The organism is Burkholderia sp. NFPP32, assembly GCF_900119325.1.
Lineage (GTDB): Bacteria > Pseudomonadota > Gammaproteobacteria > Burkholderiales > Burkholderiaceae > Burkholderia > Burkholderia pyrrocinia_C.
In genome coordinates this window covers 1-112,941 of the sequence record NZ_FPJP01000019.1, presented here as the reverse complement: position 1 = coordinate 112,941, position 112,941 = coordinate 1, and the positions used below count along the sequence as shown (strand labels likewise).

The following is a 112,941-nucleotide window of genomic DNA, read 5'->3' as shown; positions in this document are numbered from 1 at the left end:
GCCAGGATCAAACTCTTCAGTTTAAACCTGTTACTGTTTTCGGTTCAGTTAAGAACCGGTCGCTCACTCAAAGCTGACAGGAATATGAATCACTTCATAAACCTGACTTACTTTAGTGTGAGACTCTTGATACTTTTGCTATCTGATCCGAAGATCAGCTCGCTTTCATCAAGCGCCCACACTTATCGGCTGTTAATTTTTAAAGAGCATTTCTGCGAGAAACTTCGTGCTTCTCAGCAGCGCTGCGTTTTCAGCAGCAGAGAAGCGAGATTATGAACCGTGTTTCGCAGCTCGTCAACAACTTTTTAACTGCTTCGTTGCGACTGCGGGGTTCATCTTCCTGCGCCAGCCGTGCGCCCAACCTGCTGCACACCGCCGACTTCGCTTCCCCTCTCCCGCGCCGCGTTTCCGTTAGCGCGAAAGAGGCGTGATTCTATGCACTCGCCCCCGTCTCCGCAAGCCCCTTTGTGAAATTATTTTGAAAAAGCCGCCGTGCGCTATCGCGCACGGTGGCTTGGGGCTCGACGGGTCTGGCGACCGCGCTGCAACCAGCGCCAACCAGTCGCCAGACACCTGCCGCGGCGCAGCCCACTCAGCGGTTCTTGAACTCGGGCTTCCGTTTCTCGACGAATGCCGCCATCCCTTCCTTCTGGTCCTCAGTCGCAAACAGCGAATGGAACAGCCGGCGCTCGAAGTGGACACCCTCTGCCAGCGTCGTCTCGTACGCGCGGTTCACCGACTCCTTGACCATCATGACCGCCGGCAGCGAGAACTCGGCAATCGTCGCCGCGGCCGCAATCGCCTCGTCGAGCAGCTTGTCGGCCGGCAGCACGCGCGACACGAGCCCGGCTCGCTCCGCTTCGGCGGCGTCCATGAAGCGCGCGGTCAGGCACATGTCCATCGCCTTCGCCTTCGATACCGCGCGCGGCAGACGCTGCGTGCCGCCCGCGCCCGGCATGATGCCCAGCTTGATCTCCGGCTGGCCGAACTTGGCCGTGTCCGCCGCGAAGACGATGTCGCACATCATCGCGAGCTCGCAACCGCCGCCCAGCGCAAAGCCCGACACCGCGGCAATGATCGGCTTGCGGATCTGACGGACCGTCTCCCAGTTGCGCGTGATGTAGTCACCCCGGTAAACATCCATATAGGAATAGGTCGCCATCATGCCGATGTCCGCGCCGGCTGCGAACGCCTTCTCGCTCCCCGTCACGACGATCGCGCCGATGCCGTCGTCCGCATCGAACGCCTTCAGCGCATCGCCCAACTCATCCATCAACGCATCGTTCAGCGCGTTCAGCGCCTTCGGACGGTTCAGCGTAACCAGCCCGACACGCCCCCGGGTCTCCGCCAGGATGTTCTCGTAAGCCATCTATTTCTCCTCGATCAATGAAATGAGAAACGCCTCGCACATGCGAATAGTTTGATGCTAACATTCTCCGACCAACCGGTCGGTTAATTAATCGATCCAACCCCTCTCATCGTCCATCAGGCCGCCGCCATGACCCATGCACTGTTCACGAAGCACGAAGACACGTTGAAGCACGCACTCGCCGCCATCGAGAGCCGCGGGTACTGGAGCCCGTTCGCCGAAATGCCGAGTCCCAAAGTGTACGGGGAAAGCGCGAACGCAGACGGCGAAGCAGCTTTCAAGTCGCACCTCGACAAGACGTTCGCGCTTGACCAGCCGGCGTCCGGCGAAACGGTCGGCGCGGAGCGATCGCCGTACGGCATCGCACTGGGCATCCGGTATCCGAAGTCGACGCCCGACGCACTGATCGCCGCCGCAGCCGTCGCGCAACGCACGTGGCGCGAAGCCGGCCCCAGCGCCTGGATCGGCGTCAGCCTCGAAATCCTCGCGCGCCTGAACCGCGCGAGCTTCGAGATCGCCTACAGCGTGATGCACACCACGGGGCAGGCATTCATGATGGCGTTCCAGGCCGGCGGCCCGCACGCGCAGGATCGTGCGCTCGAGGCTGTCGCCTATGCATGGGACGAACTGCGCCGCATCCCGGCCGATGCGCACTGGGAAAAGCCGCAAGGCAAGAACCCGCCGCTCGCAATGCACAAGCGCTACACGATCGTCCCGCGCGGCACGGGGCTCGTGCTCGGCTGCTGCACGTTCCCGACCTGGAACGGCTACCCGGGCCTGTTCGCCGATCTGGCAACCGGTAACACCGTAATCGTCAAACCACATCCGGGTGCGATCCTGCCGCTCGCGATCACGGTCCGGATCGCCCGCGACGTGCTGCGCGAAGCCGGGTTCGATCCGAACGTCGTCACGCTCCTTGCGACCGAGCCCAACGACGGCGCCCTCGTTCAGGACATCGCGCTGCGCCCCGAGATCAAGCTGATCGACTTCACGGGCAGCACGCAGAACGGCACGTGGCTCGAACGCCATGCCCACCAGGCACAGGTCTACACCGAGAAGGCCGGCGTCAACCAGATCGTGATCGACTCGACCGACGACCTGAAGGCCGCAGCCAAGAACATCGCGTTCTCGCTGGCGCTGTACTCCGGCCAGATGTGCACGGCGCCGCAGAACATCTACGTGCCGCGCGACGGCATCCGGACCGCGGACGGCCATGCGAGCTTCGACGAAGTCGCGCAAGCCATCGCGGTTGCCGTGCAAAAACTCACCGGAGACCCGGCACGCTCGGTCGAACTGATCGGCGCAATTCAGAACGACGGCGTGACCGCACGTATCGACGACGCCCGCCAGCTCGGCCGCGTACTCGCCGACAGCGTGGCTCTTCAGCACCCCGCGTTCCCCGATGCCCGCGTGCGCACACCGCTCGTGCTGCAACTCGACGTGACCGATCGCGAGAAATTCACGCAGGAGTGGTTCGGCCCGATCTCGTTCGTGATCGCGACCGACTCGACCGCGCAGTCGCTCGATCTCGCCGGTGAAATCGCGGCGGAACATGGCGCGCTGACCCTCTCCGTCTACAGCACCGACGACGCAATCGTCGACGCCGCCTACGACGCAGCGGTGCGCGGCGGTGTCGCGCTGTCGATCAATCTGACGGGCGGCGTGTTCGTCAACCAGTCGGCCGCGTTCTCCGATTTCCACGGCACGGGAGCCAACCCGGCTGCCAACGCGGCGCTGGCCGACCCGGCGTTCGTCGCCAACCGGTTCCGCGTGGTGCAAAGCCGCGTCCATGTTGCCCCGAAGGCCGTACCCGCGGAAGCTGGCCAAACGGCATAACCCGAATGGCGGACGTGCAAACGCCGCCACGTTCTCTACCATGAACGAATCCGCCACCCGGCGGGTTTGTTGCTCATCGATACGCCCATGACAGACGCCTACATCTGCGACGCGATTCGCACCCCCATCGGCCGCTACGGCGGTGCCCTGAAAGATGTCCGTGCCGATGATCTCGGCGCGGTGCCGCTCAAGGCGCTGATCGAGCGCAATCGCCACGTCGACTGGACGGCGATCGACGACGTGATCTACGGCTGCGCGAACCAGGCCGGCGAAGACAACCGCAACGCCGCGCGCATGTCGGCGCTGCTCGCGGGCCTGCCGACCGCCGTGCCGGGTACGACGCTGAACCGGCTGTGCGGCTCCGGGATGGACGCGGTCGGCACGGCCGCGCGCGCGATCAAGTCGGGCGAAGCGCGCCTGATGATCGCCGGCGGCGTCGAGAGCATGACGCGCGCGCCGTTCGTGATGGGCAAGGCCGCGAGCGCGTTCGCACGCCAGGCCGACATCTACGATACGACGATCGGCTGGCGCTTCGTCAATCCGCTGATGAAACAGCTTCACGGCGTCGATTCGATGCCGGAGACGGCCGAGAACGTCGCGGTCGATTACAACATCAGTCGTGCCGACCAGGACCTGTTCGCGCTGCGCAGCCAGCAAAAGGCCGCGCGTGCGCAGCAGGACGGCACGCTCGCCGAGGAAATCGTCGCCGTCACGATTGCGCAGAAGAAGGGCGATCCGGTGGTCGTGTCGCGCGACGAACATCCGCGCGAGACGTCGCTCGAAGCACTCGCGAAGCTGAAGGGCGTCGTGCGCCCGGACGGCTCTGTAACGGCCGGCAATGCATCGGGCGTCAACGACGGCGCGTGCGCGCTGCTGCTCGCCAATGCACAGCACAGGCAGCCGATCAGTATGGCCTGCGCCGCCGCGCGCGCGTCATCGGCATGGCGACGGCAGGCGTCGAGCCGCGCGTGATGGGCATCGGCCCCGCGCCGGCCACGCAGAAACTGCTGCGCCAGCTCGGCATGACCATCGACCAGTTCGACGTGATCGAGTTGAACGAGGCGTTTGCGTCGCAGGGTCTCGCGGTACTGCGCATGCTCGGCGTCGCCGACGACGATCCGCGCGTGAACCCGAACGGCGGCGCGATCGCACTCGGTCATCCGCTCGGCGCATCGGGGGCCCGGCTCGTGACCACTGCGCTCCATCAACTCGAGCGTACGGGCGGCCGCTTTGCACTCTGTACGATGTGCATCGGCGTCGGCCAGGGCATCGCACTCGCGGTCGAACGCGTGTAACCGATGCGCCGCGCGCCTATAACGAAGTCATGAAGGAGACACTGCATGTCCTATCAGGCGATTCAGCTGGATATCGATCAGGCCGCGCGCGTGGCCACGATCACCCTCAACCGCCCCGACAAGCTGAACAGCTTCACGCGGGCGATGCATCGCGAACTGCAGTCGGCTCTCGATGAAGTCGAAGCGGCCGGCGCGCGCGCGCTGATTCTGACGGGTGCGGGGCGCGGCTTCTGCGCGGGCCAGGACCTCGCCGACCTCGACTTCACGCCCGGCGCGTCCACCGACCTCGGCACGCTGATCGACGAGCATTTCAATCCGCTGATCCGCCGCCTGCAGCGTCTGCCGCTGCCGGTGATCGCCGCCGTCAACGGCACGGCGGCCGGCGCCGGCGCAAATCTCGCGCTCGCATGCGATCTCGTGTTCGCCGCCCGCTCGAGCAGTTTCATCCAGGCCTTCGTCAAGATCGGGCTCGTACCCGATTCAGGCGGCACGTGGTTCCTGCCGCAACGCGTCGGCATGGCACGTGCGCTGGGGCTCGCGCTGACCGGCGACAAGCTTGGCGCCGAACAGGCCGAACAGTGGGGCCTGATCTGGCGTGCGGTCGACGACGACGCACTCGCCGCATCAGCCCGCCAGCTCGCAACCCAGCTCGCGCAGCAGCCGACGCTCGCGATCGCATCGATCAAGCAATCGATGCGCGACAGCGTCACGAACACGCTCGACCAGCAGCTCGACCTGGAACGCGACATGCAGCGCAAGCTGGGCCAGTCGCACGACTACGCGGAAGGCGTGAAGGCATTCGTCGAAAAGCGTGCTCCACGCTTCGAGGGGCGTTGACATGACGGCCGCCACCGCCACGCTCGATCCCGATTCGCTCGCCCGCGCCACCGCGCAGGCGATGTTCGACGCCGATGCATGCAGCCGCGCGTTCGGCATGGAAATCGCTGAAGTACGCGCGGGCTACGCACGCCTGCAGATGCGCGTGCGGCCAGAGTTCCTGAACGGGCATCAAACCTGCCACGGCGGGATCATCTTCACGCTCGCCGATTCGACGTTCGCGTTCGCGTGCAACTCGTACAACCTGAATACGGTCGCTGCCGGCTGCTCGATCGAATTCCTGCGCCCCGTGCACGGCAACGACGTGCTGACGGCCGAGGCGATCGAACAGGCGCGCGCCGGCCGCCACGGCATCTACGACATCCGCGTCACGAACCAGACAGGCGAAACGGTCGCGATGTTTCGCGGCAAATCCGCCCAGATCAAGGGCACGGTCATACCGGAAGACCGCTGACGTCAACGGCTCGCACATAACAAACACTGGAGACATGCATGACTACCCCGCTACCGCTCGAGCCGATCGAGACCGCCTCACGCGACGAGCTGACCGCGCTGCAGCTCGAACGCCTCAAGTGGTCGCTCCGGCATGCGTATGACCACTCTCCCGTCTATCGTCGCAAATTCGACGACGCGGGCGTGCATCCCGACGACCTGAAAACGCTCGCCGACCTGTCGCGCTTCCCGTTCACGACGAAAGGCGACCTGCGTGACAGTTACCCGTTCGGGATGTTCGCCGTGCCGCAGGACCAGATCTCGCGCATCCACGCATCATCGGGCACGACCGGCAAGCCGACGGTCGTCGGCTATACGGCCGGCGACATCGACACGTGGGCGAATCTCGTCGCGCGCTCGATCCGCGCCGCCGGCGCACGCCGCGGCGACAAGGTACACGTCAGCTACGGGTACGGCTTGTTCACCGGCGGGCTCGGCGCGCACTACGGCGCCGAACGTGCGGGATTGACCGTGATCCCGTTCGGCGGCGGCCAGACCGAGAAGCAGGTACAACTGATCCAGGATTTCCGGCCCGACATCATCATGGTGACGCCGAGCTACATGTTGTCGATCGCCGACGAAATCGAGCGCCAGGGCCTCGATCCCGCGCAGAGCTCGCTGCGCATCGGCATCTTCGGCGCGGAGCCATGGACCAACGACATGCGCGTCGCGATCGAGCAGCGGATGGGCATCGACGCGGTCGACATCTACGGGCTGTCCGAAGTGATGGGCCCCGGCGTCGCGTCCGAATGCGTCGAGACCAAGGACGGCCCGACCATCTGGGAAGATCACTTCTATCCGGAAATCATCGATCCGGAAACCGGCGAAGTGCTGCCGGACGGCGAATTCGGCGAGCTCGTGTTCACGTCGCTGACGAAGGAGGCGCTGCCGATCATCCGCTACCGGACACGCGACCTCACGCGCCTGTTACCCGGCACCGCTCGCACGATGCGCCGGATGGAAAAGATCACCGGCCGCTCGGACGACATGATGATCGTGCGTGGCGTCAACGTGTTCCCGACGCAAATCGAGGAACAGTTGCTCAAGCAGCGCGCGCTCGCACCACACTATCAGATCGTACTGACGAAGGAAGGCCCGCTCGACGTGCTGACGCTCAACGTCGAGCCCTGTCCCGACACTGCTCCGGATACGGCGGCGATCCACGCGGCGAAACGAGCGCTCGCGCATGACATCAAGTCGCTGATCGGCGTGACGGCCGTGATCAACGTGCTGCCCGTAAACGGGATCGAGCGCTCGGTCGGCAAGGCGCGCCGCGTCGTCGACAAGCGCAAGGGCTGACGGCAGACGCTGCGCGTGCGTCGCGCGCAGAGGCAATCCCGTTGCGCAACAAAAGAAACAGCCCGATCGGCCAACGCCAATCGGGCTATTTATTGTGTTCCGCGACGTCGTTCAACGCGACAGGCGCATCACACGAACTGAAACCACACGGGTACACCGCTCTCGAACCGACGCACTCCACGCGCACCGTCGCGCCCACGAATACCCCGCCTCATGCGCGGGCGGCTCCCGAGAAGCCGATGCCGCCTCACGTCACGAATTCGGGAACAGCAGCCACATCCGGCCGACCTGCTTCATCCGGCCGGCCTGGTCGCCTGCGTCGTCGCCGAGTCCCCAGAAATAGTCGGCCCGCACGCCGCCCTTGATCGCGGAGCCCGTATCCTGCGCGAACACGAGCCGGTTCATCGGCGTATTCGTCAGCGGACGCGTGGTCTGCAGGAACACGGGCGTGCCGAGCGGGATCGACGACGGATCGACCGCGATCGAACGCTCCGCCGTCAGCGGCACGCCGAGCGCGCCGATCGGGCCGTCCGCGCCGCCGTGCGGCGCGTCCTCCTTGATCGGCATGTCGCGGAAGAACACGAACCGCGGATTCGTGTCGAGCAACGCGTCAACGCGGTTCGGATTCGCCTTCGCCCACGCCTTGATGCCCTGCATCGTCGCCTGTGCGGGCGTCAGCTCGCCGCGATCGAGCAACCACTTGCCGATCGAGCGGTACGGCTGGTTGTTGGTGCCGCCGAAGCCGACCCGCATCACCGAACCATCGTCGAGCAGCACGCGCCCCGAGCCCTGCACCTGCAGGAAGAACGCCTCGATCGGATCGTCGACCCACACGAGTTCGTTGCCGTTCAGGATGCCCGCACGCTCGAGCTGCGCGCGCGCAGGCAGCGCGGCGCCCGCGCGATAACCGGCCGGCCAGCGATAGAGCGCGTATTGATACGGGCCGCGGCGCACGCGCGAGCCATGCAGCAGCGGCTCGTAATAGCCGGTCACGAGCCCGTCGAGCGTCCCGTCGGTGTTCGCGAGCTGGAACGGCGTGAAATACGTTTCGAAGAAAGTGCGTGCGCTGCCGACATCGAGCTCGTCGAGCCGGTCGGCGGCCGCACAAGCGCGCTGCCAGGCAGGCTGACGCGCGAGCCGCGCGCAGTTCTGCCGCAGCGCGGCCGTCGCGCCGAGCAGCGAATCGTCCTGCCAGCCCGGCACCTGCTGCCACGCAACCGGCGTGAGCCGCTTCGCGGCAACCTGCCCCGGCACGATCGCCGCGCCGGTCGGCGGCTTGAGCGCAGACGTTCGCGTCGGCGCGCCGCCGCACGCGGCAAGCAGCGCCGCCGCCGCGGCCGCCGCAACCCAGCCGGCCAGCCGGGGCCCAAACCACATACAATGTCCGTTCTTGATGGAAACCGCCATGTCAGATTTTCTCGACCAATATCCGATGCTCATCTTCGCGCTCGAAGCCTTCGTAGCGCTTGCCCTGCTGATCTTCATCGTCGTGTGGACGTCGTCGGGCAGAAAGAAGCACGCCCGCAACAACGATCGCCAGCCGCGCTGACGCGCTCCGCGCGCTCAATGCAGCGTGCGCGGCATGTGCAGTGCAAACTCGTCGACCGGCGCCTCGAAACGCTCGCCGTCCTCCGCCACGCAGAAGTACGCGCCACGCATCGTACCGACCGGCGTCGCGATCACGGCCCAGCTCGTGTATTCGAACTGCTCGCCCGGCTGCAGCAGCGGCTGGTGCCCGACGACGCCGAGCCCCTTCACTTCCTGCACGTGGCTCTCGCTGTCCGTGATGATCCAGTGACGCGCGATCAGCTGCGCCGCGACCTGCCCCGTGTTGCGGATCGTCAGCGTGTACGCGAATGCGTATTGACGGCGATCGGGGTCGGATTGTTCCGGCAAGTAGCTGGTTTTCACCGAAACGGTGAACTGATACTGACTCATGGTGTTTCCACTGGAGGGTGACTGTCCGTGCCGGCATGGGCGACGGGGCCGCGGACGCGCCGCTTTGGTTCGGCATTCTGCTTGATGCGGAATCGGGCCGCAACCGCACGGCCTGCCGCCGCGAGCCGGCCGCCGGGCGGTAGAATGTCGGTTTTGCGCCGCAACGTCCCCGCTCCCCCTGCCATGACCCAATTCCGCATCGCTCCCAGCATCCTGTCGGCCGATTTCGCACGGCTCGGCGAAGAAGTCCGCAACGTGGTCGCCGCCGGCGCCGACTGGATCCACTTCGACGTGATGGACAACCATTATGTGCCGAACCTGACGATCGGCCCGCTCGTGTGCGAAGCGATCCGCCCGCACGTGCAGGTGCCGATCGACGTGCACCTGATGGTACGCCCGGTCGACCGGATCGTGCCCGATTTTGCGAAGGCCGGTGCGAACCTGATCAGCTTCCACCCGGAAGGCTCCGATCACATCGACCGCACGCTGTCGCTGATCCGCGACCACGGCTGCAAGGCCGGCCTCGTATTCAACCCGGCCACGCCGCTGAACTATCTCGACCACGTGATGGACCGCCTCGACTTCGTGCTGCTGATGTCGGTCAACCCCGGCTTCGGCGGCCAGTCGTTCATTCCGGAAACGCTGAACAAGCTGCGCGAAGCACGCGCACGTATCGACGCGTACACCGAGCGCACGGGCCGCGAGATCCTGCTCGAGGTCGACGGCGGCGTGAAGACCGACAACATCGCGGAAATCGCGGCGGCCGGCGCCGACACCTTCGTCGCGGGTTCGGCGATCTTCGGCAAGCCCGACTACCGCAAGGTGATCGACGAGATGCGCGCCGCGCTCGCCACCGTCGAGCGGAGCTGACGCCGTGGCCGAATCGTCGCTCGCCGGCCGTGCGCCGGCCGGGGCCGCAACGAACGCCGCCCCGATCCGCTTCGCCGCGCCGCGCATCGACGCGGCGCTGATCGATCTCGACGGCACGATGGTCGACACGGCCGACGATTTCACGGCCGGCCTGAACGGAATGCTTGCGCGGCTCGACGCGCCGGCCACATCGCGCGACGAAGTGATCGGCTACGTCGGCAAGGGCTCCGAACACCTGATCCGGAGCGTGCTGAAGCCGCGCTTCCCGGCCGACGAGGCGCACGCGCGCTTCGACGACGCCCTGGCGATCTACCAGACCGAATACGCGAAGATCAACGGCCGCCATACGCGCCTCTATCCGGACGTGACCTCCGGTCTCGACGCGCTGCGCGCGGCCGGCATCCGGCTCGCGTGCGTGACGAACAAGCCGCACCGCTTCGCGGTCGAGCTGCTCGAACAATACGGGCTGGCCGATTGCTTCGGCATCGTGCTCGGCGGCGACAGCGTCGCACGCAAGAAGCCCGACCCGCTGCCGATGCTGACGGCCTGCGACGCACTCGGCGTCACGCCGGACACGGCGGTCGCGATCGGCGACTCGGAAAACGATGCGCTGGCGGGCCGCGCAGCCGGGATGGCGACACTGACGGTGCCGTATGGCTATAACCACGGCAAAGCTATACAAACGATAAATTCGGATGGTATAGTCGATTCGTTGCTGGTCGCGGCCCGCGCGATCACCGCGCACAACGCCGGCCGGCCAACCATCTGATTATTTCTTCCATCCGCATGTTTCTGAATAAAAAACGGAGTCTGAGCAGCATCGACCGGGGAGCCTGGCCCTGGCGTCGCTGGTCGCGCTAACCTCTTCGATGAGGTACGCTGAAGCACGTCTTCAGCGCCGTTTTTTATCTCGCTGCGCATCCGCGCGCCGATCGTCGCACCACCTCGAGTTCCACCGCGTCCGAACGCTTGCGTTCAGGATCGGCCGCAGGCTCGCGACGTTCACGCCCGGAGTGCCGGCCGGCAACAGGCACTTCTCGATCGACCGCCCTTTCGCCGACGGCAACCCGCGCAGCGTCAAGTGATCCCTGGCGCACGCGCCGCTCGTCCCGAACAGGACCGGAACATGACCGAACTCGAATTCCAATCGCTCGCGAACGAAGGCTACAACCGTATCCCGCTGATCGCGGAAGCCCTCGCCGATCTCGAAACGCCGCTGTCCCTCTACCTGAAGCTGGCCCAGCCCGAACGGGCGGGCGCCAACTCGTTCCTGCTCGAATCGGTGGTCGGCGGCGAACGCTTCGGCCGCTACTCGTTCATCGGCCTGCCCGCCCGCACGCTCGTGCGCACCCGCAACGGCGTGTCGGAAGTCGTGCGCGACGGCCAGGTCGTCGAGACGCATGACGGCGACCCGTTCCAATTCATCGAATCGTTCCAGGCGCGCTTCAAGGTGGCGCAGCGTCCGGGCCTGCCGCGCTTCTGCGGCGGTCTCGCCGGCTACTTCGGCTACGACGCGGTGCGCTATATCGAGAAGAAGCTCGCGAACACCGCGCCGCGCGACGATCTCGGCCTGCCCGACATCCAGCTGCTGCTCACCGAAGAAGTCGCGGTGATCGACAACCTCGCCGGCAAGCTCTACCTGATCATCTATGCGGACCCGGGCCAGCCGGAAGCCTATGCGAAGGCGAAACAGCGCCTGCGCGAACTGAAGCAGCGCCTGCGCACGACCGTGCAGCCGCCCGTCACGTCGGCGAGCGTGCGCACCGAGACGTTCCGCGAGTTCAAGAAGGAAGACTATCTGGCCGCCGTGCGCCAGGCGAAGGAATACATCGCGGCCGGCGAACTGATGCAGATCCAGGTCGGCCAGCGGCTGACCAAGCCGTACCGCGACAATCCGCTGTCGCTGTATCGCGCGCTGCGTTCGCTGAATCCGTCACCGTACATGTACTACTACAACTTCGGCGATTTCCACGTGGTCGGCGCATCGCCGGAAATCCTCGTGCGCCAGGAAAAGCGCGGCGACGACCAGATCGTCACGATTCGCCCGCTCGCCGGCACGCGCCCGCGCGGCAACACGCCCGAGCGCGACGCGGAACTCGCGACCGAGCTGCTCAACGATCCGAAGGAGATCGCCGAGCACGTGATGCTGATCGACCTCGCGCGCAACGACGTCGGCCGCATCGCGGAAATCGGCTCGGTGCAGGTGACCGACAAGATGGTCATCGAAAAGTACTCGCACGTGCAGCACATCGTCAGCTCGGTCGAAGGCAAGCTGAAGCCCGGCATGACGAACTACGACGTGCTGCGCGCGACGTTCCCGGCCGGCACGCTGTCCGGTGCGCCGAAGGTGCGCGCGATGGAGCTGATCGACGAGCTCGAGCCGATCAAGCGCGGGCTGTACGGCGGTGCGGTGGGCTACCTGTCGTTCTCGGGCGAGATGGATCTCGCGATCGCGATCCGTACGGGTCTGATCCACAACGGCAACCTGTATGTGCAAGCGGCGGCCGGCGTCGTCGCGGATTCGGTGCCCGAATCCGAATGGCAAGAGACCGAAAACAAGGCGCGCGCGGTGCTGCGTGCGGCCGAACAGGTCCAGGACGGCCTCGATAGCGACTTCTGACCGGAGACTGACCATGCTGCTCATGATCGACAACTACGATTCGTTCACCTACAACCTGGTCCAGTACTTCGGCGAACTGGGCGAGGACGTGCACACGTACCGCAACGACGAAATCACGCTCGACGAGATCGCGCGCCTGAATCCCGACGCGATCTGCCTGTCGCCGGGCCCGAGCAACCCGCAGCACGCGGGCATCACGCTCGACGTGCTGCGCGAATTTTCGGGCAGGAAGCCGATCCTCGGCGTCTGCCTCGGCCACCAGGCGATCGGCGAAGCATTCGGCGGCCGCGTCGTGCGCGCGAAGACCATCATGCACGGCAAGGTGAGCCGGATCGAAACGGACTGCCGCGGCGTGTTCGCCGACCTGCCGAAGCATTTCGACGTCACGCGCTACCATTCGCTCGCGATCGAGCGCGAGTCGCTGCCCGACTGCCTCGAGGTGTCCGCGTGGACCGACGACGGAGAAATCATGGGCGTGCGCCACAAGACGCTGCCGGTCGAGGGCGTGCAGTTCCACCCGGAATCGATCCTGTCCGAGCACGGCCATGCGCTGCTCGAGAATTTCCTGAAGCAGGCCCGCGCCGCGGCCGCGCAAGCCGCCTGACGGGAGCCTCATGATGACGATTACCCCGCAGGAAGCGCTGCAGCGCACGATCGAACACCGCGAGATCTTCCACGACGAGATGCTGCACCTGATGCGGCTCATCATGCGCGGCGACATGTCGCCCGTGATGGCCGCCGCGATCATCACCGGGCTGCGCGTGAAGAAGGAGACGATCGGCGAGATCGCCGCCGCCGCGACCGTGATGCGCGAATTCGCGAACCACGTCGACGTGCAGGACAACTCGAACTTCGTCGACATCGTCGGCACCGGCGGCGACGGCTCGCACACGTTCAACATCTCGACCGCGTCGATGTTCGTCACGGCGGCGGCCGGCGCGAAAGTCGCGAAGCACGGCAACCGCGGTGTGTCGAGCAAGTCAGGCAGCGCCGACGTGCTCGAGGCGCTCGGCGTGAACATCGACCTGCAGTCGGAACAGGTCGCCGCGTCGATCGCCGAAACGGGCATGGGCTTCATGTTCGCGCCGAACCATCACCCGGCGATGAAGAACATCGCGGCCGTGCGCCGCGAGCTCGGCGTGCGCACGATCTTCAACATCCTCGGCCCGCTGACCAATCCGGCCGGCGCGCCGAACCAGTTGATGGGCGTGTTCCACCCCGACCTCGTCGGCATCCAGGTGCGCGTGATGCAGCGTCTCGGCGCGCAGCACGTACTCGTCGTATACGGCAAGGACGGGATGGACGAGGTGTCGCTCGGCGCCGCGACGCTCGTCGGCGAATTGCGCGACGGCAAGGTGCACGAATACGAGATCCATCCGGAAGACTTCGGCCTGCAGATGGTGTCGAACCGCACGCTGAAGGTGGAAAATGCCGAAGAATCGCGCACGATGCTGCTCGGCGCGCTGGACAACCAGCCGGGCGTCGCCCGCGAGATCGTCACGCTAAACTCGGGTACTGCACTCTATGCGGCGAACGTCGCCGAATCGATCGCGGACGGCATCCAGCTCGCCCGCGAAGCGATCGCGAGCGGCAAGGCGCGCGCGAAGGTCGACGAACTCGTGCGCTTCACGCAGCAGTTCAAGCGCTGACTCCCCTTACGACTCAAGCAGGAACCCACATGAGCGACATTCTCGACCGAATCATCGCCGTCAAGCGCGAAGAAGTCGCGGCGGCCATGCGCAGCACGCCGCTCGAGGCACTGAAGCTGGACGCATCCGCGCGCGACCTGCGCGACTTCGTCGGCGCGCTGCGTGCAAAGCACGCGGCCGGCAACGCCGCCGTGATCGCCGAAATCAAGAAGGCAAGCCCGTCGAAGGGCGTGCTGCGCGAGCATTTCGTGCCGGCCGACATCGCGCGCTCGTATGCGGCGCACGGCGCCGCATGCCTGTCGGTGCTGACCGACGAGCAGTTCTTCCAGGGCAGCGTCCGCTACCTCGAAGAGGCGCGCGCGGCCTGCACGCTGCCGGTGCTGCGCAAGGACTTCATCGTCGACGCGTACCAGATCCTCGAGGCCCGGGCGATGGGCGCCGACGCGATCCTGCTGATCGCCGCCGCACTCGACACGCCGCTGATGCAGGACCTCGAAGCATATGCGCACTCGCTCGGCCTCGCCGTGCTGGTCGAAGTGCACGACCGCAACGAGATGGAGCAGGCGCTGACGCTCAAGACGCCGCTGCTCGGCATCAACAACCGCAACCTGCGCACGTTCGAGACGTCGATCCAGACCACGCTCGACATGCTCGACATGATTCCGCCGGACCGGATTGTCGTGACCGAATCGGGCATCCTGTCGCGCACCGACGTCGACACGATGCGCGCGGCGAACGTGAACACGTTCCTCGTCGGCGAAGCGTTCATGCGCGCCGATCAGCCAGGCGAGGAGCTCGCACGGATGTTCTTCTGATGGCGATCGAAAAGGAAATCAAGCTCGCGCTGCCGGCCGGCCAGGCCGGTGCCGCGCGGCGCTTCTTCGAGACGCTGACCGGCGAACCCGGCCGCGACATCACGCTCGCGAACGTCTATTACGACACGCCCGATCTCGCGCTGGCCCGCTCGAAGAGCGCGGTGCGCGTGCGCCGCGCGCCGCAAGGCTGGCTGCAGACGTTCAAGACGGTCGGCAACGCGGAAGGCGGCCTGCATCGCCGCCACGAATGGGAACTGCCAGTGGCCGGCGACGCGCTCGAGATCGATGCGCTCGTCGCGGCCTGCGACGTGCCGGAAGCCGCCGCTGCGCTGCGTGACGCGGCGAGCGCGCTGCGCGCACTGTTCCGCACGGATTTTTCGCGTACGCTGTGGCGCATCGCAATCGGCGGCGCAACCGTCGAAGCCGCGGTGGACCTCGGCGAGATCGTCGTCCAGGCGGAACACGAAACGCGCCGCGAACCGATCAGCGAAATCGAACTCGAACTGATCGACGGCCCGGAAGCGGCGCTCGCGACGCTCGCCGCCGAACTGCAGCAGGCGCTGCCGGGCCTCGCTCCCGAAAACATCAGCAAGGCGCAGCGCGGCTACCGGCTGCGCGCGCAATAAACACGCATCACGCATGGCAACCCGCAAGACTTCCCGCGCGCCGCAACAGGCGTCGCTGTTCGACGATCCCGTGCCGGAAACGGCACCGGCCGCTATTCCGTCCCCGACTTCCGCGTCGCCCTCCTCCGAGCGCAAGCCCGCAAAGAAAGCCGCCGCTTCGGCCCCGGCCTCCGCAGCGCCGCAGCCCGTTGCCGCCGACGTCCCGCATCTCGCCGCGCAATTCGACGCGCTGCCGGCCGCCTGGCGCGACGTGCTGAAACCCTTTACCGACAGCGACGCGTACGCGCCGCTTTGCCGCTTCGTCGACGACGAGCGCGCGGCCGGCAAGGCGGTCTACCCGACCGACGTGTTCCGCGCACTACGCCTCACAAGCCCGGACGACGTGAAGGTCGTGATCCTCGGCCAGGACCCGTACCACGGCGACGATCGCGGCACGCCGCAGGCGCACGGCCTCGCGTTCTCGGTGCCGCCGGCCGTCCGCACGCCGCCGTCGCTGCGCAACATCTTCAAGGAAATCGCCGCGAACTTCGGTCACGACACGCCGCGCCACGGCTGCCTCGACACGTGGGCGCGCCAGGGCGTGCTGCTGCTCAACACCGTGCTGACAGTCGAGCGCGGCGCGGCCGCGAGCCACGCGAAGCGCGGCTGGGAGCAATGCACGGACACGCTGATCCGCGAACTCGCAGGCCGCCACCGCGGGCTCGTCTTCATGCTGTGGGGCGCACACGCGCAGGCGAAGCGCGCGCTGTTCGACGCGAGCGCGCATTGCGTGCTCGAGGCGCCGCATCCGTCGCCGCTGTCCGCGCACCGCGGCTTCCTCGGCTGCCGCCATTTCATGCTCGCGAACGACTATCTGGTCGAAGCTGGCCGCGAACCGATCGACTGGCGCCTGCCGGAAGTGGCCGAAACACTCGCGTAACGGCCGCGCCGGCTTTGTCGCCGGCCGGAATGCAAAAACGCCGCGCCCCTTCGGGGACGCGGCGTTTTTTTCGGACGATGCTGCGGGCGCGTCGCACCCGCATCGACCTTACGCGGCGGCGATCGCTTCGCGTGCGCTGGCGAGCGCGGCGCTCTGCGCATCCGGGCCGAGGTTCAGGCCTTCCGCGAAGATGAAGCTCACGTCGGTCATGCCGACGAAGCCGAGGAACGTGCGCAGGTACGGCGTCTGGCTGTCGTTCGGCGTACCGGCGTACTTGCCGCCGCGAGCCGTCACCACGTGAACCTTCTTGCCCTTGATCAGGCCTTCCGGACCGTTCTCGGTGTAGCGGAACGTGACGCCTGCGCGTGCGATCCAGTCGAAGTACGTCTTCAGTTGCGACGAGATGCCGAAGTTGTACATCGGCGCGCCGATCACGATGATGTCGGCGGCTTGCAGCTCGGCGATCAGTGCATCGCTCTTCGCGACGATCGCATTCTGCTCCGCGCTGCGCTGGTCGGCCGGCGTGAAGAACGCGCCGAGCACCGATTCGTCGAGGTGCGGCAGCGCATCGGCCAGCAGGTCGCGAACCACGACCTTCGCGCCGGGGTTCGATTGTTGCAGCTTTGCCGTCAGTTCGTTGGCCAGCAGCGTGGATTGCGCGCCTTGCGAACGCGCCGCGGAATTGATTTGCAGAATGGTCGTCATGTCAGGCTCCGGTTGGGTTGCGCTTCGGTAGCGCGAGTGACGCCATTGTGCGTGGCCGCATTTGCCGGAAAAAGCGGGTTCAGGGCGACGGATTGTTGCAGCAGCAGAACAATCCTCGATCGCGCCCCGATTGCCGCTGCCGTGCACTCAGCCCTTCAGCCAAGCCTCCCGGGCCTTCGATGCCGCGGCCGGCTTCGCTGCCGCCGTCAACCGGTAGCGCGTGACCTCCGGGCCGTCGAGCTTCAGTTTCGCGGTACGCAGCTCGTCGCGGCGAAACGCGTGAACCTCGACCTTGTCGCCCGGCCGGTAGCGCGCGAGCAGCGCGTCGAGGTTCGTGCCCGTGACGCGCAGCCCGTCGACCGCGATCAGCGTATCGCCGGCCGACAGCCCCGCGCGATGCGCGGCGCCGCCTTCATAGACAGCCGCGAACGTGCAGTCCGCGCCGCCGCGCAAGCGCGCACCGATCGTCGGCTTCGCGGCCGCGCCGTTCGCGACATCCGGCGCGAGCGTGACGCCGAACGGCGCGAGCAGTTCGCCGAGCGGCAGGTCGCGCGTGCCGTGCACGGCGTCGGCGAACAGGCGACCGAGCGCGACGCCCGTCGCTTCTTCGATCAACGTCTCGACTTCATCTTCCGCGACGCCCGCCTGTTTGCCGCGATAAAAATCGCGACCGTAGCGTTGCCACAGCAGGCGCATCACGTCGTCGAGCGACTTCCGGTTGCGCGTCTGCGCGCGGATCGCGAGATCGAACGCGAGCGCAACGAGCGAACCCTTCGTGTAGTAGCTGACGATCGCGTTGGTCGCGTTCTCGTCCTGGCGGTAGTACTTGATCCACGCGTCGAACGAGCTTTCCGCGACGCTCTGCTTGAGCCGCCCGGTGCCGCGCAGCACGCCGCCGATCGTGCGGCCGAGCGCCGCGAAATACTCGTCCTGCGACATCAGTCCGCTGCGCACCAGCATCAGGTCGTCGTAATACGACGTGAAGCCTTCGAACAGCCACAGCAGCGATGTGTAGTTCTCGCGCGTCAGGTCGTACGGCACGAACGCCGCCGGCTTGATGCGCTTCACGTTCCACGTATGGAAGTACTCGTGGCTGCAAAGGCCGAGATAGGTGCGATAGCCTTCGGTCGTCTCGGGCCGCCCCTTCACCGGCAGGTCGGTGCGGTTGCAGATCAGTGCGGTCGATGCGCGATGCTCGAGGCCGCCGTAGCCGTCGCTGACCGCGAGCGTCATGAACACGTAGCGGTCCATCGGCGCCTTCTTCGATTTCGGCTCGAACAGCGCGATCTGCGCTTCGCACACACGCTTCAGGTCGGTGCGCAGCCGCTCCAGGTCGAGCTGCGTCACACGCCCCGCGACCACGATGTCGTGCGGCACGCCGTGCGCGTCGAACGTCGCGAGCGCGAATTCGCCGATCGTCACCGGATGGTCGGAAAGCTCGTCGTAGTTCGCTGCGCGATACGCACCGAAGCCGTAGCGCTTCGTGCCGCGCGCCTCGGGCAGCGCGGTGCCGACGCGCCACGCGCGGAATGCCGGGCCGGCCGGCTTCGCGATGTCGACTTCGCACGGCGCGTCCTCGCGGCCGGCGACGCTCAGGAACACGGCCGTCGCGTTGAAGAAGCCGCCCGATTCGTCGAGATACGCGGAGCGCACCGACAGGTCCCACGCATACACGTCGTAGCGCAGCGTCAGCGCACCGCTCACGGGCGCGGCCTGCCACGTGTGCTTGTCGGTCTTCGCGATCCGCACCTTGCGGCCTGCGTCGTTGAACGCGCCGAGCGTCACGATGTTGCGCGCGAACTCGCGCACGAGGTAGCTGCCCGGAATCCACACCGGCAGCGAGAAGCGCTGGCCTTCGGGGTCGGGGTCGGCGACCGTCACCGACACTTCGAACAGGTGCGCGGCAAGATCTTTCGGGACAATCGAATAGCGGATCGGCTGGGTCATCGTGGCAATCGGTCGAATACGGCGGCGAAAACGAAGAGAGGCGCCGGCAGATCATGCGGGCGCCCCTCGCTGGCCGGGCCATGCGGCCCGGCGTGTCGGTCGGTTACTTGCTCGAGGCGAGCGCCTGGTTGAGCTGGTCGGCCGATACCGCGCCCGGCAGGCGGCGGCCGTCCGGCAGGAAGATCGTCGGCGTGCCGGTGACGTTCATCCCGCGGCCAAGCGCGAGGTTCTTGTCGAGCGCGCTGGTATCGCAGGTACCGGCGCCGGACGGCGCACGGTGATCGAGCATCCAGCCCTGCCAGGTTTTCGCGCGGTCGGTCGCGCACCAGATCGCCTTCGACTTCGCGGTCGAATCCGGCGACAGCACCGGATACAGGAACGTGTAGACGGTGACGTTGTCGACCGACTGCAGCGTCGTCTCGAGCTTCTTGCAGTACGGGCAGTTCGGATCGGAGAACACTGCGATCTTGCGTGCACCGTTGCCCTTGACGACCTTGATCGCATTCGCGAACGGCAGGCTCGCGAAGTCGATCTTGTTGATTTCGGACAGGCGTGCGTCGGTCAGGTTCTTGTGCGTCTTGGTGTCGACGAGATCGCCGAGCAGCACGTAGTCGCCGGCCGCGTCGCTATAGATGATCTGCGAGCCGAGGTTCACTTCGTAAAGGCCCGCGACCGGCGATTTCGACACGCTCTTGATCGGCGCGTCGTTGCCGAGACGGGCCTGCAGCGTGGCTTTCAGCTTGTCGGTGGTCTGGTCGGCCTGCGCGGTGCAGCCCAGCGTCGCCATCGTGACGGCCAGCGCCAGCGACGCGATGCGGATCGTTTTTTTCATCGAAATCTTCCTTCAGCTCAATCGGTGTGCACGGCACAGTGTACGCCGTAACGGAACCGAGTCCGACCGGCGAAGCGGCCGAAGGTTCGATCAGCCGAGCGCGGCCGACACGAGCCAGCGCTTCACGAGCGGCTGCGCCCCGACGAACGCCATGCCCGCGTTGCGCACGGCCTTCGCGAGCGGGCCCGGCACCGCGAACAGCCGCTGCAGGCCGTCGGTCGCGACCATCAGCGCGCGGATGTCCTCGCGGCGCGAACGCTCATAGCGGCGCAGCAGCACCGTATCGCCCAGATTGCGGAAGCTTTCCTTGCCGGCGATCACGTCGGCGAGCGCCGCGACGTCGCGCAACCCAAGGTTCATCCCCTGCCCCGCGAGCGGGTGGATCAGGTGCGCGGCATCGCCGACGAGCGCGACGCGCGGCGCGATCAGCTTGTCGACCGTCTGCAGCGCCAGCGGGAAGCCGGCGGCCGGCGTCACGCATTCGAGCGTGCCGACCTGACCGTGCGACACGCGCTCGACCTCGGCCGCGAGCTGCGCCGGATCGAGGGCGAGCAGTTCGTCCGCATGCGCGGTGTGCGCGGACCATACGAGCGACACGTGGCCGTCCGGCAACGGCAGCAGCGCGACGATCTCGCCTTCGTGGAACCACTGGTAAGCCGTCTCGCGGTGCGGCAGCGACGCCTTGAAGTTCGCGACGACGCCCGTCTGCCGGTAGTCGCGCCGTTCGACTTTGGCCCCCATTTGGGACCGTACCCACGAATGCGCGCCGTCCGCGCCGACGACGAGGTCCGCTTCGAGCACCTGCCCCGACGACAGCGTGAGCACGGCCGCATCGTCGCGCACGTCGAAGCCCTGCGCACGCGCATCGAACCACGTGAGGTTCGGCTGGAACCGCAGCGCGGCATCGAGCGACGCCTCGACCAGCGACGATTCGGCGATCCACGCGAGTTGCGGCACGGAGGCCTGGTACGCGGAAAAATGCAGTTCGGCGTGCGCATCGCCGTACACACGCATGTCGTAAACAGGCGCGAGCCGGCCGTGGTCGAGCGCCTGCCAGACCCGCAGCCGCTCGAGCAAGGCCTGCGAACTGGACGACAGCGCGTAGACGCGCGTGTCGAACGCGAGATCGGCGGGGCGCGGCGTGGCCGGCTGGGCAAGCAAGGCAGTCTTGTAGCCGGACTGGGTCAGCACGAGCGCGGCCGTCTTGCCGACGAGCCCGCCGCCGACCACGGCGACGTCGAAGGAGTGGTGGGCAGTCATGGCGGGCATTATAGCCGCGGGGCCAAACCCTTACGCGGCCGGACTTTGCGGGAAATCAGCAGAATCGCAGGTGGACGCGGCGGCGCGGCGGCCCGCCGCATCGGCCGTTCGGCGCAAGCCCGGAATCCGGGGCGTCGGCACGGTACAATAGCGCCTTTGACCGCCGGCCCGCCGCACCCCAAGCGCCGGCCGCCCTTTATTCCCGCGCCGCCGTGCCCTGTCCGGCCGCGCCGCTTTACCCGTTCGAAGGATTCCATGAGCCTCAAATGCGGCATCGTCGGCTTGCCCAACGTCGGCAAGTCCACCCTGTTCAATGCGCTGACCAAGGCCGGCATCGCCGCCGAGAACTACCCGTTCTGCACGATCGAGCCGAACGTCGGCATCGTCGAAGTGCCCGATACGCGCCTGAAGGCACTCTCCGAGATCGTCAAGCCGGAGCGTGTCGTACCGGCCGTCGTCGAATTCGTCGACATCGCGGGCCTCGTCGCGGGCGCGAGCAAGGGTGAAGGCCTCGGCAACCAGTTCCTCGCCAACATCCGCGAAACCGATGCGATCACGCACGTCGTGCGCTGCTTCGAGGACGAGAACGTCATCCACGTCGCCGGCAAGGTCAGCCCGATCGACGACATCGAGGTAATCAACACCGAACTCGCGCTCGCCGACCTCGGCACCGTCGAGAAGGCGCTCACGCGCTATTCGAAGGCCGCGAAGTCGGGCAACGACAAGGAAGCGGCCAAGCTCGTCGCGGTGCTCGACAAGGTGCGCGCGCAGCTCGACCAGGGCAAGGCCGTGCGCGGTCTCGCACTGTCGGACGACGAAGAGGCACTGCTCAAGCCGTTCTGCCTGATCACCGCGAAGCCGGCGATGTATGTGGCCAACGTGAAGGACGACGGCTTCGAGAACAATCCGCACCTCGATGCGGTGCGCAAGTACGCGGAAAGCGAGAATGCGCCGGTGGTCGCCGTATGCGCGGCAATCGAGGCGGAAATCGCCGATCTCGACGACGCGGACAAGGAAGCATTCCTCGCCGACATGGGCATGGAAGAGCCGGGCCTCGACCGCGTGATCCGCGCGGGCTTCAAGCTGCTCGGCCTGCAGACCTACTTCACCGCGGGCGTGAAGGAAGTGCGCGCGTGGACGATCCATACCGGCGACACGGCGCCGCAGGCGGCCGGCGTGATCCATACCGACTTCGAGCGCGGCTTCATCCGCGCGCAGACGATCGCGTTCGACGATTTCATCACGTACAAGGGTGAACAGGGCGCGAAGGAAGCCGGCAAGATGCGCGCGGAAGGGAAGGAATATGTCGTGCACGATGGCGACGTGATGAACTTCCTGTTCAACGTCTGACGCGTCAAACGACGCTGTTTCGTGCAGTGTCAGAGTAGCCCGGAAAGGCCCGCGAACAGCGGGCCTTTCTTTATTCCGGAGCGACTCGTGAAGGCTTGCGGGAAGTGCCCGCGGAGAGCCTGTTCGTCATCTTCGTCGGCACCGCCGATTGCAGATGCAGATGCCCCACCCCATTGCCGAACGCCCTGCGTTGCCATCGGCAAGTGCATCCGTTTACCCCGACAAAACAAATGGCCCGACCGGCAAACGCCGATCGGGCCACTTTCATGACAGGCGGCTCACCGCCACGCCGTCACATCACCTCATCACGTCGCCGACACCCGCCGCCCCGCGCTCGCCTGCGCATCGCGGCCGCGCTTGTTTAGCCACGACGCAAACAGCACGATCAACGCCAGCACGGCCGTCGCACCGACTTCCATCCGGTGCTCCTCGCTCACGAACATCACGGTCAGCGTGCCGCAGATGAACAGGATCACGGCCCACGTGAGCCACGGGAACATCCACATCCGCAGCGTCAGGTCGGCGCCGCCCGCTTCGAGCGTCTTGCGCATCCGCAGCTGCGAGATCGCGATCACGAGATACACGAGCAGCGCGATCGCGCCCGACGTCGCGAGCAGGAAGCCGAACACCTGCTCCGGCATCAGGTAGTTCGCGATCACGGTCACGAAGCCGAATGCCGTCGACGCGAGCACGGCCGCACGCGGCGTGCCGGTCGAATCGGTGCGATGCAGGAACGCTGGCGCGTCCTTGCGCTTCGACAGCGAGAACAGCATCCGCGACGCCGTGTACAGCGCCGAATTCAGGCAGCTCGCGACCGATACGAGCACGATCACGTCGATGATCGCCTTCGCATTCGGGATGCCGATCAGCTCCATCGCGCGCTGATACGAGCCGTGCTTCGGCAGCAACGGGTCGTTCCACGGCACGATGGCCGCGACGACGAGAATCGAGCCGAGATAGAACAGCGTGATGCGCCAGATCACCGAGTTGGTCGCACGCACGATCTGGCGCTGCGGGTTGTCCGATTCGGCGGCCGCGATCGTCACGATCTCGGTGCCGAGGAACGAGAACATCGTCGTCAGCATCGCCGCCAGCACCGCACCGGCGCCGTTCGGCATGAAGCCCTGATGCGCAAACAGGTTCGACACGCCCGATACGGCCGGCGCCGGAATGATCCCGACGATCGCCGCGCCGCCGATGCACAGGAACACGACGATCGCGACGACCTTGATCAGCGCGAACCAGAATTCGAATTCGCCGTAGTTCTTGACGGAAAAGAGGTTGGTGACGGTGAGCAGCAGCGTGATGCCGAGCGCGAAGATCCAGGTCGCGATGCCCGGGAACCAGGCATTGAGGATAGTTGCCGCAGCCGTCGCCTCGATCGGGATCACGAGCACCCAGAACCACCAGTACAGCCAGCCGATCGAGAAGCCGGCCCAGTGGCCGATCGCGCGATCGGCATAGGTCGAGAACGACCCGCTGTCCGGATGCGCGACGGCCATCTCGCCGAGCATGCGCATCACCAGGACGACCAGCACGCCCGCGATCGCATACGCGAGTATCGACGCCGGACCAGCTTCCGCGATCGCGTGGCCGGAGCCGACGAACAAACCGGCGCCGATGACGCCGGCAATCGACATCATCGTCACGTGACGCTGCTTCAGGCCCGTGCCGAGGCCTGTGTTGCTTCCACTCATCTGTCTCTCTCCAAAAAACGGTTCCGGTACGACCGGGTGTCGCGTAAAGGCGGCGCGGGGAGTTGTCGTTCTTGAGCCGGGCCGGGCACGGCGCCTGCGTCGCATGCAGGCCCGAGGCCGGATCGGGGCCGTTCCGGCGGGACGCGCCGCGCAGTCTGCGAAGCTGCGTGGGCGATGCGGCGCACGAGGCGCCGGCGCATCGCGTGCGCCCGTTCCGTCGGCTTTCGTCAGCCGCCTTCGAAGCGAAGGAGTGTAAGCATCAAACGGTTCTTCACTAAGAACCAATTGAAGAATTTCGATGGGACCACTTGTTGCATCGATGCGAACCGATGCAACAAGTGGTCCCATCGGCGCCGGCTCGCGCGCCGTCAGGGCGCTTCCGTCAAAGGCAATCCGGCAGTGTGGCGCGCCGGACGCTCAGTTCCCGCCGCGCGCGGCTTCGTCCCGCCATTTGGCAGGCACGATGGCGTGCCATTCCCGCAGAAGCAGATTTTTCACGGCGTCGGGATGCGCGGCCGACAGGCGCACCAGCACGATCGGCCAGCCCGCGTAGTGATCGGTCACGTAATACACGTCGGGTTCCGATTCGATCAGCCACGCGCGTTCGTCGGGGCCGACGCCCTTCACGACGAGCGTGTCGCCGTCCTCGCGCAGCCGCGCGAGCAGCTTGCCCTTCACCTTGAGTGCGGGCGTGCCGTACGACGTGCCCTCCTCGACGCCGCGCCACGCCAGCGCGATCTGCCGGACTTCGTCGAATGTCACGATGCCTCCCCGACCGTTGGTCGACGGTTGACGGTCCGGCCACCCTATCGGAAATCGCGCGGCACGCCCAGCGGCGTGCGCTATCCGCCGGCCGCGCGCGCGGACACCGGCGCACGTCCGGTGGTCGCGACGATGGCGAACGCGATCGCATTGGCGACGGCGCTCGCGAGGATCGGCACGAGATAGCCGCCCCCCGCGTCGTAGATGAAGCCGGCGGCGGCTGGCCCGATCAGCGTGCCGAACGCGACGCTCGTGTACAGGATGCCGATGATCGCGCTCACGTTGCGTCCGCCGAAATAGTCCATCACGACCGCCGGCAACACGGCGACCCAACCGCCGTAGAACACGCCGAACACGAGTGCGAACGCGGCAAGCGTCGCAACGGTGCCGGCGCCCGCCCACGCAATGAGCGCGACGGCCATGCCCGCGAACATCGCGAGCAGCGATACGCGGCGGCCGAAGCGGTCGGCGATGCCGCCGAGGAAAAAGCGGCCGGCCGTGCTGCCGACGCCGATCGCGCCGAGCAGCAGCACGGCCGTCGATGGCGCGACGCCATGATCGAGCGCATACGGCACGAGGTGGACGAACGGGACGAATACGCCGAACGAGCATACGAGACAGGCGGCGTAGAGGCTCGCGAACGGCCGCGACGTGACGGCCTCGCGCACCGTCGCGCCAGCGTGCACGGTCGTGGCGGCTACGGAAGCACTGGTATTCCGGCCGCCGCCGCCGGCCGCATCGCCATCCGGCAACAACCCGCGGCCGCGCGGATCGTTCTCGATCAGCAGCGACATGCCTGCCCCCAGGACCACCGCGAGCGCTGCCAGCGTGAAATAAGCCCCGCGCCAGCCGACATGCGCGATCAGCGCGGACGCGAGCGGCGGCATCACGAGCGTGCCGACGCCGATCCCCGCGACCGCGAGCCCCGACGCGAAGCCGCGCCGGCGGACGAACCAGCGCTGCACCGCGCCGACGGCTGGCACATAGGCGCAGCCGACGCCGAGACCGACACCGAGCCCGTACGCGACATAGACCTGCAGCAGCGTGTGCGCGGCGCCGGCGGCGGCGAGCCCGGCCCCCGTCAGCAGCATGCCGGCGACGGCGAGCCGCCGCGAGCCGAAGCGATCCGCCAGCGGCCCGCTGACGATACCGAAGCCGAAATACAGGAAGCCGGCGAGCGAGAACACGAGCGAGATCTGCCCGCGCGATGCGGCGAAATCGCGCTGCAGCGACTCGACGAACGCGCTGAACGTATACGCGCTGCCGAACCCGACGAACGTGACGGCGAACGCGGCCGCGACCACGTACCAGCCGTAGAAGTGGCGCGATGCGCCCGGGCGGTTCATGACGATGCTCCTCTCAGGTCCCTCCGGACGCCGCGCGGCATCCGGATTGCCTCATGGATATAGTTGATCTATGTTGATCGCATCGGCCGCCGCAAGGCAGCCCTGAAGAATGCGACCCGATGCGACAACGGTACTCGCGCGTACGCATCGCCTCAAACGATATTTCGTCGGCCTTTCGCTTTAGAAAATCTGAATGAATCGTTCCCGCCTGCCGCCGCTCAACGCGCTGCGTGCATTCGAAGCGGCCGCCCGCCACCTGTCGGTGAAGTCGGCGGCCGAGGAGTTGTCGGTCACGCCCGGCGCGGTGAGCCAGATGATCCGCACGCTCGAGACGCATCTCGGCGTGCAGCTGTTCGAGCGCGTCAACCGCGGCATCCTGCTGACGGCCGCCGGCCGCGACTACCTGCCGCCGGTGCGCAATGCGTTCCGGCAGATCGCCGATGCGTCGCAGCGCGTGTCTGGCGCCGCCGACAGCGGCGTGCTGACGGTGAGCGTCACGCCGTTCTTCGCGTCCGCGTGGCTCGTGCCGCGCCTCGCGCAGTTCCGGCACGCGTGCCCGGACGTCGACCTGCAGATCGTCACGAGCCATGCACTCGCGGATTTCGCGCGCGACGGCGTCGACGTCGCGATCCGTCACGGCCTCGGGCGCTACATCGGGCTGTGCAGCGAGCGCCTGCTGACGGTGGAAATCGTCGCGCTCGCGTCGCCCGAACTCGTCGCGCGGCTCGGCATGCCGGCGACACCGGCCGATCTCGTCGGCTGGCCGCACCTGCACGATGCCGAGCGCAAGGGCTGGCACATCTGGTTCGGCGCGCAGCGTATCGACGATTTCGGCCCGCCCCGCGGCCCCGCGTTCGACGACTCCGGCCTGTTGCTGCAGGCGATCGTCGCCGGCCAGGGCGCCGGGCTGCTGCCGGCCGCGATGGTGCGCGGCGAGCTCGAAAGCGGCCGGCTTGTGCAGCTCGCCGACGTCGCGTGGCTCGACGATTTCGCGTACTACCTCGTCTATCCGCCGCATCACGCGGAACGGCCGAAGGTCGCCGCGTTCCGCCGGTGGATTCTCGACGCCGCGCAGGCCGACGGCGCGGCATCGATGTCCGGCACGGCTTGACGTTGCTCGACCGCGAGGCGCCAGCGCCGATCCATGGCCGATCAGCTAACATGCGGCGCGGGCCATCGGCCCGACATCGATAACAACAGACCGAGAGAGACCATGCCTGCCCTGCTCCGCCGCGCGACGCGCGTCGCGACGCTGTCGATCGCGCTCCTCGTTGCGTGCGCCGCCCTGCCTCCTTCCGCGCACGCGTACCGCGCACCGCCCGGCTACGGCAACGAAGCCGATCTCGATCGTCACGACACGTATCGCAACCGCGACGGCGAAACCGTGCATGCGCCCGCACATTCGAAATCGGGCCGCGTGCCCGACGGCGCAAGCGCGCGCTGCCGCGACGGCACGTACAGCTTCAGCCGCCACCGGCGCGGCACGTGTTCGGGGCACGGCGGCGTCGCCGCGTGGCTATGAACGCCGCGCGCCAGAATGCCTGCGTCGTGCCAGCGACACCCGGCGGCGAAGTACAATAGCCGCTCGCGCCGCCGCCATACGGCGACGCCGCCGCGCCTTGCGCGGCACGCTCCGTACCGAATCATCCGACGCCGCCATGCCAGCGCGCTGCGCGGCCGTCTCAACTTCTGACTTTTCACACCCAAATGGCCCAATACGTTTTCACGATGAACCGGGTCGGCAAGATCGTGCCGCCCAAGCGCCAGATCCTGAAGGACATCTCGCTGTCGTTCTTTCCCGGCGCGAAGATCGGCGTGCTCGGCCTGAACGGCTCGGGCAAGTCGACGCTGATCCGCATCATGGCGGGCGTCGACAAGGACATCGAAGGCGAAGCGACGCCGATGCCGAACCTGAACATCGGCTACCTGCCGCAGGAACCGCAGCTCGACCCGACGAAGACCGTGCGCGAAGCCGTCGAGGAAGGCCTCGGCGACCTGTTCCAGGCCAACAAGAAGCTCGAAGAAATCTACGCGGCGTATGCCGAGCCGGACGCCGACTTCGACGCGCTCGCGGCCGAACAGGCGAAGTACGAGGCGATCCTCGCGTCGAGCGACGGCGGCAGCCCCGAGCAGCAGCTTGAAGTGGCCGCCGACGCGCTGCGCCTGCCGGCGTGGGACGCGAAGATCGAGCACCTGTCGGGCGGCGAAAAGCGCCGCGTCGCGCTGTGCAAGCTGCTGCTCGAAAAGCCCGACATGCTGCTGCTCGACGAACCGACCAACCACCTCGACGCCGAATCGGTCGACTGGCTCGAACAGTTCCTGGTGCGCTTCCCGGGCACCGTCGTCGCCGTCACGCACGATCGCTACTTCCTCGACAACGCGGCCGAGTGGATTCTCGAACTCGACCGCGGCCACGGCATTCCGTGGAAGGGCAACTACAGCAGCTGGCTCGACCAGAAGGAAGAGCGCCTGAAGCAGGAAGAAGCGTCGGAATCGGCTCGCCAGAAGGCGATCAAGAAGGAACTGGAGTGGGTGCGCCAGAACCCGAAGGGCCGTCAGGCGAAGTCGAAGGCACGTATCGCACGCTTCGAGGAGCTGAACAGCCAGGAATACCAGAAGCGCAACGAGACGCAGGAAATCTTCATTCCGGTCGGCGACCGCCTCGGCAATGAAGTGATCGAGTTCAAGAACGTCAGCAAGGCGTTCGGCGACCGCCTGCTGATCGACAACCTGAACCTGAAGATCCCGGCCGGTGCGATCGTCGGCATCATCGGCCCGAACGGCGCCGGCAAGTCGACACTGTTCCGGATGCTGACGGGCAAGGAGCAGCCGGATTCGGGCGAGGTCGTGATGGGCCCGACGGTGAAGCTCGCATATGTCGACCAGAGCCGCGATGCGCTCGACGGCTCGAAGACGGTGTTCGAGGAAATCTCGGGCGGCGCCGACGTGCTGACGGTCGGCAAGTACGAGACGCCGTCGCGCGCGTACATCGGCCGCTTCAACTTCAAGGGCGGCGACCAGCAGAAGATCGTCGGCAACCTGTCCGGCGGCGAACGCGGCCGCCTGCACCTCGCGAAGACGCTGATCTCGGGCGGCAACGTGCTGCTGCTCGACGAACCGTCGAACGACCTCGACGTCGAAACGCTGCGCGCGCTGGAAGACGCGCTGCTCGAATTCGCGGGCTCGGTGATGGTGATCTCGCACGATCGCTGGTTCCTCGACCGGATCGCGACGCACATCCTCGCGTTCGAAGGCGATTCGCAGGTGACGTTCTTCGACGGCAACTACCAGGAGTACGAAGCCGACAAGCGCGCGCGCCTCGGCGAGGAAGCCGCGAAGCCGCACCGACTGCGCTACAAGCCGATCAGCCGCTGACCGGCGCGGCCCCGGGGGCCCGGCACTGCGGCAACGCGGGGCCGGATGCCGTAGGTGGCCGCTCCAGGAGGCAAAACGACAAAGCGGGCCCGTGGCCCGCTTTTTTTATCTGCCGGGCGCTCGCCCGCCGCCTACGCGAGCGCGCCCAGCTCGCGCAACCGCGCCTCGGTCTGCGCCGCGCTCGTGTGATGAATGCCGTGCCAGCCGAGCGCCGTCGCGGCCGCGGCGTTCTTCGCGTTGTCGTCGATGAACACGAGCTCATGCGGCGCGATGCCCGGCAGGTGCGGATCGATCCGCGCGTGCATCTCGCGGTAGATCGCCGGATCGGGTTTCACGAGCTTCACGCGGCCCGACACGACGATGTCCTTGAAGCGCCGCAGGACCGGGAAGTTGTCCCACGCATACGGAAACGTCTGCGCGGACCAGTTCGTCAGCCCGAACAGCGGCATCCCCTGCGCGTCGAGCCGGTCGACGAGCGCGGCGCCTTCGTCGAGCACGCCGCCGATCATCTCGTGCCAGCGTGCGTAGAACGCGCGGATCAGCGCGTCGTGCTCCGGAAACTTCGCGACGAGCTCGGCCGTACCTTCCTCGATCGTCTGCCCGCCGTCCTGGCGAATCACCCAGTCCATCGCGCAGACATGCGTGAGGAACCAGCGACGCTCGGCCTCGTCGGGAATCAGTTGCCGGTAAAGGTAGTCGGGGCTCCAGTCGATCAGCACGCCGCCGAAATCGAACACCACGGCCTTGATCGTCATGCGAACTCCGCGGCGAGCACGTCGGCGAGAGGACGCGGCGTGACCGCGTTGCCCGACAGCGAATTGTTTGCCCAGACGAAGTGATGATGCGCGACGATCTGCGCGGCCGACAGGTGCGCGCGCTCGTTCGTCGTGTGCAGGTCGGACACGACGGTCGTCCGGTAGCCGAGCAGTGCCGCACGGCGCGCGGCCGAATCGACGCAGAACTCGGTCGCATAGCCGCAGATCAGCACCGAACGGATGCCGTGGCGGTCGAGCTGCGCCGCGAGCGGCGTGTCGTGGAACGAGTCGCTCACCTGCTTGCGCACGCGCCAGTCGTCGCTCCCGACGACCAGCCCCGCATGCAGCTCCCAGCCCGGCGTGCCGGGCACGATGTCGTCGTCCGCGTCGCCGTCGTGCTGAACGAAGCACACGGGCGCATTCGCCGCGCGTGCCGCCGCCGTCAACCGGTTGATGCCCGACACCACGTCGTCGAGCCGGTACGCGGGCTGTGCCCGCTCCACCAGCCCGCGCTGCATGTCGACCACGATCACTGCGGTGTCCGCCATGTTTTGCCCTCGCTGTTGTGGTTCGGCCGTCGTCCGGCCGTTATCGCACGCCGCGTCAGATCGGCTGCGTGCGCGCGTCGAGCCATGCCTTCGCGTCGCCGCTCAGGTGCCGGCCGACGCGCTCGCGCACCGTCGCGTGATACGTGTTCAGCCACGCGCGCTCTTCGTCGTGCAGCATCTCGATCAGCACGCAGCGCGTGTCGATCGGGCACAGCGTCAGCGTCTCGAACGCGAGGAAATCGCCGAACTCGGTCTTCCCGGCCGCGCGGTTCACGACCAGGTTCTCGATCCGGATGCCCCACTGGCCGGGGCGGTACACGCCCGGCTCGATCGACGTGATCATCCCCTCTTCCATCGCCGTGTACGGCTCGGCCGGCGCGTAGTGCGAGATGACCTGCGGGCCCTCGTGCACGTTCAGGAAATAGCCGACGCCATGCCCCGTGCCGTGGCCGTAGTCGAGCCCGGCCGCCCACATCGGCGCGCGCGCGATCGCGTCGAGCATCGGCGAGCGGATGCCGCGCGGGAAGCGTGCGCGCGACAGCGCCATCATCGATTTCAGCACGATCGTGAAATCGCGCCGCTGCAGGTCGCCGACGGTGCCGACCGGCACGACGCGCGTGATGTCGGTCGTGCCCGTCACGTACTGGCCGCCCGAATCGATCAGCAGCAGGCCGTCGCCGGCGATCGTCGCGTGCGACTCGGGCGTGGCGTGATAGTGCGGCATCGCGCCGTTCGCGTTGAAGCCGGCGATCGTCGCGAAGCTCGGCGACACATAGCCGGGGCGCCGTGCGCGCGCGGCCGTGAGTTTCTCCTCGATCGTCAGTTCGGTGATCGTCTCGCGGTTCACTGCCTGCTCGAACCAGGCGAAGAATTCCGCGAGCGCGGCGCCGTCGTGCTCCATCGTCACGCGCACGTGCTCGATCTCGGCGGACGTCTTGCGCGACTTCGCGAACGTCGACGGATTCACGGCCTCGACGAGCTTCACGCCGGCCGGCACGGCCTCGAGCGTGCCGAACGTCACGCGGCGCGGGTCGACCAGCAGCGTCGCACCGTCGGGCAATGCCGCGAGCGATGCGCGCGCGGCATCGTATGCACGGACGTCGACGCCGTCCTGCGCGAGCGACGCGGCCAGCGCCGGCGACACCTTGCCGTCGGCGACGAACAGTGTCGCGCGATCGGCGCCGATCATTGCGTGCGCAACGAACACGGGATTGAAGTTGACGTCGGCGCCGCGCAGGTTGAACAGCCAGGCCAGATCGTCGAGCGTCGACACGAAATGCCACTGCGCGCCCTGCGCGTGCATCGCGCGGCGCACTTCCGCCAGCTTGCTCGCGCGCGTCGTGTCCGCCTGCGGCGCCGCGTGCTCGAACACCGCGTCATCGGGCAGCCCCGGCCGCTCGGGCCAGATCGCGTCGAGCAGGTCGAGATCGGTGCGCAGCGCAATGCCGCGCGCGCTCAGCGCGGCCGTCAGCCCGCGCGCGGCCGCGACGCCGAGCACGGCGCCGTCGACGCCGACCGTCGCGCCCGCCGCCACGTTCTGCGCGAGCCAGTCGACGTGCGGCGCGCTCTGCTGCCCGCCCGTCATCTTCATCAACTGCACGCCCGTGCCGGCCAGTTCGGCATCGGCCTGCACCCAGTAGCGGCTGTCGACCCACAGCCCCGCGAAATCCGCGGTCACGACCAGCGTGCCGACCGAGCCCGTGAAGCCGGACAGCCAGCGGCGGGCCTGCCAGCGCTCGGGCAGGTATTCGGACAGATGGGGATCGGCGGACGGCACGAGATAGGCGGCCAGGTCCTCGCGGGCCATGGCGCCGCGCAGCAGCGCGAGGCGGGCCGGCACCGACGAGACTTCGGGAAGACGGGCATTCATGATTTCACCTGAGAGCATTCAGCGACGGGCCGACAGCGCGACCGTCACGGCTACGGCAAGGAACGCGACGCCGGTGCAGACCGGCCATTCGAGCGTCTCGCCATCGTAAAACAGTCCCGAGAGATTGCCGGCCATGCGGGCGGCAGCCGCACCCACGATGCCGACGAGTACCGCGACCCACCACGCCGGCCGGCCCGTGCGCCGCATCGGGTGCAGCCATCGGCCGAACAGCCCGACGGCCGCTCCCAGGACAAGGATTCCAAACCAGTTCATTCGACGCCTTCTATAAATTCGGATTCGTCCCATAGGCGTGAACGTTGCCAGCGGCTAGCATCGATTCATCCATCGAACCCGAGACCAGCCGGGCGCCGCGAACGTTCGAGTGTAGGGGCCGACTCGACGTTATGGCAAGCGCGCACCGGCTGCCGTATTGAAGAAACTCTCATGCGAATCGCTCTGATCGATCCGGAGGCGCGTCATGCCGCGCTCCTGAACCGCCTGCTCTTTGCAGGCGGTCATGTGTGCCACGCGTTTTCGTCCAGCACGGCGTTCTTCGAATGGCTCGCCACCGACACCTGCGACATGCTGATCACCGGCAACTGGGCCGGCGACCAGCCTGCCGAGGAAGTCATACCGCGCGCGCAGACGATCCTGCCCGGGCTGCCGGCCATCGCCGTGATGCAGTTGCCGCGCGAAAGCGAAATCGTATCGTGCCTGCACGCGGGCGCCGACGATTGCCTCGTGCGCCCCGTGAGCGGGCCCGAACTGCTCGCGCGCGTCAACGCGCTGAGCCGGCGCGCCGGCGTGCGCCGGCCGCCGACCCGCTCGCGCGAAATGTATGGCGAATACGCATTCGACGCCACGCATTGCCTTGTGCGCTTCGGCAACGCAATCGTTTCCCTCACGCCCAAGGAGTTCCGCTTCGCGCAGTTGCTGTTCGCGAACCTGTCGCGGCCCGTGTCGCGCGCCCATATCCTCGAAACGGTGTGGGCCCGCCGCCGCGACATGAAGTCGCGCACGCTCGATACGCATGCGTCCCGGCTGCGCAGCAAGTTACAGCTGCTTCCGGAGCATGGCTACCGCCTGTTGCCGCTCTACGGCTATGGCTACCAGCTCGACCGCGTGCCGATCGAGCCCCCCAATTCCCGGCCGCGCCACGCCGATGCCCGGTATGCAGCGAGTGAGGAAATCGCTGAAACGCTATAATATGGGGCTAAACGATAGCCCTCGATATGCAACTCCTCACGATCGGAATCAATCACCACACTGCGCCTGTCGCCCTGCGCGAACGCGTGGCGTTTCCGCTCGAGCAGATCAAGCCGGCTCTCGTCACGTTCAAGAACGTGTTTCTCGGGCCCCAGGCGCCCAATACGCCCGAAGCGGCGATCCTCTCCACCTGCAACCGCACCGAACTGTATTGCGCGACCGACGATCGCGCAGCACGTGAAGGCGCGCTCCGCTGGCTGTCGGAGTATCACCGGATTCCGGTCGACGAGCTCGCCCCGCATGTTTATGCGCTGCCTCAGTCGGAAGCGGTCCGCCATGCATTCCGCGTCGCATCCGGCCTCGATTCGATGGTGCTTGGCGAAACGCAGATTCTGGGCCAGATGAAGGACGCCGTGCGCACCGCGACGGAAGCCGGCGCGCTCGGCACCTATCTGAACCAGCTGTTCCAGCGCACGTTCGCGGTGGCGAAGGAAGTACGCGGCACGACCGAGATCGGCACGCAATCGGTGTCGATGGCCGCCGCCGCGGTCCGCCTCGCACAGCGGATCTTCGAAAAGGTGTCGGATCAGCGCGTGCTGTTCATCGGCGCCGGCGAGATGATCGAGCTGTGCGCGACGCACTTCGCCGCGCAAGGCCCGCGCGAACTCGTCGTCGCGAACCGCACGGCCGAACGCGGCCAACGGCTCGCCGAACGCTTCAACGGCCGCGCGATGCCGCTCGCTGATCTGCCGGCCCGCATGCAGGAATTCGACATCATCGTGTCGTGCACGGCGTCGACGCTGCCGATCATCGGCCTCGGCGCGGTCGAGCGTGCGGTGAAGGCACGCCGCCACCGGCCGATCTTCATGGTCGACCTCGCGGTGCCCCGCGACATCGAGCCCGAAGTCGGCAAGCTGAAGGACGTGTTCCTCTACACCGTCGACGATCTCGGCGCGATCGTGCGCGAAGGCAACGCATCGCGCCAGGCGGCGGTCGCGCAGGCTGAAGCGATCATCGAGACGCGCGTGCAGAATTTCATGCAATGGCTCGACACGCGCAGCGTCGTGCCCGTGATTCGTCACATGCATACGCAGGCCGACGCGCTGCGCCGTGCCGAAGTCGACAAGGCGCAGAAGCTGCTCGCGCGCGGCGACGATCCGGCCGCCGTGCTCGAAGCGCTGTCGCAGGCGCTGACCAACAAGCTGATCCACGGCCCGACGAGCGCGCTCAACCGCGTGAACGGCGCCGATCGCGATTCGCTGATCGACCTGATGCGCGGCTTCTACCAGCACGCGCCGCGGTCGAACGACCAGTCCGGCCACTAGCGCCGGCCGGTCGCCCTGCCGCCGGCCGCGAGCCGGCCTATCCTTTCCGAATACCCTTGCCCGGGAGCGCCGCTCCACACCATGAAGACGAGCATGCAACGCAAGCTCGACCAGCTGTCCACACGGCTGGCCGAACTGAACGACCTGCTGAGCCGCGAAAACGTCACGGCCGATCTCGACCAGTACCGCAAGCTGACGCGCGAACATGCGGAACTCGGCCCGGTCGTCGAGCAGTACGCGCTGTGGCGCCAGTCGCGCAGCGACGAAACGGCCGCGCAGGAGCTGCTCGCCGATCCGTCGATGCGCGATTTCGCCGAGGACGAGATTCGCGGCGCGCGAGAAAGCATGGCCCGCCTCGAGGTCGAGTTGCAGAAAATGCTGCTGCCGAAGGATCCGAACGACGATCGCAACATCTTCCTCGAAATCCGCGCGGGCACGGGCGGCGACGAATCGGCGCTGTTCGCGGGCGACCTGCTGCGCATGTACCTGCGCTTCGCGGAACGCCATCGCTGGCAGGTCGAGATGATGTCGGAGAGCGCGTCGGATCTCGGCGGCTACAAGGAAGTGATCGTGCGGATCGCGGGCCAGGGCGCGTATTCGCGCCTGAAGTTCGAATCGGGCGGCCATCGCGTGCAGCGCGTGCCGGCGACCGAGACGCAGGGGCGCATCCATACGTCCGCGTGCACGGTCGCGGTGATGCCGGAAGCCGACGAGATCGGCGAGGTCGAGATCAATCCGGCCGACCTGCGGATCGATACGTTCCGTGCGTCCGGCGCGGGCGGCCAGCACATCAACAAGACCGATTCGGCGGTGCGCGTCACGCACATCCCGACCGGCATCGTCGTCGAGTGCCAGGACGACCGTTCGCAGCACAAGAACAAGGATCGCGCGCTGAAGGTGCTCGCCGCGCGCATCAAGGACAAGCAGTATCACGAGCAGCACGCGAAGGAAGCGGCGACGCGCAAGAGCCTGATCGGCTCCGGCGACCGCTCGGAGCGGATCCGCACGTACAACTTCCCGCAAGGCCGGATGACCGATCACCGGATCAACCTGACGCTGTACCGGCTCGAGGCGATCATGGACGGCGATCTCGACGAACTGATCGGCGTGCTCGTCAGCGAGCACCAGGCCGAGCTGCTCGCGTCGCTCGGCGACGCCGACTGAGGCCGCGATGCCCGACACCACCGCCGACGAACTGCTGCGCGCGTCGCCGCTCGACGCGGTCGATGCGCGCGTGCTGCTCGCGCACGCGCTCGGCTGGACCCGCACGCAACTGATCACGCGTGGCGACGCGCCGCTCGACGCTGCCGCGGTCGAACGCTATCGCATGCTCGAAGCGCGCCGCGCGGCCGGCGAACCGGTCGCGCAGCTCGTCGGGATGCGCGAATTCTTCGGCCGGCCGTTCGACGTGACGCCCGACGTGCTGATCCCGCGCCCCGAAACCGAACTGCTCGTCGAAGCCGCGCTCGACGCGATCGACGGGCTGCCGCATCCGGCCGTGCTCGATCTCGGCACCGGCAGCGGCGCGATCGCCGTATCGATCGCGGCCGAGCGTCCCGATGCACGCGTGTGGGCGCTCGACCGTTCGCCGGCCGCGCTCGCAGTCGCGCAACGCAACGCCGGCAAGCTGCTCGACGCGCGCCGCCCCGGCGGCCCGCTGCACTGGCTGCAGAGCGACTGGTACACGGCGCTCGATCCGGCGCTCGCATTCGACACGATCGTCAGCAACCCGCCGTACATCGCGCAGCACGATCCGCACCTCGCGCAGGGCGATCTGCGTTTCGAGCCGCGCGGCGCGCTTACCGACGACGACGACGGCCTCAGTGCGATCCGCACGATCGTCGCGGGCGCCGGCGCCTACCTGAAACCGGGCGGCACGCTGTGGATCGAGCACGGCTACGACCAGGCCGAAGCAGTCCGCGCGGTGCTGTCGTCGCACGGCTTCGTCGCGGTCGAATCGCTCGCCGATCTGGCTGCGATCGAACGCACGACCGGTGGCCGCCTGCCGGGCTGATGCCCGGCCCGCCCGGTTGAAATCCGCTATCATTTCGATCTAACGCCCCGCAAACGCAAGGTCAGTCATGGACACCCAACAACGTATCAAGCAAATCGTCGACGAAAACCAGGTCGTGCTCTTCATGAAGGGCAACGCGCAATTCCCGATGTGCGGCTTCTCGGGCCGCGCGGTGCAGGTGCTGAAGGCCTGCGGCGTCGACCAGTTCAAGACGGTCAACGTGCTCGAGGACGACGAAATCCGCCAGGGCATCAAGGAATTCTCGAACTGGCCGACCATCCCGCAGCTCTACGTGAAGGGCGAATTCATCGGCGGCTCGGACATCATGATGGAGATGTACCAGTCGGGCGAGCTGCAGCAACTGTTCGCCGCCGCGTAACACGCCCCACCCGCGCCCCTTTCGATGGCATCTCCCAGCGCGCCGCCACGCCGGCTGATCGTCGCGATCACCGGCGCCACCGGCGCGATCTACGGCGTGCGGCTGCTCGAGCTGTTGCGCGCAGCCGGCGGCGTCGAAACGCATCTGCTGATTTCGAACGCCGGCTGGCTCAACATCCAGCATGAACTGAAGCTGCCGAAGGCCGATGTCGAAAGTCGTGCGGATGTCGTGCATTCGGTGCGCGACGTCGGCGCGACGATCGCGTCAGGCTCGTTTGCGACCGACGGGATGGTGATCGCGCCATGCTCGATGAAGACGCTCGCGAGCGTCGCGCACGGGCTGTCCGACAACCTGATCACGCGCGCGGCCGACGTCACGCTGAAGGAGCGCCGCCGTCTCGTGCTGATGGTGCGCGAAACGCCGTTCAACCTCGCGCATCTGCGCAACATGACCGCCGTCACCGAAATGGGCGGCATCGTCTTTCCGCCGTTGCCCGCGTTCTACGCGATGCCGAAGACGATCGAGGAGCTCGTCGATCAGACCGTCACCCGCGTGCTCGACCTGTTCGCGCTCAGCGCACCGCTGACGACGCCGTGGGCCGGCATCCGGCACGCGCAGTAAGCCGATCGCCGCACCGCTTCCTCGTGCATCTTCGCCGATTCAATCGGCAATTCATTCGATTTCACGCGTACTGACGTCTACCCACACCAGAGCGCATTGCATCGCGACGATTATCAACAAACAGGCATCAATCAAATTCCCCGACGCGGATTTATCAATGCACGGTGCACGCCTATAGTCACAGGCAAACCCTTTTGCAGGCCACCGCCATGAACCGCTTGCCTTCGCTGTACCTGTCCCACGGCGCGCCGACGCTGCCGATCGACCCGACGCTGCCGTCCGGCGCGTTCACGCACCTCGGCGCCGAATTGCCGCGTCCGCGCGCGGTGCTGATGCTGTCCGCGCACTGGGGCACGCAACAGCCGGTCGCGAGCGTCGCCGCGCACCCGGAAACGATCCACGACTTCTACGGCTTTCCGCGTGCGCTGTACGAGATCCGCTATCCGGCGCCGGGCGCCCCCGACGTCGCCGAGCGCGCGGCCGCGCTGCTGAACGCGGCGGGCATCGCGACCGCGACGACCGAGCACGGGCTCGACCACGGCGCGTGGGTGCCGATGCTGCTGATGTTCCCGGAGGCCGACGTGCCGGTCGCGCAGTTGTCGATCCAGCCGCGCGCGGACGCGGCCCATCACTTCGCGCTCGGCCGCGCGCTGCGACCGCTGCGCGACGAAGGCGTGATGGTGATCGGTTCGGGCCAGATCACGCACAACCTGCGTGCCGCCGATTTCGGCGCGGCGCCGGAGGATGCGGACCCGCGCGTGGCGGAATTCACCGACTGGTTCGAGGCGAAGCTCGCCGCGCGCGACGTCGACGCGCTGCTCGACTACCGCCGGCAGGCACCGCATGCGGCGTTGATGCATCCGACCGACGAACATCTGCTGCCGGTGTTCACGGCGCTCGGCGCGGCGGACGACGACTACCAGCTCGGCATCCAGTCGCTCGGCACCTACCAGCGCGTGCTCGCGATGACGAACTACGTGTTCGCGAGCGCGGCCGCCTGAATTCCGCGAGACAACCGGCGACAACAAACAAAAAACCCGCCCGGGCATTGCCCGGGCGGGTTTTTTCGCTGCTTCCTGCCGCCGCCGGATCCGGCGGCAGGTCACGCGTCAGACACCGACCCCTTCGAGGATCTCGTCGTGCGACTCGCGCTCGTCGAGATACTGGGTCCGGTAGCCGGTACTCACGCCCCAGAAGTAGAACACGAGCGAAATCGCGGCAACGATCAGCATGTCCCAGCCGTACGGCAGATAGCCGTGACCGCCGAATTCCTTGCTGCCCGTCAGCGACAGCACGGCCATCGTCGGCAGGTACGCGACCAGCCACCATGCGGCCTTCAGGTCGGCGCCCCAGCCGGTCCAGCCCGACTTCGCCTGGAAGTAGAAATACACCGGCAGTGCGACGATCATCAGCAGGATGATTTCGCCCGTCAGCGGCCACTTCGCCCAGTACAGGATCAGCGACGCGCAGACGAACGCGAACGGTGCGATCAGCTTCATCAGCGGAATCGACAGCGGGCGCTCGATGTCGGTCGCCGCGCGGCGCAGCGCCATCAGGCTGATCGGGCCGGTCAGGTACGAGATCACCGTCGCGACCGAGATCACCGCCGCGAGCGAGCTCCAGCCCCGGAAGAAGAACAGGAAGATGAACGAGACCAGCAGGTTGAACCACATCGCCTGGCGCGGCACGCCGTAGAGCGGGTGCACGTTGCCGAACATCTTCGGCATCGTGTTGTTGCGCTCCATCGCGTAGATCATCCGGGTGGTCGTCGCCATGTAGGTCGTGCCGGTGCCGCTCGGGCTGATGAACGCGTCGACGTACAGCAGGATCGCGAGCCAGTTCAGGTTCAGCGCGATCGCGAGTTCCGCGAACGGCGACGAGAAGTTGAAGTGCGACCAGCCCTGCGCGACGTCGGCCGGATTCACCGAGCCGATGTAGGCCACCTGCAGCAGCACGTAGATCACGAGCGCGATCAGGATCGACGAGATCACCGCGAACGGCACGCTGCGCGACGGATTGCGCGCTTCGCCCGCGAGGTTCACGGGGCTCTGGAAGCCGTTGAACGCGAACACGATGCCGCTCGTCGCGACCGCGGTCAGCACCGCCGACCAGCCGTACGGCGCAAAGCTTGCATTGGATGCAGTGCCGAGGTTCTCCGAATGGAAGCTCGTCAGCATCAGGCCGAGGATCGTGAGGCCGGGGATCAGGAACTTGAAGATCGTGATTGCGGTGTTCGCACGCGCGAAGGCCTTCACGCCCCAGTAGTTCAGCATGAAGTAGATGACGACCAGCACGGCCGACAGCAGCAGCCCTGGTGTCGTCAACTCGCCGTTCACGAACAGGCTGTGCGCCCACGGATACGGCCACGTGCTCATGTATTGGATCGACGCTTCGGCCTCGATCGGGATCACGGAGACGATCGCGATCCAGTTGGCCCATGCGCTGATGAAGCCCACCAGCGAACCGTGCGAATAGCGCGCGTAGCGCACCATGCCGCCCGACTCGGGGAACATGGCGCCCAGTTCGGCGTAAGTCAGTGCAATCGCGAGAATCACGACCGCGCCGATGATCCATGCGCAGATCGCCGCCGGACCGGCAATCTTCGCGGCCTTCCAGGCGCCGAACAGCCAGCCCGAGCCGATAATCGAACCCAGCCCCGTCAGCATCAATGCAAACGGGCCGATGTTCCGTTGAATAGAACTCTTCACATCCTCTCCTGTGTCTCAAAAAGCATGGTCGGCCCGCAGTCCGGGATCGGCTCGGACAGCACCGCGCACGCATTCTTGGGGGGACGAGTCATCCGATCGGGGCAACCCGTCCGCGCGGCGCGTAGTTTAACGGTTGCACCTCGAACGTGGCGCCAAAATCGTTCGTCCCCTACAAAAAATTCGCATCGCTCGCAAGCTTTGTAAACCTGATCTACGCAATAACCCTGAGAGCATGGAAATACGGTTGACCACACGATCGATTAGCCGTATAAAGGACTTCGCAGGATTTCAAGCGGCGAGTGAATTGGTTCTTTCGTAGTTCGCCCATCAACGGTACTCCGGTTGGTCCTATTACCCCCTTCCTTGATTTTCCGCACCCCATGGGCTTCGGCCCCGTTTTATCTTTTTAGGAACAAGTAACATGGCAACCGGTACCGTCAAGTGGTTCAATGACGCAAAGGGCTTCGGCTTCATCACCCCGGAAGGCGGCGGCGACGATCTGTTCGCGCACTTCTCGGAAATCCGCACCGAAGGCTTCAAGACGCTGCAAGAAAACCAGAAGGTCGAATTCGAAGTGAAGACGGGCCCGAAGGGTCTGCAAGCTGCGAACATCAAGCCGCTGTAAGTTCTGCGCGAGATTTGATGTAAAAAAGCCCCGCTTCGGCGGGGCTTTTTGTTTTTCCGCGCCAATCCGGCACGGTGGAACGCGGCTGTCTACATTCAACCGAACAGCCGCTGCGCGTGAATGCCGAGCCCCGTCGCGACACTCGCGAGGCGGTCGCCGAATACCGGCTGCGCATCCGGGAATGCGCCCGCGAGCGCACCCGACAGGAACGCGAGCCCCGTCGAGCCGCCGGTGAAATACAGTGCGCCGACGTCGCGCGGCGCAACGCCCGCGAGCCGCACCGTCTCGCGCGCGGCGTCGACGATGCGCGCGGTGTCGTCGCGGCTCGCATCGACGAGACGATCGGCATCGAACGCGATCAGCAGGTCTTCTTCCACGTCGTTCAGGTCGATCATCGTCTCCCCGCCCGCCGCGACGCCGATCTTCGCCTCTTCCGCGCGCGCCATCAGCGCATGCCCGAGCCGCTGCTCGACCACGCTCGTGAGCCGGTCGTACTGCTGCTGATCCTGGTACAGGTGCTTCATCAGCTTCAGCTCGCCGAGCCGCTTCGGCGTGTAGACCGTATTGATCAGGTGCCAGGTCGCGAGATCGAAGTAGATCTTGTTCGGCAGTTCGCGCCCCTCCGGGTCGAGCGAACGGTAGCCGAACGCGGGCAGGATCGCCGCCAGCTCGACACGCCGGTCGTAGTCGGTGCCCGCCACGTGCACGCCGTGGTGAGCCAGCACGTCGTCCTTGCGCTCGAGCCGCGCCATCCGCTCGGGCCCGACGCGCACCAGCGAGAAGTCGGACGTGCCGCCGCCGATGTCGGCGACGAGCACGAGGCGTTCGGCCTGCTGGCGCGATTCGTAATCGAACGCGGCGGCAATCGGTTCGTACTGGAAGTGAACGTCCGCGAAGCCGACCGACCGCGCGGCCGCCTCGAGCTGATCCTGCGCGAGACGGTCGGCGCGCGGATCGTCGTCGACGAAGAACACGGGCCGGCCGAGCACCGCGCGGCCGATCGGCGCGCCCGCGCGCGCTTCGGCCTTGCGCTTCAGGTGCGTCAGGAAGCGCGCGATGATTTCGGTGTACGCGATCGCGCTGCCGTCGCCGAGATCGGTCGTCGTTTCCGCGAGCGGCGAGCCGAGGATGCTCTTCATCGAACGCATCAGCCGGCCGTCGAAACCGTCGATATAGGACGCCAGCGCCGCGCGGCCGTACTCGACCGTCTCCTCGTCGTTGTTGAAGAAGATCGCGGTGGGCAGCGTCAGGTGGTCGCCCTCGACGGGCGCGAGGCGCATGCCGTCGCCGTCGGGCAGCGCCACGGCGGAATTGGACGTGCCGAAATCGATCGCGCAGTAAGTCATGGGAAGTTGCCGCAGCAGGGCCGGCGCGAAAACGGAAAGGACGGGCTTTTTAACATGAAGCCCGCGGGATCACAACCGGGGCCCGCCACCGGTGCCGCGGAACGGGCTTCGGCGACGACGGCGCGCGGCCTGGCGCGCCGCGGATACGCGCGGACGAGGTGCGGCGATGCTGCCGCCCGCCCGGCAGGTCAGGCTGCCGCGTCGAAGCTCTTCTTCCACGCGCCCGCATACACGACCTCGCCGATCGCATGGCGCGTACGCGGCGCCTTCTCGCGATCGCGCAGCACGGGATCGAGCTTGTCGACGTTGCCATAGTGGCCGAGCGAGATGATCGACAGGATCGCGACGTCGGACGGAATCGCAAACGCGTCGCGGAACGCCTTCACGTCGAAACCGCTCATCTGGTGCGCGGCGAGGCCGAGCGCGTGCGCCTGCAGCACCAGCGACATCGCGGCGGCGCCCGCGTCGTACAGCGCGGTCGGCGCGGGTTCGCCCTTCGGCGTGAGCGTATGCGCGGTCACCGCGATCAGCACGGGCGCCGGCGCATTCCAGCCCTGATTGAACGGCACCAGCGTCGCGAATGCGCGCTTGAATGCGTCTTCGTCCTGCGTGCGCTCGAATACGATGAAGCGCCACGGCTGCGCGTTGTACGCGGACGGCGCCCAGCGCGCGGCTTCGAGCACCGCGTGCAGATCGCCGGCGCTGACGGACTCATCCGAATAGGCGCGCGGGCTCCAGCGGCCCGCGATCAGATCGTGAATCGAAACAGTGGTGGGAGCAGGTTTGACGGACATGCAGTTCCTCGCTGACATCGATGAAGGGGCGCGAACGCCTGGCGAACCGCAAGCATACCCGCTTGAGCGGTTGCGCGCCCGATCCTCCCGGGCTATGCAAATCACCGTACCTGCAATGGCCGGCCGCATGCGGTGCGGCCGGCCGGGCCACCGTGCTCAGGCTGCCTGCGCTGCCGCACGCGACGGGCCGCGGTTGATCCGCAGCACGATCAGCGCGCCGACGATGCAGAGCCCGCCCGAGATCATCGACGCGATCGTATAGGTGCCGAGGCTCGCACGCAGCAACCCCGCGCCGAGCGCCGCGAATGCCGCGCCGAGCTGGTGCCCGGCGACGATCCAGCCGAACACGACCGGCGCCGCGGCCTTGCCGAACACATCGGTGGCGAGCCGCACGGTCGGCGGCACGGTCGCGATCCAGTCGAGCCCGTAGAACATCGCGAACAGCGGCAGCCCGAAGAAATCGATGCCGAACGCATGCGGCAGGTAGATCAGCGACAGCCCGCGCAGCCCGTAGTACCAGAACAGCAGCACGCGGTTGTCGTAGCGGTCGGACAGCCAGCCCGACAGCGTCGTGCCGAACAGGTCGAACACGCCCATCGCGGCGAGCAGCGACGCGCCCTGCACTTCGGTCATCCCGTAGTCGCTGCACATCGCGATCAGGTGCGTGCCGACATAGCCGTTGGTGCTCGCGCCGCAGATGAAGAAGCTGAAGAACAGCAGCCAGAAGTCGCGCGAGCGGCTCGCCATCAGCAGCGTGCGGAACGCGACCGCGAGCGGGTTCTCCTTCGTCGCGTCGGGCGCGGCCGGCGCATCGGCCGGCTCGCCGTACGGGCGCAGTTGCACGTCGGCCGGCCGCTCGGGCAGCAGGAATGCAACGAGCGGAATCACAATCGCGGCCGCCACCGCGACGACGAGCACGACCGGCCGCCAGCCGTGGCGCTGCGCGATCGCCGCGAGCATCGGCAGGAACACGAGCTGCCCGGTGGCCGTGCTCGCGGTCAGGATGCCCATCACGAGGCCGCGCCGCGCATGGAACCAGCGCGTGACGAAGGTCGCGGACAGCGTCAACGCGACGACGCCGGTCGAGCAGCCGACCATCAGCCCCCAGATCACGACCATCTGCCAGCTCTGCGTCATCATCGACGACAGCGCGACGCCCGCGCTCATCGTCACCAGCGCGGTCAGGATCGTCGGCCGCAGCCCGAAACGCTGCATCGCCGCGGCGGCGAACGGGCCCGTCAGGCCATACAGCGCGATGTTCACCGAAATCGCCAGCGAAATCGCCGCGCGACTCCAGCCGAGTTCGCGCTCGAGCGGCACCATCAGCACGCTTGGCGTCGCGCGCGTGCCGGCCGCCGCCAGCAGGATCAGGAAAACTACCGCCGCCGCGAGCCATCCGTAGTGGAAGCGCCCGCTGATTCGTGTCACTGCCCAGTTCATGTTGTCGCTCTCCAGTTGGCGGCCCGGCGCCTGCGCGCCCGCCCCGCCTCACCACCAGGCCACCTCCGCCGCACGCTGTATCGGCTGACCCGGGCCGACACGTGGCATTTCTCCGTGGATCCGCCCGGCATTGTTACCGCTCGGTCACAAGTTTGTTGCGATCGTAGTTACCAGTCGGTAACATGTCAAGCAATTCCATCACGCAGTCGAGGGTCATCATGTCGGGCATCGAGGCCGTCAACAAGCCGCCGGCACGCCGCACGCGCCGGCCGATCGCCGCGGCCGCGGCGCACGAACACCTGCTGCGCGCCGCCGAGGAGCTGTTTTACAAGGAAGGGGTGCGCGCGGTCGGTGTCGAGGCGGTCGTGGAACTCGCGGGCGTCAACAAGATGAGCCTGTACCGCCAGTTCTCGTCGAAGGACGAGCTGATCCTCGCGTATCTGGAACGGATGGATGCGTGCTTCTTCGAGCGCTTCGATTCGAGCATCGCGAAGCATCCGGGCCAGCCGAAGGCGCAGTTGATCCAGTATTTCGTCGATCTCGCGGAGCGCGCGACGCAGAAGGACTATCGCGGCTGTCCGTTCGTCAACGTCGCCGCGGAATTCCCGGATGCGTCGCACCCGGCGCGCGAGCGCGTCGCGCAGAACAAGGAACAGTTGATGAAGCGGCTCGTCGCGCTGTGCGAAGACGCTGGCGCACGGCAGCCGCAGGCGCTCGCCGATGCGCTCGCGCTGGTGGTCGAAGGCATCTACGCGGCGAGCCAGACCTACCGGCACGGCGAAACGCCGATCGGCATCGCGCCGGCGCTCGTCACGCAGTTGATCGAAGCCGCGTGCGCATGACGGGCGGCGCACGCCCGAACCCGGCGTGCCCGCTACAATGCGGCCCTCTCCGCTCCACCGCCCGACTGGTTTCACGATGACCGACACCCGCCCCGAATCGCACGACGATATCCTCGCCGCCACGCGGCATTGGCTCGCGCGCGCGGTGATCGGGCTCAATCTGTGCCCGTTCGCGAAAAGCGTCTATGTGAAGGAACAGGTGCGCTATGCGATCAGCGAAGCGACGACGCTGGAAGACGCGCTCGCCGAGCTCGAAACCGAGCTGCGCGCGCTCGACGCGGCGGACCCGCAGCAGGTCGACACGACGCTCGTGATCTTCCCGCATGCGTTCGCCGATTTCGTCGACTACAACGACGTGCTGTTCTTCGCCGACCGGCTCGTGCAGCAGTTGCGGCTCGACGGCGTGCTGCAGATCGCGAGCTTCCATCCGCAATACCGGTTCGAAGGCAGCGAACCCGACGACATCGAGAACTACACGAACCGCGCGCCGTATCCGATCCTGCACCTGCTGCGCGAAGACAGCATCGCGCGCGCGGTCGACGCGTTCCCGGACGCGTCCGCGATCTACGAAAAGAATCAGGAAACGCTGCGCCGCCTCGGCCACGACGGCTGGCGCGAATGGATGCGCCGGCCGGGAGACGACGTCTGATGCGCCGCGCGCTCGCGCCGGCCGCTACGCGGTTCGGCCCGCGCGCGCGTCAGCCTTCGGCCGGCTCGACGGCCTCGCCCCCCGCTGCCGCGGCCTCCGGCACGAAGAAGCGCTCGTTCAGTTCGGCGAGCCCGAACATCCCGAGGATCTCGTTCAGCCGCTCGCCGGGCCGCCGGCGCGGCAGGTTCTTGTACTGCGCGATGATCAGCTCGTTCTTCATCGAATGCTCCCAGCCGACCAGCTCGGTCACGCTGACCTGGTAGCCGTGCGCCTCGAGCTGCAGGCAGCGCAGCACGTTGGTGATCTGGCTGCCGAATTCGCGCGTATGCAGCGGATGCCGCCACACCTCGGTCAGCGCGTTCGCGAGCGACTTGCCCTTGTTCCTGCGCAGCACGCCCGCGACTTCCGCCTGGCAGCACGGCACCAGCACGATGTGCTGCGCGCGCTTCGCGAGCGCGAAGCGGATCGCGTCGTCGGTCGCCGTATCGCACGCGTGCAGCGCGGTGACGACGTCGACCGTTTCGGGCAGCTGCGGCGACGTGATCGAATCGGCGACCGACAGGTTCAGGAACGACATGCCGCCGAACCCGAGCCGCGCGGCGAGCTCGGCCGAGCGCGTGACGAGCTCCTCGCGCGTCTCGATCCCGTACACGTGCGACGCGAACGCCGGCGTGCCGTGCCCCGGCTGCTGCTTGAAGAACAGGTCGTACAGGATGAAGCCGAGATAAGACTTGCCGGCGCCGTGATCGACGAGCGTCACGCTGCCCTTGTCGGCCTGCACGCCGGCAAGCAGCGGCTCGATGAACTGGAACAGGTGATAGACCTGCTTCAGCTTGCGGCGGCTGTCCTGGTTCAGCTTCCCGTCGCGGGTGAGGATGTGCAGTTCCTTCAGCAGCTCGACGGACTGCTCCGGGCGGATTTCGTGGGTCTTGTTCGACATCGTGATGCGGCGCCGGGCCACGGTCGGTCGACCACGGCCCGGCGGCGGGAATTCGTGAGGGAGAGTGACAGTTTACCGAAAATGCGCGGTCAGGCTCGGGCGCCGAGCCGCCACAGCGACGTGACCTCGGCGCGGCGTGCCGCATGCAGCGGATCGTCGGCGTCGGTCGACTTCGGGTGCGCGGGGCGGATGTCTTCGCGGCCGAGCACGACGAGGCCCGCCTCGTCGATCCATTGCAGCAGCGTGTCGCGCGGCCGCAGGCCGAGGTGCTCGGCGAAATCGGACAGGATCAGCCAGCCCTCGCCGCCCGGCTCGAGATGTGCGGCGAGCCCCGCGAGGAAACCACGCAGCATGCGGCTGTCGGGATCGTAGACCGCGTATTCGATCGGCGCGCTCGGCCGGGCCGGCACCCAAGGCGGGTTGCAGACCACGAGCGGCGCACGGCCGGCCGGAAACAGGTCGGCCTCGACGACGTCGACGCGATCCGCATGACCGAGCCGCGCGACGTTCTCGCGCGCACAGGCGAGCGCACGCGGATCCTGGTCGGTCGCGACGACGCGCTCGACGCCTCGCGACGCGAGCACGGCCGCGAGCACGCCGGTGCCCGTGCCGATGTCGAACGCGAGCGACGTCGCCGGCAGCGGCGCGCGCGCGACGAGCTCGACATATTCGCCGCGCACCGGCGAGAACACGCCGTAGTGCGGATGGATCGGCGCGCCGCCGAGCGCCGGGATCGGCACGCCCTTCTTGCGCCATTCATGCGCGCCGACGAGGCCGAGCAGTTCGCGCAGCGACACGACCGACGGCGCGCCGCCGGGGCCGTACGCCTCCTCGCATGCGGCACGCACGTCGGGCGCGCGGCGCAGCGGGATCGTGTAGTCGGCGTCGAGGGGGATCAGCAGCATCCCGAGCGTGCGGGCACGCTGCGACTGCGCGAGACGATGCAGGTTGAATGCGTCGACGCCGGCCGCGGCCTGCGCCTTCTTCGGCTTGCGCTCGACGCGGCGCGCCATCGCCTGCACGAGCTGGCGCGCATTCTGGAAGTCGCCCTGCCAGACGAGCGCGGTGCCCTCGCACGCAAGGCGGTAGGCCGCATCGGCAGTGACGCGGTCGTCGGCGGGCACCGCCCGCTTCGGCGGCTGCACGCCGGCTTCGGAGCGCCAGCGCACGGCATGATCGGCGCCGTCGGCGTCGGTCCAGTGGAAAACGGGGAAATCGGTCACGCGAACTCGGTTACGGTTGGCTTCAACGGGCGGCGGCATCGCGCCGCGCGGCTCACACCATACCGCGCTTTGCCCGCGCGGCAAAGCGCGGGCGGCGGCACGCACCGCCGCCCGGGACGCGCGCGTCAGGTCTCGTCGTCGAGCGCCGCGTCGGGCGCGTTCTGCTTCACCGACGCGATGCCGTTCTCGCGGCCCGCTTCGGCCTTGTACAGCTCGCTCGTGCCGATGACCTCGTGATTGCCGGCCTTCAGGTTGAACATGAACTGGCCGTTGCTCGCGGTCTTGCGCTCGTAGCGCGCGTCATCCGGCGCGTTCTTGCGCACCGACGCGACGCCGTTCTCGGCCGACGCCTTGGTCTTGTAGAGCTCGCTGCGCAGGATGATCTCGCCGTTGCCGGCCTTCAGGTGGAACAGGAACTGACCGTCGCTCGCTTTCTTGATGACGAATTTCGCTGCCATTGGGATCCCCTCGGGTGAAAGTTCGTCCGGCCCTCCGGACCCGGCCAGTTTAAGCGCGATCCCGCCGGGAAAACGCAAGGCCGATGCAATTCAATCGTCAGGAATCGTCAGGGCCGGCGCGCGCGCCGCTTCGTCCGGCATGACGCCGGCATCCGCGCGGCGCGCTGGTTATCCGCCCCATCCCGGCATCGCGGGCAGGCGCAGCGTGCCCGCGTCGTTGAAGTGCACGGTGCCGAGCACGCCGCCGGCGAGCCGGCCGCGCAGCGCATACGGAAGCTCGCCGTTCGCAGCCGCGCCGGGCAGGTTCCACGCCTGCCGCGCGGCGGCGAACGCCGACACGGAAACCGGCACGTCGAGCACGGCCTCGCCGAAACGCGGCACGGTGCCCGAGCGATCGCTGACGCCGCTCGCGAACGGCGTGCCGTTCAGGTCGAGCGCGACCGAGATGCCGTCGTACTCGATCGGCGCATCGTTCGGGTTCTGCACGCGCAGCTTCAGGCTGAAACGCATCTCGAGCCCCTGCCCGACGAGCGGATCGAGCCCGGCGACCGACACGCGCACCGGGTCGCGCGTCAGCCCCGCGCAACCGCCGAGCAGGAACACGGCGGCAAACAGCAGCAGCACGGCGCGCAGCGGCGCGATACGGAACAGGGCTCGTGGCATCGGAAGGTCTCCTCGCGGCAATCGGTGAACGGGTCGTCGATGCATTGTACCGAGCGTGCCGCGGCACGCCGGGTTTCGTAGTTTTCGCAGCCCCATCAGATCGTTAATAGATTAAAACTACGAAGCCACCAGCTAAACGGAAAGCGTATTAATGACTTCCAGCATTCAATGAAGCGGGAAAAATTCAATAGATGCATCTTCTAAATTTTTCGTTTCCTTTACCTAAAACCATCAAGTATATTTACGCATCCTTCGAGCTGGCCGACAAACCTTGAAACCGCATGACGGCGAATTTACGGAACGGCAACCCGCCTTCCTTCCGTCCTGCGGACTGGCCCGGCCAGCCCCGTAGGTCGTCGGTTCAAAGGGATTGCGCGCCCGTGCCGGGCGTGCAGCCCCGTGTCGTGCGCGCGAAATCAATTCAGTACAACACGCGCCCGTCCATTTTGAACCGGCAAGTTAACCGACATCCGGAAATCCAGAGGGGGCAGTAAACCATGATTACCTTCACGTAGTCGGCCGCCGTCTTTTTCGAATAATCCGTCATTGGCATTTTCATCGCTGTTGATTAACGGCGAGGGGATTGCTTTTGCCGGCGTTTTCGCAGCACTGAACGATTCTTTCAACAATCGAGGTTTCAGTCATGTCGATCAACATTCGCAAGATGCGTTATCTGCCGCTCGTCGCCGCACTCGCGCTCGCCGGGTGCGGCGGCGACGACGGCGGCGCGGGCTCGGCTTCCGCGCTCAGCTCCGCCGGCGCGCCGCACTCGGGCTCGTCGCCCGCCGTCACCGCGCCGCCGAGCGCATCCAACGTCGACAAGAGCGTGTCGCCTGTCGAGCTGCCGGACACCGTCGTACCCGTGAACTACCGGCTGTGGTTCCGCCCGAACGAAGCGCTGAACGCGTTCGACGGCCGCGCCGACGTCGAGATCAAGGTGCTGAAGCCGGTCAACAACATCGTGATCGCCGGCCACCGGATCAAGTTCACGAACGGCCGCATCACGCTGCAGCCGGGCAACATCCAGCTGATCGCGACGCCGCAGGACAAGGGCGACTTCTATCAGCTGCGTCCGCCGAGCGGGACCATCGCGCCGGGCAACTATTCGCTGCACATGGAGTGGTCGGGCATCATCAACTTCAAGTCGTATGACGATCCGGTCAACCACACCGGCGGCAGCTGCGGCGACGATCCGTATCCGGGCTGCTCGGCCGCGGAAGGCATCTTCCGCGTCGACCTGAAGAGCACCGACGGCACGACGAGCGGCGCGATCCTCACGCAGGGCGAAACCAACCTCGCGCGCCAGTGGTTCCCGGGCTGGGACGAGCCGGCATTCCGCCCGACCTATGAAGTGACGGCCGAAGTGCCGCAGAACTGGCGCGTCGTGTCGAACGCGGCCGAGAAGCCGTCGACCAGCGTCGGCGGCGGCTACAAGCTCGTGCAGTTCGAGAAGACCCCGCCGATGCCGTCGTACCTGCTGTTCTTCGGCGGCGGCCTGTTCGACACCTACGAGGACGACTTCACGAGCCCGCTGCCGGGCGGCAAGGGCGGCCTGCACCTGCGCGTGTTCACGCCGCCGGGCATGAAGGACTGGGCGAAGCCGGCGATGGACCGCACCAAGCAGGCGCTCGACTACTACTACCGTTACACCGGCATCGCGCTGCCGCTGACGAAATTCGACACGGTGGCCGCAAACGACGCGTTCAAGGAGCAGAAGGACCTGAACTTCGGCGGGATGGAGAACTGGGGGTCGATCCTCGAGTTCGCCGACGACATCCTGCCGCAGCCGGGCCAGCCGATGTCGCGCTACGGCAACGAGGTGCTGACGCACGAAGTCGCGCACCAGTGGTTCGGCGATCTCGTCACGACCGACTGGTGGGACAACGTGTGGCTCAACGAATCGTTCGCGACGTTCTTCGAGACGAAGACGACGATCCAGTTCTTCCCCGACGAGTTCAGCTGGCTCGACCAGGTGAAGAACAAGTACCGCGTGATCAATCGCGACATCGGCCCGAACGCGTTCCCGGTCGCACCCAACTTCAACGACTGGGCGTCGAACGACTTCGTGCTGAGCGCCAGCGCGTTCACGTACGACAAGGGCGGCCACGTGCTGAAGACGCTCGAGAACTATCTCGGCGAACAGACGCTGCGCAAGGGTCTGCAACAGTACCTGGTCGACTACTCGTTCGGCAACGGCACGCCGAAGCGCCTGTGGGATGCGCTGTCGAAGGAGAGCGGCCAGTCGGTCGGCCCGATCGGCGACAGCTACGTGCGCCAGACCGGCGTGCCGCTGATCTCGCTCGACACGCAGTGCGACATGACGAAGAACCAGACGGTCGTCACGCTGAAACAGCAGCCGTTCCCGAACAAGAACGCGTATCCGGGCCTGCAGTGGACGGTGCCGATCACGCTCGCGTACGGCCAGGGTCTCGCGAAACGCACGACGCTCGCGCTGAAGGACACGCAGACGCAAACGCGGATCGACGGTTGCACGGGCGTGGTCGCGGACCCGAGCGGGCTCGACTACTACGTCGTGAACTACAGCGACGCGGCCTGGAGCGGGTTGCTCACGCAGGTCAACGGCTCGCCCGATCCGGTGCTGCTGTCGAACCTGAAGAGCGAGGCCGCGCTGCTGGTCGCGAACAACCTCGCGCCGGCTTCGCGCTCGACGTCGATCGGTTCGGTCGCTTCGCCGGCCGCGATGAAGCTGCGCCAGACGCCGACCTTCGGCGGCATCGCACCGGCGACGAAGGAACGCCCGGCCCTGCAATACCAGGGCATCTTCAAGCCGCGCAAGGTAGTGACGCAGTAACGGTGCGCGTCCGGCCGGCGCCGCGCAGCCTGCGGCGCCGGCCGGCGTACCGCCTCCCGACCTTTGACGGGCCTCGCGAGCGGGGCCCTTTTTTCTTTCGGCGCGGCGCTATCGCCCGACGCCTCTTCTTGCGCTTACGCCCACGCGGCATCCCACGCCGGCTGCGCGAACCACGTTGCCAGGAACGCGACGAGCCGCGACGCACGCGCGCTGCCGCGAGCCTGCTGGCGCAATACGTGGATCGTCGCGTGCTCGGGCGCCGCCGCATACTGCGGCAGCACCGCGCGCAACCGTCCGTCGCGCAATGCATCCCCGGCGAGCCAGGTCGGCAGGTGCGCGAGACCGAGCCCGTCGATCGCCGCTTCGAGCAACGCCTCCGAATGATTGCTGCGAAACCTCGGCTGCGCCGGCGCGTGGCGGCGGTCGCCGAAGCGCCAGGCGCCCGGCGGCGGCGCGCCATGCCACGCGAGACAGTCGTGTCCGGCGAGCGCGTCGGGCGATTCAGGCTCGCCGCGCCGCGCGAGGTAGGCCGCGCTCGCGCACAGCACGCGCCGCTGCGGCGCCAGTACGGTCGCGACGAAGCGCGTGTCCTCGAGCGGACCGACGCGCACCGCGAGATCGACGTCGGAGCCGAGCCGCGCACCCTGCAGGTCGACCATGCTGTCGGTCAGCACCAGGTCGACCTGCAGCGCCGGATGACGCTGCATGAACGCGGCCAGCGCGGCCATCAGGTGCAGGCGGCCGAACGGCGCCGGACAGTCGACGCGCAGCAGCCCGCTCGGCTCGTCGTGCTGGCTGTGCAGGTCTTCCTGCAGGCCGCGCAGCTCGGCCAGCATCCGCTGCGCGCGCCCGTACAGCAACTGCCCGGCCTCGGTCGGCCGTAGTGCATGGGTGGTGCGATGCAGGAGGCGGATGCCGAGCTGCGCCTCGAGCCGGTCGATGCGCCGCGTGACCGACGACGCGGCAACGCCCAGCCGGCGCGCGGCCGCCGAGAAGCTTTGCTGGTCGACCACGTCGACGAACAGCGCCAGATGCGGGGAAAGGAAGTCGTCCATTCAGGGGCCTCGGGTTTTGCTATGCGTAAATCGCAAAACAATCATCCGCCTTTGCGTATTTCCACGTCAAATCGCCCCGACTAGACTGCATTCATCCTTTCCACCCGTTGCACGCGCCGGCCCGCCGGGCAGCGCGGCAACCATCCGCCACGGAGATCATCATGCGCAGCATCCGCTTCGACGCCCCCGCCGCCGACATCGAGTCGCTCGACGCGCGCGTCAGGGAAATCGACCAACCCGTGCCGGCCGACGGCCAGATGTTGATCGAGGTGCGCGCGGCCGGCGTCAACCCGAGCGACGTGAAGGCCGCGCTCGGCCGCATGCCGCACGCGGTGTGGCCGCGCACGCCGGGGCGCGACTGGGCCGGCATCGTGCGCAGCGGCCCTGCCGAGTGGATCGGTGCGCCCGTGTGGGGGTCGGGCGGCGATCTCGGCGTGGGGCGCGACGGCTCGCACGCGGAATGCCTCGTGCTCGACGCGGCACTGGTGCGCCGCAAGCCGGCCGTGCTGACGCTCGACGAAGCGGCCGGCGTCGGTGTGCCGTTCGTCACCGCGTACGAGGGTTTGCGCCGGGCCGGCATGCCGACGGCCGACGAGGTCGTGCTGGTGTTCGGTGCGAACGGCAAGGTCGGCCAGGCCGCGATCCAGCTCGCGAGCGCGCGCGGCGCGACCGTGATCGGCGTCGAGCGCGGCCCCGGCGGCTATCGCGGCCATGCATCGGGCGACGTGCACATGATCGACGCGTCGCGCTGGCCCGTCGCCGACGCCGTGCACGCGGCGACCGGCGGCCGCGGCGCGGACATCGTCTACAACACGGTCGGCAGCCCGTATTTCGAAGCCGCGAACGCATCGATGGCGATCGGTGCGCGGCAGATCTTCATCTCGACGATCGACCGCAGCGTGCCGTTCGACATCTTCGCGTTCTATCGCGGCCAGCATACGTACGTGGGTATCGATTCGCTGCAACTCGGCGGCGCCGCGGTCGCGCAGATCCTCGACACGCTCGCACCCGGCTTCGGCAACGGCACGCTGCGCCCGTTTCCGATCGGCGACGACTACGTGTACCCGCTCGAACGTGCGCACGACGCATATCGCGCGGTGCTGGCCGGTGCGCGCGAGCGCGTCATTCTCAAGCCCTGACGCCGGACCGCACGGGAGACCGCCATGATGGATTACTTGACTTCGCTCGCGGTGGGCCTCGGCGTCGGCGTGGTGTACGCGCTGCTGCACGTGCGCTCGCCGGCCCCGCCGCTCGTCGCGCTCGTCGGCCTGCTCGGGATGGTGATCGGCGAACGCGCGATCGCGCTGCTGCGCTGACGCGCTGAAACGGCGCCGGCGCTAGCGATCGTCGCGACGTCGGAACGCCCACCATGCGGCGAGCGCGGTGAAGCCCGCGACGAGCAGCACCATCAGCCAGAAGCCGTGCTTGTTCTCCGAGAACGGCACGCCGCCGACGTTCATCCCGAAGAAGCCGGCGACGATGTTGATCGGCAGCGCGATCACGGTCACGAGCGTCAGCGTGAACAGCGTCCGGTTGTTCTGCTCGTCGAGACGCGACCCGATCTCTTCCTGCAACAGCTTGATCCGCTCGTTGAGCCCGGCCAGATCGCCGAGCACCAGCGAGAACTCTTCGGTCGATTCGCGCAGCTCCTGCGTGTCTTCCACGTGCAGCCACGCGGGCGGCTTCGCGAGCAGCCGGAAGATCGACCCGGGCTCGGGCGCGAGCATGCGCTGCAGACGTGTCAGCGTCCGGCGCATCGCGCCGAGCTCGATGCGGCTCGACGTGAGCCGCTGCGACAAAAAGCGATCCTCGATGCGATCGACGTCGATGCTCGTGCGCCGCATGATCTGGATCAGCAGGTCGGCCTGGTCGCGCAGCAGGTGCACGAGCAGTTCCGCTGGCGACCGGAACTGCTCGCCGTCGCGCACGCATGCGCGCAGCGTGTCGACCGAGCGCAGCGGCTTGAGCCGCGCGGTGACCATGATGCGCTGCTCGACATGGACGAACAGCGTCGCGATCTCCGAAGGCGTCAGCTCGAGGTTGAACATCACGTCGTTGACGATCGCGCGCAACGCGCCGTCTTCCTGCTCGATGCGCGTCGAGCGCGAACCTTCGTGGAGGAATGCGAAGAAGCTGTCCGGCAGCCCGAGATGCGTGCGCATCCAGCGCTCGCTCGCGCCGTGCGCGAGATTGAAGTGCAGCCAGACGAAATCGTCCGACGCGACCGCGTCGCGCTCGCGGCACGTGCGCAGCCACGCGGCGGCCGCATCGGCGTCGAGCATTGCGCCGGATCCGCCCGGAACGAAGCGGAAGCCGCACACCATGCCGGACGTGTCGGCGCCGTAAGTCTGTACGATCAGGTCCATCGTGTCGAAAGTCGTGCGATGCGCGGCGCGCCGCACATCGCGGGTCGCGGGCCCGCGCCGGGAAAAGAAAGGAGACGTATGCCCGACGGGCGTGACGCACTCGTGACAGTGTCGCACCGCATGATACCGGCAGCTTCCGTGCCCCAAAAGCAACGCGCCGCCCAACGGGCGGCGCAGATACGGCATCGTGACGTGCAGGAGACGGATTACTGCCGCGTCTCCGACTGCGCGGCGTTCGGGCACGCCGGGTCCTTGCCCCAGTGGCCGTCGCAGACGCGCCAGCGGCACAACTGATCCTCGAAGAAGCCGCGCTCCGAACACTCCTTCACACGCGCCCCAAGCGAACCGGTCGCCGCCGCCGTCTTGGTCGGCACGGCCTGCGCCTTCTGCGCGGCGAGTTTCTTGTCGGCCGGCTTCGTGCGCGCGACGAGCGCCGCGAGCAGATCGGCATCCGGATCGTCCTTCCCGGCCGCCTTCGCACTCGCGGTACGCGTGGACGCCGCATCGCGGCGCTTCTTCGCCTGCACGAGCTCGGCTTCCTGTTCCTTGCGATGCTTGCGGGCTTCGGCCTTCGTCTCGGCCTTCGTGTTGGCCTTGCCCTGCGCGGCGACCTTCGTGCTCTTCGCGGCGTCGGCCTTCGCGGTTTTCGTCGTCGCAGCCGCGGCGGCCGTGGCGGCTGCGGCAGCGCCGGCCGTGGCTGCGCCCGATGCGTCGTCGGCGCCATCGGCAAGCGCGCGCGACAGGCGGCTGTTGTCCGCACCGGACGCGGACGATGCGGATGCAACGGTCCGGGAAGCCGAATCGTCGTTGACGATCGTGGCCGGCTGCGCGGCGGACGCGCCATTCTGCGCGACCTGCGCGGCGGCACCGCTGGCCGGTGCGGCCTTCGCAGATTCGGCCGCTGCAGGCGCGGCGGCAGCCGTGACAGCGACGGCCTGCTCGCCCGAATGCTGCTGCATGCGCCATGCGCCCCAGCCGCCGACGGCAACCACCAATGCGACGACGGCCGCGATCGGCGCCTTCAGCGAACGGCGCGCCGGTTCGGCGGGCGGCGTGACACGCCCTTCCAGATTCGCGAGAATGCGAGACTGCTGAGCTCCTCCGTTGCCTTCCGGTTTAGTATCGGACAGCAGGCTGGGTGGAGTTTTCGAATTTGAATTTTCCGGCGCACTCATTCAGCGTCTCATTGAATCCTGGTTTAATTCACCGCGATAATATAGCCCGGCCTCTCAAAGCAGCCTGATTCTAAGAGCAAGCATTGCAAAACACAATCAATTCCAATTTCCGGGGATTTCGTTGATTGCCGTCGCACTCGTCGCCTATTTCGCCCTTGCCGTCGCGGTTGCGGCACTGTTGCTTTTACCGGGTATCCGCGCGACGGTTTTCGAATCCGTCGCCCAGTTTCACGGCCGTCTTACGCGCCGTGCGAACGATCGCGCCGCGCGTACGCGGAGTCAGATTGTTAAATCGGCAAGCGCTACGCGCGGCGCATTAAACGATGTGCAAAATTTACTGGTTCGGCGGCGCTTGATGATTACGGTATCGGCAGGTATTCTTGCGACGCCGCCATTGGTCGCCATTGCGTTACGCGGCCGGCAATTGTTCCAGTACGACGACACGGCGCGCGTGCCCGACGAGAAGATCGCCGCGCTGCTGCAGGGCGAACAGCTCGTGCCGCCTCCGCCGCTGCCGCCGGAAGTCTTCGCCACCCGGGAAGTCGAACAGGTGCGCCCGGCGCTGAAGGATGCGAGCCGCGACTGGAACCTGCTGGACCCGGATTTCCGTACGCGTTTGCTGCTGGTCTACAAGATCATGCACGAACAATATGGTTATGAAATGGCGCTGCTGGAAGGTTACCGGAGCCCGGAACGGCAAAACCGGCTGGCGCAGATGGGCAGCAACGTGACCAATGCGGCCGCCTTCCAGAGTTATCACCAATTCGGGCTGGCGGCCGACAACGCATTCCTGCGCGACGGCAAGCTGGTCATTTCCGAGAAAGATCCGTGGGCGATGCGCGGCTACCAGTTGTACGGCCAGGTCGCCGAGCAGGTCGGCCTGACCTGGGGGGGCCGCTGGAAAATGATGGATCTCGGGCACGTGGAATACCATAAACCCGGTTTTAAACTGGGACGCGGCAGCTAGCCAGGGCTGCCGGACAAGAAATAATGAGGGCGGCATGGGGCTTTTTAATCATCCGGCAGGAAACGATTCGGGCGGCGCAATCGATCGGGCATTCCGGTGCGCGATTTTTTGCGGCCGCCGCATCCGTTTTAAATCTCACAGCGTCCTTTCATTAATGCGCGCGCCTTCTCCGATGCCGCGGGCGCATTGATGCCAGCCCCCTTCATCCCGTTTGACAGCATGGCGACACATCGCGGCGCCACCCTTGCCGCTCGGCGCGCCTGCGTCGCCTCACCGAATCGCACCGGAACCTGAACGTCCTATGCAACGCATCCTCAACGTGCTGACTCATCCGCGTACGCTCTCGATCGTCGGGATCGTCGCGCTAGCGGCCATCCTCTTCATCGTTGCCGACATGCTGCAGCTGCCGCTCCTGTGGGCGGCGATCGCCTTCGCGGCGATCCTCGCGCTGTGGCTCGTCGTCGCGCTGTGGCGCCGCTGGCGCGTGAAGCGCGCGAACCAGCAGCTCGGCCAGGTGCTGGAAGAGCAGGCGGAAACCGGCAAGATCGCCGCACCCGCCGCCGCCGCGCTCGCGCCCGACGCGAAGACGGCCGACCTCGACGTGCTGCGCATGCGCCTGTCGGACGCGGTGAAGACGATCAAGACGTCGAAGATCGGCCAGGTCTCGGGCGGCTCCGCGCTGTACGAACTGCCGTGGTACATCGTGATCGGCAACCCGGCCGCGGGCAAGAGCAGCGCCGTGCTCAATTCCGGCCTGCAGTTCCCGTTCGCGGACAAGAACAGCGCCGTGATCCACGGCATCGGCGGTACACGCAACTGCGACTGGTTCTTCACGACCGAAGGGATCCTGCTCGACACGGCAGGCCGCTATTCGGTGCACGAGGAAGACCGCAGCGAGTGGCTCGGCTTCCTCGGCCTGCTCAAGCGCTATCGCCCGAAGGCGCCGATCAACGGCATCATCGTCACCGCGAGCATCGCCGAACTCACCGGCAACCGCCCCGAATTCGCGATCAACCTCGCGAAAAACCTTCGCCAGCGCGTTCAGGAGCTGACGGAAAAGCTCGAGGTGTTCGCGCCGGTCTACGTGATGTTCACGAAGGCCGACCTGATCACCGGCTTCACCGAATTCTTCAGCAGCAGCGACAAGCACGAGTACGACCGCGTGTGGGGCGCCACGCTGCCCTACGAGCCCGACGACAAGCGCGACGTCGTCGCGCAGTTCGACACGCACTTCGAGGAACTCTACGAAGGGCTGAAGGAGATCAGCGTCGCGCAGCTGTCGCTGTCGCGCGGCAACCAGCTGTCGCCGGGCCAGTTGAGCTTCCCGCTCGAATTCTCGACGATCAAGCCGTCGCTGCGCGCGTTCCTCGCGACGCTGTTCGAGAACAACCCGTTCCAGTACAAGCCGATTTTCCGCGGCTTCTACTTCACCAGCGCGCTGCAGGAAGGCGAAACCAACAGCGCGGCCGCGCAGCGCATCGCGCACCGCTTCGGCCTCGACGCGACCGCGCTGCCGAAGCCGCACAGCGCGTTCTCGAAGAACGGCTTCTTCCTGCGCGACCTGTTCTCGAAGGTGATCTTCGCGGACCGCCAGACAGTGCGCCAGTTCGCCAGCCCGACCAAGACGCGGCTGCGCTACGCGACCTTCTTCGGCTTCGTCGCGGCGCTCGCACTCGCGCTCGGCGGCTGGACCTGGTCGACGATCGGCAACCAGCAGCTCGTCTCGAACGTGCAGGCCGACCTCGACAACGTCACGCGCCTGCAGCAGGGTCGCAACGACCTGCAGTCGCGCCTGCAGGCGATGGACATCCTCGAAGACCGGATCGAGCAGCTCGAGCAGTTCCGCCGCGACAAACCGCTGTCGGTGTCGCTCGGCCTGTACCAGGGAGACCGTCTCGAGCAGCACCTGCTGACCGAGTACTACAACGGCGTGCGCCAGATCCTGCTGGCCCCCGTGTCGCAGAACCTCGCGTCGTTCATGAAGGACGTGAACGCGCATCCCGAGCAGCTCGTGCCGATGACCCGCCCGCCCGAATCGGGCGCCGTGCAGGGCGGCACGATGCCGGTCTCGACGAACCCGGCAGGCGCCGCACCGCAGGCCGGTGCCGCACCGGCCGCGTCCGGCACCGCGCCGGCCGCCGCGCCGCAACAGCCGGCCGCGCCGCAGGGCGGCCTCTACAGCGACGCGTCGCCGACCAACGTGCAGGACGCGTACAACGCGCTCAAGACGTACCTGATGCTGTCCGACAAGCGCCACGTCGAGCAGGCGCACCTGACCGACCAGCTCGCCCGCTTCTGGCGCGGCTGGCTCGAGACGAATCGCGGCAACATGCCGCGTGACGAGATGATCAAGAGCGCGGAGCGCATGATCTCGTTCTACCTCGCCCGCGTGAACGACAACGACTGGCCGATGATCGACGCGAACCTCGCGCTCGTCGACCAGACCCGCGAGAACCTGCGCCGCGTGGTGCGCGGGATGCCGGCCCGCCAGCGCGTCTACGAGGAAATCAAGGCGCGCGCATCGACCCGCTTCGCGCCGATGACCATCGCGCGCATCGTCGGCGACGGCAACCAGGGGCTGGTGGCCGGCAGCTACGCGATTCCGGGCACGTTCACGCGCGAAGCGTGGTTCGACTACGTGCAGCCGGCGATCCGCGACGCGGCGACCAAGGAACTGCAGGCGAAGGACTGGGTGCTGAACACGTCGACGCAGGACGACCTGACGCTCGAGGGCAGCCCCGAGCAGATCCAGAAGACGCTGGTCGGCATGTACAAGACCGAGTACGCGCAGCACTGGCAGAAGTTCATGCAGGGCATCGCGGTGCAGGGCTTCAGCAGCTTCGGCCAGGCCGTCGACGGGATGAACCGCCTCGGCGACCCTCAGGATTCGCCGATCCGCAAGATCCTCGAGACCGCGTACGACCAGACGTCGTGGGACAACCCGTCGCTCGCGAACGTGACGATCAAGAAGGCGCAGACGGGCGTCGTGAACTGGGTCAAGCAACTGTTCTCGCGCTCGCAGGCCGGCCAGGTGGCGGCCGCCAACATCGACATCAATGGCAATCCGGCCGAGGTGCCGATGGGTCCGGTCGGCCAGGAGTTCATCGGCCTCGCGCGGATCGTCGCGACGCATGACGGCACGTCGATGCTCAAGGGCTACATGGATTCGCTGTCGAAGGTCCGGACCCGCTTCAACGTGATCAAGAACCAGGGCGACCCGGGCCCCGGCGCGCGCCAGCTGATGCAGCAGACGCTCGACGGCAACGGTTCGGAACTCGCCGAGTCGCTGAAGCTCGTCGACGAGCAGATGCTGACGGGCCTCACCGATTCGCAACGCAAGTCGCTGCGTCCGCTGCTCGTGCGGCCGCTGATGCAGGCGTTCGCGGTCGTGATCCAGCCGGCCAGCGCTGAAGTCAACAAGGTGTGGAACGCGCAGGTCTACCAGCCGTTCCAGAACTCGCTCGCGACGAAGTACCCGTTCGCGGCCAACGCGAAGGTCGAGGCCGGTGCCGGCGAGATCGCGCAGGTGTTCGGCCCGGACGGCTCGATCGCGAAGTTCGTCGGCACGACGCTCGGGCCGCTCGCGGTGCGCCGCGGCGACACGCTCGCCGCCCGCACGTGGGGCGACATGGGCATCGGGCTCACGCCGGACTTCACGAACGGCTTCGCGCGCTGGGTCGCACCGCTCGCGGGCGGGGCGGCAGGCGGCGCGGCCGCGGCGTCCGAGCCGCAGACGGTGTTCCAGATCCTGCCGCAGCCGAGCACGGGCACGACGGAATACACGATCGCGATCGACGGGCAGCAACTGCGCTACCGCAACACGCCGCCGCAGTGGACCAACTTCGTGTGGCCGAACCCGCAGGGCTCGCCGGGCGCGACGCTGTCCGCGACGACCTTCGACGGCCGCACGGTGCAGCTCGTCAACGAGCCGGGCCGCTACGGCCTCGAGAAGCTGATCAACTCGGCGCAGCGCAAGCGCCGTCCGGACGGCACCTTCGACCTGACGTGGGTACAGGGCAGCGTGAACGTGTCGGTGACGATGCGCATCATCAGCACGTCGCAACCGACGGGTGGCGGCGGCGACCAGCCGCAGCAGCAGAGCCTGCGCGGCCTGCAACTGCCGTCGTCGGTCGCCGACGCGAGCGCGGGCGCCGCGCAGAACGCGACCCAGTCCGGCACGGGCACGCCGGGCACAGCGCCGGCCATCGCGGCCGCCAACGCAACGAATGCACAGGGGGCGCAATGACGCAAACCGTACAGGCGCAAATCGCCTACTTCGGCAAGATTCCGTCGCGCGGCGACTTCGTGAAGAGCCCGCACAATCCGCAGTTGCTGCAGACGCTCGATCGCTGGATCGCGCAGGCGCTCGAACTGCTCGCGGAAGATCCGCGCTGGAAGCTCGTCTACGAGGATGCGAAGCCGATGCATTTCGCGTTCCTCGGCTCGCGCAGCAAGCTCGCGATCGCGGGCCACATGGTCGCGAGCCACGACGTGTCGATGCGCCGCTTCCCGTTCCTCGGTGCAACCGCGCTCGAGGTCGACCGGCCGCTCGCGTTCCTCGCGCGCAGCCCGCTCGCGTTCGCGCGGCTGTGGTCGCGCGTCGCCACGCAGATCCCGCCGCTGCTCGGCAAGGAAGAGCCGCCCGGCGCGCTGCAGGCGCTCGGCGACACGCAGGTGCCGATCGACGTCGGCGGCCCCGGCACGTCGCATGACGGCACCTTCAACGATTTCGTCGAACACCAGTCGCTGTACGGCCTGCAGCAGATGCTGCTCGAAAGCGGCCACCCCGTGCGGCTGCGCGGCGCGATGCTCGCGCTCGGCTCGCTGCTGCGGCCGGTGATGCAAAGCGGCTCGTCGCACATCGAGCGCGGCCTCACGCTGCCGCTGCCGGTCGATCCGTTCTACCGCAGCCTCGTCGCCGCGTTCTGGCTCGAACTGATCGCGCCGTTCGTCGCGCAGGCCGACTTCGAGCTCGCGATCTTCATCGGCTCGATCGCCGAACGCGAACGCCTGATCATCGGCTTCAACGGCGCGTCGGCGAAGACACTGCTGAGCGTTGTCGATCCGCAGACCTACGCCGCCCACAACATCGACATCGACGATCCCGAGTGGATCGACGCCCATGCGCAAAACGATCACCAGATCAGCAAGCTCGTCAGCTACCTCGACCAACCGCAACTCTCGCTGCGCGTCGCCATCGACGCGTTCCGCGAAGCGTTCATCGGAGGCTGACGGGATGCATCGCACGATTCACGCCCGGCGCCCGCGGCTCTCGCCCGCCCGCTCCACCCTCCTTGCTCTTTTCGCCGCCGGCCTCGTTGCCAGCGGCGCAGCCTTCGCGCAGAACACCGGCGCGACCGTCACGCCGGTCGGCAACGGCTCGGTCGCGACGACCGCGCTGCCGTCGTCGAACACGCCCCCCGGCGCCGCGCCTGCGACCGCGTCCGGCACGGTGGTGCACGGCACGGCCGGCACGATCACGCCGCCGCCCGCGAACGCGGCGCCCGGCCAGGTCGTCGTCGGCGGCAAGGTGCCCGACGAGGCGACCAAGGCCGCCGTGCTGCAGAAGCTGCGCGATACCTACGGCGCGACGAACGTCGTCGACCAGATCGAGGTCGGCGACGTCGCGACGCCGCCGAACTGGAGCGCGAACGTGCAGAAGCTGCTCGGCACGCAGCTCAAGCAGATCAGCAAGGGGCAGTTGAAGATCAACGGCACGCAGATCGAGATGAAGGGCGAGGTGCACAACGAGGCGCAGCGCCAGCAGCTCGCGAGCGACATGGCGAACACGCTGAACCCGACCTACACGATCAAGAACGGGCTGCGCGTGTCGGCGTCCGAGCAAGGCGTGCTCGACCAGACGCTCGCGAACCGGACGATCGAGTTCGAGACCGGCAGCGCGACGCTGACGCCGCAGGGCAGGCTGATCCTCGACCAGATGGCGGCCGCGCTCGCGAAGATGCAGAACCGCACGGTCGACATCATCGGCCACACCGACAACTCGGGGAACCGGACGTCGAACATCGCGCTGAGCCAGGCGCGCGCGGACGCGGTGAAGGGTTACCTGATCACGAAGAGCATCCCGCCGCAGCAGATGACGACGACGGGCGTCGGGCCGGATCAGCCGATCGCGCCGAACGATACGGCGGATGGAAGGGCGAGGAATCGGAGGATCGAGTTCCGGGTGGGGCAGTAAGCGCGCGCATTGCCACCGCGCGGGCCGGTGTTCGCCTTGCTTCGGCGAATGCGGTCGGCGCGGTGCGTCGACAGGCATGTCTCCACTCAGGCCTTCACACCCTTTCTGACGGAAGACGCGTCCTGGCGGGCTACCGCTCGTCCGCTCAGGACCTCTCGTGGATGTCCTCTAGTCGACGCGGTATGCCAGTCATCAGCAGGCTACCTTGACGATAACGGCGACGAAAAACTGCGAACATGCGTACAGCAGTACCGTCGAGAACAACAGCAAATCCGCCAACACCGGCCCCAGATTCGCTCTGAAAATCGCGCGGTATCTGTCGGGTATGGCGCTTCACTCCGTCGTTTCAGTTGGTTACTACGAGTCGATTTTCGTCATGCGCTTTCAGGATGTGCTGGCGCCACATAAATCGCAAATCGGTAGATCGTGACCTGACGCCGGCGCGTGTAAGGAGACAGCCGGCGGATGGTTGCTTCTAGCGCGTCGAATGGTATCAAGTCGAGGCCGCACCAACTGCGTAACGCGTATCAGAATCATCGAACACGCCGACGGCAAGTCGTGGCGTCTCCTTGCATGCACTGCCCAAGTCCCATCATTTCGCTGCGAGCAGACGCATATTCACGCACCAAGAATGACTTTTTTCCCAGTCTTTTTTTCAAGCTTCAACGGCAAATACACTCGAAAAAAAAGCGATTTTACGTAAAAATTCCCGATAATCGAAACGGACATTGGAAACGCGACGAGCGACAAAACAATGCATATCACTTGAGGGCCAACGTTATCGTTAAAAATGTGATTCGCACTCAACCCAAACGCCGCGGCAAAAGGCGCCAAATACCCGACCACCGACAACACCGACCCTTTCAATGGATTTCTTGACGTCAATTGGTCGATGTATCCGACACGTGAACTACGAAAAATAAAATTATTGCCATCGTCGCGATAAATCGTACTCAAAACCGCCTCCTTCTTTGCGGCGCGACGAAAATCCGAAAGAACCATGAAGGCATGTCGCCCAATAATGCCGAAGCAAATCACAACCACCGAAGCCTTCAAAACAACGGGCACCGGGATATACAACATGTAAAACAACCAAATCAATGCAATCATCAACCACGGAACCAGCGCCAACATAGAGACAACGCCTTCAACCCAGAGTCTGCGTGACCGCCGATTTATCACATAATGAAAAAGCAACACAGCCGACACAAAAACCTGGACAACCAGCATCAGCTTCCACAAAAAATCCGCCATCACACCCAATTGCGAGAATACATAATACATACCAGCCACTAGCAAACCAAACACCAATTCAATCGCAGCCAGTTTTCCATGCAAATCTATCGGCGAACCATCATCAATATCAGACTGAATTGCCATCAATTTTCAATCCAAAAAAAATCACATTAAAGTATGTCTTTACGGGACCATAATCCACTTTGACCCAGAATAATAATCACCATAATCCTTAGGTAATTTCTCTTCAAGTACTTTTCCCGCCTTCTGTATCATAGCCTCCATTTCATTCGCTATATATTTTGGATTGTGAAACAGAAGTTTTACGAACTTTTTCCCGCTAGCATCAAACAAATAATCAACAAGCAGCCCAACGCCCACAATCAAAACAAAGCCACCTATCGCCAAAGCACCGACCGTCACCCCTGTCGCCGCGGCCGCAGTCACCACCGCCGCGTTAACAAGACTTATTGCCGCGCCAACCACCGCCGCCTTGAAAGCATCCACCAGCAATATTGCGATTAAATCACGAAAATCCTGAGCCGGATCCGAAAACCAGACAAATGTGTCTATCCCGGCGCCGATAAAAAATGCAATCAGTGAGTTTCCGGCAAAGGATCCCTTGGCCGCGTTCCATGCCGCTGCCCCGGCAGATGACAGTGACCCTGCCCCTCCGGCTATCGTCGCCAGCTTGGTGCCAGCCTGCACCTCTCGTTGATAGCCGACCAATAGAAATCCCAGAGTCTTCCAGTCCTCCGGGACGGTGGAGAACGCGAGCACCGTCTCGCCACCACGCTTAATCAGATAAAACGATCTTTTAAAAAAATCCCTCGCCCAGGGTTCATTGCCATACCAAGCATCCTTGATGTACATGCCGATATTTCCAGCCTGCATAAGCAGCCAGTTTCTCGATATAACATCATGAGGATTGGGCTTAAACTCGTAAGGTTTGTCACCTTCTTTAAAAAACTTAAGCACCCAATTAGGCTCCTCCAGCCCAACATTCCGCCTCACACTAAACATGTGAACGGAGTAGTTTATTTCCCGGCCATCCCTGGAGAAATTTAATGCCTCATTAGAATAAATATTGGCAACTCCCGCTGTCGACCTTTTTGAGTGGAACGGGCTATCGCTCAGCTGGCTAGACGAATCACCTTTGGATTGTGCCTGACGAGCCCGATCCAGAGCCGACATTAGAGACGGCGACGGAGGAGTACTGCCTAGCACTCCAACTTCCGAAATCCGGATTAAATCCTTCGCCCACTCTTTGTCGTTGTGGAGTGTAATCAGAACCGGCGCCGGCTTATCCTTCGGATCGTCCGTACAACCCTTTGTACAGTCCATCTTGGCAATCGGATAGTGCCCAAGCACCTTTTCGCCCTGCTTGAGAATCAGACTACCCTCGAAAGTACGGCCGATCCAGATGTGGCACGGCTCCCCATCCTTGAAGGTTGTCTTGCCGACATTCACCTTCCGCTTCGTGTCATAAAAGCGCCCGTTGGGTTTATCGGGGTGTGTCGTGGTGACGGTATAGGTCGCGCCGGCGTGAAGCTTGATGTCGAATACAACGTCCCGATGCTTGCGCAACAGCACCGTCAGTTCCGTCTCGGCTCTGCAGTTGACCGGTTCTCCCGGCAGATCGATACAAACGTTATGTTGAACAAGAGGCCTACCCATTTCACTCTCCCGTCCGTTTGACCTGGCTGGCCACGAACTCGTCAAAATCGATGTTCTTCAACTCCGCCCGGCCTTCCGTATCGAGCGCAACGCTATGCTCGGTCCCGTCCTCGGTCGCGAACCTGATCGGCTCCCCGTGCGGCACGTTCCCGTCGGCGTCGACATAGCGAATCCGCATGTCCGCCTTGCGGCCTTCCGTCTTGAACGTCTTGTGCATGCTCGTCGGCCCGCTGAACGCGTGCTGCCCGCCCTTTACGTCGATCTTCCCCGGCGCGTGGATCTCGATATTGCCGTCCTTGATCCGGACGTACGCGCCGCCCGACGTCAGCAGGATTTCCTGCTTCGCGACACCTTCGATCGATGCAGTCGCCGACACCACCTTGACAGCCTTCTGCGCGGTCATCTCGACGTTGTCGTTCTGCGCCTGGATCTCGACCGGGCCTTTGCCGGCAAAAAGCTTCATGCCCGCGTTCTGCACAAACAGGCTGAGCTTCTCCTTGACGCTCGCCACCAGCGACTTGCCGCTTGCGAGATGCGTGCTTTGACCGCTGACAAGATTGACGTGCCGGTCCGCAGCCAGGTGCGTGCTCTGCTGCGACGCCATCCCGATCCCCGCGGGGCTCGCGAACAGCATCACCGGTTCCTTGAACGCATTCGCACTCCCCGTCCCGCCGCCGGCGGTCCTACCGCCCGACGACGCACCCGCCACACTGTTCTTCGTCGCGTCGGTGAATTGCTTCAGCGCATCGTGCCCGGTACCGAGGCTTTCGGCCTGATGCATTTCACTGACCTGCGACATCGACTCGAGCAGCCCGTCGGCATTGGCGAGCTGCTGCTGCGCTTCGCTCACATCGAGCGGCTGGCTGTTCGCCTGCTTAGGGTGCGTCGTGACATACAGCCCTTGTGCCGCACGCACCGCACCGTAAGCATCCGTGCGCAGATCGAAACCCGAACCGAGATACGCGCCGCGCGTGTTGCCGCTCTGTTCGATCAGATAGCCGAGATGCAGCAGCGAATTCGCGCTGCTGCTGAACAGGCGCGCACGGTTCTGCCCGGTCGCATCGTCGAGCACCATCTCGTTGTGACCCGATCCCGCATACTCCTTCGACCGGAACCCCGACAGGATCCCGTCGCTATGCCACTGCGGCTTGGCGGCACCGTTGTAGACGCGATGCATCACGATCGGCCGGTCGCAATCCCCGCCGATGTAGCCGATCATCACTTCCTCGCCGATCCGCGGAATATGAACGCCACCATAACCGCCGCCGGTATCCGACTGCACGACGCGCATCCAGCACGACGCGTTTTCGCGACCGGCGCTCTGCTGATCCCAGACGAACATGACCTTGATCCGGTTCAGTTCGTCCGTGTACACCTCCTCGCCTTTCGGCCCGACGACGACGGCCGTTTCGAGCTGCATCGCGGGTTTCCGGTGCTCGAACGGGCTGCGATACGGCACGGCCGCGCGCTGCGCTTCGACTTCGACGAGATAGAACCCGGCCGAACCGTCGTCATGCCCGACTTCGAATGCGCCCGCCTCACCGTGGCCGACTTTCACCCGTGCCAGCCGATCCTGCAGGCTGTGCGGAAAATTCGCTTCGTGGTCCGAGATCGGCAGGTTGTTCTCGATGTACCGCGACACCTTCAATGCCGCGAATTCCCTGTCTTGCGCCGCATCGCGGTCGTGCTCGGGGTGATCCGCCAGCGTGAAGCGCCGCCCGGCGTCGATCCCGCGCACGCCGCCCACGCCGAAGAAGCGCTTCGCGCGCGACTCCCATTCCTCCAGGCGGATCTTCGACAGATGTTCGCCCCGGTCCTGGCCCGCATACGTATACGCGCCGGTGTACTCGTAGATTTCCGTCTGGTTCGGCAGATCGCCCTGGCCGGCCTTCGTCGGCAACGTCGTGCCGTTCGGATTGGCCGCCGAGGACGGCGACTTGTAATCGAACGTGCGTGTGGTGTGCAGCGAACTCTGCAAGGTCCGCGACGCGGCCCATTGCGTGAAACCGGCGGTTTCGCTACCCGTTCCCGAGCGGTCGAACCTGACAAGATTCGGCGACAGTTCGTCGGCCGCGTGCAGGTCGTCGGTAATGACGAGCGTGTGCGCGCTGCCGTCCTCGCCATGCCGCCAGAAACCGAACAGCCCTTCGTCTTCCATCAGGCGATGCACGAAGTTCCAGTCGGTTTCGCTCTGTCGACAGTAGGACCGCGACGGCAGCGGCTTCGACAGCGCGAACTGATACCGCCCCTTGGCCTGCGGATGCGTATCGAACACGTCGCCAAGGATCGTGTCGACGCTCTGGTCCTGCCAGTACCGCATGTCGCTGCGGAACTTGAGGAAGTGCATCCATGACGAGAAAGTCAGCTGGTAGCTCGACAGGCTGCCGTCCGCGCCGAGCCTGCGCGCCGTATGGATATAGCCGTTGATCGGGAGGTACGACTGGTTCGCCTGCTGGATCCACAGCGTCATCGGCTTCGCGATCAGCGTCTTGAGCTCGATGTCGCTCGCGGTGGAAACGAGATCGAGCGTGACGCTGAAATCGCGCCCCAGTTCGGAATGGGTCACGGCCCGACGCGGCACGAGTGCATTGTTCGGCAACGACGGAATGTCCGTCTTCAACAGACGATCCTGCTGAATCAGGCCACCGCGAATCGCCTGTGCGAGTTCGGTCACGTTCATGCGTCATCCATCTTGTTGTTACCGCGATCCCGCGTGGGCCTGCGCTCTCAGGAAACAGCCTTTCTCTCACGGCACCTCGGACACCCCCGAGTAACCTTGGCCCGACACGGTCATTACGACTGCTCGTCCGGCCGCACGCCCAGCAGTTCGCGAATATGCGACAACGAGCCGTCGTCCTTCACGACGCTCTCGAGCCACTTGTGCAGCGGCATGTCTGCCCATTCGGCCGCCTTGTCGGCGAGATACGCGACCGGGCTGTGCGGCTCGGTCTGGCGGAAATAACGCGCCACCGCACGCAACTGGTCGACGGCCTGCGCACGGTTCTGGATGCCGGCGATCATCTGCGTCACCGGAGGACGCGGAGCGGTCTGCGACTGCACGTGGGTCTCCTCGGTCTGGATCGAATTGCCGAACACCGGCTCGATGCGCTCGGGCTGCGCCTGCTGCGCCGCTTGCGTGTGCGGCGCGCTGCCCGTATAGCCCTGCTCGCGCGCGAAGCGCTCGGCGAGCCGGTACACGGTCTCGAACGCGTCGCGCGCCTGCCGGAAGCTCGGCGCCGAATCGCCCGCGCGCTCGACGAGCCGCTCCTCGAACGCATCGAGCGCGAATTCGAACGCCTTCAGGTTCGCCAGCAGCGCCGTGTAGAACGCGATCGGCGTCACGCGCCGCGACGCATCGATCTGGTCGATCGACGGCTTGCCGCGCGCGATGTCGTCCGCGTGTTCGGGGTCGCGCTTGATGGACTGCGCGACGTGCTGTGCCACTTCCCAGTCGAGCGTGCTGAACGCGTTCGACGCGCCGTCCGTCAGCGGCACCGCGCGCAGCAGCTCGGCCGTGCGGCCGGCCAGCCACGCGACGTTGCCGAGCCGGTACTCGGTGTCGTCGCCTTCGGGCAGCGGGTGCACGCTGTCCCAGAACTCGCGGCACAGGCCCTCGAGCAGCGCATAGCCTTCGGTGAGGCCGGTGATGCCGTCCTCGAGCGCGAGCGCCTCGGTCAGCCATACGGCGAGCCGCAGGTCCTTCGTGCGCGCGCGCAGCAGCTCGCCCGCATGGTCGACGACGAAGCCCCAGTCGGCCTCCTTGATCTCGGTCACCCATTCGCCCTGGTCGAGCGTCGGATCGTCGTAGCGCCGCGCGTCCTGGATCGCGTCGAATTCGTTCGAAAACAGCAGGTCGTCGCCGCTGGGCGACGCGTCGCTGATCGGCGTCAGCAGCTCGGGGAGATTGATCGGCATGGTTCAGTGAATCCGTTGATGCATCAGATGTCGCGCGCGCGGGCTCATTCGACCGCTCATTCGACCGTATAGGCGAATTCGCCGGCCTCGTCCGCACGCACCGCGATGCGCGCGATGGCCTCGCCGTCGGCGATCCGGCCAAGCACGTGGCCCGCGATCTCCGGCAGCAGCGTGCCGTTCAGGATATGGTCGACATTGCGGGCGCCCGAATCGACCTCGGTGCAGCGCGCGAGCACCGCATCGACGAGCGACTCGTCCCATTCGAACGCGGCCTTGTGGTTCGCGTCGATCCGGCGGCGGATCCGCTCGAGCTTCAGCTCGATGATCTCGGCCAGCACGTCGTCGGAAATCGGATAGTACGGCACGACCTTCATCCGGCCGAGGAACGCGGGCTTGAAGGTCTTGTATAGCTGCGGGCGCAGCGTCTCGGCGAGCGCGTCCGGATCGGGCAGCTCCTCGGCCGGCTTGTTCAGGCACGCCGCCATCACCGCGGACGAACCGACGTTCGACGTCAGGATGATCAGCGTGTTGCGGAAGTCGATCTCGCGCCCTTCCGCGTCGTCCATCGTGCCCTTGTCGAACACCTGGAAGAACATCTCGAGCACGTCGGGGTGCGCCTTCTCGACCTCGTCGAGCAGCACGACGGAATACGGGTTGCGGCGCACGGCCTCGGTCAGCACGCCGCCTTCGCCGTAACCGACATAGCCGGGCGGCGAGCCCTTCAGGCCCGACACGCTGTGCGCTTCCTGGTATTCGCTCATGTTGATCGTGACCATCTTGCGCTCGCCGCCGTACAGGATGTCGGCCAGCGCGAGTGCCGTCTCGGTCTTGCCGACGCCCGACGGCCCGACGAACATGAACACGCCGCGCGGCTTGTTCGGATCCTCGAGGTTCGCGGTCGCGGTGCGCACGCGCTGCGCGATCGCGTCGAGCGCGTGGTCCTGGCCGATCACGCGCGCGGTCAGCAGCGGCTGCAGGTTCAGCACGGTGTCGATCTCGTCCTTCACCATCCGGCCGAGCGGAATGCCCGTCCACGCGGCGACGATCTCGGCGACGACGTGGCCGTCGACCTGCAGCGGCACCATCGGCTCGCCGCCCTGCAGCGCGTGCAGCGCCGCGACGCGTTCGGCAAGCTTGTCGCGCGTCGCCTGCACGTCGACCGGCTGGCCGTCCTCGGACGGGCCGCGCGCCTTGTCGAGCGTTTCGCGCAATTCGGTGATCTCGGCGACGATCGCGCGCTCGGCCTCGTAGCGCGCCTCGTCCTTCGCGAGTTGCTCCAGCGCCGTGTCGCGCGCGCTGCGCAGCTCGGCGAGACGCTCGTCGTGCGGCGCGCCGCCTGCTGCCTCGCGTTCCAGCGACGCGATTTCCGCGTCGATCCGCTCGATCCGCTTCTTCGTGTCGTCGATCGCGGCCGGCGTCGCGCTGTGTGCGAGCGCGACCTTCGCGCACGCGGTGTCGAGCACGCTGATCGCCTTGTCGGGAAGCTGGCGGCCGCTGATGTAGCGGTGCGACAGGCGCACGGCCTCGGTGATCGCATCGTCGAGAATCCGCACGTTGAAGTGCTTCTCCATCAGGCCCGACATGCCGCGCAGCATCGCGGCCGCGAGCGGCTCGCCCGGCTCCTCGACCTTCACGACCTGGAAGCGCCGCGCGAGCGCCGCGTCCTTCTCGAAGTACTTCTTGTATTCGCTCCACGTCGTCGCGGCGATCGTGCGCAGCTCGCCGCGCGCAAGCGCCGGCTTCAGCAGGTTCGCCGCGTCGTTCTGGCCGGCCTGGCCGCCCGCGCCGATGATCGTGTGCGCCTCGTCGATGAACAGGATGATCGGATGCGCGCTCTTCTTCACTTCGTCGATCACGCTCTTCAGCCGGTTCTCGAACTCGCCCTTCACGCTCGCGCCGGCCTGCAGCAGCCCCATGTCGAGCACGTGCAGCGCGACGCCGGAGAGCGGCGGCGGCACGTCGTCGGCCGCGATCCGCAGCGCGAGGCCCTCGACGACCGCCGTTTTGCCGACGCCGGCCTCGCCGGTCATGATCGGGTTGTTCTGGCGGCGGCGCATCAGGATGTCGATCGCCTGGCGGATCTCGGCTTCGCGGCCGATCACCGGATCGATCTTGCCGTCGCGCGCGCGTTGCGTGAGGTTGGTCGTGTACGTGTCGAGCGCGGGCGTCTTCGACGGGCCGGCCGCGGGCGCGGCACCGTCGGCGGCCGGCGCCACGCCGCCGTCGTCGGTATCGGCCTGGCGCGGCTCGGCTTCGCTCGACCCTGCCACGATCTCGTCGAACTTGTGCTTCAGGTCCGTCACGTTCACTTCCGCGAACTGCGACGACATCCGCTGCGCGAACTGCGCGAGATCCGGTGCGGTCAGCAGCGCGAGCAGCAGGTGTCCCGAACGGATGCGGCCGAGCTGCGAATCGAGCGATGCGATCAGCCACGCCTGTTCGAACAGCGCGATCAGGTGCACCGAAAACACCGGCGTACGCGTGTTGCCGGTCTTCAGGCGCGTCAGCTCGCGCTCGAGGTCCGCGCGCAGCGCATGCGGATCGACGCGGCTCGCGCGCAGCGCGAGCGGCAGGTCGCCGGCCGGCTCCTCGAGCAACGCGAGGAACAGGTGCTCCAGATCGACCTCGTAGTGGCCGCGCGCCAGGCACGCGCTCGCCGCACGCTCGGCCGCGTGCCGGCACAGCGGGTTCAGTTTCGTGATCAGGGTCTTCAGAGGCGTGCTCATGGCGTCGATCTCAGGTTCGATTGCGTGTTTGTTGTCGTTAGGAATCAGTGAATCACGTGCAGTTCGTAGCGGGCGTCCGAGCGGTCGTCGATCGCGTCGCGCGTGCAGAGGAATGCGTCCCAGCCGAGCCGCGAGCCCGCGCCGAGCACGCTTGCGCCGACCTCGGTGCGCTTGAGCACCAGCTTCACCTCGTATTCGAGCGTGACGCCGGCGAGCAGCGTCAGCATCCGTTCGAGCGCGACGGCCTGCGGGCCGCCGGGCAGGAACGCCTCGTAGTCGCGCTTGGACAGCGGGCCGACGACGATCCGCGCGCGCATGTCGCGCTGCCACACGCGTTCGCCGACGAGCGCCGTCGCGCCGAGCACCGCGTTGACTTCGCCGAGCACGCTCAACTGGTCGGGCGGCACGTCGTACCACTTGCCGACGAACTGGTCGATCTTCACCGGCACGCGGAAATAGTCGGACAGCGTGCGCTGCAGGTACGCGGCCGACATCGGCCGGTGCCGCGCGGCCAGCGCGTAGCCGGCAACGGCTTCGTCGAGCACGCCGCCGGCGCCGGCCGCGAGGCTGTCGCGCACCTCGTCGCTCGGCACGCCCGCGATCGCGAGCAGCAGCGGCAGGTAGCGCTCGTCGCGGTCGAGCTCGTAATGGAACGGCAGCCGGTATTTCTTCCACGCCGCATAGAACAGCGCGGTCGCGCGGTTCGAAAACACGTCGAAGAACGCGCGCGCCGCGTGGTCGCGCTTCAGGTGCTCGCGCGCGACGATCTGCTCGGTGTAGTGCAGCGGCAGCGCGCCCTGCCCGCCGAGCAGCCCGAAGAACGCGGGCGTCAGCTCGACGTGGCCGAGCTCGCCGGCCGCGAGCGCGGCGCCGCGCTGCTCGCCCGAATCGAGCAGCGTGCCGTCGTCGTCAAACGAGCGCGCGCCCTCGATCTCGCTCGGCGGAAAGCCGAGCGACAGCGTGTTGCGAAATTCGATGCGTTGCGCGACCACATCGCCCTGCCGCCATGCGCCGGGGGCATCCGACGCCTGCCGCGCGAACAGCCCTTCGAGCACGCGCACCGCCTGGAAGAATTCGAAGCGGTGCGGCTCGTCGAGCAGCGCGTCGACTACGCCAGGATCGATTCGCCGGTCCGGGGCTTGCATCGGATGATCTCCTCGCCGGTGCGCTTCGACACGACGACTAGTTGAACGAAACTGTTGAGGTGGACGTAAAGCCCGAAGAAGCTGTCGAGCACGCGCACGAACGACGCGAGGCTCGCGCCGACGAAGTGCTCCTCGTCGATCGTCAGGCGGATCTCGATGCCGCGCACGAAGGTCGCGAACGGCTTGCCGGGCAGCCACTGCACCGCGCCGCGCTGCTCGATGCCGGCGAGGCCGTCGATCTGGCGCATCGACACGGCGGTGCGCCGCAGGTCGTACAGCGTCAGCATTTCCTTCAGCGGCGCGAGGCCGTGCGCGACCAGCGACACGTGATTGAGCGCGAGGTGCGACACGAGCCGCCAGTGCGCGGCGCGGCCGCGCTCGAAGCGCACGCTCTGCGTCGGACGGCGCAGCATCGAGATGCCGCTGGTCTGCGCGCCGCCTTCCTGGAACAGGTCGCCGCCTTCGAGCCCGAACGCGAGCATTGCCGGCAGGTCGCGGTTCGTGCAGGTGAGGTCGAGGCTCAGCGTGTCGGTCTGCGGCGACGTCGGCTCGAAGTCGATGTCGACGATCGAGATCTCGGTTTCGTAGCCGGGGCTCTTCTGCGCGACCCAGTCGTTGCGGCGCGCGAACCAGTAGTGACCGATCCGCGCCGCTTCGCCGTGATGCAGCGAATAGAACGGCCGGAACTCGATCACCGATTCTTCATGCGCCTGCTGTCTGACGAGTTTCACCGAGTCGATCGAGTACACCTCGTACGCGAACGCGCGGCGCGCCTCGGCGATCACCGGGTAGGACACCGCGCGGTGCGTGATGCGGATCGGCTCGCCGTGCTGGCGGAACAGGTTGACGATCGGCGTGCAGAACAACCGGAAGTGGCTTGCCGTCAGCAGCTCGAGCAGCCGCGCGACGTGCGAATCGCTGCGCACGTCCTGCAGCACCAGATGCAGCGTCGCGCGCTGGCAGCGGCCCGACGCGCGCGCGATCGCCGCGAGGTCGAAATCGACGAAATCGAACTTGTCGGGGAACGCGAAGTATTCGGTGAGCAGGCGATACGCGGGATGCGATTTCGCCGGGTAATCGATCAGCGCGCCGTCCTCGTCGAAGCCGGCCTGCTCGATCGGCAGCTTGCGCAGCGCGGTCCAGCGGCCGTTGCGTTCGGGCTCGACATACGCGCCGAGCACGTTGACGAACAGGCAGTCGGTCAGCGCGGCGACGAACGACTGCTCGCCGTGCAGATGCGCGCGCAGCGTCGGCACCTTCAGCGCGCCGAGATCGAGCTGCGCGGCGAGCGACTCGAACGTGATCGAGATCACGCCCGTCGCGTTGGACGGCAGCACCGTCGCGCTCGGCGCGAGCGCGACCGGCGTGTAGCGCGCTTCCGAGATGCGGACCGGCGCGAGCGTCACGTCGTAGGCGGTGCGGAACCGGCACTGCACGCCGCGGATCGGGCGGCTCTTCAGCTCGGTGCCGCGGTCGATCACGACCGGTTCGGTCTGCTGGCCGGGCGAAGCCGGCGTGAACTGCGCGATCGAGCACGACGGGAACGGCCGCAGGTAGTGCGGATACAGCACTTCCAGCAGCGCTTCGGTGAATTCGGGGTAGTCGTCGTCGAGCTTCTTGTTGATGCGCGCGCCGAGCAGCGCGAACGACTCGATCATCCGCTCGACGTGCGGATCCTCGCAATGCTCGCCGGACAACGCGAGCCGCGCCGCGATCTTCGGATAGCGTTCGGCGAAATCTCGCGAATAGCGCCGCAAAAACGATAATTCGCGCTCGTAATACGGCAGCAATTCTTCCATCGACGACCCCGAACCTCAATATTTCCTGCCGGACCTGATCGACCACCGGGCGGTCCGGCCCGCTCGGCGGCTTGATTTACTGCATTCTCGCGGCGCGTGCGCGCGTGACCGAATACTGCAGCGTCGACGGCTGCAGCATCGCGTCGAAATTCACCGGCTCCTCGGCCGGGTGCACGACGAGCAGCGCCTGGATCGCGAAGTAGAGCGCGTTGGTCGCCTGCTCGTTCAGCTCGAACGTCACCTGTACCTGCTGCAGGCGCGGCTCATGGCGCGCGATGGCCTGCTGGATCGACTTGCAGATGAACGCGCGGTCGTAGTGACTCGCGAGGCTCAGCCCCGCGAAATCGTTCAGCCCGTAGGTCAGCACCGATTTCTGGCATTCCGGCAGCTCGGCCAGCTCGTTCTCGGTGTGCGCGATACGGGTGTTGAGGATCGCCTCGACGTCGCGGGCGACCGTGGTCTTGAGCTCGTCCAGCGACAATTGCCGCATCGCTGCCGAGGCCGGCAGGTGCGGTTCGTCGTCGAACAGCTTGTCGAGAAAACTGGGTTCGAATCGTTTCATCGGCCGGTATGAACTACGAAAACGGCAACGGGACGCCGTGCGCCCCGTTGCCGCAACCGACCTTAGACCGCGTAGGTCTTGTCGTTCTTCGTCAGACTCCAGGCGCCCTGCGTGTTACCGCCCTGGTTGCCGCCGATCTTCTGCTGGGTTTGCTTCCACTGCACGGCCGCGTACTTCAGCGAGAACGTCTCGAGCGGCAGACCTTCTTCGCGAACGCTCGGGGCGATGCTCGAGATGATCACGTACTTGAGCTTGACTTCCAGATACTGCACGCGCTTGCCTTCACCGTCTGCGCGCGAGAAATGGACCGTCACCTCGTCGAACGTGGTGCCGCCCGAGGCGTGCTGGTACAGCAGCGGGCTCGACGAATCGATTTCCTTCGTGAAAATCATGTCGCCGTGCTCGCAACGCGTCATCGTGTGACCGCCAGCGGTCGATGCGGTTGCCGAACGCGGCTGAACGATCGAGTGATCCCACGATTTCAGTTCGATCCAGCCCTGATGGTCTTTGTCCGCGGATTCGCCCTTCACCGCCGGACTACCAAACTGCAAGTGCATATGTAACATGGCCCTTCGACTCCCCAAAGAGGTGGTTTTAACGTCCTACCCAGGCGGCCCGCCCGGGCGATTTACTCGCTTATGAATTTGCCGGTTTGGGCAGATCAGCGACAAGTCGCAGAGAAATCGAGAGTTCGTCGAGCTGAAAGTGCGGGCGCAGGAATGCGACCGAACGATACGAGCCCGGCTTGCCCGGAATCTCCGACACTTGTATGGATGCCTCGCGCAGCGGGAATTGCGCTTTCTGTTCCTGCGAGGCATTGTCGTCGAGCAGGACGTACTGCGAAATCCACCGGTTGAGGAAAGTCTCCACGTTCTGCGCCGATGCGAAGCTGCCGATCTTGTCCCGCATCATCGCCTTCAGGTAGTGCGCGACGCGCGATACCGAGAAGATGTACTGAAGCTGGGCGGACAGGACGGCGTTCGCATTCGCGCTGTCGGTGCTGTATTTCTTCGGCTTCTGCACCGACTGCGCAGCGAAGAACGCGGCGTAATCTGAATTCTTGCAATGGACGAGCGGGATGAAGCCGAGGTCGCTCAGCTCCTTCTCGCGGCGATCGGTGATCGCGATCTCGGTCGGGCACTTCAGCGCGACTTCGCCGTCGTCGGTCTTGAACGTGTGGGTCGGCAGGTCCTCGACGAGGCCGCCGCCTTCGACGCCGCGGATCGCCGCGCACCAGCCGAAGTCGTCGAACGCGGCCGTCAGGCGCGCAGCGAACGCCCACGCGGCGTTGCACCACAGGTACTTGTCGTGATCGGTGCCGTCGACGTCCTCGACGAAGTTGAAGTTCTCCGCGGTCTGGCCGTCCTTCGGATTGAACGGCAGGCGGCCGAGGAAGCGCGGCAGCGTCAGGCCGACGTAGCGCGAATCCTCGGCGTCGCGGAACGACTTCCACTTCGCGTATTCGACGGTATCGAACACCTTGCCGAGATCGCGCGGCTTGCCGAGGTCGGAGAACGACTCGAGGCCGAGCAGCTCGGGCGATGCCGACGCGATGAACGGCGCGTGCGCGGCCGCCGCGACGTGCGACATCTGCTCGATGAAGTACATGTCTTCCGGCTGGCGCGAGATCTCGTAATCGCCGATCAGCGCACCGAACGGCGAGCCGCCGAACGTGCCGAATTCTTCTTCGTAGACCTTCTTGAACAGCGCGCTCTGGTCGAACTCGCTCGCGCCCTTGAAGTCGCGCACGAGGTCGCGCTTCGGTGCGTGCAGCGCCTTGATCTTGATCGTCTGGCCCGTATTGCTTTCCTTGACCAGGTAATCCATCCCGCGCCACGTGCTTTCGAGGCGCTGGAATTCCGGCGCGTGCATCACCGCGGAAAGCTGCGTGGAAATCAGGCGGTCGAGTTCCGCGACGCGCGCGTCGATCGTGGCCGACAGGTTGTCCGACACGATCACCGTGCCGTCGAGCACCTGGTGCACGAGTTCGCCGATCAGGTCCTTCGCACGCGCATGTTCGGAATCGGATTTCGCGACCTTGCTCTTCTCGACGATGTCGTCGAGCAACGAGGTCCCGGCGGCGTATTCCGCGCCGCTGGTTTGGGCCGCAGCCGTTTGCTGGTTCATCTCAACACTCCGTCGTCATTCGCCGTCTTTGTCGCCGCCGGTGCCCTTCGCGAGCTCCTGCAGCTGCTGCGTGTTCTTCAGCACCTCGGACAGCAGATCCTCGAGCTTGTCGTTGCCGGCAAGCTTGTTGCGCAGGTCGGCGAGCTTCGAGCGCGCCTCGAGCAGGCGGCGCAGCGGCTCGACCTGTTCGACGACTTCGTCCGGGCTGAAATCCGACAGCGAGCGGAACTTCAGGTCGACCGCGAACTTGCCGCCTTCCGGGCTCAGGCGGTTTTCCACCTGGAACGCGGCACGCGGCTCGATCGCCTTCATCACGTCGTCGAAGTTGTCGCGGTCGATATTGACGAACTTGCGGTCGCGCAGCTTCGGCTGCTCGATTTCGGACTGGCCCGCCAGATCGCCGACGACCCCGACGACGAACGGCAGCTCCTTCACCTCGATCGCGTCGCCCTTCTCGACCTCATAGGTCAGCTGGACGCGCGGCGGCCGTATTTTCTGCAAGCTTTTCTGAATGCTTTCTTTCTTGGCCATCGACGGCTCCCAGGTTAGTTGTGGTTTTCGCGTCAGTTGCTTTCGCGTCAGTTGCGCAGCGCGCTGAACGGGTCGGCGCCGCCTTTCTGCGGCGCGCTGCCGCTCGACGTCGGCGGGGGCGGAGGCGGCGTCGTGGCGCCGCTGTCCGCTGGTGCCGCCGCGCCGGCTGCCACCTTCGGGCGGTGAATCGGGCGGCGGATCTTCTTCGTTTGCGATTTCTGCTCCGGCGGGAACAGCGCCGATTCGCCCAGCGTGTCGCGCAGTTGCTTCGCGAGCGTCTGCGCGTCCGACTTCGCGTCGCCCGCGAGCGACGCATCCTGGCGCAATTCGCCGAGCGACTGCGTCGCGATCCGCAGGCCGGCGACGGCCAGCACGCTCTTCGCCTGCCGGTCGGTCGCGTCGCGCTGCAGCGCTTCCTGGGCGGCGACGATCGCCTGGCCGTAGTGGTTCTGTGCGAACTGGATCTGCGCGATGCGCGACCACGGCTCCTCGCGCGTCGGATCCGACTTCGCGAGCTGCTGATACAGGCCGAGAGCCTTGTCCTGATCACCCGACTTCGCAACGGCGTCCGCATCGGCCAGCGACTTGTTGAAAACCTCGGCGCTCGGCGGCGTGGTCGACTGGCTCGCACAGCCGGCGATCACGCCGCAAGCCAGCACTACCCCAGACAGTTTTGCGAAGAGACGGTCTTTCATCGTTATATCCACCGGCGCGTGAGTTTTAAAATCGTTGAGAATCTGGTTCTTTTGCTTTGCAAGAAGCGCGCGGGTATAGTACCGATCAATTTTTCATAATTCAATCGTCGTGTGAAGAGTAATTCCTTTTAAAACCGGGCGCTACCCCCTCGAATGACCTCTCGCTGCGGGCTCGCGGCGGTTTTTCCTTCGGCCGGGACGCGCAAGTTTTACTGGCCGCACGACGCGCCGCCCGGGTGGCGGAAAAAATTTCCGAGCGCTTGCCGCGACGCAGGCGTGCTTAATAATTGAGCGATGCAATGTCGGGGATACGCGGCGAACGCGGAAATACCCGGCAGTTTTGACAGGGATAAAGGCGGCACGCCGGAAACACGATGAGATCGTCCATGATTCGCTACGCGCTGCCGCTGGTTGCCTGCGCCCTTCTGGCCGGATGCGCGGCCGCCCCGCTGCTCGGCTCGGCCGCGAGCGCCGTGATGTCGGCCGCCGGCATCGGCAAGCCCGAGCTGCCGGACGCACAGAAGCCGCCGCGCAATCTCGGGATCACGCTGGCTGCCGCGCCGAACCTGAATGCCGCGACCGACCACAAGCCGCTCGCGCTCGTCGTGCGGCTCTACGCGCTGAAGGATCCGACGTCGTTCCAGCAGGCGCCGTTCGACGCGTTCACCGATCCGACCAAGGAAAAGGCCGCGCTCGGCGCCGACCTGCTGAATGTGCGTGAAATCACGCTGATTCCGGGCCAGCGCTATACGGCGACCGAGAAAGTCTCGCGCGAAGCGCAGGCATTCGGCATCGTCGCGCTGTTCCGCGATCCCGCACTGCAACGATGGAAACTGACGTTCGATCCGGCGAAGTCGGAGAAATCCGGCATAATCATCGGCCTGCATAATTGCGCGATGACGGTCACCGACGGCACCGTCATCGCACCGCAACAGGGTGCGCCTTCACAACCGCTGAATATGCTGTCTTCGGTCTCCTGCGGTTAAGCATGACGCACGAATGTCAATTAACAAGAGTTAACAATTGGCGATTTAATTCGGGCACGAACAAATCGATTACATCGCAACGCCACATTAACCGGATTTGACATGAGTTATTCGGCCAAGGTGCTGTGGGGGGAAGGGCTGTTCCTCCGGCCTCAACACTTTCAGCGACAGGACGCGTACCACGAGGCGCGCCTGTTCGAGTCCATCCAGGCGATCCAGCCGTACAACTGGGGCGTGCGCTCCGTGCGCATCGACCGCGACGCACTCGGCAGCAACGTGCTGCGGGTTGCCGATCTCGCGCTCGTGTTCCCGGACGGCGCGCTGTATGCCGCGCCGCAGGCCGACGACCTGCCGCCGCCGATCGCGCTGGACACGCTGCCCGACGGCATCAACGAATTCGTGTTCTATCTCGCGCTGCACCCGCTGCGCGAAAACGGCACCAACTACAGCGACGATCCGGCCGCCGGCTTCATGACGCGCTTCGTCAGCGAGCAGACGAGCGTCGCCGACAACTTCACCGACGCGGCCGAAGCCGACATCACGTTCCTGAAGACGCAGGTCAAGCTGATCGCGCACAGCGAACCGCGCGATCAGTTGCTGTCCGTGCCGCTCGTGCGCGTGCGCCGCACCGCGACGTCCGGTTTCGAGATCGACGACAGCTTCGTGCCGCCGTGCCTCGCGATCGACGCGTCGCCGATCCTGCACCAGCGGCTGCGCCAGCTGGTCGACGCGCTGCAGGCGAAGGTGAACGCGTTGTACGGCTTCCACCGCGAGCCGTCGAAGAACATCATCGAATTCCGCTCGGGCGACATCGCGTCGTTCTGGCTGCTGCATACCGCGAACGCCGCGTTCGCGACGCTCGCGCACCTGCACCAGCACGCGGCGCTGCATCCGGAGCGGCTGTTCCAGGAACTGCTGCGCCTCGCGGGCCAGCTGATGACGTTCTCGAAGGGCTATACGCTCGCCGATCTGCCCGTGTACCGCCACGACGATCCGGGGCCGAGTTTTGCGCGTCTGGACCTGATGCTGCGCGAGCTGCTCGACACCGTGATCTCGACGCGCTACTTCGCGATCACGCTCGACGAGGTGCGTCCGTCGTTCCACCTCGGCCGCCTCGATTCGGGCAAGATCGACGACAAGACCGAGTTCTACCTGGCGGTGTCCGCGGACATGCCGAGCGTCGAGCTCGTCGATGCCGTGCCGGCCCGCTTCAAGGTCGGCGCACCCGACGACGTCGACAAGCTCGTGCTGTCGGCGATGCCCGGCGTGCGGCTGTCGTACACGCCGCAGGTGCCGCCCGCGATTCCGGTGCGGCCAGGCGCGTGCTACTTCTCGCTCGATTCGCGCGGCGCGCTGTACGAGCGCATGCTGCAGGCCCAGTCCGCAATGATCTACGCGCCGACTGGCATCAATGACCTGAAGTTCGAACTGATCGCGGTCACATCATGAGCTACGCGCCTTCCCTGTTCGGCGACAACGCGCCGGCACCCATGCATACCCCGGCGTCGACGGACTCCGCGTTCCAGGCCCGTTCGCTGCTCGACCTGCTGTACGACGGCTTCTTCATGCTGTTCCTGCTCAAGAACGGCCGCGAGCCGGACAGCGCGAGCGAGTTCAGTACGCGGATCCAGGAATTCCTGTCGGATTTCGAGCGCGGCGCGAAGAAGCTGAATATCGCCGCCGAGGATGTGTACGCCGCGAAGTTCGCGTTCTGTGCGGCCATCGACGAGATGGTGCTGTCGTCGCAGTACAAGATTCGCACGGACTGGGAGCGCCGGCCGCTGCAGCTCGTGCTGTTCGGCGAGCAGTTGGCGGGCGAGAAGTTCTTTCAGTATCTCGAGGAATGTCGTGCGCAAGGTGCGGCGCGGCTGCAGTCGCTCGAAGTGTTTCATATGTGCCTGCTGCTCGGGTTCCAGGGGAAGTATCTGCTCGAGGGGCCGGAGAAGCTCGCTTATCTGACGGCGCGGCTGGGGGATGAGATCGCGCACATGAAGGGCAAGCGGGCGCAGTTCGCGCCGCATTGGCCGTTGCCGGATCAGATCGCGCACCGGTTGAAGCGCGAGGTGCCGGTTTGGGCGATCGGGGCGGTGTTTGCGCTGGTGGCGTTGCTGGGGTTCCTTGGGCTCAATACGTATCTGAAGGACAAGACGCTGCAGGCGCTGGCGCCTTATTCGCAGGTGATCAAGGTAGGCCCGGAGTCGGCTAATTTGACGATTTCGTTGCCTTGAGGGGTGCTTCGCGAGAGCGTCGCCTCATGAGGAAAAGGACCGCCGAGCGGTCCTTTTTTGTTTCGGCGCGCTCGTTGCGTGTCGTCAGAAAAGAATGAATGCGTCGTTTTCGACATAGAACACGAACGCATCGAACAACTGCGCAAGCGTAGGTTCGTCGATCTGGTCATGCGCGTTGATCACGATGTCCTCGATCGTTGAGCTGCCCAATGTGATCTGCCAGCCGGGTTGGGTTGCGATGACGGGGAGCGCGCCCTCGTCGGTATCGTTCGTGTCTTCGGAGAAGGCGCCCTCGGTGTCGGGCGTCCACGGCATCGGCGGCAGGTAGAGCCATCCGGAGAAATCGCCGGGGGTTTCGAGGACTTGTTTCAGGCTGACTGCAGTCGCCGTATCGGTCGAGGTAGGCATTATGTTCGGAGCATCGGATAAAAGCGGCTGCCGATTCGAATCACGCTGCACGGGAACGCTTCACCCACGTGCCGTCAACGAATCCCTGCGGGCGTCGGATGTGTCCTATCGCCCTGCGGCACCTGGAACGCGAAACCGTGGCATCCAGCGGATGCCGTATCGTCAAAGGCCGTGATTATGCCAATGAACCGCGAAATTCGACACTCGACGTTCCGAACGTTGACAGGTCCAACGCACGACCGGGCAGGACATGTTGACGATGCCCCGCGTCGTCACGATATGCGGATAGCGCACTGATACAGACGCAGCCGCTCAGCTGCTTTATCGTGAGAGCTGAACGGCCACGAAAACTGTCACGACGCGTGCGAATCGATCGCGCTATATCAAGGTTGATAGCGAATCGTTTCATAGATCTTGGCCATACCTTGCTTCGCAACGCTCTCGTTAGCAGCCAATCCCGACGAGAAGACAACGCAGGTCCAGCCTTTGCCGCAGACCTTACTGGTGACGAGATCGAGACGATGCGCATAAAGCTCATCGTCGTTGAAGATCTTGTGCGTATAGCGCGAAGCCAACGCCGGATACTTGTCGCCCAGCATGATCGGCACAAAGTCCGCTTTCGTGTACTGAGTGGGCTTGTCGTCCACCTGACTCTCGTAAAGATATTGCGCAGTACTTTCGAAAGAAGGTGCGGCCTTGGTTCGCAGCACCTGAACAACAACGTCCAGATTCAGTACTTCGAATGCGGACTTGTCGGCTTCGATACTGACGCCCCGGCCATCGGTGTCCCGGAGTCGATCGTTTGCCGTGACCTTCCAGTCCGCAGGGAGCTGGAAGGTCAGGCCGTTGGCTTTGAAGAGCTTTGGACGCGTCAGATCAGGGGAGGCGGCAGCTCTAGGCCGGAAATCGTCAGCATATGAAACTGTCGAAAGTGCGAGGAGGATTAAAGGCACAATAACTATTCGCATAGGCGACTCCACCAGTCCAAAACTCCAATCTTCCAGTTCGATATCCCAATTGCGCACACTTCATCACGCGTGAGCATCGAGTCGTAGAACGTCTTCGGTCTTCTTTGCGTGGGCTGTCATCGCCTCCGACACCACATCGCCATCGTCCGCGGTCAGCTACTGCTCCACCTACGAACCGATGTACTTGTACTTTAGGTTCAGGTCATCACTCTTACCGCTCAGTTCGACGTGCAAAATGGGCTCCTGCGCCTTCCCATCCACCCAAAGGATGCATTCCGCGCCCCAGGATTGACCGTCGTCCATCTCGAAGAGATCAATGTATGGTCTCGATCCTTTCTTGCCCGAAAAAGCCACTTCAATCGGCGCTAAGCTGATACTAGGTTTTCTTCCAAAATAATCGTCGAGCGATTCGCATATCTCATCGAGAATCGGTTCGGTGACCCCGAACGTCGACTCCAGTAGATGCTTGTCCATCGAGTTGAGTGCGCCAAGGAATTCGGAAATCACTTTATAAGCCTGATCATTCAATGACGGGGGCATTTCAGCCTCATTCGTTTCGATGGTGTGCTCGTCCCAGAACCGGCATTTGCACCAATGCTGGAGAAATAGCCTAGTGCGCGTAAGACAGCGCACTTAGCCGCTTTGGGGCTTAGCCCGGCAGCCTTCAGTGAGTTGAAGGCTACTACAGTCTCGCTTCCTAAGGTGCCGGCAAGAGACGCGTTGTCCTGAGTCTGGTTCGCGCGGTAGTGCGGCGCTCCGCGAGTGGTACCGTCAGCGTTTCGTCCCTGCAAACTGATCGCTGGGGCGTCGTTGTAATCATAGTTCGGCAGACCATTCACGGCTGCATCTTGGTAAATGCGATGGGAGTCTTGCTGGCCGCCGATCTTTCCCAGGTTCCCGTGCCTCCCGGTTACTACTCCTTCGTCGGCTAGAATCTTCTCGCGATTGTCTGCGCAGGGACATTTCGCGAGCCCTAGCGGATCGATCAAGCGTGCTGGATGATGTGATGACCGTCCGCAGGTGTTTCTGACTCTGATCCATACGCGCGGCCGTTTTCTCGCATATTTGCGAGAACCTTCTCACAGTCGCATGGACAGCGCGCCAAGCCAAGGGGGTCAACCCATCCAACCGGATTGGGCGCGTACTGATAGACGTTGATGCCGCCTTCAAGGCCAATTGGGTCCCTGCTGATGAAGCGCCCGGTGCCCGGATCATAGTACCGATGCCGGTTATAAACAAACCTCCTGGACGCATTCCGCCCTCACACCGGCCGTAATCCCTTGTCCCGCAAGCCTTCGCGTCACCCTACCCCGGCACGTCCGCATTTTTTCGCCAGGACGCGATTCCTTGCAATCCCTGACACTTCGCACCAGACCTCACTGGCGCATTGAATGAAGGCCAGATGAACATCGGTCAGCGCTCCAGAAACGACAAACCCGGCGCTCGGCCGGGTTCGCTTCACTGCGCGTTAATACACCACTGTGGGCCAGCAAACCGGCGCAAGCCTATCCGGCAGTAGAGAAATTTCTGCGTTAACGCAAACTCCAGTCCACTGCCGGATAGGCTACCACCGGGTTTTATCCGGCCAACCTGGATGACCGGACATACCGGATTCCTGTTCGGGTAGCGCGGTTGCATCACGGTCGAACACGGCGCACTCATCATCACCGCCGCTTAAACAACGAATGGCCGCAAATGCGGCCATTCGTCTTAAGGTGTTGCCTCGAAATACCAAATTAAAAAATCATTAAAGGTCGCCCAGCGAGCCGGCACTTTTCCTTGCAGGAAATCATCCAGCACTGCAATGTCGAGGTCATAAACTGCTTGGTCAGTCTTGTTATACAGGTACATACCCTCGCTCTCATCCGACGTCAGCGCAAGATATTGCTCAGGGACATGATAGCGATCACGGACATACTCCGTTTGATCTGGTATCGCAGGAATCGCGGGCCCCTCTATATCCAGAAGCTCAGCGACGGACCGACGGCTTATAAAGCTCCCCTGATACCGTAGATAAAACTCACCAAACTCCGAAGTCGGAGAAACCCCAAAGTTAAGGAGTACTTTCTCTGCCGACTTCGAATCGGTGCGAGCCACATCACCGCTAGCCGTGGCTAGGTAATGCTCTACTGTCGATGGAATCATAAACTACATCCTCCGTTTTTAGCTGCACTGGCAGCAGCCCCACGATCTTTCCAATATTGGCTTCGATCAACATCAAACGCACCGCGATCAACGGGGAAGTCAGGATTCTTTTGGTTCCCGAACGGATGCAACGCCTCTCGACCTGCGCCACTCGCCGCTCTATGAGTGCTAGTGGTCACCTCGAATAGAGGGCCAACGGATTGCTGCCGCGAATGGTGCAATTGAATCTGTTGCGGCACGCCATCCTTCATCATGAATGGCGCACCACCCTCCATCGCGCGTTGCAAATTCGTTTTCCCGCGATGCTCCATATCCCAATCAATGTCCTGCTGGAATACGGTATAGGAAAGATCCGTTCCCTTTTTACACGGCCCCCAAGTCGTCTTTTTGAATCGACTCAGGCCCAGCGGATCAACCCATTCGGTCGGATTCGGCGCGTACTGATAGACGTTGATCCCGCCGTGTAGCCCGATCGGGTCCCTGCTGATGAAGCGCCCGGTGCCCGGATCATAGTACCGATGCCTGTTATAGTGCAGCCCCGTCTCATCATCAACCCGCTGTCCCTGAAACCGCAACGAATTCTTCGCTACGATCCCCGCCGCCTTCGACGCCCGAGCGATCACCTCCCGCGCTTCACCCCACGCCTTGTACGACGCTTCCCACACCACGTCACCGTCGTCATCAGTCAGCAGTTGAGGCGTGCCGATCTGGTCACAGTGGTAGTAGAAGAGCGCAGCGCCACCCCGCCGCTCCGGCATCTTCTGCAGCGGATCTTCCTCCGGCACATAGCGATCGGTACTCTTCCACTCCGGCGTCTCGATTCCCTCTACCGGTTCCGCCACATACTGCGCCAGCGGCACGAACTTCCCCGGCTCGTAGAGATAGTGCGTACCACGCTCGCTATCGCTCTCATACGCCAGCGTATCGCCATCCCACCCGAACACCGTCCGCTCGCCGTTCACCTCCTTCGCAATCCGGCGACCGAACGCGTCATAGAAATACCGCGCCTGGCTCTGCCGCGACGTCTCCGCAACCCGTGCCGACAGCAACCGATTGAACGCGTCCCACTCGTATTCCTGCTCTCCCGCCGGCGTACGCTTGCGCACCAGATTCCCGCGTGCGTCGTACTCGAAGTGCGTCCCCGCATACGCCTTCAGCAGGTTGCCCAGCACCTTCGGCACCTCAACCGGCAACGTGCTTTCCGGCCGCACCGGGCTAGGACGAGATGCTGGCATCTCCGTGGTCCGCACCGGATCGATGATGTTGCTCGCCGGATCGAATGCAAACCGCTCCTTCGCGATGGGACTAACCGCCTCGATCAACCGCCCGACCGGGTCATACCGATAGTCGGTCCCGCCCTTGCGGCTGTCCTCGATTCGCGACAACTGCCCCGCCGCGTCATAGCGATACCGCCGCTCGGCAAGCGGCGCCGGAGACGTCGATCGCTGGATCGTCTGCTGCAGCACGCGTCCGGCCGGATCGTAGTGCGTGCGCTGCCCGAGCTTGCTCGACAGCACGCGTACCGTCTCGCGATGAAGGTCATCGCGCTCGAACTGCACACGCTCCTCGCCATCGAGCAACATCCCGTGCACATGCCCCGAGCCATACATCAACCAGTCGACCGCATGCCCGTCCGGCCGCACCGTCCGTCGCCGGTTACGGAGTTCGTCGTATTCGTGATGCCACACATAGCTGCGTCGCTCGCCGAACAGATCGTATGCGTGATGTTCTCGCACGAGATTGCCGACCGGATCGAAGAAGAACTGCACGCGGCTGTACCGATTCACCGCGTCAATCAACCGGCCGCTCGGGTCGTACGCAAATCGCTCCGCGCTCTCCCCCGCGACGCGCTTCAGCAGCCGGCCGCTCGCATCGACGTCGATCGACGTCACGCAACCGGCCTCATCGACCGAAACAAGGCTGCCGCTGTCCGGATCGTACTGATAGCGCGTCGACTTGCCGTCGAAGCCGACTTCCTCGATCAGCCGCCCGGCCGGATCGTAATGGAACTGGTACGTCGCAAAGTTGGCATCGGTCAGCGCAGTCAGCCTGCCGAGGCGATCGTAGCGATACGCGATCGTCTGGCCCAGCGCGTCCGCGCGGCTCGCGATGCGACCCGCCGCGTCGTAGCCGTATCGCGTCGAGCGATCGAGTTGATCGGTATGCCGCAACAAGCGGCCTTCGGCATCGTATTGCACCTGCTCGACACCCGCAGGCGAGCGAACTTCGGTCAGCTGCCCGTTCGGGCCGTACCGATACGCAACCACGCCGCCCGCCGCATCTTTTGTCTCGATCACGCGGCCCGTATCGTCGTAGCGCCACTCCGTCTTTTTCCCGGAGCAGTCCGTGTAGCTTGCGATCTGCCCGGCGTCGTTGTATTCGAGCGTCTTCGAGCCGTCCTTCGCATCGGTAATCTGCGTCGGCAACCCGTTGTCGTTGTATTCGTACTTCGTCGAATGCTCGAGCGGATCGATTTCCTCGACGAGGTTGCCCGCGTCGTCGTATTTGCGCTGCCACACATGCCCGTTCGGATCGACGAGCCGCACCATCTGATCCTTGTCGTCGTACGCCATCTCGACAATGCTGCCGTCCGCTCGCTCATGCCGAACGAGGTTACCGCGCGCATCGTATTCCCGGCGTTCGATGCTGCCGTCCTGACGGATATGCAGCACCAGATTGTGATGCGCATCGCGCCGGAACCACTCCTGATTGCCGTCCGGATACACGATCCGGTACACATAGCCGTGAATGTTGAAGTAGTACCGCGTCATCTGACCCAGCGCGTCGGTCACGTAAGTCAGACGGATGTTCGGATTCCATGCGAGCCGGATGTCGAGGCTGCCGTCATCCGCATATTCGCGGACGCACTTCGCGTCCGCATTGTCGTCGGCGTCCGCGCCTTCCCATTCGAGCGTCATTCCGCGACCGGTGCGATCGGTATAGCGCGTCACAAGGTGACGGTGATACTGATAGGTCCGCGCGTTGCCGTGACGATCGACCGCGCGCACGAGATCGCCGTTCGCATCGTATTCGTAGCTCGCCAGCAGGCGGCGCTCGCCGCCCTTCAACACGTGCTCGATCTGCACGATCCGCCCATGCCGGTCGTGCTCGAACGCAAGCACATTGCCGCTCGCGTCGATCAGGCGCGCAAGGCGATCAAGTGCATCGTAGTCCAGCGTGATCGTGTTTCCGGCCCGATCTTTCTGCATCGCGAGCCGGAATGCGTCGCCGCGACGCTCGTACACATGCAGCACGGCATGGCCGTATGCGATCGTCACCCACGTATCGTCGAGTCGCGCCAGCGTCAGGTTCTCCGACAGATCGTCGTGCACAGCCCCCGCCGAGAGCGCGGGATAGTCGATGCTGCGCCCCTCCGCATCGCGATAGATCCACTGACCATTCCTGATGTCGATACGCGTCGTATAGGGCGTGATCCATCGCGCACCGAGTTCGCCGTCGTCATACGCAGACAGTCGGGAACGATAGGTACGCTCCCAAACGAGCGGCAGCGCCCCCGGCAGGTCGAAATCCACATGCGAGAACGTCTCGTCACCGAACGCGAAATCGATCGATGCCGGCGACGACCCGAGCCCGCATGCCTTGCACGCGCTCTTCCCCGGCCCTTCGGCCGGCGCCTGCCCGTTGGTTTTCTCCAGCCCTTCCTGCTCGCGCGTCTTCTTCGCCTGACTCTTTCCGCTGGCCTTCACATCGGCGCTCTGCTCATGAAGCTTCGCGCGTGCCTTGACGCGCCCGACCGCCTCGATAAGCTGCAACACCAGCCACATCATCTTGCCTTCTTCGCTGCCGGCGAGCGAACGGATCGATGTCGCGATCTTCGGTGCCTCGGTCCGAAGGAATGTCACCGTGCCGCGAAACGGCTCGAGCCAGGCATCGGGCGTCAACGACGCGACGGTGCCCGCGGTCTTGTTGACGGCCTTCTTGCCGAGCGCCTTGGTGCCCTCGTACGCGAACTGGATGCCGTCACCGACCCGACTCGGGCTGTACCACGGCCGGTTGTCGGCCATCTTGTCCGCGAGCGCTTGCTGGCGTTTCAGGTTGGCGCTGGCATCGAACAGCTGGCCGTGCAGCGCCTTGTCCATGCCGGTCGCCAGCGCGAGCATGATCTCCTCGGCTTTCGACGCGCATCCGTCCAGCAGGTCGACGAGGCCAGCTTTCAGCTTGTTGAGAAAATCCTCGATCTCGGTCGCGCAGGTCGCGTTGATGTGCGTAACCAGCACGGAGATGATCGCCGCGCCGAGATTGTTGCGCGTCGCCATCAGTTCATGGCGAACGAGCGCAAGCAGCGGGCGCGCCGACATCCGGAACGGCGCGAGCGTCGGCGGAATCGGAATGATGCCGAGCAGGTTGATCGCGAGGCTCATGTAGTCGAGCACCTGACCGCCGCGCTTCTCGATGATTTCGGCGATATCGCCGAGCGCATCGACCATCGCCATGATGTTGCCGACGATCGGCACCGCGCCGGCAAACGTCTTCACATCCTCGAACGTGATGTGGTCGCCGCTGATCCGCCGCAACCACGCATCGAAGCGGTTGCCGACCGCGGCGACGTCTTTCGGGGAAACATCACTAAGCCAGGTAACGGCCTGTTCCTTCTCGGCGCCCGGTGGTAGTTGTTGTGCCATGTCGTTTTTCGTTCGAATCGCGATTTAGTTGTTCTTGACGGCTGACGCGCCGCCCTCTCAGGATTTCAGCGGTCCGCCAAACCCGCTCGTCGGCAGCTTCATGCCGGTCGCACCGGCCGCCGACGCCACCGTCGTCGCGCCCTTGCCCGCAATCCCCGCGACACCGGGCAATGCGCCCTGCAGCGCCCCGGATGCGGCGTTCGCCGCCGGCGCGGCCAGCGCCGCGAGTCCGCCTTGCCGTGCAGCCTGCACCATCCCGGCCACCTGCTTCGCGGCACCGCTCAGGCTCGAAGCCGTCTGCAACGCAGACGCCACGCCCGCGCCGCCGAGCGCAGTCGCCGCAGCCGGCATCGCGGAACTCGCCAGCCCGCCCAGCGCAGCGCCTGCGCCACCGCCGCTCACGAACCCCATGGCAGCCGTCGCCGCGGCAGGCGTCATCCCCTGCAACTGGCTGGCAAGCTGCCCTGTCGCCGCTGCCTGCGCGGCTTCCGGCGATGGCTCGACGGGCTCCGCCGGCCACTTCGCCTGCTTGAAGTAGTTCGCCGGCTGATCCGACTCGCGTGGGTCCTTGCCGAACTCGACACGCACCGCACCGGGCGGCAGCCCGCTCACGACCGTGTAGCCGCTGTTGTCGAGCGCGCCCTTCTTCAGCACCGCGCCGTTCACGTCCTTCACCGTGAACAGCCCGCCCTTCACCGCCTCGCCGTTCACGTACTTGTGAAACAGCTCGAGCTGCCCCGGCTGATCCGGCCGCGGACTCGGCAACGGATACCCCATGCTCGCCGGCCCAGCGAACGTATGCGACGCGCCCTTCACATCCACCGCACCCGGCGTGTGAATCTCGATGTTCCCGCCTTGAATGCGGATATACCCGCCGCCGCTCGTCAGCAGAATCCCCTGATCGGCCGCGATCTCGATCCGGTCGGTCGCCGACACGATCTTCACCGCCTTCTGCGCGGTCACCTCGACGTTGTCCGACTTCGCCTGGATCTCGACCTTGCCCTTGCCCGCGAACAGCTTCATCCCCGCGTTCTGCACGAACAGGCTCAGCTTCTGCCCGATGCTGCCGATCAGCGACTTGCCCGCCGCGACGTGTACGCTCTGTCCGCTCGCGACGTTCACGTGATCATTCGCAACCACATGCACCGACTGCTGCGTCGACATCCCGATTCCCGACGGGCTGCCGAACAGCATCACCGGCTCCTTGAACGCGTTCGCATTGCCCGTGCCGCCGCCTGCCGTACGTCCGCCGGACGCGCTGCCCGATGCGCTGTCCTGCGTCGCGTCCGTGAACGCGCGCATCGTGTCCTGCGCGTCCTTCAGGCTTTCCGCCTGATGCTGTTCGCTCACGCCCGACATCGCCTCGACCAGGCTCTCGCCCGTCACGAGCTGCTGCTGCGCCTCTTTCACGTCGAGCGGCTGGCTGTTCGCCGCCTTCGGATGCGTCGTCACGTACAGGCCCTGGCTCGCCCGCACCGCACCGTACGCATCGGAGCGCAGGTCGAACCCGCTGCCGAGATACGCGCCGCGCGAATTGCCGCTCTGGTCGATGATGTAACCGAGATGCAGCAGGCTGTTCGCGCTGCTGCTCATCAGCTGCACGCGGTTCTGCCCGGTCGCGTCGTCCATCACGAGCTGGTTGTAGCCGCTGCCCGAATACTCTTTCGACCGATATCCGGACAGGATCCCGTCGGTATGCCACTGCGGCTGGTTCGCGCCGTTGTACACGCGCCCGACCGCAAGCGGCCGGTCGCAGTCGCCGCCGACGTAGTCGATCAGCACTTCCTCGCCGATGCGCGGCACGTGCACGCCGCCGTAGCCGCCCCCCGTATCCGACTGCACGACGCGCACCCAGCACGATGCATTCTCGTTGCCCGGGTTCAGGCGGTCCCACACGAACTGCACGCGAATCCGGTTCAACGCGTCCGTATAGACTTCCTCGCCCTGCGGCCCGACGACGATCGCCGTCTCGAGATGCATCTCCGGCTTGTGATGCTCGAACGGGCTGCGATACGGCACGCTCGCGCGTTGCGCTTCGACTTCGACGAGATAGAAGCCGGTCGAGCCATCATCGTGCGGCACGCGAAATGCGGGATCGGCGCCGTAGCGCTCCTGCGCCTGCGTCAATGCCTCGCGCAGACTGTATGGAAAGTCCGCGCTGTCGCTCGCGACGGGCAGATTGTTCTCGATCCACCACGCCACCTCGATCGCGGCGAATTCGCGCTGATCGGCGGGATCGCGATCGTGCTCGGGATGGTCGGCCAGCGTGAAGCGTCTGCCCACATCGATCGCGCGCACGCCACCCGCGCCATGAAAACGCTTTGCCTGCGACTCCCATTCCTCCATCTTGACCTTTGTCAGATGGTCGCCGCGCGTCTGGTCCAGGTATGTATAAGCGCCCGTGTACTCGTAGACTTCGAGCTGGTCGGGCAACTCGCCCTGGCCGCCCATCGTCGGCAGCGACGTGCCTTTCGGGTTCGACGGCTGCGAAGGATTCTTGTAGTCGAACGTGCGCGTCGTGCGCGTCACGCTCTGCAGCGTACGCGTGCCCGACCATTGCGTGAACGCGTCGGCTTCGCTGGCCGCGCCGCCGTGATAGAAGCGCACGGCCTCCGGCGACAGCGGCGCGAACGCCTGCAGGTTGTCGGTGATCACGAGCGTATGCGACTTGCCGTCGTCAGCCTGCTGCCACGCGCAGTAGAGCCCTTCGTTCTCCATCAGCCGATGCACGAAATGCCAGTCGGTGTCGTGCTGGCGCGTGTATGACCGGTTCGGCAGCGGTTTCGACAGCGCAAAGCGGAAATGGCCTTGCGCCTGCGGATGCTTGTTCAGCACGTCGGAAATGATCTGGTCGACGGTCGTGTCGTTCCAGAGCCGCTGATCGCGGCGGAACTTCAGGAAATGGGTGAAATCGGCGAACGCGAGCTGATATGTCGTGAGCCCGCCGTCGGCGCCCAGCCGGCGCGCGGTATGCACGTATCCGTTGATCGGCCGGTAGCTGCGGTCGCCCTGCTGAATCCACAACGTGACGGGCTGCGCGATCAGCTTTTTAAGTTCCAGATCGCTATCGGTCGACAGCACGTCGAGCGTGAACTCGTACGCACGCCCGATGCGCGAACGGCCGACCGCCCGCTGCACGGTCAGGGTATTGGCTCCTAACGGCGTATCGAGCTTCAGCAGCCGGCCCTGCTGAAGCAACCCGCCGCGCAATGCGGCAATTGTGTTCTGCATGTTCATGAACGGCCTTTTCTTCTTTTGACGCGCCCTCGGATGGCGCCGGCATTTGATTCCGCTCGCGCGATTTTACAGATAAATTACGGCACGAACCCGAGATATGACCTGATTTAAAAGAACATTTCGAGTGCAATCGGAAAATATCCGGGCGGGACTGCTCACCGAATTGCTCGCCCCCCCAGCCGAACCGATTCCTGTCCACCCCACAGGAAGTCAGTCGCCTCTCCCCATGAAATCGATTGCAATCAGGGCCAATTCGACTTTCGGTGCGGCGCGGTTGCGAGTAGTGTCTACGTGCCCGTATTGCGGCCCACCGGGCGCGGCCGGCGCCCGGCGCTCACCACAACACCGTACTGAACACTGGAGATCTGCGATGAAACGTTCGAAGTTCCTGCTGTCGGGCCTGCTGCTCGCATCGGCCGTCGGCTTCACGGCCGTCGCCGCGCACGCGGAAGACCTGCTCGATTCGGTGAAGAAAGCCGGCGTGCTGCGCGTCGGCCTCGAAGGCACGTATCCGCCGTTCAATTCGCGCGGTACGTCGGGTCAACTCGAAGGCTTCGACGTCGACGTCGCGAACGCGGTCGCCGGCAAGCTCGGCGTGAAGACGCAGTTCATCCCGACCGAATGGAGCGGCATCATCGCGGGCCTGCAGGCCGGCAAGTTCGACGTGATCGTCAACCAGGTCACGATCACGCCGCAGCGCAAGGAAGTGCTCGACTTCAGCCAGCCGTACACGTACTCGGCCGCGCAGCTGATCCAGCGCAAGGACGACACGCGCAACTTCAAGTCGCTCGACGATTTCAAGGGCAAGAAGCTCGGCGTGACGCTCGGCACCAACTACGACCAGATGGCGCGCACCGTGCCGGGCATCGAGGTGCAGACGTATCCGGGCGCGCCGGAGAAGCTGCGCGACCTCGCCGCGGGCCGGATCGAGGCGACGCTCGACGATCGCCTGATGCTGCCGTACATGATCAAGACGTCGAACCTGCCGCTGCGCGCGGGCGCGGTGCTGAACGGCGGCAAGCAGGAAATGGCGATCCCGTTCCGCAAGGGCAACCCGAAGTTCGAGAAGGCGATCAACAACGCGCTGGAGTCGCTGCAAAAGGACGGCACGCTGAAGAAGATCTCGATGCACTGGTTCGGCAGCGACGTGACGGTGCCGGTCGCGCAGTAAGCGGTTTCCGGCGTCTCGGCGCGTCACGCCCTTCGTCTCGATGAAGGCGTGACGCTTCCTCTCAGGCCGCTTCGTCGAAGCGCGCCAGCAGCATCTGGCCGATCGGCGTCAGCGCCGGGCGCGCCGCCACCGCGTTCATGCGCACCTGCGTATCGACGACCAGCCGCTTTTCGACCAGCACGGCGAAGGCCTGATTCGATTGATCGACGCTGTCAGGCGCACGCGCAATGCGCAGCAGCATCGAGAATTCATGCGGACTCAGCATGGTCCCAGTCTCCTGATCGTTCGCGATCCGGGTCGAATCGGCGTCGATCGTGTTTTCAAATGTTCGAATGAAATGGTGGAATGCGTGAACGGTACGCCGCCGGGAGCGAGATCCCGGTTGCCCGCCTGCGACGCGGGCACGTCGTCGGAAGCTGGTTGCGCACGCCCCGGCCCCGGCGATGTCGCCGCGACGGGAACGTAACCTTATGGGCGCATCGTGACGCGACCGTGACAGTAGAACGGGGAGCAACGGCGCGCGTCGCACGCGCGTTCGGTCCGATACCGATCCGGTTGCCGAAGATGAAGTGCCTCGCGTTCGTGGCCGCCAGCCGCGCGCTTTCCCGCTTTCCTTTTCGCGCCTGTCAGCGCGGATCAACCGAATACGGAATGCCGCTGCGTGCCGATTCGCCAGCATCGCGCATGCAGCGCACGAACACGTTCACCGCACGCCCGAGCGGCATCCCGACGAGCACGCCCCACACCGCGAACGACAGCATCACGAAGCCGCTCGCCGCCGCCCACGGCGCGCGTGCGGCAACCGCGTAATGCATGCAGGTTTCGGCGACGAAAGTCAGCATCAGCGTGACGAGCAGGCTCGCATCGCCGGGCAGGCGCACGCGCAAGCCCGACGGCGTCGCACGGAACGCGAGCCGCCAGCGGCTCGCATGCAGCCAGCCCAGCGCGGCGCCGGCCAGGGTAGCCGCCAGCGCGATCGCATTCGCGTCGATGCCCGCGTGCGGAAAGAGTCCGTTCAGGCTGACGATGCCGAGCATCCCGAACGCGACGGGCGAGATCAGCGGTCGCGCCGCCGGCACCTCGCGCGGGAAACAGCGTTTGATGCCGATGTAGAGCAGCATGCAGAACATCACGCACACGTAAGGCTTCAGGTGAAAGAGCGCGGACATGGTTGGAGTCGCCTGATCGGTATGGACACGGCTACACCGTACTGCCCGGCCCCTTCGCGCGGCGCGGTTTGCGACGGGAGGCAGGAATTCGCGGACGAATTGCACGTCGTAGCGACGGTCGTTCGGCGAGCCGGGAGGATTGACGCGCCATCGAATCAGGCATTCGACAACATCCGAAAGGCCCCGCTTCGACAACCGATCGGCGTTTCGTGCGCGGCGCGAAACCGGTGTCGTCCGATGCCCTTCTGCAACGCGTTCCACTAAACTCGTGACCGAAACCGGCCAACCGTCGGCGGCCGATGCGCTTCGTCGAAGCCGCGCACCGTTCGTCGCAGCTCGTACGCTGCCGGCACATCCGGCGGTAAAGTCAGGCCCTATGCGCATCACGCGCCCACACTCACCCGACATCATGCGAGCCAGGTCCGACACTTCGCCGATTCCGCAGCCGCCCGCCGGCAGCGCGCCGCAATGGCTGCGCGATCCGATGGCGCTGCTCGGGTTTGCGTGCTTCAACTCGGTCGTCGGCCTGGGCTTCTGGGTCATCCATTTCAACGAACCCGTCGCCCCCTACCTCGTCGTCGCCAACGCCATCGGCTTCTGCGCGCTGCTGTCGAGTGTTGCCGCCAACCGGCTGCTGCCACGCGTGTCGGGGCTTGCGCTGAAGGCCGTCGTGATCGCACCGGTCAGCGTCTTCGCCGGTTTCGAGATCGCGGCGGCGATCATCGGCGGGAAGGTGCCGCATGTGCTCGGTTCGGCACGCATCGTCTCGTGGGACAACTACGGGCCGTCGTTCCTGGTTTCGGCCGTCCTGTTCGTATGCGTGTCGCTGTTCCTGCAATCCATGCGCATGCGTGCGACGCTCGAAACCGAGCGGCGCGAAGCCGCCGAAGCGCGCCAGGCCGAGACCGCCGCGCGCCTGGCGTTGCTGCAGGCGCAGATCGAACCGCACTTCCTGTTCAATACGCTCGCGAACGTGCAGAGCCTGATCGGGCGAGATCCGGCGCGCGCATCGACGATGCTCGACAGCCTGAACCGATACCTGCGTGCAAGCCTCCGACGCACGCGCAATGCGAAGTCGACGCTCGGCGAAGAGCTCGAACTCGTCGACGCTTTGCTGAAGATCGCGTCGATCCGGCTCGGCGAGCGGCTGTCGTATGCGATCGACGTGCCGGCGGATCTGCACACGTTGCCGTTCTCGCCGCTGCTGCTGCAACCGCTCGTCGAGAATGCGCTGCTGCACGGGATCGAGCCGTCGATCGACGGCGGCGTAATCGTCATTCGCGGAAGGATGCAAGGCGACAGGCTCGCATTGAACGTGATCGACACGGGCATCGGCCTCGGTAAAAGCGACACGCACCTGCATGGCGGCGTCGGGCTCGCCAACGTCGCCGCACGCATCAGGACGCTGCACGGCGAGCGCGGCCGCGTCACCGTCGAGACGAACACCGGCGCCGCGCACGGTGTCACCGCAACCCTGCTGATTCCGATCGACTGACATGCCGACCGCCCTCATCGCCGACGACGAACCGAACCTGTCCGCATCGCTCGCGCAGCGGCTGCGACAGCTCTGGCCCGAACTGGAGATCGTCGCGATGCCGCGCAACGGCATCGCGACGCTGGCCGCGTTGAACGCGTCGCCGCGCCCGGACATCGCGTTTCTCGACATCCGGATGCCCGGTATCGACGGGTTGAAGCTCGCTGCGCTGGTGCCTGATGTACATGTCGTGTTCGTCACGGCCTACGACGAATATGCGGTCGACGCGTTCGATCGCGCGGCGGTCGACTACCTGCTGAAACCGGTGACGGACGAGCGGCTGTTGCGCTGTATCGCGAAGCTCCAGCGCGGCGGGCCGGTTGTCGCGCACGCCGCTGCGCTGGCTCAGGCGACGCAAGCGCGGGATGCCGCGCCGATCCGCTGGCTGACCGTGGGCGTGAAGGATGCGACGCGACTCGTATCGGTCGACGACGTGCTGTATTTCCAGGCATCGGACAAGTACACGGAAGTCGTCACCGCCGGCGAACGGCTCGTGATTCGCACGCCGTTGAAGGAGCTGATGCAACGGCTCGATCCGGAGCGGTTCGCGCAGGTGCACCGCGGCGTGATCGTCGCGTATGCGACGATCGATCGCGTCGAGCGCGATTTGCTGGGACGGTTGCGGATTCGGGTGCGCGGGCAGAGGGGAATGCTGCCGGTCAGTCGCGCGTATGCGGGGTTGTTCAGGCAGATGTGACGCTATCTGCCTCCATGCGCAGGACTGTCGCAACTTGCCGCCGTCATGCCGCTTACCCGACAGAAGCCTCAGGGCGTCAGTCCGTGCAGCGGCGCGCAGTTCAGTTGCAGGAGTCGAGTCCGAGCACGCCCGTTCGCAGCATCACGCGCCCCTTGTCCTTGATGAACGACAGACTGTATGCCCGGATACGCTGCCCGGCGACGCACTGGGCATGACTCAGATCGGTCGAGTAATTGAATTCGGAAACGCACTGCCCGACAGGGAACGTCGACGAAGTACGCACGGCATCCGGACTGTGATCGTGCCCGGGATAGTAGAGGTATGCCGAGTCGTGCTCAGTCTTGAACGATCCGAACACGTCCGGATGCTGGGCAAGGAATGCGGCGACGGCACGCGCCCGCGCAGGACCACTCGTAGTCGCTGCAAGCGACTGCGAAAGCTCCGTGATATTGGTACCCAGCGAAAACTTCGGCGCCGCGTAGGCGGCGAAACCGTCCGGCGACGGGAAAGTCGCCCAGAAGTCGCGGTCCATCTGCTTGACCTCGGCTTGCGTCAGGCAGTCTTGCGCCAGCGGTCGGGAAAATGCGACGGTACTGCCGCCGGCCAGCACCGAAACCAGGGCGGTGATGTACCACGTCTTAACGATCTGCATTTTTCTTTTTCTGAGCAAAGGTAATGTGAAACTCGTTGTTGAGGTCTTTCGGCGTGCTCTTTTCGAGCCCTATGCCCTTGGCCAGACGATCCTGCGCAAACTTCAGGTAACTGGCAGGCACGAAGAACCCCTTCAGCTCCGAGGCCTTCTGCATGCCGAAGTTGATTGCATCGCTCTGGTTTCCGCCAAGCAGGATCGGTGCGCCCGTGCTCGTCTGCGCATAGACGAAAGCCGCATGTCCGCCCTTCGGATGCTTGTAGATGGCAACGGCGCCGAACACGGGTTTGTCGATCTTCACGAAGTTCTTGCTGTGCCGGAACGATTGCGAATCCGCCGGTGCGGACGTCATCGGATACCCGGCCTGATGCAGGCACCAGTTTGCAAACGACGCGCACCATGGATTGCCGTTGCCGACCAGCGTCTTGAGATTGACGCCGACTTCCTCATGATAGTTGATCGTCTGCGTAATCACGTCCTCTTTCTGCCCGTGCCATAACTTGGCCTGTTCGATTGCATGCGCCATCCACGGCGCCTCGCCTGAATCCGTGTTCAGCGTCGCAATCGGATGCCCTTGCCCTTGCTTGCTGCGATCGAGCGTGGCGCCGGGCTTACCCGGCTTGTTTGCAGTCGCGGGCACTGACGCCACGGCACCCGCATCCGAACCCGTAACAGGTGCCGCAGCACTGGCCGACTCCGCGTGCGCAGCACCGGTCCCCGTGCTCGCTGCAGCGGGCACGCCCGCCTTCGGATGATTCGTCGTGCCAGCCGGTGCCGCCGCTCCCGGAGCCGGTTTCGCGATCTGGCTCAGGTCGATCTTCTGTCCGACGCCGTCGCCGGCCGGTTTGCCCGTGCCGCTGTTGCTGCCATCCGTGTGCGCCGGCGCGGCGTCCGGCTTCGAATGGCCTGGCGAACGCGGTGCGTGCTCGTCCGCCGGCTTCGTCATGTTGATATACAGATAATCGCCGGCGAAGATTCTCGTCGAATGCAGATGATTATCCTTTTGCAACTGCTCGACGCTCACCTTGAATTTTGCGGCGATCTTGCCAAGCGTATCGTGGGACACGATCTTGTAACGAAAGCCCGCAGGCTTGTCGTGACGGACGGGATCCTTCGCAAAGTGCGCGCCGGTCGGGGCCGAAACCGCAAGCAGATCGTGGAAGAACACATAGGCCGACGATTTCGCCTGCGTCACGATCGTGCCGATTTCCTTCAGCCCTTCGGACCGCTCGATGAACAGCTTGAACTGCTCACCTGCCGCTTCGAACGGCAACAGCGGAAGCTGCCCCGTCCGGTCCGTCTTCGTCGACAGGGTCTTGCCCTTGCTCTGCACGACAACCTTCTGGTCGGGAATCGGCTTTGCGCCATCCGAGAGCGTCACCGTTGCCGTACGGATCCACTGCTCGTGCCGTGACTTGATAAACGCGTTGAACCCTTCGTACTTCTCCATCGTCTTCATCATCGAATCGAGCTCGGCATCGCTCATCGAATCGATCCTGCGCGTGCGATCGAACCCGGTTCCATCGCAAATGAACGCGATGTACTTCTCCGTATTGTTCTCTAGCGGCGGCGCATAGACATACATCGCATCGGAGATCGACATCGGATTGTATTTCCGGCGCAGCATCGCCTTCTTTTCCTTCAGGCCGGTCTCGTAATCGGGAAAGATCAGGAACTCGCCGCTCTTGGTGTCGCCGACACCGATGTGCGTCTTGATGATCCCGCCGTTCGGGTGCTTCTTGTAATCGCGCGGCGGCCGGATGTTGCCGGGGTTGTTGAATCGCCATGCGATCGCCCCGCCGCTGCGCAGCAGGATATCCCCGTTGTCGGCAACGTACTGGACGGTCAGCGTCGCCTTGTCGTGTGTCGCGGAAATGAATTTCGTCATGTCGGAATGCTCGGGATACCGAAATCAGCGCAACAACTTCGCCGTCTCCGACAGCGCTCGCTCGACCGTATAGTCCTGCTTCTCGGAATACTGCCCCTCCGAAACCGGGGCGAAATAATAAGTCCACTCAACTTCGCCGCCGGCAAACAATCGGTAGGTTCTGGTCTTCACGGCACCGGGCCGGTTATAACCGTGCGTAGCGTCCTTGTGCGCTGTAACCAGGTAGACGTTGCCGCCTTTCACCGACACCATCGCGTCGGTGATGATGTCGTCACCGCCATTGAATGTGCTGAACGACAGCTGGTAGTCGTTGAGCTTCTTCTTGTCATTAACGATCGGGATCTGATACAGCGTGTGATCGCCGGTCTCCATATAGAACGTGTAATTCAGGTAGCGCAACCGGGCGTTGTCGGACAACACGCCGGCCGTCAGCATCAGCACGCCGTCCTTCACGTTCCAGCGAACGGCGCCGCTCTCGTACTGTTCGGCATACGCACTGCGCAGCGGTAGCGCGGCGGTGACAAACGCGGCAACAGCCAGCGTCACGAAGCGCAGGAAACTGAGTGATTTCATGGATTACTCTTCACCTTCGAGAATGCGGGTCATGACGGTCGACGGAATCACTGCCGCGATATGGTCGACATCGACGAACTGCCCGGCACGATCCGCAATGCCGAGATGGAATGGATCGTCGTCTGGGGACATCGGTTCGGATCCCGTTTCACCGTCTTCGTCGTGCAACCGCGGTTCGATCGTTACCGGATGCGGTTGCCACGTGTCCGAACCGATCCGCAGCGTCAGCATGTCGGGCTGGTCGAGAATCATACGCGGCAGCCTGCCGTCTTCGGCAACTTGCCCTGCGTGAAGCACCTTGCCGGCGCTGTCGACGATCTGGAACGGCTTGCCGATCCAGCCGAAATTGTCCGCCATCTGGTCTGCGCCGAACGCTGCAAAGCGCAGGCTGTGCTTGGCGATCAATTCGCCGGTCGGCAACGGCGGCAGCGGATACGGCATGCTGGCCGGCCCGTTGAACAGGTGTTGCGCACCCTTCACGTCGACCTTTCCCGGTGCGTGAATCTCGATGTTGCCGCCCTGGATGCGGATATACGCGCCGCCCGACGTCAGCACCAGCCCCTTGTCCGCGGCAACCTCGACCGTCGCCGTCGACGAAAGCACCTTGACGTCACGCTGCGCCGTCAGTTCGATGTTGTCGGAATGCGCCTGGATTTCCACCTTGCCCTTGCCCGAGAACAGCTTCATTCCCGCGTTCTGCACAAACAGGCTCAGCTTGTCGGCCACGCTCGCAATCAGCGATTTGCCGGCCGCGATGTGCGTATTTTGGCCACTGACGAGATTGACGTGCTGGTCGGCCGACACATGCGTGTTCTGCTGCGTGGACAGGGCGATGCCTGCCGGGCTGCCGAACAGCATGACTGATTCGTTGAACGCATTGGCGTTACCGGTCCCGCCTCCCGCGGTCCGTCCGCCGGCCGTGACGCCGGCGGTGTTTTCCTGCGTCGCGTCGACGAATTTCTTCAGTGCGTCGTAGCCGGGCTTGAGCGTCTCGGCCCGATGCTGCTCGCTGACATCCGATAACGCTTCGACCACGCTTTCCGCATTGACGAGCTGCTGTTGCGTTTCACGGACATCGAGCGGCTGGCTGTTCACCTGTTTCGGGTGCGTCGTGACGTAAAGCCCCTGCGCCGCGCGCACAGCGCCGTGCGAATCGGTTCTCAGGTCAAAGCCGGTACCGAGGTATGACCCGCGCGCGTTGCCGGTGTGATCGATCAGGTATCCGAGATGCAGCAGCGAATTGGCACTGCTGCTGTAAAGGCGCATGCGGTTCTGCCCGGTTGCATCATCGAGAACCATCTCGTTGTACCCGGCACCCGCATACTCTTTCGACCGGTAGCCGGACATGATGCCGTTGCTGTGCCATTGCGGCCTGACGGCGCCGTTATAGACGCGGTGAAGAATCATCGGCCGGTCGCAATCGCCACCGACATAGCCGACTAGCACTTCTTCGCCGACACGCGGAACATGTACGCTTCCGTAGCCGCCCCCCGTGTCCGATTGCGCGACGCGAACCCAGCAAGAAGCGCGCTCGTCGCCCTGATTCTGCCGATCCCAGACGAACCTGACCTTGACCCGGTTCAGTTCGTCCGTATGCACCTCTTCGCCCTTCGGACCGACGACGATCGCCGTCTCAAGCTCCATCTGCGGCTTCTTGTGCTCGAGCGGGCTACGGTACGGCACGGTGGTCCGCTGCGCCTCGATCTCGACGAGATGGAACCCCGCCGAGCCGTCGGCGTGCGATACCGCGAATGCACCGGCGTAGACATACACAGCTTTCACCTGTGCCAGTCGGTCGCGCAATCCGTGTGGAAATCCGGCTTCGTGGGCTGACACCGGAAGATTGTTTTCGATGTATCGCCAGACCTTGATCGCCGCGAATTCGCGCTCGCCTTCCGGGTCGCGATCGTGCTCGGGATGATTGTCCAGTACGAAGCGCTGGCCCGCGTCGACGCCGCGCAGCCCGCCGACACCGAAGAAGCGTTTTGCGCGCGACTCCCATTCCTCGAGACGAATTTTCGACAGCTGCTCGCCGTGATTCTGGTCCTGATAGGTGTAGGCGCCCGTATATTCGTAGACTTCCGTCTGCTCGGGAAGGCTCCCCTGATCGCTGCGCGTAGGCAACGTCGTCCCGTTGGGGTTGAAGGCCGTCGACGGTGACTTGTAGTCGAACGTACGCGTCGTGTGCATCGCGCTTTGAAGCGTTCGCGAACCGGACCACTGCGTCAACGCATCGGTTTCGCTGCTCGCTCCGGAGCGATAGAACTTCGCGTGGCGCGACGATGCTTCATCGAGCGAATGCACATCATCCGTGATGACGAGCGTATGGGACTTGCCGTCCTTGCCATGCTGCCAGAAGCCGAACAGGCCTTCATCTTCCATCAGCCGGTGGACGAAATTCCAGTCGGTTTCGCTTTGGCGACAGTACGACCGCGACCGGAGCGGTCGCGACAACGCAAACTGGAAATGGCCTTGCGCCTGCGGATGCTGGTTGAACACATCGGCGATGATCTGATCCGCCGGCTGGTCCTGCCAATACCGCATATCGCTGCGGAATTTGAGGAAATGCATCCACGACCCGTACGTCAGTTGATAGGTCGTAAGGCTTCCGTCTGCACCAAGACGTCTCGCAGTGTGAATGTAACCGTTGACGGGCAGATAAGATTTATCCACCTGCTGGACCCACAGCGTCATCGGCTGTGCAATCAGTGTCTTGAGTTCGATATTGCCGGACGCCGAAACCATGTCGAGCGTCACGCTGAAGTCGCGCCCCAGCTCGGAACTGGTCACTGCACGACGTGGCACGACTGCATTCGGCGGCAGCGACGGAATCTCCGTCTTGAGCAGGCGATCCTGCTGAATCAGGCCGCCGCGAATGGCCTGGACCAGTTCGGTCATAGTCATGATTTATCCGTGTCGCTCTTGTTATGTGGGCCTCTCTCCTCTCTCATGGAGTTGGCCCCGCTCTCGAATCGCTGGCGATTCTACCGGTTTTCGTCCGCCGATCTGTGTCAAAAATGGCAATTGAAATAGATGTCCGTCACAAACTTACAATGCATGCCAATAACGAAAGCAATGTGTAGCCAAAAAGAAATATTTCACGCAGTTTTTGCCGACTCGCCGTGCTCCAGCCCGCTGATTCGTTGGATAAACCAATGCGCTCGCAACCATCTGACAGACACTTTTCCGTGGCGCCAAACGCTTGCCACCGATTCGGCAACTCGTCCGAAAACCGGCCTGTAACGCATGCGCTTGCGGCAATACGAGCGTCGACCTCAGCAGTCTCGCGAAGAAATGCGGTGCGGCATGGGGAGATGTCGAGCGAGGCGCTTGCGTGCTGTGCACGTGATGCGGCTCGGCGTGGGAAGCAAGTATGTTAGGTAGCGACTATGAGCGACGCTCGTACCTGAAGGGAAATCGCAGACGGCCAGGGCTTGCGCGTTGCCGCTATGGAAATTTGTCGGCCATATTGGCCGCCATCGAGGTGGGGGGACCGTATGTCGCGACAGGGCCAAACGGCAGTTCACTCGAACGGTAACTCGACCGCAGAAAAGACGAAGGGCCAGGAGAAAATCTCCTGGCCCTTCGTTCGGCTGCAGGATCAACAATCCTCATCCAATCTATTGATTCAAAACGAAAATAGAATCGACGATTGGAACATGAACCCCCAAACATACCCCCAATCGGTAGAGCCCATGCGGATGAGGCCATCGAGCGAAAAATTGTGGCGTAAGTCGCCAATCGTCGGCCGCCCGAACAGAAAACTTCTGGAGATTTGGAGATATAGGCTCAATTCACCCCGAAAGCCTTACTGGTCAAGGGTCCGACTATCTCCAAGTGTATCTCCAAAACACCCATTTACTTGGAGACAAAGTTGGAGATAGCCGGCAAATACGTCGCATGACGCCCGCCATGTCGAGAAGCACCCTGCGGTCTGGAACGCTGCGCGCAAAGAAACTCCCGTGCCGCAGCCCTCCCCGATGCAACGGCAAAAGCTGGCCTTGTGTTCAATGAAAAGTGACTTTGGACGGTCAAAAATTGCACCGCGCCATTCGCCTGCGAAGCCTCCCGGCAACTTTGACAGGGTAGTTACCCTTATTCGGTGCGTGCTACAGTCCTCGCAAAATTTCAACAGAGGATTCGGCATGAGTTCTGCGTTCATTCGGGAAGGCGATACGACTTCGCACGGTGGCCGGGTGCTCGCCTGCACGTCTACCAACATCGTCTTCGGCAAGCCACTCGCGCTCGAAGGCGACATGGTGTCGTGTCCCAAGTGCAGCGGCGTCTACCCAATCATCGGCGTCCGCGTTCGCAGCATGACGTTTGGCGGCCGGGCTGTGGCGACCGAAGGCGACAAGACTGCATGCGGTGCGACGCTGATAGCATCGCAAGGCATGGCGACGGTAGAGCCGACCTCCGGCGCAGGCGGCTCGGTTGGCGCAGGCAAAAGTGTAGTCACGCAGACGACCGCGCAAGACGATGGCGCATATCGCGGCCGCTTCCAGCTCGTCGACGACAAGACACGCGCGCCGATCCCGAATCACCCATACACGGTCACGTCGGCGGACGGCCAAACGATTCAAGGCACGACGGACGCGAGCGGCCACACCGATTGGATCAGCAGTCACCAAGCGGCATCGCTGTCGTTCCATCAGCCCGGGAGCGATGCATGACCGGCCCCTACTCCCCAGGGTCGTCAACTGGGGGCTCGAGCACCGGTGGCCAGACAACGCAGGTTGGATTAAGCGCCTCCAAACTCTCTCCGAAGGATCGGAAAGTTCTGTGTCACACGTTCTGCGAGTGCCGTCGGATCGGCGTCGCGACGAAAGCCGGAACAATCCAGCGGCAGCGCTGCGTCGAAATGCGCCTCGGGCTACCCAATGAGGTGTCGAAGATGCAGACGGGCGTTCCAACGGAATACCGGCCGGAACAACCGTACGATATGACGACGAATCCACCCGAGCCGATCATGGACTACGACGATCCGCTGGAGCCCAATTCGGGCATTCGCCAGTGGATCAAGGACGTGTGGCCCAGCAAGGGCAGGAAATACGAGAAAGGCGACGTCCGCCGCCCTGACGTCGTCATCGTGAACGATCCGTCGAAACCCCCGGAGCAATCGAATATCAAGACCGTCGTGGAAATGAAGTTCCCCGGCGATCGATACGGCCCTGATCAGGAAGACGACTACATCGAAATCGCGGGCGGCCCGTCGAAGTTTGTCCACCTCGGCGCGGCTGATTGCGGATGCGGTGACGACGACGGCCAGAAGGAACCTTCGCGCTCGAAGCAATCCGCGCGACAATCCGAGCTTGACGACTTGTTCGGCGGTAATAGCAGCGCGCCCGGAGGCCCACCGCTCCCGACCGCGCCCTCATTGCCGCCACCTGCATTCCCGCTCCCGCTTTGACGCCATGACGAACGACGAAATTGAAGCTTGGGCCAAAGATCCGCGCCGTGCGGACACTATGCCTTTCGGGCTTTACGAGCCCGTGCACCAAAAAGGGATCACGGGTGCCGCCCTTGTAGTGCGGGGTGTGCTTTACTTCCACAACGGTTTCACGTCGGAGGTTCGGCAAGCGCTAGTGCGCTGCTTCAAGCAGTACAACGCGGCGATCGAGGAATATCAACACGCGCTCGAAGTGGCGGCCGGCCAGACGCCGTCGAAGTCCGGGCCGCTGCGCTGGTTCTATTCCGAGGGAGAAGAACCGATCCAGTACGACAAGTCTCCGGGATTCGAAAGTCTCGCGACCAGCGTCCCCGCCGACGAGGCCCTTGCGGTCGCGATCACCAGCGCCGAGCACAAGCTCGCGACCGGGTTCTATGAATTCACGGTGTTCGCGCTTAGCGAAAAGAAGGCTGCACGGAAACGCGGGCTCGACGGACTGGTCTTCACGGTACCGCGTGCGTTTATCGCGCACCGCCCCGGCGTATTCGAGGCGATGTTCCGCGCATTCGCAGAAGCGTTGCCGACGGTTAGCGGCCATGGCGGGCTAGCTGTGAACGTGCCTCCAATGGGGCGGCGACCAAACGAAGCCAGCGAGTATTTCTACGCGCGCCGTTTCGGGCCGGGAATCGACGTCGGCGATCCAATGCGTTCCACCGTTCGCAAGCTTTACACGAAGATCAAGACCGTTGACTGGCTCAACGCGCTCGATGCGGACTTAGTCGCGGCTGTCGGCGGCGCATCGGCACTCGGACTCCCGCCAGATTGGTTCGCCTGTATTCCGCTGGGGAACGGGGGCTTGATTATTCAGGCCGGCGTCGCGCCGCAGTCCGGCGTATCCAATGGACCAGGCATTCCCGTATCTCCACCCGCCGCGTACGTCATTCTGAACCACGCGCTGCGGCCGATCATCGCGGATGAGGTCGATACGCTGCAAGACGGGACACTGGACAGTACTGCGCCCCTGCTAAATACGGTCGTAGCGACCGAAGGTTGGCTGCGCCGGTTCAACGTACAGGATGATCAACTCAACGGCTTCTGGGTCGAGCTACACAAGACGCCGAAGCTGCACGGCGAAACGGCGTGATGTTGCGGTGAGGCAGCGCCTTGTGATCCGTCATACGCAACATCGCTGCCACCGCTTGCACGCTGGCCCCGGTTGCAATCAAAGACTCTTAAGGTAATCACGATTGCGATTCAACATCGCACCGATTTCTGTCAGCTTGGGGTGCGGGCGATTCCCGATCTTATGTGCAATATAGTCGACCATAGGCAGATCAACGGATCGATGCAGCTGCGGGTACAGGACAATAACGCGCCCCATTCCCAGCGCCTCAATGTCCTCGGGGGCTAGACTCTCTCCGCTCGCGCACTGGATGCTCCAATTCATCGACTCGCCAAGGTTTAAATTGACGGCGACAGCATTGGCGACAGGGACAATCGCGATCGTGACTGCATCGGGATCCCCCATGACCTTTGCGAAGTGCGGGTCGCGCGGCTTCATCCAATCGGTCGCCCCCTGCAGCTCAGGTACGTCTTCATCGGGCCGGTGCCATAGTCCCTTGTGCAACATGTTGGCGTAGGTCGTGCTGAGAACTCGCTCGCCGAACAGGCAATGAGCCATACCAATTGCCAACTTTGCCATGAACCGAACGTCGTAATGCACATACATCCTCACGCGGTTACGACGCCGCGGCTTCGTTAGGCAATTCCGAAGGATGTAGTCGATCCGTGTCTTGTCCAGTTCGTCCGGGTCGGAAAATCCAATGACCTTCGGATCAAAATCGACGGTCGTACACATGATTTTCCTGACTCGCCGGCCTGCAAAAGAGTCGCGAAATGCTCGCAACGACAATGCTGGATTCTTGGGCGACCGCTCGCTGAATAGATAGTAAGCACGGCTGGCTGCTTTCTTGACTGTTCGCGGATTGCCACCGGAATACCAGTACAGTCTCGAATCGTCTTTGCGTACCCAGTAGATTTGCTCGCCTAGCGGCCCGAGCCACGCCTCACACGTTTCCCCCTCCTCCATCATCGGCGGCCGCAAGTCCGAATGCCCCATGCATATAAGTGGCAGCCCGACTTCCTGACTAGGATCGAAGGTCGAGTAATGGATCTCGCGAAGCTTCTCCGTGACGAACCAATGCTTCTCGAAACTGGCGTCGACGAACAGGCCCAAGTCGTTATTGCAGCTTTTGCACACTGATCGAGTCTTGAATTCGTCAGGAACGCAGGCGCCGCCGAGGAACTGGGGAATCACGTGTTCCAGTGTGAGATCCCCTTTGCTCTTCGGCTTCCGGCAATAGATGCAGAGTGTCATTTCTGTGGTGTCAAGAATCACTTTTCGATGCGAGAGGCTTCGGAACCCGACGGAACTGCATCCATCCTTGGAAGCTGTTGTGGCGAAACCCAAGACAAACGCGACTGTGAACCATTTCTCCGGGCGACTTGCTCGTCCGACTGAGAAGCTACGCAAAAATTGCTCGACGCCGCTGCCCGCTTTATCGTCCTGCGATCTATCATCGTGACCGAATAGGCGTCTATACGTCGGGGACTGAAGATGGCACAAAACTGGAGCGACGACGAACTTGCGGCTGCCGTGGAAGCATACGCGAACATGGCGACGCTCGAAGCAGAGCAAAGACCATACTCCAAACGAAAAATATATCGCGACTTGGCGTCCCGGTTTGGCCGTACCGATAAGGCATTTGAGTATCGAATGCAAAACATCTCAGCGGTGCTGCAAGAAGCGGGCAGACAGTGGATTCCTGGATTGAAGCCCGCGGGCAATGTCGGGGCCAATGTGAAACCACGAATCATGTCGCTTCTCGACCAGGCCGCAAGCAGGAAGCCTCCAACCTCGCGAAGTGAAGCAGCATATCGTCCGAAGCTTGCTGCCATGCGGACCTGGTTGATTGAAGTCGCACGCGACAAGCGGGTCGTCACGTACGGGCAAGTCATGGACGCCTTCGGCATCGATCGGTTCAGCTTGCGACATACAATGGACTACCTCGGCCATCAGGCCGACAATCGCGACGAGCCGATCATCACCGCACTCATTGTCGGCAAAAAGACTCAGCGGTGCTCACAAGGACTGGCGAAGGAATTTCATGTGTCCGATGATGAAGCAGAGCGCCAGCGGCTTTACGCATTCTGGAATGCCGCTGACGAGGACGAGGCGGATATCGCAGCAGAACCCGACACACTGGAGGTCAAGGCAGCCCGTTTCGTCAGCGTCGAAAGTAGACCGGACCAGGCTGCATTTCGCAGGCGCGTATATTTGGCCTGCAAGGGAGCGTGTGTAATTAGCGGTTGCACAGTCGTCAAGGCATTGGATGCTGCACACAAGCATGGGCGCAACTGGAAGCTGGGCCACAACAGTGCGAGCGACGGCTACCTATTGCGCAAGGACCTCCATGCTCTCTATGACAATCATCTGCTTTGGATCGGTGACGATGGGGCAGTCGAACTACACCCTACCGTTTTCGAACACTACAAGCAGTTCGCCGGCGTGAAGCTGACTAACTGTTCTGGCCACGAGTAAGCGATGTGCCGTTGCAACCTCACGGGCAGATTCTCTGGCCGTGCTCGTTAGACCGGATTAGGTGCGCCGCGTCTGCATACGGCGGCATGACTCTAGAGCGTTGTCTAACCGCGTCCACTAAGAGACGGTTTCATAAAGGCTGTTCGGCGCGCCGGAGGGTATTCCAGCAAATCAGGCAGCAACCGAGTTTGAGGAACGCCCCGTGAATGTCGGCGCGACGCTCGAAACGAATCCGGAGGCGACGGAAGTGATGCAACCAGGCATGTGTGCGTTCGACGACCCAGCGATATTTGCCCAGGCCGCTGCCATGTTCGGTACGGCGCTTGGCGATCACCGGCTCGATACCGCGATTGCGCAATGCTCGTCGATGTCGCTCGGAGTCGTAACCGCGATCGGCGTAGACAACGCGCGGTCTCTGCAGCGGGT

At 64.9% G+C, this 112,941-nt stretch carries 96 protein-coding genes and 2 pseudogenes; 45 read left to right on the top strand and 53 right to left on the bottom strand.

The window, feature by feature from the left end:
• Nucleotides 1–276 (top strand): hypothetical protein (locus BT264_RS39645; protein WP_218173357.1); only part of this gene is annotated, 276 nt, incomplete at its 5' end.
• Between the two features lie 316 nt (nt 277–592).
• Here BT264_RS39645 and BT264_RS28400 read toward each other — a convergent pair.
• A complete protein-coding gene (locus BT264_RS28400; protein ID WP_072443055.1) occupies nt 593–1,369 on the bottom strand; it encodes an enoyl-CoA hydratase in 777 nt (258 codons plus the stop codon).
• A gap of 129 nt (nt 1,370–1,498) precedes the next feature.
• Between BT264_RS28400 and paaN the strand changes: the two genes are divergently transcribed.
• From paaN to paaK, 5 genes and pseudogenes are all read left to right on the top strand, one after another.
• Nucleotides 1,499–3,205, top strand: a complete 1,707-nt coding sequence (paaN, locus tag BT264_RS28395; protein WP_072443053.1) for a phenylacetic acid degradation protein PaaN — start codon at nt 1,499–1,501, stop codon at nt 3,203–3,205.
• 87 nt (nt 3,206–3,292) lie between these two features.
• Nucleotides 3,293–4,500 (top strand): annotated as a pseudogene (gene pcaF, locus BT264_RS28390) (3-oxoadipyl-CoA thiolase).
• 45 nt (nt 4,501–4,545) lie between these two features.
• Nucleotides 4,546–5,337: a 2-(1,2-epoxy-1,2-dihydrophenyl)acetyl-CoA isomerase PaaG gene (gene paaG, locus BT264_RS28385; protein ID WP_034183735.1), complete on the top strand. Its 792-nt coding sequence runs from the start codon at nt 4,546–4,548 to the stop codon at nt 5,335–5,337.
• Between the two features lies 1 nt (nt 5,338).
• Nucleotides 5,339–5,791 carry a hydroxyphenylacetyl-CoA thioesterase PaaI gene (gene paaI, locus BT264_RS28380; RefSeq protein WP_072443051.1) on the top strand — a complete coding sequence of 151 codons (453 nt, stop codon included), beginning with the start codon at nt 5,339–5,341 and terminating at the stop codon, nt 5,789–5,791.
• Nucleotides 5,792–5,829: 38 nt separating this feature from the next.
• Nucleotides 5,830–7,128 (top strand): phenylacetate--CoA ligase PaaK, encoded by a 1,299-nt coding sequence (gene paaK / locus BT264_RS28375; RefSeq protein ID WP_072443050.1) that lies wholly within the window; start codon nt 5,830–5,832, stop codon nt 7,126–7,128.
• Between the two features lie 252 nt (nt 7,129–7,380).
• Here paaK and BT264_RS28370 read toward each other — a convergent pair whose 3' ends face one another.
• Together BT264_RS28370 and apaG are read right to left on the bottom strand one after the other, a co-directional pair.
• Nucleotides 7,381–8,613, bottom strand: a complete 1,233-nt coding sequence (locus tag BT264_RS28370; RefSeq protein WP_072443066.1) for a murein transglycosylase A — start codon at nt 8,611–8,613, stop codon at nt 7,381–7,383.
• A 78-nt stretch (nt 8,614–8,691) separates the two neighbouring features.
• Nucleotides 8,692–9,066 (bottom strand): Co2+/Mg2+ efflux protein ApaG, encoded by a 375-nt coding sequence (apaG, locus tag BT264_RS28365; RefSeq protein WP_083534227.1) that lies wholly within the window; start codon nt 9,064–9,066, stop codon nt 8,692–8,694.
• Between the two features lie 183 nt (nt 9,067–9,249).
• Between apaG and rpe the strand changes: the two genes are divergently transcribed.
• From rpe to BT264_RS28325, 8 genes are all read left to right on the top strand, one after another.
• The gene (gene rpe / locus BT264_RS28360) at nt 9,250–9,936 is read left to right on the top strand and encodes a ribulose-phosphate 3-epimerase (RefSeq protein WP_011883156.1); all 687 of its coding nucleotides are present in this window, start codon (nt 9,250–9,252) and stop codon (nt 9,934–9,936) included.
• 4 nt (nt 9,937–9,940) lie between these two features.
• Nucleotides 9,941–10,705 carry a phosphoglycolate phosphatase gene (locus BT264_RS28355; protein WP_072443048.1) on the top strand — a complete coding sequence of 255 codons (765 nt, stop codon included), beginning with the start codon at nt 9,941–9,943 and terminating at the stop codon, nt 10,703–10,705.
• A 357-nt stretch (nt 10,706–11,062) separates the two neighbouring features.
• A complete protein-coding gene (gene trpE, locus BT264_RS28350) occupies nt 11,063–12,556 on the top strand; it encodes an anthranilate synthase component I (RefSeq protein WP_034183729.1) in 1,494 nt (497 codons plus the stop codon).
• 13 nt (nt 12,557–12,569) lie between these two features.
• On the top strand, nt 12,570–13,160 hold the full coding sequence (locus tag BT264_RS28345) for an aminodeoxychorismate/anthranilate synthase component II (RefSeq protein WP_072443047.1): 591 nt from the start codon (nt 12,570–12,572) through the stop codon (nt 13,158–13,160).
• A gap of 13 nt (nt 13,161–13,173) precedes the next feature.
• Entirely contained in the window at nt 13,174–14,205 is a 1,032-nt protein-coding gene (gene trpD, locus BT264_RS28340) for an anthranilate phosphoribosyltransferase (protein ID WP_072443065.1), read from the top strand.
• A gap of 29 nt (nt 14,206–14,234) precedes the next feature.
• Nucleotides 14,235–15,020, top strand: a complete 786-nt coding sequence (trpC, locus tag BT264_RS28335) for an indole-3-glycerol phosphate synthase TrpC (protein WP_072443045.1) — start codon at nt 14,235–14,237, stop codon at nt 15,018–15,020.
• A complete protein-coding gene (locus BT264_RS28330; protein ID WP_072443043.1) occupies nt 15,020–15,646 on the top strand; it encodes a CYTH domain-containing protein in 627 nt (208 codons plus the stop codon). The genes trpC and BT264_RS28330 overlap by 1 nt, the downstream gene beginning before the upstream one ends.
• 13 nt (nt 15,647–15,659) lie before the next feature.
• Nucleotides 15,660–16,565, top strand: coding sequence for a uracil-DNA glycosylase (locus tag BT264_RS28325; protein ID WP_072443041.1), 906 nt, complete (start codon nt 15,660–15,662; stop codon nt 16,563–16,565).
• A gap of 108 nt (nt 16,566–16,673) precedes the next feature.
• Here BT264_RS28325 and BT264_RS28320 read toward each other — a convergent pair whose 3' ends face one another.
• From BT264_RS28320 to BT264_RS28305, 4 genes are all read right to left on the bottom strand, one after another.
• Entirely contained in the window at nt 16,674–17,270 is a 597-nt protein-coding gene (locus BT264_RS28320; protein ID WP_072443039.1) for an FMN-dependent NADH-azoreductase, read from the bottom strand.
• A gap of 147 nt (nt 17,271–17,417) precedes the next feature.
• Nucleotides 17,418–19,217, bottom strand: a complete 1,800-nt coding sequence (locus BT264_RS28315) for a M61 family metallopeptidase (RefSeq protein ID WP_072443037.1) — start codon at nt 19,215–19,217, stop codon at nt 17,418–17,420.
• A gap of 103 nt (nt 19,218–19,320) precedes the next feature.
• Nucleotides 19,321–20,049 (bottom strand): DsbC family protein, encoded by a 729-nt coding sequence (locus BT264_RS28310; RefSeq protein WP_034183722.1) that lies wholly within the window; start codon nt 20,047–20,049, stop codon nt 19,321–19,323.
• Nucleotides 20,050–20,139: 90 nt separating this feature from the next.
• Nucleotides 20,140–21,318 carry a UbiH/UbiF family hydroxylase gene (locus BT264_RS28305; RefSeq protein ID WP_072443036.1) on the bottom strand — a complete coding sequence of 393 codons (1,179 nt, stop codon included), beginning with the start codon at nt 21,316–21,318 and terminating at the stop codon, nt 20,140–20,142.
• A gap of 246 nt (nt 21,319–21,564) precedes the next feature.
• Between BT264_RS28305 and ychF the strand changes: the two genes are divergently transcribed.
• Nucleotides 21,565–22,659 (top strand): redox-regulated ATPase YchF, encoded by a 1,095-nt coding sequence (ychF, locus tag BT264_RS28300; RefSeq protein WP_072443034.1) that lies wholly within the window; start codon nt 21,565–21,567, stop codon nt 22,657–22,659.
• A gap of 305 nt (nt 22,660–22,964) precedes the next feature.
• Here the strand turns inward: ychF and gabP are convergent, their stop codons facing one another.
• From gabP to BT264_RS28285, 3 genes are all read right to left on the bottom strand, one after another.
• Nucleotides 22,965–24,356, bottom strand: coding sequence for a GABA permease (gene gabP / locus BT264_RS28295; RefSeq protein ID WP_072443032.1), 1,392 nt, complete (start codon nt 24,354–24,356; stop codon nt 22,965–22,967).
• Nucleotides 24,357–24,773: 417 nt separating this feature from the next.
• Complete coding sequence (locus BT264_RS28290) at nt 24,774–25,118, bottom strand: MmcQ/YjbR family DNA-binding protein (protein WP_072443030.1); 345 nt, start codon at nt 25,116–25,118, stop codon at nt 24,774–24,776.
• A gap of 80 nt (nt 25,119–25,198) precedes the next feature.
• Nucleotides 25,199–26,464, bottom strand: a complete 1,266-nt coding sequence (locus tag BT264_RS28285) for an MFS transporter (protein WP_072443028.1) — start codon at nt 26,462–26,464, stop codon at nt 25,199–25,201.
• A 193-nt stretch (nt 26,465–26,657) separates the two neighbouring features.
• Between BT264_RS28285 and gcvA the strand changes: the two genes are divergently transcribed.
• From gcvA to ettA, 3 genes are all read left to right on the top strand, one after another.
• Nucleotides 26,658–27,575 carry a transcriptional regulator GcvA gene (gene gcvA / locus BT264_RS28280; RefSeq protein WP_072443026.1) on the top strand — a complete coding sequence of 306 codons (918 nt, stop codon included), beginning with the start codon at nt 26,658–26,660 and terminating at the stop codon, nt 27,573–27,575.
• 102 nt (nt 27,576–27,677) lie between these two features.
• The gene (locus BT264_RS28275; protein ID WP_072443024.1) at nt 27,678–27,986 is read left to right on the top strand and encodes a DUF3761 domain-containing protein; all 309 of its coding nucleotides are present in this window, start codon (nt 27,678–27,680) and stop codon (nt 27,984–27,986) included.
• 185 nt (nt 27,987–28,171) lie between these two features.
• Complete coding sequence (gene ettA / locus BT264_RS28270) at nt 28,172–29,839, top strand: energy-dependent translational throttle protein EttA (protein ID WP_072443022.1); 1,668 nt, start codon at nt 28,172–28,174, stop codon at nt 29,837–29,839.
• A 131-nt stretch (nt 29,840–29,970) separates the two neighbouring features.
• Here the strand turns inward: ettA and BT264_RS28265 are convergent, their stop codons facing one another.
• Genes BT264_RS28265 through BT264_RS28250 form a run of 4 tightly spaced genes read right to left on the bottom strand, consistent with a single transcriptional unit; the run spans nt 29,971 to nt 33,285 of the window.
• Nucleotides 29,971–30,594 (bottom strand): HAD family hydrolase, encoded by a 624-nt coding sequence (locus BT264_RS28265; RefSeq protein ID WP_072443020.1) that lies wholly within the window; start codon nt 30,592–30,594, stop codon nt 29,971–29,973.
• Nucleotides 30,591–31,142, bottom strand: coding sequence for a cysteine hydrolase family protein (locus BT264_RS28260; RefSeq protein WP_072443018.1), 552 nt, complete (start codon nt 31,140–31,142; stop codon nt 30,591–30,593). The genes BT264_RS28265 and BT264_RS28260 overlap by 4 nt, the downstream gene beginning before the upstream one ends.
• A gap of 55 nt (nt 31,143–31,197) precedes the next feature.
• Nucleotides 31,198–33,012, bottom strand: coding sequence for an aminopeptidase P family protein (locus tag BT264_RS28255; protein WP_072443016.1), 1,815 nt, complete (start codon nt 33,010–33,012; stop codon nt 31,198–31,200).
• Between the two features lie 18 nt (nt 33,013–33,030).
• Nucleotides 33,031–33,285 (bottom strand): DUF1129 domain-containing protein, encoded by a 255-nt coding sequence (locus BT264_RS28250; RefSeq protein WP_072443015.1) that lies wholly within the window; start codon nt 33,283–33,285, stop codon nt 33,031–33,033.
• Between the two features lie 171 nt (nt 33,286–33,456).
• On the opposite strand from BT264_RS28250, the gene BT264_RS28245 reads away from it, so the two are divergent.
• The 7 genes from BT264_RS28245 (at nt 33,457) to BT264_RS28215 (ending at nt 39,558) form a co-directional block, all read left to right on the top strand.
• Entirely contained in the window at nt 33,457–34,218 is a 762-nt protein-coding gene (locus BT264_RS28245) for a response regulator transcription factor (RefSeq protein ID WP_072443013.1), read from the top strand.
• Between the two features lie 26 nt (nt 34,219–34,244).
• A complete protein-coding gene (gene hemA / locus BT264_RS28240) occupies nt 34,245–35,543 on the top strand; it encodes a glutamyl-tRNA reductase (RefSeq protein WP_072443011.1) in 1,299 nt (432 codons plus the stop codon).
• Between the two features lie 81 nt (nt 35,544–35,624).
• A complete protein-coding gene (gene prfA, locus BT264_RS28235; RefSeq protein WP_072443009.1) occupies nt 35,625–36,707 on the top strand; it encodes a peptide chain release factor 1 in 1,083 nt (360 codons plus the stop codon).
• A gap of 7 nt (nt 36,708–36,714) precedes the next feature.
• On the top strand, nt 36,715–37,557 hold the full coding sequence (prmC, locus tag BT264_RS28230) for a peptide chain release factor N(5)-glutamine methyltransferase (protein ID WP_072443007.1): 843 nt from the start codon (nt 36,715–36,717) through the stop codon (nt 37,555–37,557).
• 67 nt (nt 37,558–37,624) lie between these two features.
• Complete coding sequence (gene grxD, locus BT264_RS28225) at nt 37,625–37,936, top strand: Grx4 family monothiol glutaredoxin (RefSeq protein WP_011883132.1); 312 nt, start codon at nt 37,625–37,627, stop codon at nt 37,934–37,936.
• Nucleotides 37,937–37,960: 24 nt separating this feature from the next.
• On the top strand, nt 37,961–38,557 hold the full coding sequence (locus BT264_RS28220; protein ID WP_072443005.1) for a UbiX family flavin prenyltransferase: 597 nt from the start codon (nt 37,961–37,963) through the stop codon (nt 38,555–38,557).
• A gap of 209 nt (nt 38,558–38,766) precedes the next feature.
• A complete protein-coding gene (locus tag BT264_RS28215; RefSeq protein ID WP_034183703.1) occupies nt 38,767–39,558 on the top strand; it encodes a DODA-type extradiol aromatic ring-opening family dioxygenase in 792 nt (263 codons plus the stop codon).
• 108 nt (nt 39,559–39,666) lie between these two features.
• On the opposite strand, the gene BT264_RS28210 is transcribed toward BT264_RS28215, so the two are convergent.
• Nucleotides 39,667–41,265 carry an APC family permease gene (locus tag BT264_RS28210; RefSeq protein WP_072443004.1) on the bottom strand — a complete coding sequence of 533 codons (1,599 nt, stop codon included), beginning with the start codon at nt 41,263–41,265 and terminating at the stop codon, nt 39,667–39,669.
• A 421-nt stretch (nt 41,266–41,686) separates the two neighbouring features.
• Here BT264_RS28210 and BT264_RS28200 point away from each other — a divergent pair, with 421 nt between their 5' ends.
• Nucleotides 41,687–41,890 (top strand): cold-shock protein, encoded by a 204-nt coding sequence (locus BT264_RS28200; RefSeq protein ID WP_034183701.1) that lies wholly within the window; start codon nt 41,687–41,689, stop codon nt 41,888–41,890.
• A 95-nt stretch (nt 41,891–41,985) separates the two neighbouring features.
• Here the strand turns inward: BT264_RS28200 and BT264_RS28195 are convergent, their stop codons facing one another.
• The 3 genes from BT264_RS28195 to BT264_RS28185 all read right to left on the bottom strand — a co-directional run bounded on the left by BT264_RS28195 (nt 41,986) and on the right by BT264_RS28185 (nt 45,470).
• Nucleotides 41,986–43,236 carry an Hsp70 family protein gene (locus tag BT264_RS28195; protein ID WP_072443000.1) on the bottom strand — a complete coding sequence of 417 codons (1,251 nt, stop codon included), beginning with the start codon at nt 43,234–43,236 and terminating at the stop codon, nt 41,986–41,988.
• 188 nt (nt 43,237–43,424) lie between these two features.
• Nucleotides 43,425–44,030, bottom strand: coding sequence for a nitroreductase family protein (locus tag BT264_RS28190; protein ID WP_072442998.1), 606 nt, complete (start codon nt 44,028–44,030; stop codon nt 43,425–43,427).
• A 156-nt stretch (nt 44,031–44,186) separates the two neighbouring features.
• Entirely contained in the window at nt 44,187–45,470 is a 1,284-nt protein-coding gene (locus BT264_RS28185) for an MFS transporter (RefSeq protein WP_072442996.1), read from the bottom strand.
• Between the two features lie 218 nt (nt 45,471–45,688).
• Here BT264_RS28185 and BT264_RS28175 point away from each other — a divergent pair, with 218 nt between their 5' ends.
• Together BT264_RS28175 and BT264_RS28170 are read left to right on the top strand one after the other, a co-directional pair.
• Nucleotides 45,689–46,312: a TetR/AcrR family transcriptional regulator gene (locus BT264_RS28175; RefSeq protein WP_072442994.1), complete on the top strand. Its 624-nt coding sequence runs from the start codon at nt 45,689–45,691 to the stop codon at nt 46,310–46,312.
• 76 nt (nt 46,313–46,388) lie between these two features.
• Entirely contained in the window at nt 46,389–46,961 is a 573-nt protein-coding gene (locus BT264_RS28170) for a DUF1415 domain-containing protein (RefSeq protein WP_072442992.1), read from the top strand.
• 49 nt (nt 46,962–47,010) lie between these two features.
• On the opposite strand, the gene BT264_RS28165 is transcribed toward BT264_RS28170, so the two are convergent.
• From BT264_RS28165 to BT264_RS39370, 5 genes are all read right to left on the bottom strand, one after another.
• A complete protein-coding gene (locus BT264_RS28165; RefSeq protein WP_034183749.1) occupies nt 47,011–47,901 on the bottom strand; it encodes a class I SAM-dependent methyltransferase in 891 nt (296 codons plus the stop codon).
• An 89-nt stretch (nt 47,902–47,990) separates the two neighbouring features.
• Complete coding sequence (locus tag BT264_RS28160; protein WP_072442990.1) at nt 47,991–49,124, bottom strand: methyltransferase; 1,134 nt, start codon at nt 49,122–49,124, stop codon at nt 47,991–47,993.
• Nucleotides 49,125–49,249: 125 nt separating this feature from the next.
• Nucleotides 49,250–49,582, bottom strand: coding sequence for a YegP family protein (locus BT264_RS28155; protein ID WP_072442988.1), 333 nt, complete (start codon nt 49,580–49,582; stop codon nt 49,250–49,252).
• Nucleotides 49,583–49,750: 168 nt separating this feature from the next.
• Entirely contained in the window at nt 49,751–50,245 is a 495-nt protein-coding gene (locus BT264_RS28150; RefSeq protein ID WP_034183694.1) for an LEA/WHy family protein, read from the bottom strand.
• A gap of 416 nt (nt 50,246–50,661) precedes the next feature.
• Nucleotides 50,662–50,871 carry a hypothetical protein gene (locus BT264_RS39370; protein ID WP_165948084.1) on the bottom strand — a complete coding sequence of 70 codons (210 nt, stop codon included), beginning with the start codon at nt 50,869–50,871 and terminating at the stop codon, nt 50,662–50,664.
• A gap of 17 nt (nt 50,872–50,888) precedes the next feature.
• Here BT264_RS39370 and BT264_RS28140 point away from each other — a divergent pair, with 17 nt between their 5' ends.
• The gene (locus BT264_RS28140) at nt 50,889–53,057 is read left to right on the top strand and encodes a M1 family metallopeptidase (RefSeq protein ID WP_072442984.1); all 2,169 of its coding nucleotides are present in this window, start codon (nt 50,889–50,891) and stop codon (nt 53,055–53,057) included.
• Nucleotides 53,058–53,191: 134 nt separating this feature from the next.
• On the opposite strand, the gene BT264_RS28135 is transcribed toward BT264_RS28140, so the two are convergent.
• Nucleotides 53,192–54,112 carry a LysR family transcriptional regulator gene (locus tag BT264_RS28135; RefSeq protein ID WP_072442982.1) on the bottom strand — a complete coding sequence of 307 codons (921 nt, stop codon included), beginning with the start codon at nt 54,110–54,112 and terminating at the stop codon, nt 53,192–53,194.
• Nucleotides 54,113–54,273: 161 nt separating this feature from the next.
• Between BT264_RS28135 and BT264_RS28130 the strand changes: the two genes are divergently transcribed.
• Both BT264_RS28130 and BT264_RS28125 read left to right on the top strand, forming a co-directional pair.
• Nucleotides 54,274–55,251, top strand: a complete 978-nt coding sequence (locus BT264_RS28130) for a quinone oxidoreductase family protein (protein WP_072442980.1) — start codon at nt 54,274–54,276, stop codon at nt 55,249–55,251.
• Nucleotides 55,252–55,275: 24 nt separating this feature from the next.
• Nucleotides 55,276–55,428 carry a DUF1427 family protein gene (locus BT264_RS28125; protein WP_072442978.1) on the top strand — a complete coding sequence of 51 codons (153 nt, stop codon included), beginning with the start codon at nt 55,276–55,278 and terminating at the stop codon, nt 55,426–55,428.
• A gap of 21 nt (nt 55,429–55,449) precedes the next feature.
• Here BT264_RS28125 and BT264_RS28120 read toward each other — a convergent pair whose 3' ends face one another.
• Complete coding sequence (locus BT264_RS28120) at nt 55,450–56,478, bottom strand: transporter (protein ID WP_072443063.1); 1,029 nt, start codon at nt 56,476–56,478, stop codon at nt 55,450–55,452.
• Between the two features lie 206 nt (nt 56,479–56,684).
• The gene (locus BT264_RS28115) at nt 56,685–57,653 is read right to left on the bottom strand and encodes a phage tail protein (protein ID WP_072442976.1); all 969 of its coding nucleotides are present in this window, start codon (nt 57,651–57,653) and stop codon (nt 56,685–56,687) included.
• Between the two features lie 121 nt (nt 57,654–57,774).
• Here BT264_RS28115 and BT264_RS28110 point away from each other — a divergent pair, with 121 nt between their 5' ends.
• From BT264_RS28110 to BT264_RS28095, 4 genes are all read left to right on the top strand, one after another.
• The gene (locus BT264_RS28110) at nt 57,775–58,620 is read left to right on the top strand and encodes a M15 family metallopeptidase (RefSeq protein ID WP_034183689.1); all 846 of its coding nucleotides are present in this window, start codon (nt 57,775–57,777) and stop codon (nt 58,618–58,620) included.
• 301 nt (nt 58,621–58,921) lie between these two features.
• The gene (tssM, locus tag BT264_RS28105) at nt 58,922–62,866 is read left to right on the top strand and encodes a type VI secretion system membrane subunit TssM (RefSeq protein WP_072442974.1); all 3,945 of its coding nucleotides are present in this window, start codon (nt 58,922–58,924) and stop codon (nt 62,864–62,866) included.
• Nucleotides 62,863–63,852 (top strand): type VI secretion system-associated protein TagF, encoded by a 990-nt coding sequence (gene tagF, locus BT264_RS28100; RefSeq protein WP_034183687.1) that lies wholly within the window; start codon nt 62,863–62,865, stop codon nt 63,850–63,852. Before tssM ends, tagF begins: the two co-directional genes overlap by 4 nt.
• Before the next feature lie 4 nt (nt 63,853–63,856).
• Entirely contained in the window at nt 63,857–64,816 is a 960-nt protein-coding gene (locus tag BT264_RS28095) for an OmpA family protein (RefSeq protein ID WP_072442972.1), read from the top strand.
• 618 nt (nt 64,817–65,434) lie between these two features.
• On the opposite strand, the gene BT264_RS28090 is transcribed toward BT264_RS28095, so the two are convergent.
• The 12 genes from BT264_RS28090 to BT264_RS28035 all read right to left on the bottom strand — a co-directional run bounded on the left by BT264_RS28090 (nt 65,435) and on the right by BT264_RS28035 (nt 81,229).
• Entirely contained in the window at nt 65,435–66,196 is a 762-nt protein-coding gene (locus tag BT264_RS28090; protein WP_143155774.1) for a hypothetical protein, read from the bottom strand.
• 39 nt (nt 66,197–66,235) lie between these two features.
• Complete coding sequence (locus BT264_RS28085) at nt 66,236–67,729, bottom strand: hypothetical protein (protein ID WP_072442968.1); 1,494 nt, start codon at nt 67,727–67,729, stop codon at nt 66,236–66,238.
• 1 nt (nt 67,730) lies between these two features.
• Nucleotides 67,731–70,409, bottom strand: coding sequence for a type VI secretion system Vgr family protein (locus BT264_RS28080; RefSeq protein ID WP_072442966.1), 2,679 nt, complete (start codon nt 70,407–70,409; stop codon nt 67,731–67,733).
• Between the two features lie 113 nt (nt 70,410–70,522).
• Nucleotides 70,523–71,644, bottom strand: coding sequence for a type VI secretion system protein TssA (gene tssA, locus BT264_RS28075; RefSeq protein ID WP_072442964.1), 1,122 nt, complete (start codon nt 71,642–71,644; stop codon nt 70,523–70,525).
• 56 nt (nt 71,645–71,700) lie between these two features.
• Nucleotides 71,701–74,370: a type VI secretion system ATPase TssH gene (gene tssH / locus BT264_RS28070; RefSeq protein ID WP_072442960.1), complete on the bottom strand. Its 2,670-nt coding sequence runs from the start codon at nt 74,368–74,370 to the stop codon at nt 71,701–71,703.
• Between the two features lie 44 nt (nt 74,371–74,414).
• Nucleotides 74,415–75,515, bottom strand: coding sequence for a type VI secretion system baseplate subunit TssG (gene tssG / locus BT264_RS28065; protein ID WP_072442958.1), 1,101 nt, complete (start codon nt 75,513–75,515; stop codon nt 74,415–74,417).
• A complete protein-coding gene (gene tssF / locus BT264_RS28060) occupies nt 75,479–77,314 on the bottom strand; it encodes a type VI secretion system baseplate subunit TssF (RefSeq protein ID WP_072442956.1) in 1,836 nt (611 codons plus the stop codon). The genes tssG and tssF overlap by 37 nt, the downstream gene beginning before the upstream one ends.
• A gap of 76 nt (nt 77,315–77,390) precedes the next feature.
• Entirely contained in the window at nt 77,391–77,876 is a 486-nt protein-coding gene (tssE, locus tag BT264_RS28055) for a type VI secretion system baseplate subunit TssE (RefSeq protein WP_072442955.1), read from the bottom strand.
• A 62-nt stretch (nt 77,877–77,938) separates the two neighbouring features.
• Entirely contained in the window at nt 77,939–78,442 is a 504-nt protein-coding gene (locus tag BT264_RS28050; RefSeq protein WP_006477093.1) for an Hcp family type VI secretion system effector, read from the bottom strand.
• 70 nt (nt 78,443–78,512) lie between these two features.
• Nucleotides 78,513–80,003 carry a type VI secretion system contractile sheath large subunit gene (gene tssC, locus BT264_RS28045; protein WP_072442954.1) on the bottom strand — a complete coding sequence of 497 codons (1,491 nt, stop codon included), beginning with the start codon at nt 80,001–80,003 and terminating at the stop codon, nt 78,513–78,515.
• Between the two features lie 15 nt (nt 80,004–80,018).
• On the bottom strand, nt 80,019–80,534 hold the full coding sequence (gene tssB / locus BT264_RS28040) for a type VI secretion system contractile sheath small subunit (RefSeq protein WP_006484395.1): 516 nt from the start codon (nt 80,532–80,534) through the stop codon (nt 80,019–80,021).
• Nucleotides 80,535–80,581: 47 nt separating this feature from the next.
• The gene (locus tag BT264_RS28035) at nt 80,582–81,229 is read right to left on the bottom strand and encodes a tetratricopeptide repeat protein (protein WP_072442952.1); all 648 of its coding nucleotides are present in this window, start codon (nt 81,227–81,229) and stop codon (nt 80,582–80,584) included.
• 374 nt (nt 81,230–81,603) lie between these two features.
• On the opposite strand from BT264_RS28035, the gene tssJ reads away from it, so the two are divergent.
• The 3 genes from tssJ (at nt 81,604) to icmH (ending at nt 84,443) form a co-directional block, all read left to right on the top strand.
• Complete coding sequence (gene tssJ, locus BT264_RS28030) at nt 81,604–82,215, top strand: type VI secretion system lipoprotein TssJ (protein WP_072442950.1); 612 nt, start codon at nt 81,604–81,606, stop codon at nt 82,213–82,215.
• A 102-nt stretch (nt 82,216–82,317) separates the two neighbouring features.
• On the top strand, nt 82,318–83,664 hold the full coding sequence (tssK, locus tag BT264_RS28025) for a type VI secretion system baseplate subunit TssK (RefSeq protein WP_034183674.1): 1,347 nt from the start codon (nt 82,318–82,320) through the stop codon (nt 83,662–83,664).
• Nucleotides 83,661–84,443: a type IVB secretion system protein IcmH/DotU gene (icmH, locus tag BT264_RS28020; RefSeq protein ID WP_072442947.1), complete on the top strand. Its 783-nt coding sequence runs from the start codon at nt 83,661–83,663 to the stop codon at nt 84,441–84,443. Before tssK ends, icmH begins: the two co-directional genes overlap by 4 nt.
• 84 nt (nt 84,444–84,527) lie before the next feature.
• Here the strand turns inward: icmH and BT264_RS28015 are convergent, their stop codons facing one another.
• From BT264_RS28015 to tssI (BT264_RS27980), 7 genes and pseudogenes are all read right to left on the bottom strand, one after another.
• The gene (locus BT264_RS28015; RefSeq protein ID WP_072442946.1) at nt 84,528–84,851 is read right to left on the bottom strand and encodes a DUF7716 domain-containing protein; all 324 of its coding nucleotides are present in this window, start codon (nt 84,849–84,851) and stop codon (nt 84,528–84,530) included.
• A 383-nt stretch (nt 84,852–85,234) separates the two neighbouring features.
• Nucleotides 85,235–85,819, bottom strand: a complete 585-nt coding sequence (locus BT264_RS28010; RefSeq protein WP_143155773.1) for a hypothetical protein — start codon at nt 85,817–85,819, stop codon at nt 85,235–85,237.
• A 168-nt stretch (nt 85,820–85,987) separates the two neighbouring features.
• Complete coding sequence (locus BT264_RS28005; protein ID WP_072442939.1) at nt 85,988–86,359, bottom strand: hypothetical protein; 372 nt, start codon at nt 86,357–86,359, stop codon at nt 85,988–85,990.
• 558 nt (nt 86,360–86,917) lie between these two features.
• Nucleotides 86,918–87,053 (bottom strand): annotated as a pseudogene (locus BT264_RS40575) (RHS repeat-associated core domain-containing protein); the annotation flags it as partial.
• Nucleotides 87,054–87,529: 476 nt separating this feature from the next.
• A complete protein-coding gene (locus BT264_RS27995) occupies nt 87,530–87,964 on the bottom strand; it encodes an SMI1/KNR4 family protein (RefSeq protein ID WP_143155772.1) in 435 nt (144 codons plus the stop codon).
• A complete protein-coding gene (locus tag BT264_RS27985; protein WP_083534223.1) occupies nt 87,961–92,607 on the bottom strand; it encodes an RHS repeat-associated core domain-containing protein in 4,647 nt (1,548 codons plus the stop codon). The genes BT264_RS27995 and BT264_RS27985 overlap by 4 nt, the downstream gene beginning before the upstream one ends.
• 57 nt (nt 92,608–92,664) lie before the next feature.
• Complete coding sequence (tssI, locus tag BT264_RS27980) at nt 92,665–95,844, bottom strand: type VI secretion system Vgr family protein (protein ID WP_072442935.1); 3,180 nt, start codon at nt 95,842–95,844, stop codon at nt 92,665–92,667.
• Nucleotides 95,845–96,214: 370 nt separating this feature from the next.
• On the opposite strand from tssI (BT264_RS27980), the gene BT264_RS27975 reads away from it, so the two are divergent.
• Nucleotides 96,215–97,015 carry a cystine ABC transporter substrate-binding protein gene (locus tag BT264_RS27975; RefSeq protein WP_072442933.1) on the top strand — a complete coding sequence of 267 codons (801 nt, stop codon included), beginning with the start codon at nt 96,215–96,217 and terminating at the stop codon, nt 97,013–97,015.
• A 61-nt stretch (nt 97,016–97,076) separates the two neighbouring features.
• Here BT264_RS27975 and BT264_RS27970 read toward each other — a convergent pair whose 3' ends face one another.
• Nucleotides 97,077–97,280, bottom strand: coding sequence for a hypothetical protein (locus BT264_RS27970; RefSeq protein WP_072442930.1), 204 nt, complete (start codon nt 97,278–97,280; stop codon nt 97,077–97,079).
• A gap of 361 nt (nt 97,281–97,641) precedes the next feature.
• Nucleotides 97,642–98,184: a hypothetical protein gene (locus BT264_RS27965; RefSeq protein WP_072442928.1), complete on the bottom strand. Its 543-nt coding sequence runs from the start codon at nt 98,182–98,184 to the stop codon at nt 97,642–97,644.
• Between the two features lie 472 nt (nt 98,185–98,656).
• On the opposite strand from BT264_RS27965, the gene BT264_RS27960 reads away from it, so the two are divergent.
• Both BT264_RS27960 and BT264_RS27955 read left to right on the top strand, forming a co-directional pair.
• The gene (locus tag BT264_RS27960) at nt 98,657–99,679 is read left to right on the top strand and encodes a sensor histidine kinase (RefSeq protein WP_371287118.1); all 1,023 of its coding nucleotides are present in this window, start codon (nt 98,657–98,659) and stop codon (nt 99,677–99,679) included.
• Nucleotide 99,680: 1 nt separating this feature from the next.
• Nucleotides 99,681–100,415, top strand: a complete 735-nt coding sequence (locus tag BT264_RS27955; RefSeq protein WP_072442926.1) for a LytR/AlgR family response regulator transcription factor — start codon at nt 99,681–99,683, stop codon at nt 100,413–100,415.
• A gap of 100 nt (nt 100,416–100,515) precedes the next feature.
• Here the strand turns inward: BT264_RS27955 and BT264_RS27950 are convergent, their stop codons facing one another.
• The 4 genes from BT264_RS27950 to tssI (BT264_RS27935) are packed head-to-tail and all read right to left on the bottom strand — an operon-like array spanning nt 100,516 to nt 106,429.
• On the bottom strand, nt 100,516–101,067 hold the full coding sequence (locus BT264_RS27950; RefSeq protein WP_072442924.1) for a hypothetical protein: 552 nt from the start codon (nt 101,065–101,067) through the stop codon (nt 100,516–100,518).
• Complete coding sequence (locus BT264_RS27945) at nt 101,054–102,952, bottom strand: TIGR02594 family protein (protein WP_072442922.1); 1,899 nt, start codon at nt 102,950–102,952, stop codon at nt 101,054–101,056. Before BT264_RS27945 ends, BT264_RS27950 begins: the two co-directional genes overlap by 14 nt.
• 24 nt (nt 102,953–102,976) lie before the next feature.
• On the bottom strand, nt 102,977–103,525 hold the full coding sequence (locus BT264_RS27940) for a hypothetical protein (RefSeq protein WP_256260718.1): 549 nt from the start codon (nt 103,523–103,525) through the stop codon (nt 102,977–102,979).
• Between the two features lie 3 nt (nt 103,526–103,528).
• Nucleotides 103,529–106,429: a type VI secretion system Vgr family protein gene (gene tssI / locus BT264_RS27935; protein WP_072442919.1), complete on the bottom strand. Its 2,901-nt coding sequence runs from the start codon at nt 106,427–106,429 to the stop codon at nt 103,529–103,531.
• A gap of 1,241 nt (nt 106,430–107,670) precedes the next feature.
• Here tssI (BT264_RS27935) and BT264_RS27930 point away from each other — a divergent pair.
• The 3 genes from BT264_RS27930 to BT264_RS27920 are packed head-to-tail and all read left to right on the top strand — an operon-like array spanning nt 107,671 to nt 110,058.
• Nucleotides 107,671–108,198 (top strand): PAAR domain-containing protein, encoded by a 528-nt coding sequence (locus BT264_RS27930; RefSeq protein WP_059560249.1) that lies wholly within the window; start codon nt 107,671–107,673, stop codon nt 108,196–108,198.
• A complete protein-coding gene (locus BT264_RS27925; RefSeq protein ID WP_072442916.1) occupies nt 108,195–108,935 on the top strand; it encodes a VRR-NUC domain-containing protein in 741 nt (246 codons plus the stop codon). The genes BT264_RS27930 and BT264_RS27925 overlap by 4 nt, the downstream gene beginning before the upstream one ends.
• A gap of 4 nt (nt 108,936–108,939) precedes the next feature.
• The gene (locus tag BT264_RS27920; RefSeq protein ID WP_072442914.1) at nt 108,940–110,058 is read left to right on the top strand and encodes a DUF3396 domain-containing protein; all 1,119 of its coding nucleotides are present in this window, start codon (nt 108,940–108,942) and stop codon (nt 110,056–110,058) included.
• A gap of 78 nt (nt 110,059–110,136) precedes the next feature.
• Here BT264_RS27920 and BT264_RS27915 read toward each other — a convergent pair whose 3' ends face one another.
• Nucleotides 110,137–111,312, bottom strand: coding sequence for an HNH endonuclease (locus BT264_RS27915; protein WP_256260717.1), 1,176 nt, complete (start codon nt 111,310–111,312; stop codon nt 110,137–110,139).
• A gap of 219 nt (nt 111,313–111,531) precedes the next feature.
• On the opposite strand from BT264_RS27915, the gene BT264_RS27910 reads away from it, so the two are divergent.
• Complete coding sequence (locus tag BT264_RS27910; RefSeq protein ID WP_143155770.1) at nt 111,532–112,515, top strand: HNH endonuclease signature motif containing protein; 984 nt, start codon at nt 111,532–111,534, stop codon at nt 112,513–112,515.
• Between the two features lie 130 nt (nt 112,516–112,645).
• Here BT264_RS27910 and BT264_RS27905 read toward each other — a convergent pair.
• Nucleotides 112,646–112,941 (bottom strand): IS5/IS1182 family transposase (locus BT264_RS27905; protein ID WP_072467054.1); only part of this gene is annotated, 296 nt, incomplete at its 5' end.

Excerpts from the sequence above, each read along its gene's own strand:
- BT264_RS28170 (WP_072442992.1), top strand. The coding sequence starts at position 46,389 with ATGACCGACACCCGCCCCGAATCGCACGACGATATCCTCGCCGCCACG.
- tssM (WP_072442974.1), top strand. The coding sequence starts at position 58,922 with ATGCAACGCATCCTCAACGTGCTGACTCATCCGCGTACGCTCTCGATC.
- BT264_RS28135 (WP_072442982.1), bottom strand. The coding sequence starts at position 54,112 with ATGGACGACTTCCTTTCCCCGCATCTGGCGCTGTTCGTCGACGTGGTC.
- BT264_RS28050 (WP_006477093.1), bottom strand. The coding sequence starts at position 78,442 with ATGTTACATATGCACTTGCAGTTTGGTAGTCCGGCGGTGAAGGGCGAA.
- tssI (WP_072442919.1), bottom strand. The coding sequence starts at position 106,429 with ATGACTATGACCGAACTGGTCCAGGCCATTCGCGGCGGCCTGATTCAG.
- prfA (WP_072443009.1), top strand. The coding sequence starts at position 35,625 with ATGAAGACGAGCATGCAACGCAAGCTCGACCAGCTGTCCACACGGCTG.
- BT264_RS28090 (WP_143155774.1), bottom strand. The coding sequence starts at position 66,196 with ATGGCAATTCAGTCTGATATTGATGATGGTTCGCCGATAGATTTGCAT.
- grxD (WP_011883132.1), top strand. The coding sequence starts at position 37,625 with ATGGACACCCAACAACGTATCAAGCAAATCGTCGACGAAAACCAGGTC.
- trpE (WP_034183729.1), top strand. The coding sequence starts at position 11,063 with ATGACCGAACTCGAATTCCAATCGCTCGCGAACGAAGGCTACAACCGT.
- BT264_RS27965 (WP_072442928.1), bottom strand. The coding sequence starts at position 98,184 with ATGTCCGCGCTCTTTCACCTGAAGCCTTACGTGTGCGTGATGTTCTGC.
- prmC (WP_072443007.1), top strand. The coding sequence starts at position 36,715 with ATGCCCGACACCACCGCCGACGAACTGCTGCGCGCGTCGCCGCTCGAC.
- BT264_RS28370 (WP_072443066.1), bottom strand. The coding sequence starts at position 8,613 with ATGAAGATCAGCAGGGCAAGCGCTACGAAGGCTTCGAGCGCGAAGATG.
- BT264_RS27955 (WP_072442926.1), top strand. The coding sequence starts at position 99,681 with ATGCCGACCGCCCTCATCGCCGACGACGAACCGAACCTGTCCGCATCG.
- trpD (WP_072443065.1), top strand. The coding sequence starts at position 13,174 with ATGACGATTACCCCGCAGGAAGCGCTGCAGCGCACGATCGAACACCGC.
- BT264_RS28085 (WP_072442968.1), bottom strand. The coding sequence starts at position 67,729 with ATGGGTAGGCCTCTTGTTCAACATAACGTTTGTATCGATCTGCCGGGA.
- BT264_RS28080 (WP_072442966.1), bottom strand. The coding sequence starts at position 70,409 with ATGAACGTGACCGAACTCGCACAGGCGATTCGCGGTGGCCTGATTCAG.
- BT264_RS27945 (WP_072442922.1), bottom strand. The coding sequence starts at position 102,952 with ATGACGAAATTCATTTCCGCGACACACGACAAGGCGACGCTGACCGTC.
- BT264_RS28130 (WP_072442980.1), top strand. The coding sequence starts at position 54,274 with ATGCGCAGCATCCGCTTCGACGCCCCCGCCGCCGACATCGAGTCGCTC.
- rpe (WP_011883156.1), top strand. The coding sequence starts at position 9,250 with ATGACCCAATTCCGCATCGCTCCCAGCATCCTGTCGGCCGATTTCGCA.
- BT264_RS28315 (WP_072443037.1), bottom strand. The coding sequence starts at position 19,217 with ATGACCCAGCCGATCCGCTATTCGATTGTCCCGAAAGATCTTGCCGCG.
- BT264_RS28115 (WP_072442976.1), bottom strand. The coding sequence starts at position 57,653 with ATGAGTGCGCCGGAAAATTCAAATTCGAAAACTCCACCCAGCCTGCTG.
- gcvA (WP_072443026.1), top strand. The coding sequence starts at position 26,658 with ATGAATCGTTCCCGCCTGCCGCCGCTCAACGCGCTGCGTGCATTCGAA.
- BT264_RS28400 (WP_072443055.1), bottom strand. The coding sequence starts at position 1,369 with ATGGCTTACGAGAACATCCTGGCGGAGACCCGGGGGCGTGTCGGGCTG.
- BT264_RS28125 (WP_072442978.1), top strand. The coding sequence starts at position 55,276 with ATGATGGATTACTTGACTTCGCTCGCGGTGGGCCTCGGCGTCGGCGTG.
- BT264_RS28310 (WP_034183722.1), bottom strand. The coding sequence starts at position 20,049 with ATGAAAAAAACGATCCGCATCGCGTCGCTGGCGCTGGCCGTCACGATG.
- tssB (WP_006484395.1), bottom strand. The coding sequence starts at position 80,534 with ATGGCCAAGAAAGAAAGCATTCAGAAAAGCTTGCAGAAAATACGGCCG.
- BT264_RS28150 (WP_034183694.1), bottom strand. The coding sequence starts at position 50,245 with ATGCCACGAGCCCTGTTCCGTATCGCGCCGCTGCGCGCCGTGCTGCTG.
- trpC (WP_072443045.1), top strand. The coding sequence starts at position 14,235 with ATGAGCGACATTCTCGACCGAATCATCGCCGTCAAGCGCGAAGAAGTC.
- tssF (WP_072442956.1), bottom strand. The coding sequence starts at position 77,314 with ATGGAAGAATTGCTGCCGTATTACGAGCGCGAATTATCGTTTTTGCGG.
- paaI (WP_072443051.1), top strand. The coding sequence starts at position 5,339 with ATGACGGCCGCCACCGCCACGCTCGATCCCGATTCGCTCGCCCGCGCC.
- BT264_RS28140 (WP_072442984.1), top strand. The coding sequence starts at position 50,889 with ATGTCGATCAACATTCGCAAGATGCGTTATCTGCCGCTCGTCGCCGCA.
- BT264_RS27925 (WP_072442916.1), top strand. The coding sequence starts at position 108,195 with ATGACCGGCCCCTACTCCCCAGGGTCGTCAACTGGGGGCTCGAGCACC.
- BT264_RS28260 (WP_072443018.1), bottom strand. The coding sequence starts at position 31,142 with ATGGCGGACACCGCAGTGATCGTGGTCGACATGCAGCGCGGGCTGGTG.
- BT264_RS28175 (WP_072442994.1), top strand. The coding sequence starts at position 45,689 with ATGTCGGGCATCGAGGCCGTCAACAAGCCGCCGGCACGCCGCACGCGC.
- BT264_RS27940 (WP_256260718.1), bottom strand. The coding sequence starts at position 103,525 with ATGAAATCACTCAGTTTCCTGCGCTTCGTGACGCTGGCTGTTGCCGCG.
- paaN (WP_072443053.1), top strand. The coding sequence starts at position 1,499 with ATGACCCATGCACTGTTCACGAAGCACGAAGACACGTTGAAGCACGCA.
- tssA (WP_072442964.1), bottom strand. The coding sequence starts at position 71,644 with ATGCCGATCAATCTCCCCGAGCTGCTGACGCCGATCAGCGACGCGTCG.
- tssE (WP_072442955.1), bottom strand. The coding sequence starts at position 77,876 with ATGAAACGATTCGAACCCAGTTTTCTCGACAAGCTGTTCGACGACGAA.
- BT264_RS27930 (WP_059560249.1), top strand. The coding sequence starts at position 107,671 with ATGAGTTCTGCGTTCATTCGGGAAGGCGATACGACTTCGCACGGTGGC.
- BT264_RS28165 (WP_034183749.1), bottom strand. The coding sequence starts at position 47,901 with ATGTCGAACAAGACCCACGAAATCCGCCCGGAGCAGTCCGTCGAGCTG.
- BT264_RS28285 (WP_072443028.1), bottom strand. The coding sequence starts at position 26,464 with ATGAACCGCCCGGGCGCATCGCGCCACTTCTACGGCTGGTACGTGGTC.
- BT264_RS28245 (WP_072443013.1), top strand. The coding sequence starts at position 33,457 with ATGCGAATCGCTCTGATCGATCCGGAGGCGCGTCATGCCGCGCTCCTG.
- tssG (WP_072442958.1), bottom strand. The coding sequence starts at position 75,515 with ATGCAAGCCCCGGACCGGCGAATCGATCCTGGCGTAGTCGACGCGCTG.
- tagF (WP_034183687.1), top strand. The coding sequence starts at position 62,863 with ATGACGCAAACCGTACAGGCGCAAATCGCCTACTTCGGCAAGATTCCG.
- ettA (WP_072443022.1), top strand. The coding sequence starts at position 28,172 with ATGGCCCAATACGTTTTCACGATGAACCGGGTCGGCAAGATCGTGCCG.
- gabP (WP_072443032.1), bottom strand. The coding sequence starts at position 24,356 with ATGAGTGGAAGCAACACAGGCCTCGGCACGGGCCTGAAGCAGCGTCAC.
- BT264_RS28195 (WP_072443000.1), bottom strand. The coding sequence starts at position 43,236 with ATGACTTACTGCGCGATCGATTTCGGCACGTCCAATTCCGCCGTGGCG.
- paaG (WP_034183735.1), top strand. The coding sequence starts at position 4,546 with ATGTCCTATCAGGCGATTCAGCTGGATATCGATCAGGCCGCGCGCGTG.
- BT264_RS27975 (WP_072442933.1), top strand. The coding sequence starts at position 96,215 with ATGAAACGTTCGAAGTTCCTGCTGTCGGGCCTGCTGCTCGCATCGGCC.
- BT264_RS28220 (WP_072443005.1), top strand. The coding sequence starts at position 37,961 with ATGGCATCTCCCAGCGCGCCGCCACGCCGGCTGATCGTCGCGATCACC.
- tssC (WP_072442954.1), bottom strand. The coding sequence starts at position 80,003 with ATGAACCAGCAAACGGCTGCGGCCCAAACCAGCGGCGCGGAATACGCC.
- BT264_RS28035 (WP_072442952.1), bottom strand. The coding sequence starts at position 81,229 with ATGAAAGACCGTCTCTTCGCAAAACTGTCTGGGGTAGTGCTGGCTTGC.
- BT264_RS28215 (WP_034183703.1), top strand. The coding sequence starts at position 38,767 with ATGAACCGCTTGCCTTCGCTGTACCTGTCCCACGGCGCGCCGACGCTG.
- hemA (WP_072443011.1), top strand. The coding sequence starts at position 34,245 with ATGCAACTCCTCACGATCGGAATCAATCACCACACTGCGCCTGTCGCC.
- icmH (WP_072442947.1), top strand. The coding sequence starts at position 83,661 with ATGAGCTACGCGCCTTCCCTGTTCGGCGACAACGCGCCGGCACCCATG.
- BT264_RS28155 (WP_072442988.1), bottom strand. The coding sequence starts at position 49,582 with ATGGCAGCGAAATTCGTCATCAAGAAAGCGAGCGACGGTCAGTTCCTG.
- tssI (WP_072442935.1), bottom strand. The coding sequence starts at position 95,844 with ATGAACATGCAGAACACAATTGCCGCATTGCGCGGCGGGTTGCTTCAG.
- paaK (WP_072443050.1), top strand. The coding sequence starts at position 5,830 with ATGACTACCCCGCTACCGCTCGAGCCGATCGAGACCGCCTCACGCGAC.
- BT264_RS28185 (WP_072442996.1), bottom strand. The coding sequence starts at position 45,470 with ATGAACTGGGCAGTGACACGAATCAGCGGGCGCTTCCACTACGGATGG.
- BT264_RS28275 (WP_072443024.1), top strand. The coding sequence starts at position 27,678 with ATGCCTGCCCTGCTCCGCCGCGCGACGCGCGTCGCGACGCTGTCGATC.
- apaG (WP_083534227.1), bottom strand. The coding sequence starts at position 9,066 with ATGAGTCAGTATCAGTTCACCGTTTCGGTGAAAACCAGCTACTTGCCG.
- BT264_RS28305 (WP_072443036.1), bottom strand. The coding sequence starts at position 21,318 with ATGCCCGCCATGACTGCCCACCACTCCTTCGACGTCGCCGTGGTCGGC.
- BT264_RS27970 (WP_072442930.1), bottom strand. The coding sequence starts at position 97,280 with ATGCTGAGTCCGCATGAATTCTCGATGCTGCTGCGCATTGCGCGTGCG.
- BT264_RS28345 (WP_072443047.1), top strand. The coding sequence starts at position 12,570 with ATGCTGCTCATGATCGACAACTACGATTCGTTCACCTACAACCTGGTC.
- BT264_RS27920 (WP_072442914.1), top strand. The coding sequence starts at position 108,940 with ATGACGAACGACGAAATTGAAGCTTGGGCCAAAGATCCGCGCCGTGCG.
- tssH (WP_072442960.1), bottom strand. The coding sequence starts at position 74,370 with ATGAGCACGCCTCTGAAGACCCTGATCACGAAACTGAACCCGCTGTGC.
- BT264_RS28320 (WP_072443039.1), bottom strand. The coding sequence starts at position 17,270 with ATGACGACCATTCTGCAAATCAATTCCGCGGCGCGTTCGCAAGGCGCG.
- BT264_RS27985 (WP_083534223.1), bottom strand. The coding sequence starts at position 92,607 with ATGGCACAACAACTACCACCGGGCGCCGAGAAGGAACAGGCCGTTACC.
- BT264_RS27950 (WP_072442924.1), bottom strand. The coding sequence starts at position 101,067 with ATGCAGATCGTTAAGACGTGGTACATCACCGCCCTGGTTTCGGTGCTG.
- BT264_RS28255 (WP_072443016.1), bottom strand. The coding sequence starts at position 33,012 with ATGAATGCCCGTCTTCCCGAAGTCTCGTCGGTGCCGGCCCGCCTCGCG.
- BT264_RS28095 (WP_072442972.1), top strand. The coding sequence starts at position 63,857 with ATGCATCGCACGATTCACGCCCGGCGCCCGCGGCTCTCGCCCGCCCGC.
- BT264_RS28190 (WP_072442998.1), bottom strand. The coding sequence starts at position 44,030 with ATGTCCGTCAAACCTGCTCCCACCACTGTTTCGATTCACGATCTGATC.
- BT264_RS28325 (WP_072443041.1), top strand. The coding sequence starts at position 15,660 with ATGGCAACCCGCAAGACTTCCCGCGCGCCGCAACAGGCGTCGCTGTTC.
- ychF (WP_072443034.1), top strand. The coding sequence starts at position 21,565 with ATGAGCCTCAAATGCGGCATCGTCGGCTTGCCCAACGTCGGCAAGTCC.
- BT264_RS28200 (WP_034183701.1), top strand. The coding sequence starts at position 41,687 with ATGGCAACCGGTACCGTCAAGTGGTTCAATGACGCAAAGGGCTTCGGC.
- BT264_RS28265 (WP_072443020.1), bottom strand. The coding sequence starts at position 30,594 with ATGACGATCAAGGCCGTGGTGTTCGATTTCGGCGGCGTGCTGATCGAC.
- BT264_RS27995 (WP_143155772.1), bottom strand. The coding sequence starts at position 87,964 with ATGATTCCATCGACAGTAGAGCATTACCTAGCCACGGCTAGCGGTGAT.
- BT264_RS28330 (WP_072443043.1), top strand. The coding sequence starts at position 15,020 with ATGGCGATCGAAAAGGAAATCAAGCTCGCGCTGCCGGCCGGCCAGGCC.
- BT264_RS28010 (WP_143155773.1), bottom strand. The coding sequence starts at position 85,819 with ATGCGAATAGTTATTGTGCCTTTAATCCTCCTCGCACTTTCGACAGTT.
- BT264_RS28120 (WP_072443063.1), bottom strand. The coding sequence starts at position 56,478 with ATGGACCTGATCGTACAGACTTACGGCGCCGACACGTCCGGCATGGTG.
- BT264_RS28015 (WP_072442946.1), bottom strand. The coding sequence starts at position 84,851 with ATGCCTACCTCGACCGATACGGCGACTGCAGTCAGCCTGAAACAAGTC.
- tssJ (WP_072442950.1), top strand. The coding sequence starts at position 81,604 with ATGAGATCGTCCATGATTCGCTACGCGCTGCCGCTGGTTGCCTGCGCC.
- BT264_RS28250 (WP_072443015.1), bottom strand. The coding sequence starts at position 33,285 with ATGAACTGGTTTGGAATCCTTGTCCTGGGAGCGGCCGTCGGGCTGTTC.
- tssK (WP_034183674.1), top strand. The coding sequence starts at position 82,318 with ATGAGTTATTCGGCCAAGGTGCTGTGGGGGGAAGGGCTGTTCCTCCGG.
- BT264_RS27910 (WP_143155770.1), top strand. The coding sequence starts at position 111,532 with ATGGCACAAAACTGGAGCGACGACGAACTTGCGGCTGCCGTGGAAGCA.
- BT264_RS28005 (WP_072442939.1), bottom strand. The coding sequence starts at position 86,359 with ATGCCCCCGTCATTGAATGATCAGGCTTATAAAGTGATTTCCGAATTC.